This is a genomic window from Galbitalea sp. SE-J8 (assembly GCF_030345695.1).
GTDB lineage: Bacteria > Actinomycetota > Actinomycetes > Actinomycetales > Microbacteriaceae > JAUASV01.
In genome coordinates, this window is record NZ_JAUASV010000002.1 from 1 (window position 1) to 114265 (window position 114265).

Genomic DNA, 114265 nt, shown 5'->3' on the forward strand with positions numbered 1-114265 from the left:
GGTGGGGGCGGGCGCTCCTCGACCTGCGGTGGCGGCGGGGCGGACGCGAAGTGCTGCGTCGCGTCCGCTGGTCGAGGAGTCCGTGAGCGCAGCGAACCGACGTCTCGAGACCAGGCCTGTGCGGCGGCGGGGCCGTGGTGGTCTCGAGACGCGGCCTCGCTGCGCTCGGGCGCTCCTCGACCAGCGGAGGCGGGCGCTCCTCGACCAGCGGTGCGGGCGCTCCTCGATCAGCGGAGGCGGCGCTCCTCGACCAGCGGAGGCGGGCGCTCCTCGACCAGCGGTGCGGGCGCTCCTCGACCAGCGGAGGCGGCGCTCCTCGACCAGCGGGGGCGGCGGGGCGGACGCGAAGTGCTGCGTCGCGTCCGTTGGTCGAGGAGTCCGTGAGCGCAGCGAACTGACGTCTCGAGGCCAGGCCGGCGCGGGTTGCGGAGCCGTGGTGGTCTCGAGACGCGGCCTCGCTGCGCTCGGGCGCTCCTCGACCAGCGGGGGCGGGCGCTCCTCGACCAGCGGTGCGGGCGCTCCTCGACCAGCGGTGCGGGCGCTCCTCGACCAGCGGGGGCAGGGCGGCGCTCGAAGAGCTACTCCGTCAGGCCGCGGCGCTCGAGGAGGGGCTCGATCGCGGCATCGCGGCCGCGGAAGTCGCGGAACGCCTCGAGCGGATCCTTCGACCCGCCGACTCCGAGCAGCCGCTCGCGGAACCGCGAACCGTTCTCGCGCGTGAGCCCGCCGTTTTCGCGGAACCACTCGACCGTGTCCGCGTCGAGCACCTCGCTCCAGATGTAGGAGTAGTACCCGGCGTCGTAGCCCCCCGAGAAGGTGTGCGCGAAATACGTCGACTCGTAGCGCGACGGCACGGCCGGATCGTCGAGACCGACCCGGCCGAGCGCTGCGGCCGCGAACTCCTCGACGGATGACACCGACGCGGCGTCCTCCGGGGAGAGCCGGTGCCAGGCCTGGTCGAGCAGCGCCGCGGCGAGGTACTCGCTCGTGCCGAAGCCCTCGTTGAACGCGCTCGACGCCTGCAGCTTGTCGACGAGCTCGGCGGGCATCGGCTCGCCGGTGAGGTGGTGCCGGGCGTAGTTCGCGAGCACCTCCGGCCACAGCATCCACATCTCGTTCACCTGGCTCGGGAACTCCACGAAGTCCCGGAACACGTCGGTGCCCGCGAACTTCGGATACGTCACGCGCGCGAACAGGCCGTGCAGCGCGTGCCCGAACTCGTGGAAGAACGTCTCGACCTCGTCGTAGGTGAGCAGCGTCGGCTCGCCGGCCGGCGGCTTCGGCACGTTGAGGTTGTTGACGACGACCGCGGTCGGGATGCCGAGCAGCGCGCTCTGCGACACGAGCGGGTTCATCCACGCGCCGCCCCGCTTGGAGTCGCGGGTGTACAGGTCGAGCACGTAGAGGCCGACGGGCGAGCCGTCCGCATCCGTCACCTCGAACACGCGCGCGTCGGGGTGGTAGGCGACAAGGTCATCGCGCTCCGTGAACGTCACGCCGTAGAGAGCGGATGCCGCGAAGAACACCCCGTCGCGGCGCACGCGCTCCGCCTCGAAGTAGGGCCGCATCTCGCTCGTGTCGACGTCGTAGGTCGCCTTGCGCACCTTCTCGGTGTAGTACGCCCAATCGTGCGCCTCGATCGGATGCCCGGCGAGCTTCTCGAGGTCGGCCTTCTCGGCGCGCGCGTTGCGCGCCGCGATCGTCGCGAGCGGCTCGAGCATGGTGGCGACGCGCTCGGGGGTGCCGGCGGTCTCGTCCGCGGTGACCCAGGCGGCGTGGCTCTCGTAGCCGAGCAGGCGGGCGCGCTCGGCACGCAGCCGCACGATCTCGAGCACGACCTCGCGGTTGTCGTAGTCGCCGCCGCGGATGCCGCGGGCGCGTGAGGCGGTCATGATCCGCTCGCGCGTGTCGCGATTCGCGATCGCGCCGAGCCACGGGTGACCGGTGGGCAGCACGAGGGTGACGAGCCAGCCGTCGAGCCCGCGGTCGCGGGCGGCTTCCGCGGCGCTCGCGAGCTCGGAGGCGCCGAGGCCGTCGAGCTCCGCGGCGTCGGTGACGTGCACAGCGAGGTCGTTGGTGTCGGCGAGCAGGTTCTTCTCGAAGCGCGTGGTGAGGGTCGACAGGCGCTGGTTGAGGTCGCGCAGGGTCTGCTTGTCGGCCTCGGAGAGCGCCGCGCCGGCGATCGTGAACTCGGTGAAGTAGCGCCCGACGAGGTAGCGCGACTCGGCGTCGAGCTCGGCGGCGTCGATCGCGTCGTGCACGGCGGCGATGCGCGCGTAGAGCGCCGGATCGAGCTTGATCGCGTCGGCGTGCGCGGCGAGTCGCGGCGCGATGCGCTCCTCGAGCTCGTCGGTGAACGGGCTCGAGTCGGCGCTGCTGCGGTTGAAGAAGACGGTCGCGACGCGGTCGAGCACGCGTCCGGAGCGCTCGAGCGGGATGAGCGTGTTCTCCAGGGTCGGCGCCTCGCCCTGCGCGGTGATCGCGGCGATCTCGGCGAGCTGCTCGGCGATGCCGGCCTCGAAGGCGGGCTCGTAGTCGGCATCCGCGATGTCGGCGAAGGGGGGCAGCTGGTAGGGCAGCGAGCTCGGTTCGAGGAACGGATTCGTCATGCGATCGAGCCTACCCGCGACATGCAAAGAATTGGTTGCAAAGATATGCTTGCAAAGATGCGGATGCAAAGGTACCTTTGCATCCATGACCACGGAACCCGCCGACGTGCCTGAGCGTCGCATCGTCGACCTGGAGGGGCTCAAGGCCCTCGCGCACCCGCTGCGCGTGCAGATCGTCGACGCGCTCTCGACCTACGGTCCGGCGACCGCGAGCGGCCTGGCCGAGCGCCTGGGCGAGTCGAGCGGAGCGACGAGCTACCACCTGCGTCAGCTCGCGCGGCACGGCTTCGTTCGCGAGGTCGAGGGCCGCGGCACCGCGCGGGAGCGCTGGTGGGAACGCTCGCCGGGATCGTTCCAGTTCGGCGACGCCGAGACCCGGAAGAGTCCGGCGGGGCGCGAGGCCACCAAGCTCGTCTCGCGCGAGATGATCTCGAGCCGTGAGCGCCACCTGCGCGCCTACATCGATCGCGCCGACCGCGAGCTCGACGGCGGCTGGCTCGACGCCGGCGGCCTGTCGCTCGTGAACCTCCGCCTCACGGCGGAACAGCTCACGGAGGCGACCGAGGCGCTCGAGGCCGTCATGGACGGGTTCGTCGCGCGGTGGCGCGGCCAGGACCTGCCCGGCTCGCGGCCCGTGCAGTTCCAGATCAATGCGATCCCCGTGATGGACGGGGACGTCACCCCTGACCCCGAGGAGAAGTCATGACCGTCGTATCGCCGTCCATCGGCACCCTCGACCGGATCGCGCTCACCGTCGGCTCGGCGCTCGTGCGCTGGGCCGAGCACCGCGCCGCACCGCTGGACCGCGCCGCACACGCGGCACTCGTCGAGGCCGAGCGCGCGCGGGAGGTCCGCGAGCGCGCGGACCTGATGCGCACCCTGCACCGATGATGCACTCGCTCCGGGGCGGCTTCGGCCGCCTCTGGGCGGCGTCCATCGTGAGCAACCTCGCGGACGGGCTCGGCAAGACCGCCGTTCCGCTCATCGCGACCACGCTCACGCGCGATCCGTTCCTCATCGGGGCGCTCGGCGCCCTCTCGTTCCTGCCCTGGCTCGGATTCGGCGTGCTCTCCGGCGTCGTCGTCGACCGCGTCGACCGCCGGCGCACCATGGCGGTGGCCAACGGCATCCGTCTCGTGGCGGCCGCGGTCGTCGCCGTCACCGCGGCGACCGGCACGCTGTCGATCGCGATCCTGTTCGCGGCGGCGGTCGTCATCGGCGTCGGCGAGACGTTCTACGACAACTCCGTGCAGGCGATGGTGCCGAGCCTGGTGCCGCGCTCGAGCCTTGATCTCGCCAACGGACGGATGCAGACCTCCGACCAGATCGTGCAGTCGTTCGTCGCCACGCCGATCGCGGGCGCGCTGTTCGCGGTCGCGGCAGCGCTGCCCCTCGCCGGCACCTCCGCGGGATACCTGGTCGGCGGTGTGCTCGCGCTCGCGCTGCCGGCGGTCGCGGGACGCGCGGCGAGGGCGACGGATGCGGCACTCGCCGGACCGAGAACCGTGCGCGGCGATGTCGGCGAGGCCGTGCGCTACCTCTGGACGCACCGCACGCTGCGCTCCATCGTGCTGTTCACGTCGGCGATCGCGGGGCTCAGCTCGTTCGCCCAGGCCGCGATGGTGCTCTTCACGATCGAGACCCTGCGCGTGCCGGAGGCGGCGTTCGGCCTGGTGCTCGCGGCGGTGACCGCGGGCGCCGTCGTCGGCGCGATCGTGTCGAGCCGGCTCGTCGCGCGATTCGGTCGCGGCCGCGTCATGCTCGCGAGCACCGTGCTCAGCGGCATCGGGCTCGCGATCGTCGGCGCCGTGCCCGTGGTCTGGGTCGCCATCCCGGCGTACGCGCTCGGTGCGTTCGGCGTCGCCGTCTGGAACGTGCCGTGGGGCGCGCTGCGCCAGCAGCTCACGCCAGGTCACCTGCTCGGCCGCATGATCGGCGTGATCCGCACGTTCACGTGGGGCGTCATCCCGGTCGCGACGCTCATCGGCGGTGCCGTCGCCCGCATCGACCTGCGCCTGCCGTTCGTGATCGGCGGCGCGCTCACCGCGGTCGTCGCGCTGCTGAGCGCGCGGCTGCTGCTCTCGGTGCCCAGTGCCGAGGGCGCCGGTCCCGAGGGCGCCGGTCCCGAGGGCGCCGGTCCCGGGAATGTCGGTGGCAACGCCTAGCGTGGCGACCACGAGAGGTCGAGGAGGACACCATGAACGCCGCAATCATCGTGAGCGCGCATCCGATCGGCAGCCACCGCATCCGCAGCGCCCGCGCGCCGCACGGCGTCGATCGCCTCGCGCGCGACCTCGGTCTGGCGCTCGTCGCCTGGTCGAGGCGCTCCGAGCGCCCGGTCGATCGTGAGGCGATGCGCGAGCGATGGGAACACGACGAGGTGCGCCGCGCGGCGCTCGAGGAGCGCGAGCGCGCGGTGCTCATGCTCCAGCCGCGGCGCTGAGCGGCCGCACCGCGCTCAGCGCGGCAGGCCGGCGTCTGCGCCCGAACGACGAGTTCTCCGACGCTCAGGCGTCCTCGACGTCGTCCGGGCCGAGCACGACCGCGGTGTCGGACGCGGGGTCGTAGAGCACCCGAATCCCGGCCCGTGCTGAGCCTGTCGAAGGGTCGGCCTCGACCACGGGCCTGCCCTCGAGCCAGGTGAGCGTCCAGCGCCAGGTCGCGCGGACATCCGGTGCGAGATCGGCCTCGATCGACGCGATCGTCTCGACGACCGCGGCGGGCAGGCGCGGCGGGGGAGTCGCGCCGGGCGACCAGCGAGTGCCGAGCTGCATCAGAGCCTCACCTCGTAGGTGACCCAGGTCGTGCGGGTCGCGACGGTGTCGTAGACCCGCTGGGCGCGCGCGTTGTCGGCGGCGGTGATCCAGCGCAGCGACCCGTGCGGCGCGGTCGCGCGCGCCTTCGCCGTCAGCCGCTCGATGAGCGCCGTCGCGACGCCGTGGCCGCGCGCCGCCTCGGCGGTGTACAGGTCGTCGAGGAACCAGTCGAGCTCGCCGGAGAACGTGTCCGGATGCGAGCGGTAGTGCGCGAATCCGACGACCTCGCCGTCGAACTCGCCGACGAACGCGTTCACGGCACCGGCCGGGTCGACGACGATCGCCCAGACCCGGTCGAGCACCTCGTCGGAGAAGTCGCTGCCGTAGAACGCGCCGTACTCGGCGAACAGCCGTCGCCAGGCGGCGGCGTCGTGCTCGCGCAGCGGGCGAACGACGACGGATGCGGCGGCCCGGTCGCGCTCCTCGGTCACGCCGGCTGCTCCTCGAGCACGATCTCCGACACCGACACGTCGTCGGCGACCACGAAGGTCGGGTCGGCGACGCGTCCGACGGCGGCGAGGTCGGCGATGCCCTCCTCGAGCAGGGCGGGGCCGGCGATCGTCGCCGAGGTGACGGGCGTCCTCTGGCTCGCCTTGGCATCCGTCTTCGCCCGGCGGATGCCGATGAGCGCCTCGCTCACGAGCGGCAGCAGGCCGCGCGGAACCCGGTCCGGGTGCACGACCGGCCACTCGGCGGTGTGCACGCTGCCCTCGTGCGTCCAGCTCCACACCTCCTCGGTCGCGAACGGCAGGAACGGCGCGAGCAGGCGCACGAGCACGTCGAGCGCCTCGCGCAGCGCGAGCACCGCGGATGCCTGACCCGCGCCCGCCCCGTACGCGCGCTCCTTGACGAGCTCGAGGTAGTCGTCGCAGAACGTCCAGAAGAACTGCTCGGTCACCTCGAGCGCACGTGCGTGGTCGAACGCCTCGAACGCCGCGGTCGCCTGCTCGACGACGCGGTTCAGCTCCGCGAGCATGTCGAGGTCGAGCGGCTCGGACACGCGCCCGCCGACAGGCTCGGGGAACGACCCGTCGACGGGCTCAGGGAACGACAGCACGAACTTCGCGGCGTTGAGCACCTTGATCGCCAGGCGGCGGCCGATCTTCATCTGCTTCGGGTTCTGCGGGTCGAAGGCCGCATCCGTGCCGAGGCGGCTCGACGCGGCCCAGTAGCGCACCGCATCCGAGCCGTGCTCGTCGAGCATCGCGGACGGCGTGACGACGTTGCCCTTCGACTTCGACATCTTCTTGCGGTCGGGGTCGACGATGAAGCCCGAGACGCCGGCGTTCTCCCACGGCACGGTGCCGTGCTCGAGCTCGGCGCGCAGCGCGGTCGTGAACAGCCAGGTGCGGATGATGTCCTGGCCCTGGCTGCGCAGCGAGTAGGGGAACACGAGGTCGAACAGCTCGGGGTCGGTCTCCCAGCCGCCCGCGATCTGCGGTGTGAGCGACGACGTCGCCCAGGTGTCCATGATGTCGACCTCGCCGACGAAGCGGATGCCGCGGTCGGCCTCCGAGTAGCCGTCCGGCACGTCGGACGACGGGTCGATCGGCAGCGCCGACTCGGGCGGCACGATGACCGCGCCGCGTTCGCCGTTCTCATCGAGCTCGTACCAGACCGGGATCGGCACGCCGAAGAAGCGCTGGCGCGAGATGAGCCAGTCGCCGGAGAGACCGTTCACCCAGTTCTCGTAGCGCACGCGCATGAAGTCGGGGTGGAACGCGATCTCCTGCCCGCGCTGCAGCAGCCGGTCGCGCAGCTCGGGGTCGCGCGCGCCGTTGACGACGTACCACTGGCGCGTCGAGATGATCTCGAGCGGCTTGTCGCCCTTCTCGAAGAACTTCACGGGGTGCTGGATCGGACGGATGTCGCCGACGAGCTCGCCCGACTCGCGCAGCAGCTCGACGATGCGCGCCTTCGCGCTGAACACCGTCTTGCCGGCGAGCTCGGCGTAGCGGGACTTCGCCTCGTCGGTCACGAGCGCGTCGGGGGCGTCGGCCACGATCCGGCCGTCGGCGCCGATGATGGTGCGGTTCGGCAGGTCGAGCTCGCGCCACCAGATCACGTCGGTGACGTCGCCGAACGTGCAGATCATGGCGATGCCGGAGCCCTTGTCGATCTGCGCGAGCCGGTGCGCCACGACCGGCACCTCGACGTCGAAGAGCGGCGTGCGCACGGTGGTGCCGAACAGGTGCTGGTAGCGCTCGTCGTCCGGGTGGGCGACGAGGGCGACGCACGCCGGCAGCAGCTCGGGGCGCGTGGTCTGGATCACGACATCCGTGCCATCGGGACGGTGGAAGGCGACGCCGTGGTACGCGCCGGGCACCTCCTTGTCCTCGAGCTCGGCCTGGGCCACCGCGGTGCGGAACGTGATGTCCCACAGCGTGGGCGCATCCGCCTGGTACGCCTCGCCGCGGGCGAGATTGCGCAGGAACGCGCGCTGCGCCGTCGCCTGAGCGTGGTCGCCGATCGTGCGGTAGGTCTGCGACCAGTCGACGGAGAGGCCGAGCTTGCGCCAGACGTCTTCGAACTGCTTCTCGTCCTCGACGGTCAGGCGCTCGCACAGCTCGATGAAGTTGCGGCGCGAGATCGGCAGCTGGTCGGCGGCTTTCGAGCTCTTGTTGTCGCCGCCCTCGAACGGCGGCGTGAAGTCGGGGTCGTACGGCAGCGACGGGTCGCAGCGCACGCCGTAGTAGTTCTGCACGCGACGCTCGGTCGGCAGGCCGTTGTCATCCCAGCCCATCGGGAAGAACAGGTTCTTGCCCCGCATCCGCTGGTAGCGCGCGACGAGGTCCATGTGGGTGTAGCTGAACACGTGGCCGATGTGCAGCGAGCCGGATGCCGTGGGCGGAGGCGTGTCGACGCTGAACACGCTCGCCCGGGTGGCGTTCTCGCGGTCGAACCGGTAGCTGCCGCGGGCCTCCCAGGCCTCGCCCCACTTCGACTCGAGCCCTTCGAGGGCGGGACGCTCGGGCAGGTTCGCGGGCGTGGTCGTGGACATGCGGCGGTCTCCGGTTCGCTATGTGCGGCACCGAGTCAGTGGAAAGGTGCCTGAGTGTGGGATGTGGCATCCATGCTACGTCGCGCGCCCTCGCTGAGGGGGCGCAATCCGTCGTTCTGGGGCGCCCCATTCCAGCGATCTGCGCCCCCTCAGCGCTCGTGGTGCCCGGGATGCGGGCATCGTCGGCGCCCGAGCGCGTACACTCGTCGCACAGACATCGATCCGGCCATCACCGGGGAGTCGCGGGAAGAACAGCGTGCGAGCGCCCAGTAGAACCCGCCGGGGCGGCCCGTCATCGCCGGCAACGAGCGGTCGTGCTCGCTGGTCGAGGGGAGCGCGAGCGCCCGTCCCGAACCGGCGGATGCGGCAAGCGAGGTGGTACCGCGGCATCCGTCGTCCTCGTGCAGCAGACAGCGCACTGATGGAGACGGAGAAGATGGCGTACCCCCTGAACGGTCGTGAGGTTCTGCCGAGCCCGCGGTTCCCGGACATCGAGCAGGGCATCCTCGCCTTCTGGAAGGGCGACGGCACCTTCCAGGCATCCGTCGATCAGCGCGACGGATGCCCCGAGTGGGTGTTCTACGACGGCCCGCCGTTCGCCAACGGGCTGCCGCACTACGGGCACCTGCTCACGGGGTACGCGAAGGACCTGTTCCCGCGATACCAGACCATGCGCGGCAAGCAGGTGCACCGCCGCTTCGGCTGGGACACCCACGGACTGCCCGCGGAGCTCGAGGCGATGCGCCAGCTCGGCATCACGACGACCGACGAGATCGAGCAGATGGGCATCGCCGCCTTCAACGCGAAGGCCCGCGAGTCGGTGCTCGAGTACACCCAGGAGTGGCAGGACTACGTCACCCGCCAGGCACGCTGGGTCGACTTCGAGAACGACTACAAGACGCTCGACCCGACATTCATGGAGAGCGTCATCTGGGCGTTCAAGACGCTGTGGGACCGGGGCCTCGCCTACGAGGGCTTCCGCGTGCTGCCGTACTGCTGGAACGACGAGACCCCGCTCTCCAACCACGAGCTGCGGATGGACGACGACGTCTACCAGCCGCGTCAGGACCAGTCCGTCACGGTGACGTTCCCGCTCGTGGGGGAGAAGGCCGAGGCGCTCGGCCTCACCGCCGTGCGCGCGCTCGCCTGGACGACGACGCCGTGGACCCTGCCCACGAACGCCGCCCTCGCGGTCGGCCCCGGCATCCGCTACGTCGTCGTGCCGTCGGGGCCGCTCGGCGCGGGCGACGGCGCAGCCGACGGCGTCGCCGAGTACCTGCTCGCCGCCGACACGCTCGCCGCGTACGCCAAAGACCTCGGGTACGCCGACGCCGCGGGGGCGCTCGCCGCGGTCACGCGCGAGGTCACGGGCGCCGAGCTCGGCGGCATCCACTACGACCGGCTGTGGGACTACTACGTCGACCCGCAGTACGGCAACGAGAACGCCTGGCGGATCCTCGTCGCCGACTACGTCGCGACCGGCGAGGGCACGGGCATCGTGCACCAGGCGCCCGCCTACGGCGAGGACGACCAGATCGTCTGCGCCGCGGCCGGCATCCCGACCGTGCTCTCGCTCGACGCGAAGGGCCGGTTCACGAGCGCTGTCCCGGATGTCGCCGGCCAGCTCTGGAGCGACGCGAACAAGCCGCTCACGCAGATGCTGCGCGCCGAGGGCCGTCTGCTGCGCGTCGCGAGCTACGAGCACAGCTATCCGCACTGCTGGCGCTGCCGCAAGCCGCTCATCTACAAGGCGGTCTCGAGCTGGTTCGTCAGGGTGACCGAGTTCAAGGACCGGATGGCGCAGCTCAACGAGCAGATCACCTGGGTGCCCGAGAACGTCAAGCACGGCCAGTTCGGCAAGTGGGTCGACAACGCGCGCGACTGGTCGATCAGTCGCAACCGCTACTTCGGCTCGCCGATCCCGGTGTGGAAGAGCGACGACCCGGCATACCCGCGCATCGACGTCTACGGCTCGTTCGCCGAGCTCGAGGCCGATTTCGGGCGCCTGCCGCTCGACGAGAACGGTGAGCCGAACCTGCACCGGCCGTACATCGACGAGCTGACCCGCCCGAACCCCGACGACCCGACCGGGCGATCCACGATGCGGCGCATCAGCGACGTCTTCGACGTCTGGTTCGACTCCGGGTCGATGCCCTACGCGCAGGTGCACTATCCGTTCGAGAACGCCGACTGGTTCCAGACGCACAACCCGGCCGACTTCATCGTCGAGTACATCGGGCAGACGCGCGGCTGGTTCTACGTCATGCACGTGCTCGCGACGGCGCTCTTCGACCGGCCGGCGTTCGCGAACGTGATCAGCCACGGCATCGTGCTCGGCTCCGACGGGCAGAAGATGTCGAAGAGCTTGCGCAACTACCCGGACGTCTCGGAGGTCTTCGACCGGGACGGCGCGGATGCGATGCGCTGGTTCCTCATGTCGTCGTCCGTCATCCGGGGCGGCAACCTCGTCGTCACTGAGGAGGGCATCCGCGAGGGCGTCCGGCAGTTCCTGCTGCCGCTGTGGTCGACCTACTACTTCTTCACGCTGTATGCGAATGCCGCGTCTGGTCCGGTGGTGGCGCCGGTGGTGGCCCCGGTGGTCCAGGAGCGCGCGACGCAGTCGCTCGGGTCTGGTCCGGTGGTGGCCCCGGTGGTCGAGGAGCGCGCGACGCAGTCGCTCGCGTCTCGAGACCACGACGCCGGCTACACCGCGCAGTGGCGCACCGACTCGACGAACGTGCTCGACCGCTACCTGCTCGCGAAGACCCGGGAGCTCGTGTTCGCCGTGCAGCAGCACCTCGACGCGCTCGACTCGCCGCTCGCGGCCCAGGCCCTGCGCGACTTCGCCGACGTGCTCACCAACTGGTACGTGCGGCGCAGCCGCAATCGGTTCTGGGAGGGCACCGACTCGGCAGCCTTCGACACGCTGTACACCGTGCTCGAGACGGTCACGCGCGTCGCGGCCCCGCTCGCACCGCTCGTCGCCGAGGAGATCTGGCAGGGGCTCACCGGCGGCCGCAGCGTGCACCTGACCGACTGGCCGGATGCCGCCGCCTTCCCCGAGGACCACGCCCTCGTCGCGACGATGGACCGCATCCGCGAGATCGCGTCGTCGGGCCTCGCGCTGCGCAAGGCGCGCAAGCTGCGCGTGCGCCTGCCGCTCGCGCAGCTCACGGTCGTCACGGAGTCGCCCGAGGCACTCGCGGAGTTCGCGGGCATCCTGCGCGACGAGCTCAACGTCAAGCGGGTGTCGTTCGTCGAACTCGTCGACTCGTCGGCCGAGGAGTTCGGCATCACCCGCAAGCTCACCGTCAACGCGCGAGCGCTCGGGCCGCGCATCGGCCGGCAGGTGCAGCAGGTCATCCAGGCGTCGAAGTCGGGCGACTGGACGGTCGACGGCGAGACCGTGACGGCGGGCGGTGTCGCCCTCGAGCCGGGCGAGTACGAGCTCGAGCTGCACTCCGACGCGGATGCCGCCGCGATCGCATTCCTGAGCGGCGCCGGCTTCGTCGTGCTCGACACCGAGACCACGCCGGAGCTCGAGGCCGAGGGGCTCGCGCGCGACGTCATCCGTGCCGTGCAGGACACCCGCAAGGCGGCCGGGCTCGAGGTGAGCGACCGCATCCGTCTCGTCATCCGCGGCTCGTCGGATTCGGATGTCGCGGCGCTCGCGGCGTTCGGCGAGACCATCGCCGCGGATACGCTCGCGGTCGAGCTCGACATCGATGCGACCGACGATCCGGCGCTCGACGCCGCCACGGGCAGCGCGACCGGCTCGCAGCGGGCTACCCTCGCGGCGGGCGCCTACGCGAACGCGGGCGTGCTCGTGATCGACGTGTGGAAGACGGGCGGGACCGATGTCTGACGATCGCTTCGACGGGAACGGGTTCGACGGGAACGGGTTCGACGAGAACGACGAGCTGTACGGCATCGACCCGGACCGCGAGGACGAGCCGCGCGATCTCGGCGCGGAGGGCGTCGGCGACCTGAGCCCGTTCGCGGGCGCGGTGCCCGACGAGCTGGACGAGGACGACGCGGAGTTCCAGCCGCTGGCGGATGCCGTGTTCGGCCAGCTGCTCGAACGCCTCGGCGAGGGGCAGCCCCAGCCGCGGCTCGAGCCGACGCGTCGAGCGGTCGAACTGCTCGGCGATCCGCACCGGGCGTACCCGATCATCCACGTCACCGGCACGAACGGCAAGACGTCGACGAGCCGCATCATCGAGTCGATCCTGCGCGCGTACGGCCTGCGCACCGGCCTCATGACCAGCCCGCACCTGCGTCGCGTCAACGAGCGCATCGTCATCGACGGCCGGCCGATCTCGAACCGCTCGCTCGCGGCGACCTGGGACGACATCGAGCCCTACGTGCGGCTCGTCGACGTCGACCTGCAGGCGGCCGGGGAACCGCGGCTCACCTACTTCGAGGCGCTCACGGTGCTCGCGTTCGCGGCCTTCGCCGACGCGCCGGTCGACGTCGCCGTCATCGAGGTCGGCCTGGGCGGCGAATGGGACTCCACGAACGTCGCCGACGGCCAGGTCGCGGTGTTCGCGCCGATCGACCTCGACCACACCCAGCGCCTCGGCTCGACGATCGAGGCGATCGCGCGCACGAAGTCGGGCATCATCAAACCCGCGGCGCGCGTCGTGAGCGCGGTGCAGCGGCCGGAGGCCGAGGCCGTGCTGCGCGCGGCCGCCGAGCACAACGAGGCGCCGATCGCGATCGAGGGCGAGGGATTCGCCGTCGAGTCGTCGGCGATCGCGGTCGGCGGGCAGCTGATCAGCGTGCGCGGGCTCGCCGAGACCTATCGCGACCTGTTCCTGCCGCTGTTCGGCGAGCACCAGGCGCACAACGCGGCGCTCGCGATCGCCGCCGTCGAGTCGTTCCTCGGCGACGGAACGCAGCCGCTCGTCGGCGACCTGCTCGCCGAGGGTCTCGGCGGCGCGACGAGCCCCGGTCGCCTGCAGATCGTCGGCACCGAGCCGACGGTCATCGTCGACGCGGCCCACAACCCGCACGGCGCCGCCGCTCTCGCGAGCGCGATCAGCACCGCGTTCGGGTTCAGTGAGCTCGCGATCGTCGTCGGCGTGCTCGCCGACAAGGACGCCGCCGGCATCCTCACCGCTCTCGCGGGAATCGCGTCGCGTTTCATCGTGACCCAGTCGACGGATGAGCGGGCGCTGCCCGCAGCGGACCTCGCGCGGGTCGCGACCGCGACCGGCGTCGACACGGTGAGTGTCCCGGCGCTCGCGGATGCCGTGGCCGCGGCACGCTCGTGGGCCGCGGAGGGCGAGGGCCGGGGCGTGCTCGTCACCGGCTCGATCACGCTCATCGGCGCCGTGCTCGACCTGGCCGCCGCCGACGGCTGGGCCGTGGGGAGCGCGACGTGAGCCCGCGTGCGGCGCGGGTGCGCCGCATCCGTTCGACCACGGAGTCGCTGCTGTCGATCGTGCTCGGGCTCGAGGCGATCCTGGTGTTCTTCGTGACGCTCGTGGTGTTCGGTCTCAAGGCGCTGCCGGCGCCTGTCGCGTTCGGCGGCGGGGGAGCGCTCATCGTCGTGCTGCTCGCCGGCGCGGCCGTGGTGCGATGGAGCGCGGGCGTCTGGTCCGGCTGGCTGCTGCAGGCCGTGCTCATCGCGACCGGAGTGCTCGTTCCCCTCATGTACGTCATCGGCGCCGGGTTCACGGCGATGTACGCGTGGTGCTTCTGGCGCGGCCGGACCATCGACAATGAGAGGGCTGCACTCGCAGCCACCGACCACAAGGAGTGAAGAACGCCATGAGCGTGGAAGAGACCCTCGTCCTCATCAAGCCCGACGGGGTGGCCCGCAACCTCACCGGCGAGATCCTCGCCCGGATCGAGTCGAAGGGCTACGAGCTCGTCGACCTCAAGCTCGTGCAGCCCGAGCGCGCGCTGCTCGAGGAGCACTACGCGGAGCACGCCGGCAAGCCCTTCTTCGAGCCGCTCGTCGAGTTCATGCTCTCCGGCCCGATCGTCGCCGCGCGCGTCGCGGGCAATCGCGTGATCGAGGGCTTCCGTTCGCTCTCGGGCACGACGGACCCGACGACGGCCGCGCCCGGCACGATCCGCGGCGACCTGGGCCGCGACTGGGGTCTCAAGGTGCAGCAGAACCTCGTGCACGGCTCGGATTCGCCGGAGAGCGCCGCGCGCGAGCTCGCCCTCTGGTTCTGACCCGCGGCATCCACGCCCCGCTGGTCGAGGAGCGCGCGACGGAGTCGCTCGCGTCTTGAGACTGCCCTCCCGCTGATCGAAGAGCGCGCGACGGAGTCGCTCGCGTCTCGAGACCGCCCTCCCGTTGGTCGAGGAGCGCGCGACGGAGTCGCTCGCGTCTCGAGACCACCACGAGTCGCTGCTGCTAGCGAGTGGTCTCGAGACGCGACCTCGCTGCGCTCGGGCGCTCCTCGACCAGCGGTTGAGCGGGCGTTCCTCGACCGGCGGGCGACGTGTGGAGAGCCGGCGGTGTGCACAGATGGTCTGAAGGTCGGCCGCACCGCGAGCGCGTGACGCAGGATTCGTCGATGGCCTGGGTCTACATCCTGCGTTGTCGAGACGGCAGTTACTACGTGGGGAGCACACGGTCCCTCGAATCGCGCGTCGCGCAGCACCAGTGCGGCGAGGGTGCCGAGTACACCAAGCGACGACTGCCCGTGGAACTCGTCTTCGCACAGGAGTTCGAGCGCATCGACGAGGCATTCGCGCTCGAGAAACGCGTGCAAGGGTGGTCCAGGGCGAAGCGCGAGGCGCTCATCGACGGACGGATGGGCGATCTGCCGCCACTGTCGTCCCGAGCCCGTCGTCGGTCGAGCCTGGACCTCTAGCGCGAGGCGCCACCCTCTCCGCCCTCCGCTGGTCGAGGAGCGCGCGGCGCGGAGCGTCGCTCGCGTCTCGAGACCACCCACCCGTTGGTCGAGGAGCGCGCGGCGCGGAGCGTCGCTCGCGTCTCGAGACCACCCACCCGTTGGTCGAGGAGCGCGCGGCGCGGAGCGTCGCTCGCGTCTCGAGACCACCACGGCTCGTTGATGCGAGGGAGTGGTCTCGAGACGCGACCTCGCTGCGCTCGGGCGCTCCTCGACCAGCGGAGGGGTGGCGCTCGCTGCTGCAAGCGAGTGGTCTCGAGACGCGACCTCGCTGCGCTCGGGCGCTCCTCGACCAACGGAGGGGCGGGCGCTCCTCGACCGGCGGAGGGGCGGGCCGAGGGCTACGGGGTCGGGGTGTCGGTGGGGGCCGGGGTGCCGGTCTCCGCGGCGGCGGCCGACGCGATCGCGTCCATCACCGTGGTCTGGTTCTGCAACAGCTGCCCGTTCACCAGGATCGTCGGGGTGACGAAGCCCGTGCCGTTCTGCGTCACGCTCCACAGTGCCTGGTTGCCGGTGACCTCATCCGTCGTCGATCGGATCCAGTCCTTGAACGACTCGCCGTGGATGCACGACGTCACGTCGGGATCGTCGACCCCGCCCGCCTTGACGAGCCCGAGGATCGCCGCGGTGTCGAGACCGTCGCTGCCCTCCTGGGGTTGGTTCTCGTAGAACTGCGACTGCACGTCGAGGAACTTCTGCGGGTCGTAGTTCGCGACGCACGCCGCGACGTTCGCCGCCCGGCTCGCGTAGCGCGTGCCGTAGCTGCGGTCGAGGATCGCCACCGGGTGCACCGTGAGCGTGATCTGCCCGGCCGCGACGGCGGATGCGAGATCGGCGGAGAACTGCTGCTCGAACTGCTGGCAGGCGGGGCAGGCCCAGTCGATGTAGGTGTCGACCTGCACGACGCCGTCGGTGGTGTTGCTGTAGTCGACGGGCGAGTTCGTCGCGCCCGCCGCCGTGCCCGGGCCGGTCACCGCGGAGACGCCTGTTCCATCCGCGTTGGCGGTGAACTCGATGCCGCCGTTCGCCATGTTCTTGGGTCCCGGCCCCGCGGGGGCGTTGACGCTCACGATCACGATCACGACGACCGCGACGATCGCGAGGATGCCGACCACGACTCCGCCCTGGATGAACAGGCGATTGCGCCGCTTGCGCTTGCGCTCCTTCTCGCGCAGCTCGCGGGCGACCTCGCGCGCGTGGTCGCGCCGGGCTCTCTTCGAGGTGTCGGACATCGTCGCCTTTCGGTTGTGAGGGTCGGCTCTGCCGGTAGAACGCTAGCGGTAGCGGGCTGGGGTCGCGCTGGGCCGCGGATCAGAACGCGCAGCCGCGGATCAGAACGCGCAGCCGCGGATCAGAGCGCGTTGCCGCGGATCAGAACACGTAGCGCAGCACGTCGAGGCTCAGCTGCGCTTCGACCGCGATCGCGAGGTAGCTGAGGATGACGATGACGACGATCCAGGTGCTGCCGAACCGACCGATCGCCGTCAGCGCCCGGGCGCGGCCGAACACCCCCTCGCGGAGGTTGCGGAAGGTCACGGCCCAGAACGTCGGGATCGTCACCGACCAGGTGAGCATGCACCACGGGCACAGCGTGTGCAGGTTCTGCGCCCAGATGCTCTGCGTGCTCAGGAAGATGATGAACACGAAGGCCCCGAGCACCCCGAGGTTGAACAGCGCCCAGTACCAGCGGGCGAAACGCGCGCGCGCGAGCAGCCCGGCACCGACGACGATCGTCGCGGGCCAGGCGACGAGCCCGATGATCGGGTTCGGGAACCCGAACACCGAGCCCTGCCACGAGTCGAGGTTCGCCGTGCACTGCACGAGCAGGCTGAAATCGCACGACAGCGCGGCGTGCGGATGCTCGACGGACGCGATGCGATCGAGGGTCAGCTCGAACGCCGCCCAGACGCCGATCACGCCCGCGACGATGAGCCAGACGGAGAGGATCCAGGGGACACGGCGAGCGGGAGCGTCGGACACGTGAGGATTATGGCATCCGCTTCCTCCCCGACCTCTGGGAGGCGTGCGATACTGGGGTGCAGTCGACCGAGCGTCGACCACCTCAACAGGATTTTCCGGGCACAACCGGGCAGATTGTTCGGCTCGCGCCGGGCATGGCGGATAGTCAGCTCCGCACAGCGACCGGGTGACAGTCGATCGCGACGCGCATCACCGCGACGCCAGGAAGCGTCGCAACCAGCGCGACCACTGAAGGATTAGCCGCACCGCCGAGGCGGGCGGCAGGAGAGTACCCCGGCTCGGAGTTTCCGACTCCGCCCGGGTGAGGAGTGCACCAGCAATGGTGGAAGACAACACGAATAGTGCCAACCCGGCCCCGAGGCGTCGCCGCCTCTTCGGATCCCGCAGGGCGTCCGCGCCCGTGGCGGCCTCGACGGGCGCGCCCGCCGAGACCCCGACGACGGATGCGGCTGCCCCGGCCGTCGAAGCAGTCGCGGCCCCGGTCGCCGAGGCGCCGGTCGCGGAGACGCCGGACACCGCGGAGACGCCGGTCGCCGGGGAGCCGGTCACCGCCGAGAACGAGGCGCCGGTCGCTGAGACCCCGGCCGCGAAGGCCCCGGCGAAGCGCACGCGCAAGCCCGCCGCGAAGGCGGCGGCCAAGCACGTGAACGCCGATCAGGCTGCGCAGCTGCCCGACACGCCCGCTACGGATGAGGAGGAGCCGGCCGCGGAACAGCGGCCGACCTTCGAGCCGCCCGCCGCGGGACGCGCCTCGACGACGCTCATCTTCCACGCGCCACCCGCGCTGCCGACGCCCGCTGCGGCGCCCGCGCGCGGACCGCAGGCCGGTGGACCGCAGGCCGGCGGCCAGCAGCCGGCGACGGACGACGCCGACGCCCCCGCCGGGTCGGTGCGCCGCCGCAACCGCCGCCGCTCGGGCGATGCGCAGCGTGAGGGCGACGACGACCCGAACACGGTCGTCCGGGTGCGCGAGCCCAAGCAGGCGCCGCTCATCACCGAGCCGCAGCGCATCAAGGGCTCCACCCGGCTCGAGGCGAAGAAGCAGCGCCGTCGCGACGGCCGCGACGCCGGCCGCCGGCGCACGGTCATCACCGAGAGCGAGTTCCTGGCCCGGCGCGAGGCCGTCGACCGCGTCATGGTGGTGCGCTCGAAGTACGACCGCATCCAGATCGGCGTGCTCGAGGACGGCGTGCTCGTCGAGCACTACGTGGCGAAGAACCAGGACATGTCGCTCATCGGCAACGTCTACCTCGGCCGCGTGCAGAACGTGCTGCCGAGCATGGAGGCCGCGTTCGTGGACATCGGCCGCGGCCGCAACGCCGTGCTGTACTCCGGCGAGGTCGACTGGGATGCCGTCGAGACCAACAACCAGCCGCGCCGCATCGAGCTCGCGCTCAAGCCGGGCGACAAGGTGCTCGTGCAGGTCACGAAGGACCCGGTCGGCCACAAGGGCGCCCGTCTCACGAGCCAGGTGAGCCTGCCCGGCCGCTACCTCGTCTACGTGCCGAACGGCTCGATGAACGGCATCAGCCGCAAGCTGCCCGACACCGAGCGCGCGCGACTGAAGAAGATCCTCAAGGAGGTGCTCCCCGCGAACACCGGCGTCATCGTGCGCACGGCCGCGGAGGGCGCCACCGAGGAGCAGCTCACGCTCGACGTGCAGCGCCTCGCGAACCAGTGGGAGGAGATCTCCCGGCTCGTCGAGTCGGCGCAGGCGCCGCAGCTGCTGCACTCCGAGCCCGACCTGCTCGTGAAGATCATCCGCGACGTGTTCAACGAGGACTTCCACAAGCTCGTCGTCGACGGAGCGGATGCCCGGGGCGCCATCGAGCGCTACCTCGGCGCCGTCGCCCCCGACCTCCTCGAGCGCGTCGAGGCGCACGCGGGCGACCGCGATCCGTTCGAGCAGTACCGCATCAGCGAGCAGCTCGAGAAGGCGCTCGACCGCAAGGTCTGGCTGCCCTCGGGCGGATCCCTCGTGATCGACCGCACCGAGGCCATGACGGTCGTCGACGTCAACACGGGCAAGTTCGTCGGCTCGGGCGGCAACCTCGAGGAGACCGTCACGAAGAACAACCTCGAGGCGGCCGAGGAGATCGTGCGTCAGCTGCGCCTGCGCGACATCGGCGGCATCATCGTCGTCGACTTCATCGACATGGTGCTCGAGTCGAACCGCGACCTCGTGCTGCGGCGGCTCATGGAGTGCCTCTCGCGCGACCGCACCAAGCACCAGGTGGCGGAGGTGACGAGCCTCGGCCTCGTGCAGATGACCCGCAAGAAGCTCGGCCTCGGCCTGCTCGAGACGTTCAGCGAGCCGTGCGAGGTGTGCGCCGGTCGCGGCATCATCGTGCACCACGAGCCCGTCATGAAGCACCGCGCGGTGCAGGCGGAGCCCGGCCAGGGCCGCCGTTCGCGCGGCAAGGGCTCGGGCAACGGCGGCGGACAGCCGGCGGCATCCGCTCCGAAGGCGCCGGCGAACGGCGGCACCCACGCGATCACGGATGACGTGCGCAACGCGCTCTCGAAGATCGCGGCGAGCACGGTGCCGCAACCGGCGACCGAGGCTGCCGCGCCCGAGCAGACCGCGGCGGTCGCCGTCGTCGAGGAGACCGTGACGGTGACGGATGCGGCTCCCGCGGCCGACCGGGCCCCTGCCGCCGAGCCCGCTGCCGCCGAGCTGCGGGGTGTCATCGAGCTCCCGGTGTCCGCCACGCCGCGCAAGCGCCGCACGAGCGTCGCGCCGAAGGAGGCCGAGGACCTGCTCGGCTCCGTGCTCAACGCCCTGCCCGAGCCCAAGGCGCCCGGTCAGGGTCGCGGCCGGCGTCGTGCCGGCAGCGCCGGCGCGGTCGTGAGCGCGAAGCCCACCGAGGACTGATCCGACGGTGACCCGCACGGACGAGCTGGCGCGCGCTGCGGCGCCCGCTCGCCCGCGCTGGGTCGCGCCCGTCGGGGTGCTGGCGATCGTCGCCGCGGTCGTGATCGTGCGCGCGGTCACGAGCGGGGCATCCGTCGACCTGCCCTCCGCCCTGCAGGACCTCATCACGCTCGCGGCGAGCGTGATCATCGAGAGCCTGCCGTTCGTCGTGCTCGGCGCCGTGCTCGCGGCCGTCGTGCGCATCTGGCTGCCGTCCGGCCTGCTCGTGCGGGTGCTGCCGCGCAATCCGGTGCTGAGGCGGCTCGCGATCTGCGTGATCGGCGTGCTGCTGCCGGTGTGCGAGTGCGGCAACGTGCCGCTCGCGCGCGGACTGCTCGTCTCGGGGCTCAGCGTCTCGGAGTCGATGACCTTCCTGCTCGCCGCGCCGATCGTGAACCCGATCACGATCCTCACCACCTACCAGGCGTTCGGCTTCTCCGACGGGGTGCTCATCGCGCGCGTCGCCGGCGGACTCGGAATCGCGCTGCTCGTCGGTGCCGTGTTCGCCGCCCGGCGGGACGGCATGGCGCTGCTCACCGAGCGGTTCGCGGCGGAGTGCCGGATGCCGCACGCGCACGTGCACGGCTCGCGCTGGACCGCGAGCGGCCGGGAGGTCGTGGCCGAGCTCGGAACGCTCATGCCCGCCCTGTTCGTGGGCGCGGTCGTCGCCGCCGGCATCCAGGTCGTCGTGCCACGATCGGTGCTCGTGACGCTCGGCGAGAACCCGCTCTGGTCGGTGCTCGCGCTCATGGCGCTCGCGTTCGTCATCTCGGTGTGCTCCAACGTGGACGCGTTCTTCATCCTCCCGTTCGCGAGCGCGTTCCTGCCGGGGGGCGTCGTGGCGTTCCTGGTGTTCGGCCCGCTCGTGGACGTCAAGATGCTCGCCCTGATGCGCACGACGTTCCGAGCCTCGACGCTCGTGCCGCTCGCCGTCGTCGTCGCGCTCGCGGCCCTCGCGCTCGGACTGGCGGTGAACCTCGGTGTCTGAGCGCGACACGCGTGTCGGTCGCGGCCGGGCACGGATGCCGTTCCGGCTCGCGGGCGCGGGTCGCGGCGTGCTGCTCGTCGCCGCCCCGCTCGGGGTGACGCTCTGGCTCGCGGCGACCGGCCGGCTCGACCTCTACATCCACCCGCGCTACATCGTGTTCACCGTGATCATGTGCGCGATCGCCCTCGTCGCGCTCGTGCTCGGCGCGCTCGCGCGTGGCGACGGGCACGACCACGGGCTCGACGACCCGCTCGGCGACCCGCTCGACGGCGGCGAGCCGGTCGCCGCGCCGCCCGCGCGCGGTCGAGCGCTGCGCTCGGTGCTGTCGGGGGCATCCGTCGTCGTGTGCGCGGCGCTCGCGATCGCGCTCGTCGTGGTACCGCCGACCACGCTCACGAGTGCGACCGCGGTGCAGCGGGCCGCGGCCCCGGTCGCGCCCGCGGCCGGCGCCGCGCCCGTCGACGCCCACGCGTCGACGGCGGGCTTCACCCTCAAGGACTGGAGCGCACTGCTCGCGCAGACCTCCGACCCGAGCTTCTACGCCGGTCGTTCGGTCGACGTGACGGGGTTCGTCGTCGCCGGCGCCCGCGGCGGCTCCACCTTCTCGCTCACGCGGTTCGTGGTGACCTGTTGCGCCGTCGACGCGCAGCCGGTGTCGGTGCCCGTGCTGCTGCCCGGCTGGTCGGACCAGTACGCCGCCGACGACTGGCTGCACATCACGGGCACGTTCGTCGCCGACCCGAGCGGCGGGGCCGCGCCGATCGTGCTGCAGCCCGACTCCGTGACCACCATGCACGAGCCCGATGACCCCTACCTCTACTGAGCCGGCTCCCGCCGGTCCCGCTCCCGCCGACCCGAGCGGCGGGCCCGCGCGAGGCGACCGGTACCGGCGCGCGATCGTGGCCGCGGTGCTCGTGCTCGCGCTGGTCTGCGTGGCGCTCGTCGGGGCGACGCTCGGCACCGGTCCCCGGCTGCGCTCCGCGACGCTCGACTCGTCGGCGACGACGCGGGCCGGCGCGACGCTGCGGCTCACCCTCGACGTGCCGATCGCGCGGCCGTCCGCGCGCCAGCTCACGATCTCGCCCGCGATCCCGTCGAGCATCACCGTCTCCGGGCCGGTCGTCTCCATCGTGTTCGCGGCACCGCTCGCCGCGTCGACCCGGTACACGGTCGCGCTCGACGGTGTCGTGAGCCGCTACGGATCGCCCAGCTCGAGCATCGGCTACGGGTTCACGACGGATGCCGCGTCCTACTGGTACCTCGACCGCAGCGGGGCCCAGGACGTCGTCTACTCGGCGAGCCTCGCGCGTGGGAAGGCGACCGCCGAGTTCCGGGCGCCGGCGATCCAGTCGTTCGCGCGCGCGGCATCCGCTCTCGTCGTCGCGACCGGGCGGGGCGACACGAGCGAGCTGCAGGTCGTCGACACCTCGACGGGCGCGACGGAGTCGCTCGCGCTGCCCGCGGTCGGCCGGGTCGACTCTCTCGCAGCGGACGTCACGGGATCCCAGATCGCCGTCGTGTTCACGAGCACCGAGACCGCCGTGTCGCCCGAGTACGACCACGAGCTCTTCACGGTCGACTTCACGGGCGCGGGACTCACGCCGGTCACGGGGCTCGCGGGCGACATCGACGGCGTCGACGGCGTGCAGTTCCTCGCGGGGACCTCGCTGCTCGCGGTGCACCAGCGCTCGGGCACGACGAGCGTCGTCGACCCGAGCGGCGCGGCGCCGCTCGTGCCGCTCGGGCAGTACGCGGACTGGTACGGGGCGTCGACCGACGGCACGCGCATCGTCGTGGCGGATGCCACGGGGCCGCTCGCCATCGACATCGCGACCGGGAAGCAGGAGCGCTTGCCGTCGAGCCCCCTCGGCGGGGTGCGGCCCTACGGCGGCGATCTGGTGCTGCTGCGCGGCGGCGTGCGGGTGCAGAACGTCGCGGTGCCCGACGCGAGCGGCACGGAGTTCGACACGCTCGTCGTGCGGGACGACGGCACCACGGCGACCCCGCTGTGGACGCATCCGCCGGGCGCGGGGCGCGTGCTGCAGATGTCCGCGAGCCCCAACGACCAGTACGTCGCCCTCGAGTTCGACCCGGATCTCACCACGGTCACGACGGACGGCTACGGCGTCGACCCGCTCCCCGACGACGTGCAGACGATCATCATCGACTCGGCGACCGGGGCGACGCAGCGCTTCGCCGCGGGATCCCACCTGCAGTGGTGAGGGCGCCGCGGGTCAGAGGCCGCGCTTCTCGCGCTGGCTGACCCGCAGTCCGCTCGCCGCGAGACGCCGGGCGAGCTCGAGTCCGCCCACGGGCTCGGCGCCGAGCGCGACGAGCTCGTGCCAGCGCGACTCGGGCACGTCGTAGTGGTCGTGGTCGAAACCGCGTCGCGGGATGCCCGCGGCCGCGGCGAAGGCATGGAGTTCCTCGATCGAGGTGTCGCTCACGAGGTGCGCCCATAGAGTGTCGTGTGCGGGCCAGATCGGAGGATCGATCAGCACGGCCATACCTCGAGCATAGGAGCACGGATGTCAGAGAGTGATCTCCCTCGGGCTCTACGGCGGAGTCGGCACGGTCCTGTTCGGCACCACGAGCAGCCTGGCCTGGTCGATCGCCTCCGCGATCATCCGAGCCGCCGTCGTGCTCGTCGTCGTGTGGCGGATCGTGCCGCTCGACGGCAGCTCGCGGCTGCCGCGCGTCACCGCCGCGGCCGGGCTCTCGGCCGTGCTCACCGCGATCGTCGAGGCGATCGTGGAACTGATCCCGTGGCTCGTGACCGGTCTTCGGCCCGACCGGTCGTTCTTCGCGAACTCCTTCCCGGTGCTGAACGGACTTCCGGATGCGCTGCGCTCGGTCACGAGCGCCGTGGTCGGCATCCCGTTCGCGGCGCTCTCGGCGTTCCCGCTCATCGCGCTCGTGCTGATCGTCGTCGCCCGGCACCGGGGCGAGCTGCGCTCGCGGTGACGCGCGATCGACGCGCGACGCGCCGCGCGCGCATCCGTTTGACCGCCGGGGCCGCGATCGCGTAATCTTGTACGTCGGCGTGCGCTGAGCCGTGCTCGCGCAGAACCGGGTTCAGTCCGGTCCCCGCCGAAGCTTGAAGAAAGTAAGGGTACCCACGTGGTTTACGCAATCGTGCGCGCCGGCGGCCGTCAGGAGAAGGTCGAGGTCGGCAGCATCGTCGTTCTCGATCGCATCGCCGGCGACGCCAATGGCAAGGTCGAGCTCGCGCCTGTGCTCCTCGTCGACGGTGACAAGATCACCCACACGGCGACGGACCTGGCCAAGGTCACGGTGACCGCCGAGGTGCTCGGCGACCTCCGCGGTCCGAAGATCGTCATCCAGAAGTACAAGAACAAGACCGGATACAAGAAGCGCCAGGGCCACCGCCAGGAGCTCACGCGCATCCGTGTCACGAGCATCGCGTAAGGCGGTAGAGCAATGGCACACAAGAAGGGTGCGAGTTCCACTCGCAACGGTCGTGACTCGAACGCCCAGCGCCTCGGCGTGAAGCGCTTCGGCGGCCAGGTCGTCTCGGCGGGCGAGATCATCGTGCGCCAGCGCGGCACGCACTTCCACCCCGGCGTCAACGTCGGCCGTGGCGGCGACGACACGCTGTTCGCTCTCGCGGCGGGCGCGGTCGAGTTCGGCCAGAAGGGCGGCCGCAAGGTCGTCAACATCGTGGCGGCCGCCAGCTGACCACGATCCTCATCGTGAGATAGGGGCGGGCTTCGGCCCGCCCCTATCCGTCTTTCTGCCGGGTCTCGAGGAAAGGAGCGGATGTGGCCCAGTTCATCGACACCGTCACGCTGCACCTGGCCGCGGGCCACGGCGGCAACGGATGCGTCAGCGTCAAGCGCGAGAAGTTCAAGCCCCTCGCCGGTCCCGACGGCGGCAACGGGGGCGACGGCGGCGACATCGTGCTCGTCGCCGACCCGCAGGTGACGACGCTGCTCGCCTACCAGCGCTCGCCGCACCGCAAGAGCGGCAACGGCCAGCCCGGCATGGGCGACCACCGCCGGGGCGTCGACGGCGAGTCGACGATCCTGCCCGTGCCGGTCGGCACGGTCGTGAAGGACGCCGGCGGCACCGAGCTGATCGACCTCGCGGCCGCGGGCATGCGCTACGTCGCCGCGCCCGGCGGCCAGGGCGGGCTCGGCAACGCCGCCCTCGCGAGCACGAAGCGCAAGGCGCCGGGCTTCGCCCTGCTCGGCACGGAGGGCGTCACCGACGACGTCGTGCTCGAGCTCAAGGTCGTCGCCGACGTCGCGCTCGTGGGGTACCCGAGCGCCGGCAAGTCGAGCCTCATCGCGGCGCTGAGCGCCGCGAAGCCGAAGATCGCCGACTACCCGTTCACGACCCTCACGCCGAACCTCGGCGTCGTCGAGAGCGGCTCGACGCGCTACACCGTCGCGGATGTGCCCGGTCTCATCGAGGGCGCGAGCGAGGGCAAGGGCCTCGGCCTCGAGTTCCTGCGCCACGTCGAGCGCTGCAGCGCCCTGCTGCACGTGCTGGACAGCGCGACGCTCGAGCCGGGACGCGATCCGATCAGCGACCTCGACGTCATCCTCGGCGAGCTCGCCGCCTACCCGGTCCCGGCCGGCCAGAAGCCGCTGCTCGAGCGCCCTCAGCTCGTCGCGCTCAACAAGGTCGACGTGCCGGAGGCGCGAGACCTCGCCGACCTCGTGCGCCCCGAGCTCGAGCAGCGTGGCTACCGCGTGTTCGAGGTGTCGGCGGTGTCGCGCTCGGGCCTGCGCGAGCTGTCCTTTGCGCTCGCGGACCTCGTCGAGCGCGACCGCGCCGAGCGCGCCGCCGAGCCCGAGGCGCCGCGCATCGTGATCCGGCCGCGCGCCGTCAACGAGAAGGACTTCGAGATCAGGGTCGACGGCGGCAGCTACGGCGCCGTGTACCGGGTGATCGGCGCGAAGCCCGAGCGCTGGGTGCAGCAGACCTCGTTCGAGAACGAGGAGGCCGTGGGCTACCTCGCCGACCGGCTCGCGAAGCTCGGCGTCGAGGACGAGCTGTTCCGCCTCGGCGCGACGCCCGGCTCGACCGTGGAGATCGGATCGTTCGTCTTCGACTGGGAGCCGACCATCGCATCCGCCGCCGAGCTCATGACGAGTCCGCGCGGCACGGACGCCCGCTTCGACGACAACGACCGCCGCACCAACAAGGAGCGCCGCCAGTCGTACAAGGAGCGGATGGATGCCAAGGCCGCCGCGCGCGCGGAGCTCGCGACCGAGCGCGAGGCGGGCGTCTGGACCGACGACGAGGGCTTCGCCGTCGAGGCGGAGGAGCGCGGTGAGCGTGAGACGGGGAGTGAACGCGAGTGAGTAGGGATGCGGTGCTCTCGGCGAAGCGCATCGTGGTGAAGGTCGGCTCGTCGAGCGTCAGTGGGGGCAACGTCGGGCAGATCGACTTCCTCGTCGACGCCCTGGCCGCCACGCAGGCACGCGGCGCCGAGGTCGTGCTCGTGTCGTCCGGCGCCATCGCGACGGCCCTGCCGTTCCTCGAGCTCGCCGGTCGCCCGGGCGACCTCGCGACGCAGCAGGCCGCCGCGGCCGTGGGCCAGAACATCCTCATCAACCGCTACCAGCAGAGTCTGCGGCGCTACTCGATCATCGCCGGCCAGGTGCTGCTCACCGCGGGCGATCTCGAGAACCCGACGCACCGCTCGAACGCGCAGCGCGCCATGGAGCGCCTGCTCGGGCTGCGCATCCTGCCGATCGTCAACGAGAACGACACGGTCGCGACGCAGGAGATCCGCTTCGGCGACAACGACCGGCTCGCGGCCCTCGTCTCCGAGCTGATCCGCGCCGACCTGCTCGTGCTGCTCTCGGACGTCGACGCGCTCTACACCGCGCCCCCCGGAGAACCGGGAGCCGTGCGCATCCCGCACGTGCCGTTCGGCGACGACCTGGCCGGGGTGAAGATCGGCTCGATCGGCGCGGCGGGCGTCGGTACCGGGGGAGCGGGCACGAAGGTCTCCGCCGCGCACTACGCGACCGAGCACGGCACACCCGTGCTGCTCACGTCGACGGCGAACGTCGAGGCGGCCCTCTCGGGCGAGGGGCTCGGCACCTGGTTCGACGCGCGGGCCTGAGTCTCCCCGTTGGTCGAGGAGTGCCCGAGCGCTCTCCGTTGGTCGAGGAGTGCCCGAGCGCAGCGAGGACGCGTCTCGAGACCACTCGTTCGGCCGAGGGAGCTGTGGTGGTCTCGAGACGCGGGCGACTTCGTCGCGCGCTCCTCGACCAGCGGGATGGGCGTCGTCGTCGCGGGCGGGGGGCTCGGCACCTGGTTCGACGCGCGTTTGAGTCTCCCCGTTGGTCGAGGAGTGCCCGAGCGTAGCGAGGACGCGTCTCGAGACCACGCACTCTCCGTTGGTCGAGGAGTGCCCGAGCGCAGCGAGGACGCGTCTCGAGACCACTCGTTCGGCCGAGAGAGCTGTGGTGGTCTCGAGACGCGGGCGACTTCGTCGTGCGCTCCTCGACCAGCGGGATGGGCGTCGTCGTCGCGGGCGGGGGGCTCGGCACCTGGCTTGACGCGCGTTTGAGTCTCCCCGTTGGTCGAGGAGCGCCCGAGCGCTCCCCGTTGGTCGAGGAGTGCCCGAGCGCTCTCCGTTGGTCGAGGAGTGCCCGAGCGTAGCGAGGACGCGTCTCGAGACCGCGCGTTCGGCCGAGGGAGCTGTGGTGGTCTCGAGACGCGGGCGACTTCGTCGCGCGCTCCTCGACCAGCGGGATGGGCGTCGTCGTCGCGGGCGGGGGGCTCGGCACCTGGTTCGACGCGCGCGCTTGAGTCTCCCCGTTGGTCGAGGAGTGCCCGAGCGCTCCCAGTTGGTCGAGGAGCGCCCGAGCGCAGCGAGGACGCGTCTCGAGACCACTCGTTCGGCCGAGGGAGCTGTGGTGGTCTCGAGACGCGGGCGACTTCGTCGCGCGCTCCTCGACCGGCGGGGCGGGTGGGCGCGCTCCTCGACCAGAGGGGCCGGCGGGGCGGGCGGGCGCGCTCCTCGACCAGCGGGATGGGCGGGGTCGTCGCGCGCTCCTCGACGCGAGGCCGAGTACCCTCGACACCATGACCGACACGCTCGTCGACGCCGCGACCGACACCGCGTTCCTCGCGAAGCTCGAGGCCGCCCGGGCAGCGTCCCGCACGCTCGCGACGACCCCGACGAGCGTCAAGGATGCGGCGCTCACGACGATCGCGCGCGCGATCCTGAACAGCGCCGACCGCATCATCACCGCCAACCGCGTCGACCTCGAGAACGGCCGCGAGAACGGCCTGGGCACGGGGCTGCTCGACCGCCTCGCCCTCAGCCCCTCGCGCATCGAGGGACTCGCGCAGTCGCTCGAGCAGATCGCCGGTCTGCCCGACCCGGTCGGCGTCGTCACCCGCGGATCGACCCTGCCCAACGGCATCCAGCTGTCGCAGGTGCGCGTGCCGTTCGGCGTCGTCGGCGCGATCTACGAGGCACGGCCGAACGTGACCGTCGACATCGCGGCGCTCGCGCTCAAGAGCGGCAACGCGGCCGTGCTGCGCGGCGGCAGCGCCGCGCTGCACTCCAACCGCGAGCTCGTCGCCGTGATCCAGTCGGCGCTCGAGGAGGTCGGGCTGCCCGAGGCGAGCGTGCAGACGATCGACGAGTTCGGCCGCGGCGGCGCCACGGCTCTCATGCGCGCGCGCGGCTACGTCGACGTGCTCATCCCGCGCGGCAGCGCCCAGCTCATCGACTCGGTCGTCCGCGATTCGACCGTGCCCGTCATCGAGACCGGCGCGGGCGTCGTTCACATCTACATCGATGAGAGCGCGGATGCCGCCCGGGCCGCCGCGATCGTGCACAACGCCAAGGTGCAGCGTCCGAGCGTCTGCAACGCGGTAGAGACGGTGCTCGTGCACGCGGGCGCGGTCGATCGCGTGCTGCCCGGCGTGGTCGAGGCGCTGCGCGCCGACGGGGTGACGATCCACGCCGAGCCGCGCGCCGCATCCGTCATCGACGGGGCCGTGCCGGCGACGGACGAGGACTTCGCGATCGAGCACATGAGCCTCGACCTGACCGTGAAGGTCGTCGACGACCTCGACGAGGCGATCGATCACATCCGTCGGTACTCGACGAAGCACACCGAGTCGATCCTGACGAACGACCTCGCGCGGGCCGAGCGCTTCCTCGCCGAGGTCGACTCGGCTGTCGTCATGGTCAACGCGTCGACCCGGTTCACGGACGGCGGGGAGTTCGGCTTCGGCGCCGAGGTCGGCATCTCGACGCAGAAGCTGCACGCGCGCGGTCCGATGGGATTGCCCGAGCTCACGAGCACCAAGTGGATCGTGCGCGGCACGGGTCAGGTGCGCGGCTGACCCGGCGCCCTTCGATAGGATGACGCCCATGGACCTGCTCACGTTCGTGCCTCCGGCCATCGCGTTCACCGTCTTCCTGGTCTTCGGCGTCATCACGTGGAGCTACCGTGACGTGTACCACCGCCACGAGTCGAGCGAGACCAGCGGCCACGACACGCACGCCGGGCACTGACGGCTGACCGAGTGATAGCAGCGGCCGGGTGACGGAGACCGCACGACGTCGTGCGCGCGTCGGTGTCATGGGCGGCACCTTCGACCCGATCCACAACGGGCACCTGGTCGCGGCGAGCGAGGTGCAGCAGCAGTTTCAGCTCGACGAGGTGATCTTCGTTCCCACGGGCATGCCGTGGATGAAGCTCGAAGCGGATGTCACCGACAGCGAGCATCGCTACCTGATGGCCGTCATCGCGACGGCCGCGAACCCCCGCTTCACCGTGAGTCGCGTGGACATCGACCGTCCCGGACCGACCTACACGGTCGACACGCTGCGGGATGTGCGCGCGGCCCGGCCCGACGCGGATCTGTTCTTCATCTCGGGAGCGGATGCCGTCGCGCAGATCCTCGACTGGAAGGACGTCGAGCAGGTCTGGGACCTCGCGCACTTCGTCGCTGTGACGCGACCGGGGCATCCGCTGTCCATTTCCGGGCTTCCGGAGCAGGGCGTAAGCTTGTTGGAAGTGCCCGCACTGGCGATCTCGTCGACGGACTGTCGGGCCCGGGTGGCCCGCGGGTACCCGGTCTGGTATCTCGTCCCCGACGGTGTCGTGCAGTACATCTCGAAGCACCACTTGTATCGGAGCAAACCTGTATCGGAGTAAGGCGCGATGACCACGTTCGAGGACCCGCAGCCGCTGACGCGGCGCGCCGCCCGAGAGCGCGAGCGGCAGCAGGCGCGGCTCACCGGCGAGCACTTCCTCGGCTTCACGGAGCAGGAGGTCGCCGTGCCGGGCGTCGCTTCGGATGCTGAGGGCGTTCACGAGCAGCCGCCGGCCGTCGAACCGGCTTCGCGCCGGGCATCGCACGCCGCGCACGCTGCCGAGCCGACCCAGCCCGCGGAGTCGCGCCGGCCGGCGGAGTCGCGCAGCGAGCCCTCCGCGCCGTCGGCCTTCGACTCGGCGTACCCGTGGGCCGCGCCGACCGCGGCGCCGCCGCCGGCTCCGGTCTCGAACGAGTCATGGGCTCCGCCCGCCGCTGCCGCGCCTGCCGCGGCGGCACCCTCGAACGATCCCGCCCAGCGCACGCTGACCCGCCGGGAGGCCCGGCTCCTGCAGCAGCAGGCCGAGGCGGCGCTGGCCGGCACCCCGCCGCTCGTCGAGCCCGAGGCGCCGCCGACCTCGCCGAACGCGCTCAGCGAGGCACTGCGGTTCGCCCCGCCGCCGACCCAGGCGCCCGCCGACTACCACCCCGCGCCGGAGCCGGTCGAGGCGCCTCCCGCGCCCGATCTCGCGGTGCCGCTCGGCGCCCGCTGGGGTGCGCGCGTCGACCAGGCGATCGCCACGCCCGTCGAGGAGGCGCACGGCCCGTCGGCGGAATCGGTCGACGAGTCGTTCGCCGCGCTGTTCGGCGCCACCGGCTCCGGATTCGCCTCGCCGAGCCCGTCCGCGTGGACGAGCGCCGGGCCGGTCGTCGTGGCGCCGTCGCTCGCCGGGGCCGAGCCCGAGTCCGGCCTGCCGGTCGGCCCGGCGCCTGAGGCTGAGACCGGCGACGAGGCCGAGTTCGTGGTCGAGGTCGAGCCCCCGGTGACCGCCGAGGCGGAGTTCGTGGTCGAGCCCGAGGCGCACGCCGGGTCCGAGCCGCGGGCCGGGTCGGAGGTCGCGGTCGATGTCGTCGATGCGGTGATCGATGCGCCCGCCCCGGCCGACTCCGCTCTCGACACGCGCGCGGACGATGAGCCCGACACGTCCGTGGCGTCGGCCTGGCCGTTCGCGTTCGGCCGAGCGACGCCCGAAGCCGTGCCGGGGGCCGAAGCCGTGCCGGAGGCTGAAGCGGTGCACGAGGCTGAGGCGATGCGCGAGGCCGAAGCGGTGCGTCAGGCCGAGCACACCGCCGCGCCCGAGCCCGAGAGGCGCCCTGCGGCGACCGTCGTGCCGGAGCCGGACGAGGCATCCGTCGTCCCGATCGTCGAGGCGGGGGCCGCGTCCGATGACGCGTCCTTCGTGCAGCCGTCGGTCGCACGCACCTCCTACACGCCGCCGGCGAGCCACTGGTCGCGGATGGGCGAGGACGACGGCGGCGGCGGCCTGCCGGTCGACACGACGCTCAGCCGTCAGGTCGGTGGCAGCAACGTCACGACGACGAGCGCGATCATCCTGCCGTCGGTGCCGCAGGCCGACTTCGCGAGCATCGTCAACGGCACGGGCGAGATCCTCATCACGGGCACGATCCAGCTGCCCGAGGGCCTCGGCAGCCTCGGCGGCGACGCCCGCAACCTCGACCACCCCGACGTCGACCGGCTGCTCGACTCGCTCGACGCCGAGCTCGTCTCGAACGACTCGGCGCCCGTGCGCGCCATTCGCGCCGTGAGCACCCACACCGCGACCAACGCGATGATCGTGCCGCCCCAGAAGCCCAAGGGGAGCCGCTGGCTGACCGCCGGCATCATCGCCGTGGGCGTGCTCGTCGTGGCCGTGGTGGGACTGCTCGCCGTCTACGTCATCAAGATGTGACCCCCCAAGGATTCCGTGACTGCATCAGACAACGCCCGACGACTCCTGAAGGTGGCCGCTGCCGCCGCCGACGCGAAGCAGGGTGAGGACCTCGTGGCGCTCGACGTCTCCGGTCCGCTGCCGCTGACGGATGCGTTCCTGCTCGTCTCCGGACGTAACGAGCGCAACGTGCTCGCCATCGCATCCGAGATCGAGGAGAAGCTCCTCGAGGCCGGCCAGCGCGCCATCCGTCGCGAGGGCCGCACCGAGGGTCGCTGGGTGCTGCTCGACTTCGGCGATCTCGTCGTGCACGTCTTCCACGAGGAGGATCGCACCTACTACCAGCTCGAGCGGCTCTGGAAGGACTGCCCGGTGCTGCCGATCGAGCTGCCCGAGCCGGCCAGGAACGCCTCCGAGGCCTAGCGCCGACCCTTCAGCAGCCACGGCCGGAGCGCGCGCGTGATGAACGGCAGGCCGAAGTAGGTCATGATCGGCGCGACGACGAGCACGAGCAGCAGCACGCGCAGCGGCAGCGGCCAGCCGACCGTGACGAAGCCGAGGGACCAGTTCGCGAGCAGGCTCAGCGGGAAGAACACGATGATGATCGAGACCATCTGCTTCCACCGCGGCGGCGACGCCGGTGCCCGGTCGATGAACTCGCGGTAGGCGGGGTCGTCGAACCAGCCCTCGATGCCCGTGCGCTTCTCGGCGGCGCCGTCGCCGACGAGTCCCTGAGCGGATGCCACCCACCACGCGCGCTCCGGCGACCGTTCCCAGGCGGCGAGGCTCGCGGCATCCGCGAACCGGAACAGCATGTGCCACTGGTCGCTCGCGGGGTCGGGGCGGATCCACCCCGAACCGAGGTAGCCGGGGAATCCGGCGATGAGCTCCTGCCCGGAGCGTGCCCACGCGGCGATGACGTGGGCCTGGTCGGCCGCCACCGTGCGGGTGACGCTCACGGTGATCGGTTCGCTGCGCATCTGACTCGTCTCGCCCATGCCTCCAGTCTCGCGGGTCGGCGTGCCGTCTCGTGCGCCGGCTGAGGGGGCGTGCCCGCGCCGTCTCGAAGCCCGTCTCGCGCCGGTCGGCGAACCCGTGCGGATGTAGTAGCCTTGACGAGTTGCTTTTCGGGACACCGGGAAGCCGCGGGTCCGTGGCGCAGTTGGTAGCGCACCTGCATGGCATGCAGGGGGTCAGGGGTTCGAATCCCCTCGGATCCACCCTTTGATCGATGTTCCAACCCCCGACACTTGGCGTGTCGGGGGTTTCTGGAGCACGAGCCGATCGGCGATCGTCTCGTCATCGTCATCGCTGCTCTTGTTGGCCTTGAACACACTGAAGACCGCGGCGAGCAGGAGCGAGAGTGTAGTCAGGCGCTGCTGACCGTCGATCACCTCGAACTCAGGGTCGGCGCTCGAATCGCCTTGCCGGTTGACCAGATGAACGTGCCGAGGAAGTGGCCCTCGCCGCCGTCGTGCTCGATGAGGTCGTCGAAGAGAGCGTCCCAGTTCCAGCGCCCCCACACGTACTCCCGCTGGTACTTCGGCACGTTGTAGAACGCCGGACGCTCAGCGTCGAAGAGCTGGATGATCGTCCTTTTCTGGACGTCCTGGATCACGTCACCACGGTATCGGCAGTCTTGCCTCGAGTGCCTCAGCTCGGAAGGTGACCCCGCAGACGTTCTACGAAGTTGGGAGTCCCAGCCGCAGCGACCTTGGTGCTTCAGCAAGTCCACGGGGAAGTCGTCTGAGGTGATCACCTTGACGCCCGCGGTGAGCACCGGCTTGGTGCGCAGGTGCTTCATGTTCCGGGTGAGCAGCACGTCCATGACGGTGAACGGAAACAGCTCGCTGGTGTCGATGAAGACCCGTTGCAAGCGGGCCATCGGCTACTCCCCGAGGGCTGCGCGGATCGCCGCGCCACCGGCGCGGAGCTGCTCGCGTTCTGCGGCAACATCGAGCACGTCCTGCACGCGGATGCGCCGATAGCGGCTGGCGGGGAGCCGATGGAAGGGCAGCACTCCGTCCTCGCACAGCCGGTCGACGAACTGGCGCGTCACACCGAGGATCTCCGCAGCCTGCGCGGGCGTGACCTCGTCTTCCGCGCGCAGCACCACGACACGTGAACCGTGCGCGACGTCGTCGAGGATCTGGCGCACGGCCGTCTCGGCCGGGGAGTCCCCGTCGATCCGCTCGGCAAGGCTCTTCGCGGACGACAGCATCGCCGGGTCGACCGGGTCGAGCGTGGTTGTGAGGGCGTGTGCTGCCATGTCCATTATCATACCCAAAGATGCAATAGCAGCAACCATCTTCAGACCACCGGGCACAGAGGCAGCGCCGCGACTGCGAACGCCTGCGCCTGCTGACCGACGAGGCGACGGGTCTCGCAGGAGGCTTGCACGGCGGCCTGCTCGATCGCGGAGACGGATTCCTCGAGCTTGTCCTCGGTGCGCGCCGAGACGGCGATGAAGCCGGTGTAGCGCAGCACCCCGCGGCCGGCGGTCAGATCGGACTCCTGTTGGAGCACGTCCAGGAATTCGGCCGTGCGCTCGGCGTCCTCGATCTGGCCCATGCGGGCGCGCTGGGCGGCATCGGACAGAGGCCGACCTTCTTCTTGCGGATGTCTCGGGCGGCGACGTCCGCGCGTACCGGGGTGAAGATCATCGATAAGGCGCGCTGGATGCCGGAGGTGAGCAGCAGTGGCCGCAGGACCCGCCGCCCGCCGCGCGGATCTGCCGGGCGCACGCACGGATGGGCGTGTGGGTGGTGGATCATCGCTGCGCCGCTATCGGGGTCCTCCCACGAGGCAGAAGACACTGACACGAGCCGCGCGGCCTCCCTTGCCTCGTCGGCGTCGAGGGGGCGCACCTGCCGGGCGCGTCCGGCGGCTATCGGGCAGACGGCGGAACGGCAGGACGCCGTCCTCGCACAGGCGATCGACGAACTGGTGTGTTACGCCCAGGGCCTCTTCAGCCCGCAAAGGCCTCGCGGTCTACTCATGCCTGCTGCGTGGGCCCGGTTGACGCACGCTCCGCGGGTGTCCGATCCCGGTTGCGGTCGAGGGCGGTGCGGATGAGAGCGATGGCGAGGAGGACGACCGAGGTTGCCGTGAGCGCGAGGACGCCGAGCGTGACGGAGTTCTGGAATGCCGCGGTCCGTGCAGGAGACCAGGATGCGCCGGCGAGAGCGCCGGCGATGGACGCCGCGATGATGATGCCGACCACGGCGGTGCCGATACCGGAGGCGATCTCCTGGGCGGTGTCGTTGAGAGCGGCGCCGATCGAGGTGCGGTCGGCTGGCAGGCCGCGCATCACGTTGATCGTGGCGGTGATCATGGTGATCCGCATCCCTGCCGCGACGAGCACGAGCGCTATCGCGATGAAGGTGTAGTGGTAGTGGCCGCACAGGGCGTAGGCCAGCAGGCCGACGATGACGGCGGCGGAGCCGATTGCGGCCGCTCGGTCGAGGCCGACCTTGGTGACGATGCGCTCCACGAGGGGGCCGATGGCGATCATGGCGAGCACCTGGGGGAGCGTTCCGAGGGCGGCGAGCGCGGGCGGCCATCCCCACGCGAGCTGGAGTTGGAGGGTGACGGTGTAGCCGAGCCCTGCCGTGGCGAGGCCCAGCGCGGCCTGGTGGGTCAGCCCGGTGGCGACCGAGGGTCGCTGGAACAGGGCGAGGTCGATGAGCGGGTGGGCGGCGAGGCGCTGGCGGAGGAGGAAGCCGATCAGCCCCGCGACGGCGGTGACGGTGACGATCCAAGGCCACGGGTCGTGCGCGCCGAGGTCGACGAACAGAGTCGGAGCGAGCAGGGCGAGCACGATCGCTGCTGTGCCGAGCAGAGCGCCCAGCACGTCGATGGGAACGCGGTGCAGCTCGGATGTGGTGTCGGCGCGAATGCCGAAGCGGATGCCGAGGAAGGCGAGCAGGGTGATCGGCACGTTGACCAGCAGCAAGACCTGCCAGGGGGCGACGGCGAGGACAAGACCGCCGATCGTCGGGCCGATGGCGATCCCGACCAGTCCCACCGTCGAGATGAGAGCGGTCGCTCGGACCCGCAGCGCATCGTCGTCGAACAGGCGGAAGGAGAGCGCCATCGAGCCCGGCGCGGTCATCGCCGCGGCGATGCCGATGAAGACGCGCACGATGATCAGTTCGATCGGGGAGGACACCAGGAGGATCGAAAGGCTCGCCAGGCCGAACACGGCGAGTCCGATGAGCATGACCCGGCGGCGACCGAAGCGGTCGGCGACCGCCCCGAACGCGAGCATGAGCCCGCCGAAGACCAGGGCGTACGAGCCGCTCGTCCACTGCAACTCCGAGGCAGAGGCGGAGAGATCTCGCGCGATCGTCGGCAGAGCGACGTTCAACACCGACGTGTCGAGCATCTCGATCAGGAACACCGCCGCCAGGCCGGCCAGCGCAGGCCAGGCCGCACGAAGCGTCCGAGGCATCGCGGTGCGGTCCGCGCCTTTCACCCGTTCTGCAGTAATGGATTTGCGTTCCATTCCTCCATAGTGGATTGATGTTCCATTTGTGTCAAGATGGAACCCGTGACCGCGCAGCACCCCGCCGGACGGCGACCCAAGGGCGCCTCGCTGACCCGTCAAGCCGTGATCGAAGCGGCGGTGAGCCTCCTCGACGAGAGTGGCGAACGTGGGCTCACCTTCCGCGCCCTCGCCGGTCGACTGGAGAGCGGCTCGGGCGCGATCCACTGGCATGTGACCAACCGCGACGAACTCCTGGACCTGGCCTGCGATGCGATGCTCGCCGAGCCGGCAGAATCAGTGCCGGCTCACGCCGGAGACGAACTCGACGCCATCCGCGTTCTCGCGCTCTCCCTGTTCGACACCCTCGACCGGCATCCCTGGATCGGGTCCCATCTGCCTACCCGCCCCACTCTGCCCAGCACGCTCCGCGTCCTCGATCGCATCGGCGGACTGCTGCGTTCCTTCGGCGTCCCTGCGGATGATCAGTTCTATTTCGCGACCGCGATCCTCACCTATGTGCTCGGCGTGGCGGCCCAGATGACCCGGGACGCGCAGTCCGCGGCGCTCACGCATACACGGGACGAATGGCTCGCTGAGCAGTCGGCACGATGGACCGGGCTCGATCCTCTGGCGTATCCGTTTCTGCACGCGGCCGCAGCCGACCTGCGCGAACACGACGACCGCGACCAGTTCGTTGCAGGCCTCGACCTTCTCGTCACGGGCATACGTGTCGGAAAGACCGCGGGAGCACTGGGCGTTTCGCGTCGATCACACGCCCGGAACGGATCACACGGCGGGCCCTGACGCGCAGACCACCGCATGCCGCGCACACGGGCGTGCGAGCCACGCGTCCGGACTGCGCTATCGGTACCGAATCGGTCCATGAATCATGATGACGGGACCCGTCCGCCGGGCTGATCAGGCCCGCAGGAGCGCGCCGGCGAGACCGATGAGCGCGCCCGTCGAGGTGAGCACGCGGAGCGCGTTCCACCACTGCCAGGCGGTCTCGAACGCTGCGCGGGCCGAGGCCGGATGGTGCGCTCCGGTGTCGAGAGCATTGTTCAGCGGGATGTTGGCCGCGAAGGTGACGACGACGGTCGCGATGGCGAGGGCCAGGGCCACCACGGCCCAGGGCCGGCTCGACGGTGTCGCCAGCACCGCGGCAGCCGCGGCGAGCACCGGCGTGCCGAGGAAGGTCAGCATGAACACCGGGTTCACGATGGCGTGGTTCATGTGATTGATCGCGGTCACGAACGTGTGGTCGTCGGCGCGCGCCACCCCCGGGATGACGGCACACGCCCAGACGTAATAGGTGCCGGCCTGGAGCCCGGCGGCGACGACGGCGGCGATGAGGACGATCGATCGAAACGTGTTCATGCTCCGATTCCAGTTGCTCGGATCGAGCGCGTCCATCGCCCGACGACGCAAGGACATACGCGATCGTCTACCGTGGGCGGCATGGACGGCCTGTCAGCCCTGCTGGAGGGGCCGCGAGCGCGCGGCGCGTTCCTGGTGCGGTGCCTGATGGGCGACCCGTGGGCGATCCGGCTCGCGGACGAGGCGCCCCTGAGCCTGACGGCGATCGTGGCCGGTACGGCGTGGGCACTGCCGGACGACGGGCCGCCGCTGCCGCTGCATCCCGGGGACGTGGTGATCGCCCGGGGCGGTGACCACTGGACCATGGCGGATGCCGAGACCACCCCGGTGACCGTCGTCATCCGGCCGGGACAGGAGTGCTACGCACCCGACGGACGCCGCCTCACTGAGGAGTACGACCTCGGCGTGCGCAGCTGGGGCAACAGTCGCGACCCCGACACGGTGATGCTCAGCGGCTCCTATCTGCTCGAGGGCGAGGTCAGCGCCCGACTGCTTCGCGCGCTGCCGGCGCTGTGCGTGGTGGGCGAGTCCGAACTCGGCTCCCCGTTGATCCCGTTGCTCGATGCCGAGATCGTGCGCCCCGACCCGGGGCAGGACGCGGTGCTCGACCGGCTGCTCGACCTGCTGCTGATCGCCGCGCTGCGCGCCTGGTTCTCGCGCCCCGAATCCTCCGCACCGGGCTGGTACGTCGCCCAGGGCGACCCGATCATCGGGCCCGCACTCGCGATGATGCAGAGCGACCCCGCGCATCCGTGGACCATCGAGGAGCTGGCGCGCCGGGCGCTCGTGTCGCGGGCGGCGTTCGCCCGGCGGTTCACCGGACTGGCCGGCGAACCGCCGATGGCATTCCTCACGCGATGGCGGCTCGCGCTGGCCGCCGACCTGCTCGCGGACCAGCAGGTGACCCTGGACGCGGTCGCGCGGCGGGTCGGCTACAGCACGCCGTTCGCGTTGAGCACCGCCTTCAAACGCGAGTACGGCATCAGCCCGCGCGGATACCGGCAGCGTGCGAGCTGAGGACGCCACGCGCGATCGACGACGTGGCCGGCTTCGGTCGATCGCGGCGATCCGGGCGCCGGCTCGGGTGACAGGCGGATCCTCTTCCGGCGGCCGGGACCGGAGCGCTACGTTCTGACCGTGACTCAGGGCTCTCTGCGCGACGCGGCCGAGGCCGCGGACACCGAGCGGTTCGTCGGGCGTGCCGCGGAGCTCGCCCTCGTACGGGACCTGCTCGACGACGCGACGCCGAGCCGGGTGCTGTTCGTGCACGGGCCGGGCGGCATCGGCAAGTCGTCGCTCATCCGGATGGCGGGGCGGGTCGCGGCGGCGGCGGGCTTCGTGCCGGTGCGGATCGACGCGCGAACGCTGTCGGCCGACGTGACCGCCGCGGTCGACGACGTCGTGCGGCGCGGGGTCGATCGAGCGTGCGTGCTCGTCGACGAGCTGGACCAGCTCGGATCGGGCGCCGAGGCGCTCCGCGACAGGCTTCTCGACGCGCTGCCCGGCACCGCGCGGCTCGTCGTCGCCGGCCGCCGCGGGCCGGGACGGTCGTGGCGGGAGGACGGACTCGACGCCATCGTCGTCGACCTGCGCTTGCGTCCGCTCGCGGACGACGACGCGGGTGCGCTGCTCGACGGACGGGGCGTCGCCCCCGGCCGCATCCCCGACATCCTGGACTGGGCGCAGGGGTCGCCGCTCGCGCTGACCGTGGCGGCGAGCGCGCCCGGCGGGCCGCTCGAATCGGGCGGTGCCGAGGGACTCGAGCAACGCCTCACGGCGTGGCTCGCCGGACAGCCGAAGCTCGACGTCCCGGCGGACATCCTCGAGGTCGCCGCGCTCGCGCGTTCCGTCGACGCCCGCCTGCTCGCGGCGGCGCTCCCCGGCCGATCGACGCGCGACGGTCTCGAGCGGCTCGCGGCGCTGCCCGTCGTCGAGCGCATCGGTGACGCCGTCGCCCTGCACGCGGTGCTCGCGGCGGCGATCCGGGCCCGGCTGCGGACGACCGAGCCCGCCCGGGCCGCCGGGATCGTGCGCCGCATCGCCGCGCACCTCGCGACGCGCGCGCGCCTCGGCGACATGAGCGCGCTGCTGCGGTTGTCGCGACTGCTCGAGAGCCCGCAGCTGCGGGAGGCGATCGCCAACGAGGCGAGCGACGACCTGTATGCCGACCATGCCCACGAGGGCGAGCTCGGCGAGTTCGGTCGCGCCCACGGCTTCGACCGGGGCGCCGACTGGCCCGAGCTGCTGGCGTGGGTCGGGCGATGGCCCGAACGCACCCTGCTCATGCGCAGCGCCCCGGGCCGGCTGGTGATGTTCAGCGTGTTCGTGACGGTCGGCATGCTGCCGCCGACCGGCGCCATCGCGTCGAGCCTCGCCACGGCGGCGCGCGCGACGGATGCCGACCCCGAGCGCTCCTTCGCCGGCGTCGTGCTGTTCGCCGACGCGCCGCTCGCGCAGATCGCCGAGGCGGCTCGGCTCGGCAGCGGCGCGTTCATGCTGCGGCACGGCGTCCCCGACGTGCAGTCGATCCTCATCCACTATCCCGAGCCGGACCGCCGGCCGCCGATCACCGCGACGATCGCCTCCGAGGTGCTCGAACGGATGCCGCGACCGGTCGCGCTGAGCGACTTCCGGCCCGCCGGGGTGGTCGGCAACGTGGAGGCCATGGTGCTCGCCGAGCAGGGGTTCCTGCCGAGGGGCGGCGACCGATCCGCTCTGCTGTCGCGGGACGACGACGTCGTGCGCATCGCCCGTCTCGTCGAGGTGCTCGACGAGGTGTTCGTCGCCAGTCCGACGGATCGTCGGCTGCGACGCGCGATCGAACTCGTGCACCTCGGCTCGCGCCACACCGAGGAGGACTGCCTGGCCGAGCTGCACGTGAGTCGACGCAGCTGGTACCGCCTGCTGCGCGCGGCGCGCGAGCGCGTGGCGGCATCCGGCTGAGACCCTGCGCCGTGGTGACGTTGGCACCGCGGTGACACTGACGGCGCGCGTCGCCCTTTCTAGGGTGGGGTCCATGCTCGCGGGAACGACGAAGCGCAGCCTCGCCGCGGCGGTGATCGCCCTCGCGCTCGCGGCATCCGCGCTCGTCGCCGCTCCGGCGCAGGCGGATGAGGCGCCCGGCGTCTACGACATCGCATCGGATCGCTCCTACTACCCGACCTCGGGCCGGATGACGCTCACCTGGCGTGCCGCGCTGCCCGAGGGCGCGACCACGACCGGCGACGCCTCGTGCACGATCACGATCGGAATGACGGACCTGACCCCGATTCCCTGCCGCTCGGGCGAGGCGTTCTCGTACGACGTCGGCTTCGTCTTCAGCACGGCGCACATCACGATCACCGTGCAGCAGTTCTACTCGGACCCCTCCGACACCGTGCTGCTCTACCCGGTCAGCGGATCGATCGGGCGCACGATCGACGCGGTCGCTCCCGTGGTGACCGTGAGCGCGCTGAAGGCCGCCGATGCCACGACCGCCGCTCCCGACCCGGTCGGCCCCGGATTCGCCTACACCGGCGACTACACCTGGGCCGAGAACACCACTTACACGACCGTCACGAGGACCTGCTGGATCGAGCGGCTCTCGCCCGATCCGCTCGCCGTGCTCGCCTACGTGCCGTGCCCGGGCATCGACTCGTACGCGGGCCGGGCCACGTTCTCGGCACCGTCCGGCTCGGGTTCCTACCGGCTCGTGGTGGCGGCCGCCGACTCGGCGGGCAACGTGGGCCGGGGGACGCGCGCGTTCACGGTCGACGCCACGCCTCCGACGGTGACGATCACGAGCGGGCCGGCGGCCGGCGGCGTGAGCGACGGGCATCCGTCCTGGACCTGGACGAGCGACGACGCCGCGGCGACCTATCGATGCTGGTTCGGCGCGCAGGGCGCGGTCGCCGTGCTGTCGGCGTGCACCTCGCCCTTCACCCCGGCCGTCGCGCCGGAGGGGCCGGCACGGCTCGTCATCGCCGCGACCGACGCGCTCGGCAACCTCAGCACGACGACGCGCGACGTGAACGTCGACGCCACCGTGCCCGTGCTGACGGGCGCCGGGCCGGCCGCGCCGATCACGGCGCTGCCGGCCTCGATCGCGGTCTCGGCGAGCGAGCCGATCGCGACCTGGTCGTGCCGGACCGACGCGGGCTCGTGGTCACCGTGCGGCTCCGACTCGTCCACCCTCGAGCTGCCGCTCACCGCGAGCACGACGACGAACGGCGAGCACACGCTCGTCGTGCGAGGGGTCGACGTCGCGGGCAACCTGAGCGCTCCGCTCAGCGTGCCGTACACGGTCGCCGTCGCCGCGACGCCCGTCGTCGCCTCCGGACCCGCCGACGGGTCGCTCCTGAACGCCGCACCGTCGTGGAGCTGGACGGGATCGCTCGACGGATCGACGTTCGACTGCGCGTTCGCGCCCGCCGGCGCCGATCCGCTGTTCTCGCCGTGCTCGTCGCCGTACTCGGCCCCGGCATCCGTTCCCGACGGCTCGTACGCGTTCGTCGTGCGCGGATCGCGTCCCGGGTTCACAGACGCCGTGGCGACGCGGCACGTGACGCTCGACCGGAGCGCCCCCGAGCTCACGGTGGTCTCCGGACCCGCCGACGGCGCCGTGTCGACGGATGCCGTCGCCAGCTACGCGATCGCGAGCGAGCCCGGGGCGACGCTCGAGTGCTGGTGGGGCGGTGCCGGCAGGGCGCCCGAGTTCCGCACCTGCACGAGCCCGTACGCGGTTCCGCTGACGAGCGAGGGCGTGCGGGTGGTCGCGTTCCGCGCGACGGATGCCGCCGGGAACACGGGCGCGGTCGTGATGCGCACGGTCTCCGCGGCGCCGATCGCGGGCACCGCATCCGTCAGCGGCACCGCACGCGTGGGTGTCCCGCTCACGGCGTCGGGCAGCTGGCCTGCGGATGCCGCGCTGAGCTACCAGTGGACCCGGGACGGCGTCGCGATCCGCGGCGCCGTCTCACAGTCGTACACGCCGGTCGCCGCGGATCGGAAGCGGCGCGTGGCGGTCGTCATCACCGGCTCGCGGTCCGGCTTCGCGTCGGTGAGCGCGGCATCCGTGTCGAGCGTGGTCGCCGCGGGAGTGCTCACGAGCGGCAAGGCACGCGTGCGGGCGACGTCGATGCGCGTCGGCAAGCGCGTCATGGCGTCGGCGTCCACGTGGCGCCCCGGCGCGACCGTGCGCTACCGCTGGTACCTCGGCCGCAAGGCGATCGCGAAGGCGACGCACTCGTCGATCCGGCTCACGAAGGCGATGGTCGGCAAGAAGCTCACCGTGAAGATCACCGGCAGCAGGCCCGGCTACGAGACGCGCGTGGTGTCGGCGGTCACGTCGCGCGTGCGGCGCTGAGGCCGCGAGCGGCTCGCGCGGTCCTTCTGCACCGCAGGTGTGCCCTCGCCGAGAGGCGCGTGCGGAGCCTAGGGTTGACGGCGATGGTCGCGATGGAGCTCAGAGCGCGCAGCGGCTCGGTGGAGCTGGCCGGCACGCTCTGGCCGCCTGACTCGACCCCCGTCGCGCTCGTGGTCATGCACCCGGGCTCGGGCCCGTCGGATCGCGACAACGACGTGCTCTTCCCGCCCATCCGGGAGGCGCTCGCCGCGGCGGGGATCGCGGTCGCGTCCTTCGACAAGCGCGGCGTGGGCGGATCCGGGGGATCGTGGCTGCACGCCGGGATCGAGGAGCAGGCCGGTGACCTGCTCGCCGCTCTCTCCGCGGCCCGGGAGCCACTGCCCCCGGTGCCGGCGGGCGTCTTCGGGCACAGCCAGGGCGGCTGGGTGGCACTGGAGGCCGCCCGGCTCGGCGGGCCGGAGTTCGTCGTCACCAGCTCCGGGCCCGCGGTCACCGTGGGGGAGCAGGAGCGGTTCTCGGCGCGGGGATCGGCCCCGGCGGAGGTCGCCGCGATCGACGAGCTGCTCGCGCTCGCGGAGGCCGGTGCGAGCCACGCGAGCGTGTCGGAGTGGCTCGCGGCATCCGATCACGCCCGCGGCGTCCGTCGACTGATCGGCGACGAACCGCCCTCGGCGGACCTGTGGGGCCTGCTGGTGCGGCTCGCCGGCTACGACCCGGCACCGGCCCTGCGCGCCGTCACCGTCCCCCTGCTCGCGGTCTTCGGCGCCGACGACGACATCACGCCCGTCGACGCGAGCGTCGCCGCGCTGCGCTCGGCCGTCGACCCGGCGCTGCTGCGGATCGCCGTGCTCCCCGGCGGCGGACATCGACTCGCGGCGCCCGGGTCGACCCGGTTCGTGCCCGGATACCCCGACGTGGTCATCGACTTCGTCCGATCGATGTCGCCGGGATCGCGACGGCAAGACCCGCAGCAGTCATCGCCGCCGCGACCCACACCGGAGCGGCCGTTCCGGCCGTGAGGGCGGCCGCGCCGATGGCGGGTCCCGCCGCGGCGCCGACGTTCAGCGCGGCCGTCGCGAACGCGCCGCGCAGCGTCGGCGCGTCCGGCGCCGCGTAGAGGATCCGGGCGATCACGGTGCTGCCGACGCCGAACCCCAGCACCCCCTGGCCGAACACGAGTACGACGACGGCGGCCGGATGCTGCGCGAGGACCCCGAGCGCGACCCAGCCGGCCAGCAGGAGCGGGCCGCCGGCCGCGAGGACCAGGCCGGGACGGCGGTCGGAGAGCCGGCCGGCGAGCGTCACCCCGAGGAACGACCCGACGCCGAACTCGACGAGCGCCGGTGCTGTCCAGCCGTCGCCCAGGCCCGCGCTCCGCGTCACGAGCGGAGCCAGAAAGGTGAAGGCGGAGAAGGTGCCGCCGGAGATCAGGGCACCGACGAGCATCGTGAGGAGGAGCCGTCGCGAGCGCAGCTGACGGATCTCCGGGGCCAGGTCCGTCGTCCCGCGCGGTTCGAGGGCGAGCGGCCCGGGGGAGACGCCGCGCAGGATGCCGATGACGGCCACCGCACCGAGCGCCGCGACGACCCAGAAGGTGGCCCGCCAGCCGCAGGCGCTCCCGATGAGCGCCCCGGCCGGAACGCCCGCGATCAAGGCCACGGTCGTACCGGACAGGAGGATCGCCGCGGCACGACCCTTCCGATCGGCGGGTGCGAGCGCCATTGCCGCGCTCAGCGCCACGGCGAGGAAGCCCGCGTTCGCCAGTGCGCTGAGCACGCGCACGACGAGCAGGATCCAGAACTCCGACGTGAGGGCGCCGGCGACGTGGCACAGCGCGAACACGAGAACGCACGCGGTCATGGTGAAGCGCGCCGGCCAGCGATGGGCGAACGCGGCCGTGGCCGGCGCGCCGACGATCATCCCGATCGCGAAGGCCGAGGTCAGCAGGCCGGCGGTGCCGACGCCGACGCCGAGCTGCGCGGCGATGCTCGGGAGCAGGCCCGCGAGCATGAATTCCGAGGTGCCCATGACGAACACGGCCAGGGCGAGCGGGTAGAGAGCGAAGGGCATCGAGTGCTCCGGGTGAGAGGTCGACGAGGGGTCTTCTCGTCACCACGGCAGCGGCCCGGAGCGCGCCGGACGCCCGCCCCACGCGGGCGAGCCGGAGCTTGCGTTCAGCGGTTCCGGGGGCTGACGGTGTGACCGACAGCCCCCGACGCATCTGACTCGGGACTCGCCATGCCGTCAACGATATCCCGCGCGCTCGACGCTCGGCGTCATCCGTCGGGATGGCCGCCGTAGCGCCGGATCTTGAACTCGGTGGTCTCCAGGGCGAGCGTCAGCTCCCGGAGCTGCCGCCGGATGCGCTCGCGCTGGGCGATCATCATCTCGCGCCGCGCGGGCTCGGTCGCGGGCCCCGCGTCGACGAGCGCGATGTAGTGCTTGAGGTCGTGCATGGTCATCCCGGAGACGCGCATCCGGGTGAGGAACACCAGCCGCCGCAGGTCGAACGCCGAATACGCCCGGTAGCCGGACTCGGTGCGGTGCGGCCGCACGAGCCCCTCCCGCTCGTAGTAGCGCAGCGTGTGCGGCGAGAGCCCGCTGATCTCGGCCGCCTCGGCGATGGTCCGCGGCGGGGCGTCGGGCTCTATCGTCGAGTCGTCCAGCAGTGCGTGGAGCGCCTCGATGACGGATGCCGACCCGGCGTCGCCGACGGCGTCGAACAGCCTCCCGATCAGGGCGTCGGTGGCCACGCGCTCACCGCGACCCTCTCGCGGGGCCGGATGCGTACGCGCGTTCGGCGGGGGCGGCGTCCGGGAAGTCCGCGGAACGACTCAGCGCCGCCCATGTCTCGAGGTCGTCGAGGCTGCTCCGGTAGCTCGCCGCGAGGTTGTGCACGGCCTCGGCGCCGAGCGGAAGCCGGAGCGGCGCGTCCGGCGCGGACAGCGCCTCGCGGATCGCCGCGGCCGCCCGCACGGGATCGCCCTCCTGGCGTCCGTCCGAACCGGCCATGTCCCGGCGGATGCCGCCGGCGACGGCGTCGTACTCGGGGCGCTCGGCCGCCGTCCGCAGCACGTCGGCGGCGTTGAACTCGGTGCGGAACCGGCTGGGCTCGACGATGAGCACGCGGATGCCGAACGGGGCGACCTCGCCGGCGAGCGCCTCCGACCACCCCTCGAGGGCGAACTTGCCCGCCGAGTAGCTGCCGACCGCGGGGAACGACCGCCGCCCGCCCTGGCTGCTCAGCTGCACGATCGCGCCCGTGCCGCGCAGGCGCATCGACGGCAGCACGGCGCGCACGAGGGCCGCCGGGCCGAACAGGTGCTGCGCGAGCATGTCGCGCAGCTCCGCGTCGGTGACCTCCTCCGCGGTTCCCACCTGACCGGCACCGGCGTTGTTCACGTGCACGTCGATGCGGCCGAAGCGCTCGAGCGCGGTGTCGACCACGGCGGCAGCCGCGTCGACGTCGCGGACGTCGTGCACCACGGGCACGAAGTCGGGGCCCAGGCGCTCGGCGAGCGCGTTCAGCCGGTCGGCACGCCGTCCCGTGCCGACCACGCGCTCACCCGCCTCGATCGCGGCCTCGGCGAGGGCGCGGCCGAACCCGGCCGACGCTCCGGTGATGATCCAGGTTCGTCCGTCATCCGTGTGAGTCATGTGATCCACGGTAGACATTCGAGCGCGCTCCAACGCAAGCGGGTCGCGAGATCGGACCGATCACGCGGGCGGCGCCGCGACCGAGGCGCGCTCGACGAGCTCGGCCTCGAACCGACGCTCGACGGCCGGCGGGGCGGGCGAGCGGGCATCCGTCGGCGTGGTCGTCATCAGCAGGTCGACCGCGGCGGCCGCCATCCGGGCGACCGGCTGACGCAGCGCGCTGATCGGGGCTGCGGTCCAGCGCATCCAGGGCAGGTCGTCGAAGCTCACGATCGAGAGGTCGTCCGGCGCACGGATGCCGCGGGCCGCGAGCGTGTCGAGCACCGCCTCGAGCACCAGGTTGTTGCCCGCGACGAGCGCGGTCGGCGCGTCGTCGAGCGCGCTGTCCACGGCCGATCGCGCGCCGTCGTGCAGGTACGAGGCCGACTCCACGACGCGCACCTCGACGCCGGGGAGTCGCGCGGCGGCGTCGAGCGCCCCGCGGGCGCGCTCCGCGCCGGTCGTGATGCCCGCGGGTCCGGAGATGAGCGCGATGCGGCGGTGACCGTGGGCCGCGAGGTGCTCGACGGCCGCGCGGGAGGCCGCCGCGTTGTCCAGGAGCACGCGATCGAGGTCGGTGTCGGCGGCGGTTCGGTCGAGCTGCACGACGGCGATGCCCGCCGCTCGGAGTCGCACGAGCTCGTCGCCGTTGTCGGGGGTCGGGGTGATGAGCAGGGCGTCCGCGCGCATGCCGCGCACCGCGGTGAGCAGTTCGAGCTCGCGCTCGGGGTCCTCGTCGCTCGACGCGATCGTCAGGCGCAGCCCGCGCTCGTGCAGCGCGCGTTCGGCGGATCGGGCGATCGACCCGTAGAAGCCGTTCTCGATGTCGGAGATGACGAGTGCGACGAGCCCGGTGCGGCTCGCGCGGAGCCCCCGGGCCACGTCGTTCGGAACGTAGCCCAGCTCCCGGGCCGCGCTCAGCACCGCGTCGCGCGCCGCATCCGAGGTGCGCGCACCGGAGAGCACGCGCGAGGCCGTCATGGGCGAGACTCCCGAGAGTCTCGCCACGTCCGACAGCGTCGTCATGCGCCCATTCTCCCGTGTCGACCGCGCTCCGGAGCGCCCGGCGCGCGTGGTCCCCCCGCCGATGGTAACGTTACCGAACATGGGCCGGCGAACCGGCGCCAGAGTCGCGTCAATGACGGCCGCGCAAGGGAGAGACGGATGTCGACGAAGACGTATCACAGTGCGCAACTGGATGCCGCATCACCGGAATACCGCGGCGGCATCGTCGTGTGGGCGTCGATCGTCGCCGCGCTCGGCGGAGGACTGTTCGGATACGACACGGGCATCGTCTCGGCAGCGCTGCTCTACGTGACGCCCGAGTACCACCTCGACGAGTTCGGTCAGCAGGCCTTCGTGGCCGTGCTGCTCGCCGGCGCCGTGATCGGCGTGATCGGCGGCGGACCGGTCGTCGACCGGCTCGGACGCCGCACCACGCTGCTCCTCGTCGCGGCCATCTACCTCGTCGCGGCGCTCGGCAGCTCCGTCATCGGCTGGCTGCCGCTCATCTACGTCGCCCGGTTCGTGCTCGGGCTCTCCGTCGGCGCGTCGTCGCTCGTCGTGCCGATGTACATCGCCGAGATCGCGCCCGCCCGCATCCGCGGCCGGCTGGTGTCGTTCAACCAGCTGTTCGTCGCGCTCGGCATCTTCGTGTCCTACCTCGTGGGCTACGCGTTCGCGCCCATCCAGGGCTGGCGCTGGATGATCGGCCTCGCCGCGGTGCCCGCCGCGATCATGCTCGTCGGGCTCATCCCGCTGCCCGAGAGCCCGCGCTGGCTCGCCGCGAAGAACCGCACGGATGCCGCCCGCTCGGTGCTGGGGCGCATCCGTCGTACCGCGCTCGAGGCGACGACCGAGACGCAGGAGATCGTCATCTCGCTCTCCCAGGAGAAGGCGGTGCGATTCCGCGACCTGTTCCGCACGCCCGGCGTGCGGCGCGGCATCGTCATCGGCGTCGTCGTCGCGGCGACGAACCAGCTCTCCGGGGTGAACGCGATCCTGTACTACGCGCCCACCATGCTCAAGCAGGCCGGATTCGGCGACTCGTCCGCGATCCTCTCCTCGGTCGGCATCGGCGGCGCGTTCCTGCTGTTCACGCTGCTCGGCCTGCTGCTCGTCGACGTGCTCGGTCGTCGCCCGCTGCTCATCGGCGGCACGATCATCGTCGCGATCGCGCTCACCGCGATCGGCGCGCTCTACCTCGTGCCGCAGAACACCACGACCGGCGTGCTGCTCGTCGTCGGGCTCATCGTCTACGAGGGCGTGTTCGCCGCGAGCCTCGGCATCGCGATCTGGCTGGTGAACAGCGAGGTGCTGCCGAACCGGGTGCGCGGCAAGGCGCAGTCGTTCGGCACCGTGACGCACTGGGGGCTCGACCTGATCATCTCCCTCGTCGTGCTCAGCGTCATCTCCGCGCTCAGCGCCACCGCGCTGTTCTGGGGGTTCGCCGCGTTCGCGATCATCGGCGCGGTCGTGTTGTCCCGCATCCTGCCCGAGACGAAGGGGCGCACGCTCGAGGAGATCGAGACGAGCCTGGCGCACGACGCCTCCGCCCGCTCGTCGCGTTCCTGACGCTCCTCGCGTGGCGGCGGCTCACCGTGCTCGGTGAGCCGCCTCACGCTCGGGCGCGAGCGGCGTGCAGCGCCTCGACGCCGTCGAGGATCCGCTCCAGCCCGAACTCGAGGGCGGAGTCGGGGGCGCTCCCGTCGTCCGGGCGCATCGCGCGCTCGGTCTGGGGGAACTCGCTCGCCCGATCCGCGACGATCTCGCGGATCGCCTCGGAGAGGCGGCGCTCCGGCGTCGCTGATGCCCGGTTCTGCCGCGCGATCCCGGCGGCGTGCCCCGTGACGAGGGCGAGGGTGTCGAGCTTCTCGCTGCCGGTCAGCTCCAGGCCGTCGAGGGCGGCGAGGCCCGCCTCGAACCAGCCGAGCTCGCGGGGACCGGGCGGGTGCGCGCGCTGCAGAAGCTCGACCAGCCAGCGGTGCGCCAGCATCCGTTCGTAGGCCGCGTGCGCCCACGAGACGCAGGCGACCCGCCATCCGGCCGCCGGTTCGCGCGCTGGGGGGTCGCCGAGCGCGGCGTCGAGCATGAGCGCGAGCAGCTCGTCGCGCCCCGGCACGTAGCGGTAGACGGCCATCTTCGCGATCCCGAGCCGGTCGGCGACCCGCTGCATGGTGGTGGCGTCGAGGCCGCTCGCGTCGGCCACCGCGATGGCCGCCTCGACGACGCGCGCTCGGGTGAAGCGCGGCTTGGGTCCGGGCCTGCCGCGGTCGTCGGGCTGCCAGAGCAGCCGCAGGATGCCGGTCGCCTCCGTGTCGTCCATCGTCACCCTTTCGATCAGAACTGCGTCCATGATACGCTAACCAGTAATCAGCGTCCCACGTACGCAATTAGGAGCGATCATGCATTCAGGAACAGTGCTCATCTCGGGCGCGAGCATCGCCGGTCCGGCGCTCGCGCGCTGGCTCGGCCGGAACGGATTCGACGTGACCGTCGTCGAGAAGGCCGGGTCCCCGCGCCCCGGCGGCCAGGCCGTCGACTTCAAGGGGGCGACCCACCGGCGGGTGCTCGACCAGATGGGGGTCTACGACGCCGTCGCCGCACGTCAGACCGCGAAGACGGACTGGCGCATCGTCGACGAGTCGGACCGGGTGCAGGCCGTGATCCCGGGAGAGTTCATCGGCGGCGACCTGGAGATCCTCCGCGGCGACCTGTCCGACGTCATCCGCGGCGTCGCCTCCGAGGGCGTCGAGTACGTCTTCGACGACGAGATCGTCGGCCTCCGCGAGCGGGGCGACGGCGTCGAGGCGGCCTTCGCGCGCCGGGGCACCGAGCGATTCGATCTCGTGATCGGCGCCGACGGCGTGCACTCCGCGGTGCGGCGCCTCGGGTTCGGACCCGAGAAGGAGCTCGTGCAGCCGCTCGGCTACTGGTACGCCGTCGCGAGCGGGACCGCCGCGGCCGACGGGCTGCAGACGCATCTGCCGTCGGGGCGCGGCGTCGCGTTCGGGTACAACGTGCCCGGCCGGCTCGCGCTCGTCGGCGGGCAGAAGTCGCCCAACCTGTTCGTGTTCAGCTCGACCGGAGAGGGCTACGACCGGCACGATCGATCGACCCAGCTGCGGCTCGTCGAGGAGGCCTTCCGCGGCCTCGGCTGGCGGGTAGGCGCGATGCTCGACGCCTGCGCCGACGCGCCCGACTTCTACCTCGACGCGCTCGCGCGCACCCGGATGAGCACCTTCACGAGGGGGCGCCTCGCCCTGGTCGGCGACGCCGGGTACGCCAACACGCTCGGCGGGTTCGGCACCGGACTCGCGATCGTCGGGGCGTACGTGCTCGCGGGCGAGCTGGCCGGTGCGCGGGGCGACCACGAGGCGGCGTTCCAGGCCTACGACCGGCGGATGCGGTCGCTCACGAAGATCGCCCGGACCGGCAACGCCGGCCCGTTCCTCGCGCCCGCCTCGCCCGGCCGCATCCGGACGCGCAACTGGTCGTTCACGAACCGCCTGATGTACCGCACGATGCAGGCCATGACCGACCGGTTCGCCACCGACGAGCGGATTCCGCGCTACCCGCTGCGGTAGCGCCGGGCTAGCGCCGACGGTCCTCCCGCCGGCGCTCACGGCGCGTCAGCGTGGCGCGCCGCGCCTCCTCGGCGAGGCGCCGCTCCTCGGCCGCCCGCATCCGTTCGACCCGCCGTTCCTGCCAGGCGCGCACTCCGGCCTCGACGTCGCGCGTCGGCGTGACGACCGGCGGACCGCCGAGCAGCTGCCGCCGCGCCTCGATCACCCGGCGGTTGAAGTCCTCGAGCGCCTCGCGCACGTCGCGCTCGCGGTGCAGCGCGTCGAGCCGGTCGTCGAGCCCGGCGCTCTCGGTGCGGAGCGTGAAGGCCGGCGGCCCGAGGCCGGAGAGCTGCTCGCGCTCGATCTTGCGGCGGATCCACCAGTCCGGATCGTGCACGTCGTGCAATGACTCGAGCGGTCTGCCCGCGCCCGGCAGATCATCGAAGTCGCCGCGGCGGATGGCCTGCTGGATCGTCGTCTCGATGTAGGCCGCGCGCTGGCCGGGCGTCGGCGTTCCCGCGGTGCCGGCCGCGTCATCCGCAGCCTCCCGTTTCGCGCGCTCCGCCGCCGCCTCCTCCGCGGCCTCGGGGTCGAGCCGCTCGACGAGGTAGCGCGCGACGCTCAGCCGAGCGTCCGGGGTCTCGCGGCGGGCCATACCGCCACGATACGTCGCCCGGCGCGAGCGCTCTCCCGGGTGCGTGCCGCTCAGCCCGCGGCGCGCTTCACGAGCCCGACGATGCGCGCCTCCACCTCGGGGGTGAGGGCGGTCAGCGCGTACTCCGTCGGCCAGAACGTGCCCTCGTCGAGCTTCGCCGCCTCGTTGAAGCCGAGGTTCGAGTAGCGGACCTTGAACTTCGATCCGGGCTTGAAGAACACGACCGACTTGCCCGCCGCATCCGCGTACGACGGCATGCCGTACCACGTCTTCGGCGTGAGCGCGGGGGCGTGCTCGGTCACGATCGCGTGGATGCGCTCGGCGAACACGCGCTCGTCGCCCTCGAGCTCGGCGATCTTCGCGAGCAGCTCGGCGAGCGAGGAGGCGGCATCCTGCTGGGCCTTGAGCTCCTTCGCGCGCGCCCTCATCGCCGCGCGCTCCTCGGCGGTGAAACCATCGTTGCCGGCCATGCCGTTCCCCTCCTGCTGCGTCGTGTGACCTCAGCCTACGGATGCGCGCCCGCGGGGCACTTCTCGAAAATCGGCGGATGCGCGTGTCGCCCGAGCCGGTTAGCGTTGCGCGCATGGAGGCCGCCCACCGCATCCTCGACTGGATGCTCGCCACCGACCCCGCCCTCGCCTGGCAGGTCGAGCGCGACCTGCTCGACGCGCCCGAGGAGCGCTGGCGCGCGACGCGGGCGCGCGTCGCGACCGACGGCGTGGGAGCCCGCCTGCTCGCCGTGCAGGATGCCGACGGGCAGTGGGCGGGCGGATCGTTCTTCCCGGCGGGGTTCGACTTCGAGGGTCCCGAGGCCGCACCGGGCGCGGGCCAGCCGTGGACGGCGACGTCGTGGTCGCTCAAGGCGTTGCGCGAGTGGGGCCTCGACGCTCGCGTGCTCGGCGACACCGCCGAGCGCCTCGCGGCCGCCTCGCGCTGGGATTACAACGGCGAGCCGTACTGGCAGGGCGAGGTCGACGTCTGCATCAACGCGGCGACCCTCGCCGCGGGCGGCTGGCTCGGCGCCGACGTCGCCGCGCTCGCACGCTGGTTCCCGGAGCACCGGCTGGCCGACGGCGGCTGGAACTGCGAGTGGGTCGAGGGCGCGACCGTCTCATCCGTGCACTCGACGCTGAACGCCGTGAAGGGACTGCTCGACTACGAGATCGCGACCGGCGGCGACGACGACCTGCGCGCGGCGCGGCACGCGGGAGAGGAGTACCTGCTCGAGCGCCACCTGCTCCGCCGCCTCTCGACCGGGGAGCCGATCGCCGACTGGACGACGCAGTTCGTCTACCCGATCCGCTGGCGCTTCTCGGCGCTCGCGGCGCTCGACCACTTCCGCGCGGCGTCGCTGCACGACGGCACGCCGCCGGATGCCCGCCTCGCGGATGCCGTGGCCATCGTGCGTGCGGCCCGGCAGCCCGACGGCACCTGGCTGCAGCACGACCGCGAGAAGGGTCGCGTCTGGTTCGACATCGACGTGCCGCCGGGCGAGCCGTCGCCGTGGCTCACGATGATCGCCCTGCGCGTGCTGCGCTGGTGGGACGACGCTCGGCCCAACCCGGCGAAGACCGTCCTCGCCGATGGGTGGCGGTCGCATGCCGCTGACTGAGCAGCACGTTGCGGCAGCATTTCGCACGTACCTGCTGGAGCGCGGTTGGGACGTGACGACGATCAACGCGGACCACACAGACCTCATCGCCAAGCGCGGAGCCGAGTTCCTGGTGGCGGAGCTCAAGGGGCTCATCGCAAACGAGGGTGTAGTGAGGGGTAGCGCGTCGCTGGCCGGGTGAGGGTCGAGGTCTTCCGAGGATGGGAGTTCCTACGCTCACCGTCCGGAAGACTTCGACGTGCTCAACGCTACCTTCGGCCCTGCTGACCTGTCCGCTTTCTGCCGCCTCGATGAGCTCGGGCTCGTCGCGATCGGGCAGTCGATTGAGCCGGATCGTGCAGTGATCGAGTGCCGCGTGGTTGAGCCGGACGACTGGTGCGCCCGCTGCGGGGCCAAGGGGACCCCGCGCGGCACGGTCGCGCGGCGGCTGGCGCATGAGCCGTTCGGGATGCGCTCGACCGTGCTGTTGGTGCGGGTGCGCCGCTACCGGTGCTCAGGGTGCGGCCGGCTCTGGCGGCAGGCGATGACCAGCGCTGCCGAGCCGAGATCCAAGCTCTCGCGCGGCGCGCTGGCCTGGGCGCTGTCCGCTCTCGTCGTCGACCACCTCACCATTGCGCGGGTCGCGGACCATCTCGGCGTCGGCTGGCACACCGCGAACACCGCCGTCCTCGACGAGGGCCGACGCCGCCTGATCGATGACCCGGCCCGCTTCGAGGGCGTTACGGTGATCGGCGTCGACGAGCATACCTGGCGGCACACGCGACGCGGCGAGCGTTATGTGACGGTGGTCATCGACCTGACGCCGGTGCGGCGGCGACACCGGCCCGGCGCGGCTGCTCGACATGGTCGAGGGGCGCTCCAAGGCCGTGTTTCGGGCCTGGCTCGACCAGCAGTCCCCGGCGGTTCGGGACGGGATCGAGATCGTCGCGATGGACGGTTTCACCGGCTTCAAGACCGCCTCCGCCGAAGCCCTCCCCGACGCGGTGGAGGTGATGGACCCGTTCCACGTCGTCCAGCTCGCCGGCGACGCCCTCGACCGCTGCCGACAGCGCGTCCAGCAAGACACCCTCGGCCATCGCGGCCATGCCGGCGATGCGCTCTATGGCATCCGCCGCGTCCTGCACACCGGCGAGCCGATGCTCACCGACCGGCAGCGCGCCCGCATCGACGCGGTCTTCGGCATCGATGAGCACGTCGAGGTCGAAGTCACCTGGAGCGTCTATCACCGCATCGTCGCCTGCTACCGCGACGAGGACCGCCACCGAGGCCGGCGCGAGCTGCGCGCGCTCATCGACTCGCTGCGCCACGGCGTCCCCGCCGCGCTGACCGAGCTACGCCGCCTCGGCCGGACCCTGCATCGCCGAGCCGCCGACATCCTCGCCTACTTCGACCACCCCGGCACCTCGAACGGTCCCACCGAAGCGATCAACGGCCGCCTCGAACACCTCCGCGGCACAGCCCTCGGCTTCCGAAACCTGACCAACTACATCGCTCGCAGCCTGCTCGAAACGGGCGGATTCAGACCCCAGCTACACCCTCGTTTGCGATGAGCCACTGTACTCAGGTGCAGCTCCGCCAGCAAGACCCCGTAATGGGTCAAGCGCGCCGAGCTCAGGTTATGGTCGCATGGGGCTTTCACGAGAGAAAGGCTCAACCGTGGGTTCAACCAAAAGGGCTGGCGGGTAAGCGCTCGTCGTGGGCGTAGTGGCGGGCGTGTTGATGGCACTCGTACCGGCCGCCTCTGCGTCTGCCAATTTCTGCGATGGGACGGCGGATGCTTCGAGCTCCACGTACGCGAAGTCGTGGATCAACGGCAGCATTGCATTCCACAAGCGAACCACGTGCGGCGCTACTAGTGCGAACGGCAACTTGCACACCGGACAAGACTGGTGGAAGGGTGATCAGACGTGCTCTGAGTGCACAAACTGGAACATATACTCGCCAAACAATGGCATCGCGCTTTCCGTTTTCACGGATCCCTATATGGGCCGCACGTTGGTTCTGAAGTTCGGTGACGGCAACAGGGCCGCGTTTGGGCATCTTCACACTCGGGTCGTCGCGGAGAATGACTCAATCACTAAGGGTCAGTTCGTAGCGGAGAGTGGCACCAATGAGGGCGGTTCTCCCGCTTATGCCGACCATCTTCATTACAGCATGTTTTCAACGGGTTGGAACGGATGGGTCAACACTCACTTTTTCAATCCGGTGCCATTTCTTAAATTGCACGGCGTTACGTTCACGAGCACTGAGGATTAGAATATGTCTTTTATTAGAAGCAAGCGTGGGAATTCAAGCCTTGCGGGCGTTGTCGGCGCGTCCCTCGCGGTTGCCATGCTAACGAGTTGTGCGGGGCCCAGCTCGCAGGTGGGCGCGGAGGGCGATGCAACGTATTCCTCATCGTCACCAGTGCCGACCACTGCGGCATCGACGGAAACGGATGTCGCGTCACGGTGCGACGATCTTCTCGACGCGGCGACCATTGCGGCCTTCGAGAAACGAGGCTTTGTTAATCAGAGTGCTGCCTACACAGAGTCCCTATCTGGCGACTACTCCCCGGAGCCGGACGAACCGAGTTTGGCGCGTTTCTTGGCGCTGGGTGGCGTTGTCTGTGCGTGGGGACCTGTCGAGGACGAAGGCGGGGTCCTGTACGCCTATGGTCCGATCGATAAATCGCAGGCAGATAAGGAGCGCGAAGTTATGATCAAGGGTGGCGCAAAAACCGTGGATTCAACTGATTTCGAACGCTTTACGGAGCCGTACGGTTACGCGGGTGGGTATGCGTTCCTCGACGGCCATTGGGCAGCGGCCATCGGATGGGATCCCGATGGCGATTATCTGGCCGAAGTGGTGCAGAACGGCAGTAAGCAGTAGGAGCGAAGGCCGGGACGCGCAGCCGACGGTCCCGGCCAACACTCACCGGCCCACCAGGTTCCCGATCTCATCGCGGCCTTCAGCGGCGCTTCCGGGGCGTCGATCGTCTTTCGATCGTCGATGCGCGCCCGACCACATGCCACCATCCGCAGTACGGACACTGCTCTGGATGCGCGCCCTTCCACACCCGCGCCGTAACGGCCTGTGCCTCAACCAGACTCCCGATAGGCGCCCGATCGTCATCGGTTTGCGCGTAGACGACTCGACCATTCGCATGGTCTCGAACCGCCGCGACCAGTGCGGTTCCATGCCCGCTGCCCTGGGCATCTTCGTCGACCGCAACATACTCGATCGTCACCGGATCGGTGCCCGCATCGAACGCGACGAAGGCGACGACACGTCCGCTTTCCACGACGCCACGAATCATCGGTCTTGGCAGCTCGTCCCGTGCGATCTTGTCGAGTTCGGCGTCATCGACTTCGACCGCCAACCACAGCAAGTGCCTGAACTCCGCACTCGTGATCTCGTCCGTCGTCAGGGTGCGAATAACGCGATCTACTTCCAGCCCAACGGCTTCGCGACGTACTCGATGAACGACTGCAACCGGTTCGATGAGTAGGCGCCACCCAACTCCGAGGGCATGGCGCCTACAGCCGACATGCTCATTCGGCGACGATTTCCACCTTGAACCCGGCAGCATTCTCCAGCCATCCCGCGTAATGATCGGGTCCTCCGGCGTGGGGATACCTGTCGTGATAAAGCCGCTTCCAGCCGTGCTGTGGTGCGTCGATCATGATCGAATCGACGTCCGTAGGTCCTCCCGACTTGAACGCCAGGTGGTTCACCCCGACACCGCGACGGTCGTGCCCTGCTGCCGACAAGTTCGGTGACATCGTGAGGGTGAGATAGGCACCGCCCGCGCTCCAAGTTCGGCCTTCGGACCAATCGCCCGTCAACGCGAACCCGACTCGGGTCAGCAACCATGCCCACTCCGAATCGACTGATTCCAGATCGGCGACCCAAACCTCGACATGGTGAAAACCCGCCATGTCACCTCCAGCCCAACGGCTTCGCGACGTACTCGATAAACGACTGCAACTGATTGTATGAATAAGCGACTCCCAGCTGGTTGGGCACCGTGAGCAGCAGGGTGTCGGCGGCGGTGATCGCCTCGTCCTCGCGCAGCTGCTCGACGAGCACGTCGGGCTCCGCGGCGTAGCTGCGGCCGAAGACCGCGCGGAAGTCGTCGAGCTCGGCGAAGGTGTCCTCGCCGTCTCGGCCGTCGCGGCCGAAGTAGGCGCGGTCCTCATCCGTCACGAGCGCGAAGATCGACCGGCTCACCGAGGTGCGCGGGGTGCGCTCGTGGCCGGCCTCGGCCCAGGCCGCGTGGAACCTCTCGATCTGCCTGCGCTGCTGCACGTGGAACGGCTCGCCGCTCTCGTCCGCCTTGAGCGTCGAGCTCATCAGGTTCATGCCCTGCTGTGCAGCCCAGACGGCCGTGGCATCCGATCCGGCGCCCCACCAGATGCGGTCGCGCAGCCCGGGCGACTGCGGCTGGATCTCGAGCGGGCCCGGATGCGCGTTCGGGAACATCGGGCGCGGATTCGGCTCCGCGAAACGGGCGCCGTCGATCACGCGCAGGAACACCTCCGTGTTGTTGCGCGCGACATCCGCCATCGTCGATCCCTCCGGCGCGTCGTAGCCGAAGTAGCGGTAGCCGTCGATGACCGACTCGGGTGACCCGCGGCTCACGCCGAGCTGCAGCCGGCCGCCGGCGATGAGGTCGGCCGCGCCGGCGTCCTCGGCCATGTAGAGCGGGTTCTCGTAGCGCATGTCGATGACGCCGGTGCCGAGCTCGATGCGGCTCGTCTTCGCTCCCGCCGCGGCGAGCAGCGGGAACGGCGAGCCGAGCTGCGAGGCGAAGTGGTGCACGCGGAAGTAGGCGCCGTCGGCGCCGAGCTCCTCGGCGGCCACCGCGAGCTCGATCGACTGCAGCAGCACGTCCGACGCGCTGCGCGCCCGCGAGCCGGGAGACGCCGACCAGTGGCCGAAGGAGAGGAACCCGATGCGCTTCATGTGACAAGTCAACCAAAGGATGCGATCTGCCGCGCGGGGCCGTCGTCCCGCGGCGGGCGGAACGGTCTGTCCCCCGTGTGGGCCGCACCCGGAGTGGCGACTGTCATCGGCGGATGTCGCGGGGGAGACTGGGAGCCCCCGTCGCCCACCGTCTGCCCGAGATCCATGTCGTCGACAGTCATCGCCACCGGCTCCTACCCGGTCACCGAGCTGCTGCGCGCCCGCCGCCGCGCGCGCCGGCGTCGCACCATCCTCATCCTCGCGATGGCCACGACCGTCGCAGGGGCCGGACTGTTCGTCGCCGAGAACTCGACCGAGATGGCAGCCGGGATCGAGCGCATCGCGTGGAGCTTCTCGCCCGCGGCATCCGTGACGCACCTGGACGCGACGGGCGAATACGACGGCATCGACCTGTCCTGGGCCCCCGAGGATCGCGCCGCGACCTACAGCGTCACGGTCGCGACGGACCCCGGTCTCGAGCACGCGATCGCCCGGCTGCGAACCGGCACGCCGCACGTGGTGCTCAGCGGCGGACTCGCCGAGGGAACGACCTACTTCTACCGCGTGTCGTGGGTGAGCGCGCTCGGCAACGCCGGCGCCGCGACCGCGATCGAGCCCGTGACGACGGCGTTCCACGACGTCGTGGCGCCGAGCGGGGTGGTGGTCGCGCCGACGGCGAGCTCGTTCACCGTGACCTGGCAGCCCGTCGAGTTCGCGACCGGATACGTCGTGCGCATGAGCACGAGCGCCGATCCGACCACGTTCGGGACGAACCCCGGCGATGTCGAGTTCCCGGAGACCACGGCGACGACCCTGACGACGGATGCCGTCGACGCGAGCCTCGGACAGCGGCGCTACTTCACGGTACGGGCCGCGAACCTCGGCCTGAGCAGTGCGACCGCGGCCCCGGTCGGCGCGCGGATGCTCATCCCCGCTCCCGCGAACCCGGCGGCGGTGGGGGCGAGCACGAGCGGCGTGACCCTCACCTGGAGCGCCGTGGCGGGCGCGCGGCGCTACGTCGTCGAGCGCTCCGCGACCGCCGACTTCGCCACCGTCGACGGCGCGTATCCGGTTCCGGACGCGTACCAGCGGACGTCGGTGAACGGTCTCGCGCCCGGCACGCCGTATTTCTTCCGCATCCGTGCCGAGAGCGGCAAGCACCTCGGCGAGAACTCGGCCGTCGTCACCGCCACGACGCTCTCGAGCGGCTCGATCGACGCGCGCGTCGCGACCTACAACGTGCTCGACCCGACGCTCGGCACCTCGCTCGGCAGCTGGAGCGTACGCCGGAAGAACCTCGCGTCGACGATCGACGACGCGGGGGCCGACATCGTGGCGCTGCAGGAGGCCGGCTGGTCGAGGGTCGCGGGCGGCAAGACGCCCGCGCAGGACCTCAAGGGGCTCATCGACAAGAGGATGAAGCTCTCGAAGGCCGGCTACCGCGGCGACGCGATCCTCTACTCGCCGGCGAAGTACACCGCCGGGTCGCACGGCGTCATCCCCCTGCCGCGGATCAGTGGCGACGGCCAGCGGGTCGCGATCTGGCAGGTGCTGCGGGACAAGAAGACCAAGACCGCGTTCATCGTGCTCTCCACGCACCTCACCGCGGGGATCCAGAACAACGCCGGCCGGGTGAGGCAGGCGAAGACGATCCTCGCCAGGCTGCCGAGCATCAACAAGCACGGCCTGCCCGTCGTGCTCATGGGTGACCTGAACAGCTACGACGCGCGCGCGGCCGTCACGCCGATGAGCCTGTTCGCCGCCGCCGGGCTGGTCGACGCCGAGCTCTCCACACCGGCCACCGACACCCCCACCCTCAACACCTGGGTCAAGGCCACGTCGCCCACCGGCAGCGTCCGTTTCGACCACATCGCGGTCTCGTCGTCGGTCGGGGTGAACCGCACGGAGATCGAGAACCCGAAGCTGACGGGCCCGGCCTCGGATCACCGGCTGCTCTGGGCGGACGTCTCGATCCCGACCGCGTGAACCTCGCTCGGCGTCCCACGATCGTGCGACGTCGATGGGCGTCATCCGCAGGGGAGGCGGGCGATCCCACCGATGCGCTCGGGTGGATGCGCGCGGGCGCCCGGTTCAGCCGGCGGCACCGAGCAGTTCGCCGACGCCCTTCGACGCGTAGCCGAGCGCGGCGGCGACCCCCGCGTGGTAGAGGTCGCCGTCGTGGGCCTGGAGGCCGAGCGCGAGCGCGGGGTCGGCGGTGATGGCGCCGCGCCATCCGTTCTCGGCGATCCGCAGCACGTAGGGGAGCGTCGCGTTGGTGAGCGCCACCGTCGAGGTGTGCGCGACCGAGCCGGGCATGTTCGCGACGCAGTACATCGTCGACCCGTGCAGGCGGAACGTGGGCGCGTCGTGCGTGGTCGGGCGGCTGCCCTCGAAGCATCCGCCCTGGTCGATCGCGATGTCGACGAGCACGCTGCCGGGGCGCATCGCGGCGATCATCTCGTCCGTGACGAGCTTCGGGGCCGCGGCGCCGGGGATGAGCACCGAGCCGATCACGAGGTCGGCGTCGCGCACGAGGGCGGCGATCGTGTAGGCCGTCGAGAGCGCGGTCTTGATGCCGGGGTGCGCGCTCTCGATCTGACGCAGGCGCGGGATGCTGATGTCGACGACCGTCACGTCGGCGCCGAGCCCGGCGGCGTTGATCGCCGCGTGCTCGCCCGCGACGCCGCCGCCGATGACGACGACGCGCGCGCGCGGCGTGCCGGGCACGCCGCCGGTGAGCACGCCCGAGCCGCCGAGCGGGCTCGTGAGGTGGTAGGCGCCGACGATCGCCGAGAGCCGTCCGGCGACCTCGCTCATCGGCGCGAGCAGGGGGAGCGAGCGGTCGGCGAGCTGCACGGTCTCGTAGGCGATCGCCGTCGTGCCGCTCGCGAGGATCGCGTCCGTGCAGTCCCGCGCGGCGGCGAGGTGCAGGTAGGTGAAGAGCACCTGGCCGCGGCGCAGACGGTGGTACTCGGGGGCGATCGGCTCCTTCACCTTGAGCAGGAGGTCGGCCGTCGCCCAGACCTCGTCCGCCCCGGGGAGCAGGGCGGCGCCCGCGGCCGCGTAGTCCTCGTCGGTGATGCCTGCGCCGACGCCCGCACCGCTCTCGATAACGACCTCGTGGCCGCGCCGGGTGAGCTCGTTCGCGCCCGCCGCCGTGATCGCGACGCGCTTCTCGTTGTTCTTGACCTCGGTCGGTACCCCGATGCGCATGACTCGCTCCTCTCGCCGCATCCTCGGGCTCCAGGTTCGCGGTCGTTCGTTACGGCGGCGTTTCGAGCGCAGGATATTCTGCCGATTTGCAAGAGACACGTCAGATCGGGGAGTGATCATGGCTGCAGCGGGCAATTCGACGAACGATCTTCGTCCGCCCATCGACGCGGTGGACCGCGAGCTGATCCGGCTGCTGCAGCAGGATGCCCGGAGCACGAACGCGAGCCTGGCGGCATCCGTCGGCATCGCGCCGTCCACGTGCCTCACGCGAGTCCGCGCGCTCATCGAGCGGGGCGCGATCACGGGCTTCCACGCGGCGGTCGACCCGCGCGCCCTCGGGCTCGCCCTCGAGGCGCTCATCAGCATCAACATCAAGGTCGGCGCGCGGCGCGCGGTCGCGACGTTCGCCGACGAGATGCGCGCGCTGCCGGAGGTGACGCAGGTGTTCTTCCTCGGCGGGGCGGAGGACTTCATCGTGCACGTCGCGACGCGCGACAGCGATCACCTGCGCCAGTTCGTCGTCGACAACCTGTCCGCGCATCCGTCGGTCGCGTCCACTCGCACGAGCCTCGTGTTCGAGCACGACGCACCACGGATGACGGTGCCGGACTGAGCGGACGAGCGCACGTCGCGGGCGCTACCGGCCCGCCTCGTGGATCTGCTGGCGCGTCCTCGTGTGGGTGATGTCGTCCGCGGTCACCGCGATGAGCCCGAGGGTGACGCGCATCGCCTCGGCGGGGAGCTCGTGCTCGACCGTCGGAGTGTCCGTGCCGAGCTGCAGCTCGCTGCCGTCGCCCAGCGTCACGGTGCCCGAGTCGAGGTACGCGGCGACGCGCCCCCGGAGCACCATCGTGTCGTCGACCGTCACGAGGCTGACCCCGCCCTGCTCGCCCTTCACGTCGAGGTAGAAGCCGGTGATCGTGATGCTCGACGCGGTGAGGCGCAGCGCCGTGGTGGTGCCGCCGTTCGCCAGCCGCAGCTTCACGTAGGCGAGGGTCGGGATGCCGGTGAACGAGATGGAGCTGCCGCCGAGCTGTGCCGCGGGGAGCGTCACGACCGGCGCGCTCCGGTCGAGCAGCGCGTCGCTCGGGTCGAGCGGCGTCTCGTCGTCGGCGGGCCCGGTGGACGACGACCCGGTGGACGACGAACCCGGGCCGGATGTGGTGCCCGGCACGGTCGGCACGGTGCCGCCCGGGTCGATGCCTCCGGGCACGATGGCGCCCGGGTCGGTGCCGCCGGGCACGGCCGAGCCGGCGTCGACGTCGCCCGCTCCGGCGTCGCCGGTCCCGGGATCGACTGTGCCGGGGTCTCCAGCGCCGGGATCGCCGGCGCCCGGCGCCCCGGTGGTCGCGGTGGGCGAGGGCGTCGGCGTGGGGTTCGGCGTGCCGCAGCTCATCAGCACGGGGATGCAGAGGTCGGGCTGCGCGGCGTCCGCCGCGGGCGGGTCGAGCCCCGCGATGCCGGTCGCAGCGAGGGATGCCGCGAGCACGACCGCGAGGCCCGCGCCCGCGCGCGCGGCGCGCCCGCGCTGCGCGCCCGACGCCCCGTCGGGATCCGGGTCGGGGGGCCCCGTTCGATCGACCGCTCCGACGGTGCGCACGTACTCGGCGTGCGCCGCCCCGGCGCCGCTCGGATCGGTCGCCGCCGCCGGCGAGGACGGGCCGGAGGCGGGTGCGGACGGGCCCGGCGCCGGCGAGAGCGCGCCGGGCGCCGCGGAACGACGCGCCCGCGGCATCCGTCGGTCCCGTCCGTGCCGGCGCACCCGTTCGTGCCGCGGCAGCCAGGCGACGACGAGCACGCCGCCGATCGCGCCGAGCAGGAATCCGGCGACGAAACCGCCGAGGTTCGCGCCGATGAGCGAGTAGACGGCGACCACGAGGATGAGCACGCCGTACAGCAGGCGGTGCGCGGGCGTCGCGACGACGAGCACGCCGAGCACGATGAGCAGCACCGGGATGATGGTGGCCTGCAGGCCCTCGACGCCCACCTGGAACCGGATGTTCTTGAGGTCGAGCTGGCTCGACAGGAACATCTCGACGCCCGCGAGCACCGCGAGCAGCCCGCCCGGGAACGGACGGGTGCGGCGGAACTCGCGGAAGCGGATGCGGGCGCCCGGTCGAGCGCCCGCGGTCGACTGTGCGGTCACGGCGCGGCCCCCGCTCAGAAGCAGGTCTCTCCGTCGGTCAGCTCGAGGTGCATGCCCGTCAGCGTGAACACGCCGGCCTGCGTGCTCCACGCGGTCTGCTGCAGGTGGGCGATGGTCAGGGCGTCGGCGTCCTGTGCGAAGTCGCCGGCGTCGCCCTTGGCGCCCGTGTTGACGGTCGAGGCGTCGACGCCGATGCGGATGTGCGAGAACTCGGCGTCCCCGCTCAGGTCGGTCATGCCGATCTGCAGGTCGGTGGCGCTCGCGGGGGCGTCGCCGCCGCCCGCCGTGATCTTGACACCGACCTTGCCGAGCGGCGTGTCGGTGACGATCGACTGACAGAGGTTCGCGAGCGTCGCGTGCTTGATGTTCGCGATCGCGACGGAGCGCAGCGTGCCCGCGGTGTCTTTCACCGTGCCGGCGTACTGCGAGAAGCCGTCGCCCTTCAGCTGGCTCGCGCTGATCTGGAACTGGCTGCCGGAGACCGAGAACGAGACCGGCACGGCGCCGCCCGCGACGCCGCCGAGCGTCACGGTGGAGGCGATGGCGACGGGGATCGCGACGAGCACGATGCGTCCCGCGTGGGATGCCGTCATCCGTCGGAAGCCGCGCGGTCGGTCGGCGGTGGGGTTGCGTCCGTTGTCGGGCGTACGGGGTGTCATCGGTCCTCCTCGACACGACTCATGCACCCGGGGGCACGGCACCCGGGGGTGGTCGGAAGCCACCTCGGCTGGCGACGGGACGAGGCTAACCCCTACTGACTGCGCGTCAATAAGGTTGTCCACAACACACAGGAATCTCCGCGACACCCGGGATGTGGCGGCGCCGCGCGTGCGGATCCGCGCCGTAGGCTCTGGGCATGTCCGCAGAACGCCGCAGGCGGCTGAACCCGGACGACCGGCGCGCCCAGCTGCTCGCGCTCGGCGTCGCGAGCCTCGCCGAGCAGCCGCTCGACGCGCTGTCGATCGAACAGCTCAGCGCGAAGGCGGGCGTCTCGCGCAGCCTGCTGTTCTACTACTTCGGCTCGAGGCAGGGTCTGCACCACGCGGTCGTGCTCGCGGCGCGCGACGCACTGCTGCGCGCGACGACGCCCGCGCTCGAGCTGCCGCCGCTCGATCGGCTGCACGACACCCTGACGCGGCTCGTCGCCTTCGTGCGGGAGCACCGCGGCACGTTCTTCGCGCTCGTGCGCGGGTCGTCGAGCGCGGACTCCGACGCGAAGGCGCTCATCGACGAGGCGCGGGCCGTGAACGCCGAACGCCTGCTCGCCGCGTTCCTCGAGCTCGGCACGCCCGACTCGGAGCTGCTGCGCGTCGCCGTGCGGGCCTGGGTGTCGTTCGCCGAGGAGACCCTCGTCGACGGTGCGATCGCGACCGAGCTGCCGGATGCGGAGCTCGTCGCGTTCCTGCAGCGCAGCGCGACGGCGGTGGTCGCCGCCGTCGCGCCCGCACCCCATCCGGCCGGCGGGTAGCCGCCGTCAGCCGTTGAACCGCGCCGGGTGCGGTCCCGTGCGACCGTCGCGGTCGAGGGCGTCGATCGCGGCGAGCTCGTCGTCGCCGAGCGTGACGTCGAACACGTCGAGGTTCTCGGCGATGCGGCTCGGCGTGACCGACTTCGGGATGACGATGCGACCCTGCTGCAGGTGCCAGCGCAGCACGACCTGGGCCGGCGTCTTGCCGTGCCGCGCGGCGATCGCGGTGATCACCGGATCGGCGAGCACCGCGCCCTGCGCGAGCGGGCTCCACGCCTCCGTCGCGATGCCGTGCCGCGCGTTCGCGGCGATGACGTCGCGGTTCTGCAGGGCGGGGTGCAGCTCGACCTGGTTGACGGCCGGCACGACCGAGCCCGCGTCCACGAGGCGGTCCAGGTGCTCGGGCTCGAAGTTCGAGACGCCGATCGCCCGCACGCGGCCGTCGGCGTAGAGCCGCTCGAGCGCCCGCCACGTCTCGAGGTACCGGTCGTGAGCCGGCGCCGGCCAGTGGATGAGGTAGAGGTCGAGCGCGTCGAGGCCGAGCTTCGCGAGGGTCTCGTCGTACGCACGGAGCGTACTGTCGTAGCCGTGGTCGCTGTTCCACACCTTCGACGTGACGAACAGCTCGTCGCGGCGCAGTCCGGACTCGGCGATCGCGCGCCCGACGCCCGCCTCGTTGCCGTAGATCGCCGCAGTGTCGATGCTGCGGTAGCCCGCTGCCAGGGCGGTGGCGACCGCGGCGGTGGTCTCGGCATCCGGAACCTGGAACACCCCGAAACCGAGCTGGGGCACCTCGATGCCGTTGGTGAGGGTGATGGTCGGGACGGTGGTGGGTGCGGTGCTCATTCGTTCTCTTTCGACGGTGGTCGGGTGCGGGTGGTGGTGGGTCAGCCGGCAGTGGCGAGCGTGGCCACGCGATCGATCGCCGCGGCGTGGCGAGCCCGAGCGGCCGCGATCGCGACGACGACGAGGGCGGCCGCGGTGATGGACGCGCCGATCCAGATCGGGGAGGTGTAGCCGAGGCCCGCGGCGATGCCGACGCCGCCCGCCCAGGCGCCGAGCGCGTTGCCGACGTTGAACGCGCCGATGTTCGCGCCGGAGGCGAGGGTCGGCGCGGCGCCCGCGTAGCCCATGACGCGACTCTGCAGTCCGGGCACGGTGCCGAACCCGAAGCCGCCCATGAGGAACAGGGCGATGATCGTCGCGACCCCGGATCCGGCGAGCAGCGCGAACAGTGCCATGACGACGGCGAGGGCCGCGATGAAGGCGATGAGGGTACCGTCGACCGAGCGGTCGGCGAGGCGGCCGCCGAGCCAGTTGCCGATGACGAGCCCGACGCCGAACAGCACGAGCAGCCACGGCACGGTGCCGGTCGCGAAGCCGCTCACCTCGGTCAGGGTGTAGGCGATGTAGGTGAACGCGCCGAACATCCCGCCGTAGGCGAGGATCGTGATGACGAGCGAGAGCCAGACCTGGCCGGAGCGGAAGGCCGCGAGCTCGCGGCGGATGCTCACCCGCTCCTCGGGCGCGTGCAGCGCGGGCACGAGCACCCCGATGCCGACGAACGCCAGCACGCCGATCGCGGAGATCGCCCAGAACGTCGAGCGCCAGCCGAGCTGCTGGCCGAGGAAGGTGCCGAACGGCACGCCGAAGACGTTCGCCGCCGTGAGCCCGGTGAACATGATCGCGATCGCGCCGGCCTTCTTCTCGCCGGCGACGAGGCTCGCCGCGACCACCGAGCCGATGCCGAAGAACGCGCCGTGGCACAGGGCAGCGATGACGCGGCCGAGCATGGCCACCCCGTAGCCGTCCGCGACCGCGGTGAGCACGTTGCCGACGATGAACAGCACGATCAGGCTGAGGAGCACGGGCTTGCGCGGCAGCCGGGTGGTGGCCGCGGTGAGCACGAGCGCACCGATGACGACGCTCAGCGCGTAGCCGGAGATCAGCCAGCCCGCCGCTGCCTCGGAGACGGCGAAGTCGGCCGCCACCTCGGGCAGCAGCCCCATGATGACGAACTCGGTCAATCCGATCCCGAACGCGCCGAGAGCGAGGGCGATCAGTCCGATGGGCATGAGGGTTCTCCTGTTACGCTGGACAAGTAGTTGCAAGCGCTGCATGTTGCGCAAGCGCAAGACATAGTTGCACACGCAACTAGACCGCGCAAGCAAGAGATTTCGGAGGTCGGGTCATGGGCATCGGTGATGACGCGGTCGAGGTGCGGGCCCAGGGCTGGCGCACGCTCGCGGCTCTGCACGGGCTGATCGAGACGACGCTCGAGCGGGGCCTGGGCGACGCGGTCGAGCTCTCCGTCGTGGAGTACACCGTGCTCGACGCGCTCGATCGGCAGGACGGCTGGCACATGCGGATGCAGCAGCTGGCCCGCGCGACCGCGCTCAGCCCGAGCGCCACGACCCGGCTCGTCACGCGCCTCGAGGACCGCGGGCTGCTCTCCCGCGTGCTGTGCGCCGACGACCGCCGGGGGATCTACACCGAGCTCACCCCCGCGGGCCGCGACCTGTACGAGCGGGCCCGGCCGATCCACGACGAAGCCCTCGAGCGCGCGCTCGAGGAGGCCGCGACCCGCCCGGAGCTCGCACCCGTCGTCGACGCGCTGCACGACCTCGCGCTGCCCGTCGCCGGCTGAGCGCACGACCGGCACGGTCACAGCGCCGGGAAGTAGTGCTCCTCCTGCGGCTCTCCGTCGGTCAGGGCGATGACCGCGTCGAGCAGCTCGTGGTCGAATCCGGTCCAGCGGCCCGCGATCGAGCGCGTGAACTCCCCCCACGACGGCACCACGAACTCCTCGCGGTAGTGACGTTCGTGCTCACCGCTGCGGTCGAGGCGCCAGCGCCGGGCTCCGGTGCGGCGACGCGCCATCTCGACGCCGCGCATCGCGGCGACGAACTCGGCCTCCTGTCCGATCTGCACGACGTACTCGACTGCGACGATGACCGGCCCGTCATCGGCATCCGGCTCGAAGACCAGGGTCGGCGCCGCGGAGGACAACGCCGAGATCGTGCGGTCGAGCCGGCCGGTGAGCGGGTGCAGCGGAACGAACGGAACGCTTGCGGCGACCACCAGCAGCAGGCCCGCTCCGATCAGGAGGCACGCCTGTGATCCGACGTAGCCGGCGACGATGCCCCAGCCGAATGAGGCGATCCCCTGACCACCGAGGAAGACCAGGAGGTAGAACGCCATCCCGCGCGCTCGCACCCACTCCGCGAGCGTCAGCTGCATCGCCGCGTTGAGCGTCGTGAGGGTCGCGATCCATGCCAGCCCGGTGAGGATGAACGCGATCACGACGACGGGGAGGGATCCGGTCGCGGGTGCGATCAGGCCGGCCGCGTAGACGATGGCGGAGCCCGCCAGCACCCAGGAGGGCGAGAGCCGACGGCGCAGCGTCGGCATCAGAGCGACGCCCAGAACGGCACCCGCGCCCAGCACCCCGAGGAGCAGGCCGTAACCGGACGAGCCGAATCCGAGCTCACTGTCGGCGACCGACGGCAACAGCGCCCACAGCACGCACGCGGGGATCACGAAAAGCGCGGACCGCAGCAGGATGCGGCGAACGCCGGGCGCGGCGCGCACGTAGCGGAGACCCGCGGCGGCGGCGGGACCGAACGCCTCACGGCCGAGGGCCGGTCGTCGGGCGGGACGCTTCCACCAGATCAGCACGCCGGTCACACCGACGAACGACGCGGCGTCGAGGGCGAATACCAGCGTCGGCCCGTTCAGGCTGACGAGAACGCCGGCCACCGCGGGCCCGATCGCCCGGGCGGCGTTGACCGTGATGCTCGACAGGGATGCCGCCGCAGCGATCTGCTCGCGGGGGACGAGTTCTGGTTGGATCGCCTGCCACGCTGGGTTCGTGAGCGCGGCGAGCGATCCCAGCACGAACGTCATGACCAGCAGCGACCACGGGGTCAGTGCGCCGGTGCTGCTGAGCAGCCACAGCACGCCAGCGGCCACCGTGGAGGCGGCGGTCGTGACGATGAGCAGCAGACGACGGTCGGCGGAGTCGGCGAGCACGCCCGCGACGAGGGACAGTAGGAGCACCGGGAGCAGAGATGCGGTCTGCACCCAGGCCACCAGCGCGGGCGATCGCGTCGTCTCGAGCAGGAACCACTGCGCTCCCACCGACTGCATCCAGGTGCCGACGTTCGAGCCGAGCTGAGCGGACGAGAGGTTGCGGAAGGTCGCGCGAGCGAGCGGCGCCCATGCCCCGCTCGACGCCGCGCTCCGAGTCCGCCGGTCAGCCATGGAGTGACCCGGGTACCCGTCGGGTCGAGGTCATGACTGCTCCTCCGGCGGCTCGAGAGCCGGCCACGAGCCGAGACTCGAGGCCGCCCGATGCGTGGCGTGGAGGAAGTCCGCGACCAGGCCATCGGGGTCGGGCGCGGCTCGCACCCGCTCGACCGGCAGCAGGAACTCGCCCCACTCCTCACTGAAGAACGCGGCGTCCGGCACCGCTGCATCCGCGTATCCGGGCGGCGACGGGTATGCGTACGAGTAGAAGGCGCCGTCGGTACCTCCGCCGGGCCAGAATCCGGCGCTGCTGATCTCGTCCGAGTAGCCCTCCACCATGACGCGGTCCGGGCAGTTCACGATTCCGCCGGGGTGGCGCGGTGCCGGCCGGCCGGAGAACCTGGTCACCGCGAGGTCCATGGCGCCCCAGAAGAAGTGCACCGGACTCGCCTTCCCGCGGAACTCGGACCGGAACACCTGCAGCAGTCGCTGAGCATCGATGAGCTGCCGCCAGAACGCCTGCGCGTGCTCGGGAACGTAGGAGCGGTGCAGGGTGTCAGCGGCGAACGGGATGGCCACGGGAACCTCGTTCGGATACGCGTGAATGCTGATCGCGAGTCCGAGTTCCCGCAGCGTGGAGAACACCCACCGGTGGAAGCCAGCCACTGACAGCCCCTCGAGTGCGACGTCTCGACGATCACCCCCACTGGTGCGGATGACGAGCGAGTGATCGATGAAATCGAACTCGATGTCGAGCACGCCCGCCGCGGTCGGGATGGCCCCCGTGACGAGCCCGCGTGCGGAGAGCCGTAGCGTCGTGTGCCACCAGTGGTTCAGCGGTGGCGACGCGGCCATCTTGATCTTGCCGACGATCTGCAGCCACATGTGCAGGGTGTCACGAGTGGGCTGCCACTCGGCCACGGGCAGTGCAGGCAGCCCGCCCGCTGGAGTCGACCTCTCGGCCGGCTCAGGCATCCGCGTCGCCGACGGGCTTCGGTTCACCGGTCACTGGGGTGGTCCTCTCGTTCACACTCAGCCGAGCTCGTCGATGGCGTCGGTGATGACCTTCGCGACCGCGGCCGGGTGGGTCTGCATGACGAGGTGCGGCGCGTCGATCTCTACCACCGAGCGCAGTCCGGCGCGCTGGTAGCCGAAGCGCTCGACGTCGGGATTGATGGTGTGGTCCGCGCTCGAGACGATTCCCCAGGCCGGCCTGCTCTGCCACGCTGCAACGGATGCGGCCTCGCCGAACGCGATCGCGGAGAGCGGTCGCTGCGAGACCGCGAGAACCTCCGCGACGGCCGGCTCGACCCCAGCGGCGAATACGGCCGGGAAGGCGTCGATCTTCACCGACACGTCAGTGCCGTCGGTGCCGTCGGGGAGCGTGTAGGGCGTGTAGACGAGGTTCGCTGCGAGATCGGAGTCGGGGAAGCCGCCCTGCAGCTCACCGAGGCTCTCACCCTCCTTGAGCGCGTAACCCGAGACGTAGACGAGTCCGACGACGTTCTCGGCGACGCCGGCAACCGTGATCACCGCGCCCCCGTACGAGTGGCCGGCGAGCAGCACCGGACCGTCCACCTGCTCGACGTAGCGCCGGATGTACTCCGAGTCGCCCGACAGGGAACGGTTGAAGACGGGCGGGACGAGCACGGTGTAGCCCTGGTCCAGCAGGGTGCGGGTGACCGGACCCCAGCTGGCGGCATCCGCGAACGCGCCGTGGACGAGGACGATGGTGGGCTTCATGGTTGGCTCCTCGAGATCGCAGCCGCCGGTACCGGTGCGGACTGTGGGTGGATGCGGCCGGCTCCGGTCACACGCCCAGTCTTCTGTCGGCTCGCGCGCGACAGAACAGCGGACTCGGACATCCGCGTCGCACTTTCGGACCCCGCCGGGACGTCGACGCGGTCGTCGATGATCGTGGCGACGGAGGTGGCAGTGGTAGCGCGGCTCCAGTGCGTGCGCCACCATGACTCTGTGACCGGAGAGATCCCACGAACCTCGCCGCCCCCGATCGAACGCTCCGCGCGTGCATCGTCCGCTCAGCACGACCGGAAGCGGCGGGTTGGATTCCTGCTTTCCGACGGGGTGAAGCTGCTCGACGTCGTCGGCACCGGCGAGGTATTCATCGAGGCCAACCAGGCTGTGCCCGGCTACGAGGTCGTGCTGCTCTCTGCCGACGGCTCTGACGTCGTGACGTCGCTCGGCTCCCGCATCGAAGTGCACGCATCCGCGCAGGAGGCGGGGGAGCTCGATGTGCTCCTGGTGCCCGGCAGTGAGCTCTCGCCCGACGTGTACGTGACGTGCGAACTCGTGGCGGCCGCGACCGCTGCCGCACGCCACGCGCGACGGATCGGGTCCACCTGCAGCGGGGCGTTCGTGCTGGCAGCGGCCGGGCTGGTGCGCGACCACACCGTCGTGACGCACTGGAAGTTCACCGAGCAGCTCGCGAAGCGATGCCCACGGCTCACGGTGAAGGATGACGCGCTCTTCACGCGCGATCGCAACGTCTTCACGAGCGCGGGCGCCGCGGCGGGAATGGACCTCGCGTTGGCGCTCGTCGAGGACGACTACGGCGCTGCGGTGGCTCGCCGGGTCGCCCGGTATCTGCTCGTCTACATGCAGCGCTCCGGCGGTCAGTCGCAGTTCTCGGTGTTCCTCCGGACACCGGTGCCCGACTCGGGAGCTGTGCGCGCTGCCATCGACTTCATCGAGCAGAACCCCGGGGCTGCGCTCACCGTGGAGAGCCTGGCGCGGAGCGTGTCGGTCAGCTCTCGTCACCTGGCGCGGCTGTTCCGCGACGAGCTCGACATGTCTCCGGCACAGTTCGTGGCGACCCGACGATTCGAGTGCGCCGTCGGTCTGCTCGAGTCCGGGGCGACCGTCGCCGAGGCGGTGCGGATGTCGGGCTTCGGGAGCGCAGACGCGATGCGGAGGGCATTCTCGTCACGGCTGGGCATCTCGCCGTCGTCCTATCAGCGGCGTTTCCTGACCACGGCGCCGATCGTTCCCGACGGCCGGGTGCCCGACGTCGAGCGTCTCGCGGAAGCCGTCTGACTCCCGGGTTCCGATCGTCGCGCCCTCCTACTCGCGGGCCCAGCGCTGGAGGATCTCGGCAGCCCGCGCGAGGGCCGCGCGATCGGCGTCGTCGAGCTCGTCGAGCTTGGACTCGAGCCACGCGGTGCGCTCCGCCCGGGCGGCGCCGGCGAGTCGTGCGCCCTCCTCGGTGACGTGGAACATCACGCGGCGGCCGTCGTCCGGGTCGGGGCGGCGCTCGGCGTAGCCGGCCGACGTCAACCGGTTGACGGTCTGGCTCATGGCCGCCGGCGTCACGCGCTCGCGCTCCGCGAGCGCGCCGAGGGACTGCGGCCCGGCCCGGTGGAGGTGGGACAGCACCCAGAACGCCGCATCGCCGAGCTCGCCCTCGGGGCGACTGGCGCGGATGCGGCGGTAGATGCGGCCGATGGCGGTGCGCACGCTCGTGCCGAGCTCGTCCTCGTGGTCCACGCGCCCAGTGTACCGAAGTCTTTAGTATACTTAAGGAAAGTCCGAACCGACGGGAGTCCCGATGCCTATCACCACCCTCGACGAGCGCAGTGCGCTCATCGCCATCGACCTGCAGAAGGGCACGCTCGCGGGCGTGGCGCCCGACCGCGGCGCCGAGCTGCTCGCGACGAGCCGGCGCCTCATCGACGCGTTCCGCGATCGATGTCTGCCGGTCGTGCTCGTCAACGTCACCGGGGGAGCCCCGGGACGCACGGATGCCGGCCCGGGCGCACCGCGCCCCGAGGGCTGGACCGAGCTGATGCCCGAGCTCGGCGATCACCCCGACGACGTGCTCGTCACGAAGACCGTGTGGAGCGCGTTCGTCGGCACCGACCTCGACGAGCGGCTGCGCGCGCAGGGCGCCACCCAGGTCGTCGTCATCGGCGTCTCCACGAGCATCGGCGTCGAGTCGACGGCGCGCGACGCGTACGCGCTCGGCTACCACGTGAGCATCGCGACGGATGCCGTGGCCGACTTCCGCGACGACGTCGCCGCCAACAGCATCGCCAACATCTTCCCGCGCCTCGCCGAGACGGGAACCGCGGACGACATCATCGCCGCGCTCGACGCCCGCTCGCTGTGACCGCCGGGTCGGCGGCCGGGCCGCAGCCCGCATCCGCGAAGCCGTTCGGCTGGCGCTTCGTCGCGCCGCTCATGGTGGGGTCGAGCCTCAACCCGATCAACACCTCGATGATCGCGACGGCGCTCGTCGGCATCGGCACCGACTTCGAGGCGTCGCCCGGCACGACCGCCGCGCTCATCTCGGTGCTCTACCTGTGCAGCGCGGTCGCGCAGCCCACGATGGGCAAGCTCGCCGCGCTCGTGGGCCCGCGGCGCACGTTCCTCGGCGGCATCGTCGTGCTGCTCGTCGCGGGCGTGATCGGGGCCGCCGCGCCCGCGTTCTGGGTGCTGCTGATCTCCCGCGGCCTCATCGGCATCGGCACCTCGGCCGCCTACCCGACGGCCATGACGCTCATCCGGCGCCGTGCCGACGACCTCGGCACGGGAACACCGGCGCGCACGCTCGGCAGCCTGAGCATCGCCGCGCAGGTGACGGCGACGTTCGGCCTGCCGCTCGGCGGCGTGCTCGTCGGCGCGTTCGGCTGGCGCTCGATCTTCGCGGTCAACATCCCGGTCGCGCTCGTCTGCCTCGTGCTCACGCTCACGGGCGTGCCCCGGGACGCTCCCGCCGAGCGGCGGGACTCGCGCGGCTTCCTCGTCGCGCTCGACCTGCCCGGCATCGCGCTGTTCGCGGGCACGATCGTCGCGCTGCTGCTGTTCCTGGCGGGGCTCGCGGCGCCGGACTGGTGGCTGCTCGCGATCGCCGTCGTGCTGCTCGCGCTCCTCGTGCTGCGCGAGCTGCGCGCCGCGAATCCGCTGCTCGACGTGCGGATGCTGCGCCGCAACGCCGCCCTCGACCGCACCTACCTGCGCCTGTTCGTCATCGCGCTCATCAACTACTCGGCACTGCTCGGCGTCAGCCAGTGGCTCGAGCAGGCGCGCGGACTCACCGCGGGACAGGTCGGGCTCGTCATGCTGCCGCTCACGGCGGTCTCAGCCGTCATCGCGCGAGTGGTCTCGAACCGCGGCTGGGTGCGCTGGCCGCTCATCGCGGCCGGGCTCGGACAGATCGCGGCCGGGTTGATCTCGCTCGCGATCACGAGCGAGTCGAGCATCCTGCTCGTCATCGGCATGACCATCGTGCTCGGCGCGGTGAACGGGGCGAGCGGCTTCGGCAACCAGGCGTCGCTCTACCTGCAGGCGCCGCCGGATCAGATCGGAGTCGCCTCGGGACTGCTGCGCACGTTCATGTACGTCGGCGCGATCTTCTCGTCGAGCCTGCTCGCGATCGCCTACGGCGACCGGGCGACGGACGCCGGCTTCCACGCCCTGTCGCTCGCGCTCGTCGGCGCGGGCGCCGTGCTCGCACTGCTCGCCGCCCTCGACCGGCGCATCCCGTCGACCGCGCGCTGACCGTGACGCGCCTCAGGCCGGCCAGCCGTACAGGCCGCCGGCGTCCACGATCACGACCGCCCCGAACACGAACGCCGGAGCGGAGAGCACGAGCGTGACGGCGAAGGCGATGAGCGGCCCCGCGCCGCCGCCCGTGCTGCGCCGGGACTCGCGCGTGCGCACGGCGAGGTAGGGGAGCGGCGTCGCGAGGGCGAGCAGCGGGGTCGGGCGCGACGCGTACCCGGCCGCGCGCATCCGGGAGGCGTCGACGACCGCGAGCAGCACGGTCACGGCGTAGAGCGCCGCGAGGTAGGGCAGCGGCGGGATCATGATGCCGAGGCCGAACGCGAGCACGATGTACGCGAGCGTCGCGAGCAGGGGACTCGCGCCGAGCAGCCAGGTGGTGCCGTCCGTCGGGGGGAGGTGGACGACGCGCGCCACCGGGGCGGGCGGGGCCGCCCCGTCGTGGCGCCCCATCGGGCGCACGGGCCCGAACGTGTCCCACGGCGGGCGCGGGACCGGCGGCGTGCCCGGGGCCGCCGGCGCGGCGGCCGGCGCGGCGGCCGGGGGCTCCGGGGCGCCGGTGCGCGTCTCATCCGTCCAGCCGACGCCGCTCCACCAGCGCTCGGGGGCGAGCTTCGCGGGGTCCGGGTACCACCCGGGCGGCGGGAGCGTCGACACCTGCACATCGTAGGCGCGCCCGTCCGGGGCCGTCCCGCTCCCGTGCTCGCTCGGGCCGGGCGCCGCCGGGTCCGGGCGCTCGGTCAGGCCGCGGTCGACGCGCCGCGGGCGCCCGCCTCCGCGGCGCGGGTGCGGCGCACGAGGGTCGCGATGCGGGCGACGGCCTCGCGCAGCACCTCCGGCTCGGTCGCGAGGTTGATGCGACCGAACCCGGCCGCGCCCGGACCGAAGGTCGCACCGTCGTTGAGCGCGACCCGGGCCTCGTCGAGGATGCGGCGGTACGGCGACGGGCCGAGGTCGAGCCCGCGCAGGTCGACCCAGGCGAGATAGCCGGCCTCCGGACGGTGGTAGACCGCCTCGGGCAGCTCACTCGCGAGCAGCTCCGCGAGGAGCGCGTCGTTCGCGGTCACCTTCGCGACCACCGCGTCGAGCCACTCGACATCCGCGTAGGCCGCGACGTTGGCGTGCAGGCCGAGGATGCTCGTGCGACAGGCGACCTCGTCGGAGAGCCGGTCGAGCGCGGCGGCGCTGCGCGCGTCGCCCGCGACCATGACCGAGCACTTGAGGCCCGCGAGGTTCCAGCCCTTGCTCGCGGACGTGACGACGACCGACCGCGCTCCGGCCGCCGCCGCGATCGGCGCGACCGGCGAGAACCGGATGCCGGGGTGCGTGAGCGGGGCGTGCACCTCGTCGCTCACGATCGCCGCGTCGTGGCGCGCGGCCAGCTCCGCGAGGGCGCGCAGCTCGGTCGCGTCGTGCACGAACCCGATCGGGTTGTGCGGGTTGCACAGCAGGATCGCGGTCGCACCGGCCGCGAACGCGCGCTCGATGCCCTCGAGGTCGAGCCGGTGGCCGCCGTCGTCGACGACGAGCGGCACCTCCACGCGCGTCGCGCCCGCCTCCTCGACGAGCTCGAAGAACGGCGGATAGACGGGCGGAGTGATGACGACGCCGTCGCCGGGGCGCGTCAGCACCCGCAGCGCCTCGACGATTCCGACGCTGACATCCGTCGCGAGGCGCACGTGGGCGCGCTCGACCCGCCAGTCCCAGCGGTCGGCGGCGAACCGGGCGAACGCCGGGGCGAGCTCGCCGGGTCCGTCGAGGTAGCCCGTGTCGGAGGCGCGGATGCGCTCGATGAGCGCCGCCGAGATCGAGTCGGCCAGCGCGAAGTCCATCTCCGCGACGAAGAGCGGCAGCACGTCGGGCGCGAAGCGCGTCCACTTGATGCTCGATCGCTCCGACCGGATCACGTCGAGCGGTTTCGCGGCCGGCACGGACATGGTCCCAGCATCTCGCGCCGGCCGCCGCGACCGCGACTCGGAGCTGTCATGCTTCGTCGTATTGCCCCGGATCCGGAATGTCACGGGGCGACACAGGGTTTGCCGATACGACGGATGTCGGCGAAGGGTAGGGGCATGACCAACGCGACGAACGCCTTCGCCGGGCGACCCGACGACGACCGCGAGCTCTCCGGCGGGCTGAGCCCCGAGGAGTTCAAGCTCGCGTTCCGCAACCACCCCGCGGGCGTCGCGATCATCACCACGGACGCCGGCGACGGTCCGGTCGGGCTCACCGCGACATCCGTCTTCTCGGTCAGCGCCGAGCCGCCGCTGCTCGTGTTCTCGCTGTCGACGACCTCGTCGAGCGCCCCCGCGATCGCCCGGGCGGACACCGTCGTCGTGCACCTGCTCGGCGCGCACCAGCTCGACGCGGCGAAGCTGTTCGCGACGAGCGGCGTCGACCGGTTCGCCGACCCCGACTCGTGGGACCGCCTGATCACCGGGGAGCCGTACCTGCCCGCCGCGCCGACCTGGATCCGCGGGCGCATCATCAACCGGATGGACGCGGGCGGCTCGACCGTCGTCGCCGTGCACGCGCTGCAGGCCAAGCAGACCGACGGCACCGATCCGGCGCCGCTCGTGTACCACAACCGCACCTGGCACCACATCGGCGAGCACTCGCGCCTGGACTGACCGGGCCAGGGCGACGGATGCCCCGAGGCGCAAGCGCCTCGGCGCTGGGCGCACGCCGCCGGCGCCTCGCTCCCAGGTCCACCGCGCGGCGGAATACCGAGTGCCGGAACTACGCTGGACGCATCATGAGCACCGTCACTCCGACCCTCGCCGCACCCTTCACGGATGCCGAGGTCGCGCGCTTCCGGGCGGACTTCCCGATCCTCGGCGAGACCGTGAACGGGCACCCGCTCGTCTACCTCGACACGGGCGCGACGAGCCAGCGGCCGCTGTCGGTGCTCGACGCGGAGCGCGACTTCGTGCTGCGGCGCAACGCCGCCGTGCACCGCGGCGCCCACACGCTCGCGGCCCTCGCGACCGACGAGTTCGAGGCGGCGCGTGAGCGCGTCGCCCGCTTCGTCGGCGTCGACGACAACGAGATCGTCTGGACCTCCAACGCCACCGAGGCGCTCAACACGATCGCCTACGCGATCGGCAACGCGAGCGTGGGGCGCGGCGCTCCGGCATCCGCCCGTTTCGCGCTGGGGCCCGGCGACGAGATCCTCGTGACCGAGCTCGAGCACCACGCGAACCTCATCCCGTGGCAGGAGCTCGCGGCCCGCACCGGAGCGACGCTGCGCTACGTGCCGATCGACGACGACGGCGCGCTGCGGGTCGACCTGCTCGGCGAGCTCGTCACCGAGCGCACGCGGGTCGTCGCCTTCGCGCACGTGTCGAACGTGCTCGGCACGATCGCCCCGGTCGAGGCCTTCGTGGCGGCCGCGCACGCGGTCGGCGCCCTCGTCGTGCTCGACGCGTGCCAGTCCGTGCCGCACCTGCCCGTCGATCTGCGCGCCCTCGACGTCGACTTCGCCGCGTTCAGCGCGCACAAGATGCTCGGACCGACGGGACTCGGCGTGCTCTACGGCCGCGCCGAGCTGCTCGACGCGCTGCCGCCGTTCCTCACCGGCGGGTCGATGATCACGACCGTGACCATGGAGGCGTCGGAGTACCTGCCGTCGCCGCAGCGCTTCGAGGCCGGCACCCAGAAGGTCTCGCAGGCCGTCGCGTTCGCGGCCGCGATCGACTACCTCGACGCGGCCGGCATGGACCGCGTCGCCGCGCACGAGCACGAGCTCGGCGCCCGCCTCGTCGCGGGCCTCGCCGAGATCGACGGCGTCCGGCTGCTCGGCCCGACGTCCGGGGTCGAGCGGGTCGGCGTCGCGAGCGTCGACGTGCCCGGCATCCACGCCCACGACCTCGGCCAGTTCCTCGACGACCGGGGCATCGCCGTGCGCGTCGGCCACCACTGCGCGCAGCCGCTGCACCGCCGCCTCGGCACGGTCGCCTCGACCCGTGCGAGCAGCTACCTGTACACCACCGAGGCCGAGGTCGACGCGTTCCTCGCCGCGGTGCCCGACGCCATCCGCTTCTTCGGGGGACTGCGATGAGCGACCTGCAGGCGCTCTACCAGGAGCTCATCATCGACCACTCGAAGCACCCGGTCGGCTTCGGTCTCGCCGAGGGTGCGGCGGCCGAGTCGCACCAGCTCAACCCGACCTGCGGCGACGAGGTGACCCTGCAGCTGCACGCGCACGACGGCGTCATCGACCGCATCACGTGGGAGGGACACGGATGCGCCATCTCGCAATCGAGCGCATCGCTGCTCGCGCAACTCGTGCGCGAGCAGCCCGACCTCTCGGTCGACGACCTGACCGTGCGCATCGACGCCTTCCGCGAGGTGATGCGTTCCCGCGGCACGCTCGAGGCCGACGAGGAGTTGCTCGGGGATGCCGCGGTGCTCAGCCCGGTGTCGAAGTACACCGCGCGGGTCAAGTGCGCCATGCTCGCGTGGGTCGCCGCCGAGCACGCGCTCGCGCAGGTGCGCTGAGCCGGGCAGATGTGGGGCGCGCGCGCCTTCACTGTTCGCTGCAGATCAATCCGTTTGCCCCTCGACGTCGAGGAGGGGAAGGTCAGCGGCCTGCAGGGGCCAGACATCCGGCAAGAACAAGCCGCCGACTATCGCGACCGCGACGGCGGCGGGAACCCCGGTCACGCGCAAGATCCGCTGTACGCGTGCGACGTGATACGATTGTGACGGGTAGGGTCGGTCTAGAAGGGTTCTTGCCTACGTCGTGTGAGGAGATGCCGTGCGACGCGGAGTTATCACGTCAAGCGCGATTGCCGTCGTGGTTTCGGTCGTCATGCTCGGCACCGTCGCGGGCGGCGCCTCAGGAGCGGTGGACGCCGGATGCGATGGCGTCGCGTACAAGGTCGCCGCCGTTGAGCCCATCGCTGGTGGCGGCTATAACTATGTCTTTCACAAACTATGTCTTTCACACAAGTGACGGAGACTCGTTGATGCCAGTCCCTCCGAAAGGATTTGACCCGATCAGCGCCAACTCCGATGAACTCGCGACCTACGGATACCCGGAGCGGCCCGTAACAAGTGAGCAAGTCGATTCGGAAAAGGATGCCGATGCGAAGCTCCAAAGCTGGGAACGATCTGTTTCAGTTCCCCGTGCCACGCCGTCTGTGCTGTGCGAGACGAAAGCTCGTGCGTACGTCTCGAACAACTGGGCCGGCTACGCCAATAAGGCCGGGTCTTCAACTGCTTTTATTGGGGCCGAAGGTGATTTCACGCTTCCGGCACGGTATGCCTCCTGCACAAATTCGTCACTTGCCGATTGGGTGGGTGTGGGCGGCTTTGACGGCTCGACAAAGCTATATCAGGCTGGCACTGCCTATCTGCAAAACGCTACCACGCCCGTCGCATGGTACGAATATCTCAATTCAACCGGCGGTATAAGCCTGACAACGACGAGCCTCGCCGTGCATGCAGGCGACGCTATACATGCGTACGTTGTAATGGCGACGTCCTCGGGGCAAACCACGTTCTACGTTGCCGACAACACGACGGGCCAAGCTTCGTCGGTTGTCAAGACAATATCGGCCGCCTCCTATTACGACGGCAGCACGGTCGAGTGGGTTGACGAGCGCCTCACTTACAGCGGCTCGCTGACGCCGCTAGCGACATTCACTTCGGTCGGATGGCACGATGCCTGGTCGGAACACTCTGATGCGTCGTTCCACAGTATTGCCGCGGGCACCGATCACGAAATCGGGATGTACAACGGCTCGACCAAGCTTGCGCAGCCGGACGGTGGCCGGACGTCTAGCACTTCGTTCACGGATAACTATCATGCATGCTCTTAATCGATGGACACGTGCATCCGTGTTTCGTTTTCTTGGTGTCGCAGGCGTGGTAACACTTGGCCTCACGGCATGCGCGCACGTCTCGGAATCCCAGGCTTCGACCCGCTCGACCGTCGTCACCGCGCCCGCCGTCCCGACATCCGCGCCCACGTCGAGTCCCGTTCCGTACGAGACGCCCGACTCGCTGGACGGAACCGTTGTGACCTATTCGACAAATGGTCTCTCGACAACCTGCACCGTGGACACGAAGCACGCCCGCTATTGCGGGCTGACCCAGAAGCCCGGCGTAAGGGCGAGCGGCTCCGAGCAACAACCCGCAGGTCGCTGAGTCTCGCGTCGCGGGTCACCTGCGCGATGCTTGCCTGGGTCGCAGCCGAGCACGCCGTCGCGCAGCTGCGCTCGGCCTGACGAGGCCAGCACACGCGCGTTCCGCGTGGGGGAGTGTTGCGCCGTCTTGCGCTCTGTTGCCGTCTGTTGCGGGCGTCGTGACGGCGGGGTCGCCGGACCCTACGGTCGAGCCATGACGCCCCGCCCGCTGCTCCTCGGCCTCACCGTGCGCACCCTCGGCGCGTGGCCGTACGGCTGGCGGGCGCCCGGTGCGCACCGCGACCCGAGGGACGACCCGCGCGTGCTGCGCGAGCTCGCCGTGGCCGCGGACCGGGCCGGGATCGACCTGCTGCACTTCGGCGACTGGCTCGCGACATCCGTCGACTTCGAGCGCGGCGACGCGTACCTGCTGGCGCGCGTCGAGCCGCTCGCCGCGGTCGCGCACCTCGCGGCGATCACCGAGCGCATCGGCTTCGTCGTGACGGTCAACGCGGGCTACGTCGACGCGTACAGCCTCGCGCGCTCGACGGCCGCCATCGACCTGCTGAGCGCGGGCCGCCTCGGTCTCGCGATCACGACGTCGACGGATGCCGCGACCGCCCGCAACTTCGGCGGCCGGTCGATCGACTCCGATTTCGAGCGCGCGACCGCGGCCGCGGAGCTCATCGAGGCACTGCACGCGCTCTGGGACAGCTGGGAGCACGACGCGTTCGTCGCGGACGTCGCCGAGGCGCGCCTCGTCGAGCCGGCGCGCCTGCACGCGGGCGGGTTCCTCGGGCGGCACCACTCGTCCGTGGGGCCGCTGAACGCGGTGCGCCCTCCGCAGGGCCACCTGCCGCTGCTGCTGCCGGCGACGACGCTGCGCGCGCGCGAGCTCGCGGCGCGGTACGCGGATGCCGTGCTCGCGACCGCCACGACCGTCGAGGACGCGCTGCGCCTGCGCGACGACGTGCGGCGGGCGGCGTCGGCACCGGAGCGCGCCGAGCCCGCCGTGCTCGTTCCCGTGCTGCCGATCGTGGGGGCGGACGACGACGAGGCCTGGGCGGCGTACGACGACCTGGTCGGGCTCGTGCCGGTCGCCGACGCCGCGACGGCGGACGCCGACGCCGTGCCGGCCGAGCGCAGCATCCGCGGTCTCGGCCGCCTGCTCGACGTGTCGCTGTCGGGCGTGCTGCTCGACGAGCCGGTGCCGCGGCGGCTCGCCGAGCGGTTCGCGCCCGTCGGCCGCCTGCTCGTGAAGACCGCGGGGGAGCGCTCGGGGCGGCGCATCGGCGCCGAACGGCCGATCACCTGGCGACAGCTCCTCGTGGCGAACCTGGTGCGGTCGAACGTCGTGGTCGGGTCCGCCGCCCGCGTCGCCGACGAGCTGGAGCGCTGGAGCGCCGGCCGCGCGGCGGACGGCTTCACCGTGCTCTCGGCGACCCTCGCGCACGGGCACCGGTTCGTGGACGACGTCGTGCCCGAGCTGCGCCGGCGCGGCCGCCTGCACGAGAACACGCCCGGTACGCTTCGGGAGCGGCTCGGGCTGGAGCCCGCGCCGAACGGATACGTCCGGCGCCTCGCACTGCACTGACGCCGGCGACCCCCGACCGTCGAACCACCGAGGAAGACCATGCCCCTCTCCGTCGTCACCGTCTCCGGCAGCCTGCACGCGCCCTCGAAGACGTCCCGGCTGCTCGAGCGCATCACCGGCGCGCTCGCCGCGCGCCGCGACGTCTCCGTCGACGCGATCGAGGTCACGGGGATCGGGGGCCTGGGTGCCGCGCTCGGCCGCGGACCGCTGCCCGGTCCCGTCGCGGATGCCGTGGCCCGCATCCAGGGCGCCGACCTGCTCGTGGTCGCCACGCCCGTCTACCGCGGCTCGTACACCGGACTGTTCAAGCACCTCGTCGACCTGCTGCCGCAGACCGCGCTCGCGGGCACGCCCGTGCTGCTCGCGGCGGTCGGCGGCGACGACCGGCACTCGCTCGTCATCGAGCACGAGCTGCGCCCGCTTCTCGCGTTCTTCGGCGCGCTGACCCTGCCGCTCGGCGTCTACGCGCGCGACGCGGATGTCGCCGACGACCCCGACGGACGCCTCACCGCCGCGATCGCGGCGGCACTCGACGCCGCGGAGCCCGTGCTGCCCTGACCCAGCGCTTGTGAGCGCGCAGCCCGCGCGACCTCGAGACGCCGGCGCGGCGGCCCAGGAGTCATGGAGGTCGCCCTCCGCGCGCTCGCTCCCGGGGAATCCCACGACCCCGGCGCCCTCTTCCGCGCCCCGGCGCGCGCTGTTCACCATCCGTTCACCGTCGCGAGGGCCGCTCGACACCGACCGATGCCACCGTGAGCCGTTCCCGTCGGGGACCGCACCCCCCCAACGCGCTGTGCCAGCTGTACTCACCCGAGGACGACCGCTTGACCGTCGATGCTCCCCGTCGCCTGACGATCCTGCGCGACGCGCCCGACATCCGCTTCCGGGCGATCGCCCGCGCGGGCGGCGTCGCCGTGCTCGCGATCATGCTGCTCGTCGGCGCGTTCCTCGCGATCCGCGCCTCCCAGGCGCTCGGTGTCGCGGGCCTCTCGTTCCTCACCACGCAGGCGTGGGAGCCGGATGCCGGCGCCGGTCGGTTCGGCATCGCGGCGGTGCTCGTCGGCACGATCCTCATCGCGCTCGTCGCCATCCTGATCGCGGTGCCGCTGTCGACCGGAACCGCGCTGTACATCACCGAGTACGCGCCGCTGCGCCTGCGCAGCGCGCTCGTCGGCCTGGTCGACCTCATGGCCGCGATCCCGAGCGTCGTCTACGGCCTGTGGGGCTTCTTCTTCCTCCAGCAGTCGATCACGCCGGTCTCGAAGTGGATCTCGCAGACCTTCGGCTGGATCCCGATCTTCGCGGTCGACGGCGTCGACCCCGACGACCCGCTCGCGAGCCCGACCGTCTACACCTCGTCGACGTTCATCGCGGGCATCGTCGTCGCGCTCATGATCACGCCGATCATCACCTCGATCATGCGCGAGGTGTTCAGCCAGGCACCGCTCGGCGAGCGGGAGGGCGCGCTCGCGCTCGGGTCGACGCGCTGGGGCATGATCCGCAGCGTCGTGCTGCCGTACGGTCGCGGCGGCATGATCGGCGGCACCATGCTCGGCCTCGGGCGCGCGCTCGGCGAGACCATCGCGGTCTACATGATCATCTCGCCGATCTTCGTGATCCAGCCGCACATCCTGCAGGCCGGTGCGAGCTCGGTCTCGTCGCTCATCGCGCTGCGGTACGGCGAGGCGACGCCGTTCGCGATGAGCGCCCTCATGGCCGCGGGGCTCGCGCTCTTCCTCATGACGCTCGTGATCAACTTCGCGGCGTCGTCGATCGTCGCGCGCTCGCGGTCGGGGCAGACCTCGTGACGGAGCAGGGCTCGTGAGCCCGACGATCATCGAAGCGCCGTTCGGCGAGATCCTCGACCCGACCGACCCGCCCGTCGAGCCGCGCACCTCCCTGCCGGAGCGCTCCGACGACGAGCCGCGCGGTCCCGAGACGCGCCGGGGGCGGGGCGTGCGGATCAGCGACGTGCTCGCGGTCACCGGTGCGGCGGTCTCGTCGCTGTGCGTCACGGCGCTGCTGTTCACGACCCTCGCGCCGCTGAGCGGCCTGCTGCCCTTCGTCGTCACCGCCTACCTGCTGTTCCTCGTGTTCTACGCGCTGCTGGTGTCGACGGATGAGGCGGCGCCCGTCGTGCGGGACCGGGTCGCCCTCGTCGCCGTGCACTCCCTCGCTGTCGTGGTGTTCGCGACGCTCGTCTTCGTCGTCGCGTTCAGCCTCATCCGTGGCGCCGACGCGCTGCCGCACCTGAACTTCTACACGCAGGACATGTCGCTCGCGGGCCCGCTCGACCCGCTGTCGGCGGGCGGCGTGCTGCACGCGATCGCCGGCTCGCTCATCCAGATCGCCATCGCTCTCGCGATCACGATCCCGCTCGGGCTGACGACCGCGCTGTTCCTCACCGAGGTGCCCGGGCCGTTCGCGCGCTTCGTGCGCACGATCGTCGAGGCGATGACGGCGCTGCCGTCGATCGTCGCGGGCCTGTTCATCTACGCGAGCGCGATCCTCGTGCTCGGGCTCGACAAGTCCGGCTTCGCGGCGGCTCTCGCGATCAGCGTGATGATGCTGCCGATCATGATCCGGTCGGCGGATGTCGTGCTGCGCCTCGTGCCGGCGACGCTCAAGGAGGCCTCGATCGGCCTCGGCGCCGGCCAGTGGCAGACCGTGTGGCGCGTCATCCTGCCGACGTCGCGCTCGGGCCTCGTCACGGCGATCATCCTCGCGACCGCGCGCGGCATCGGCGAGACGAGCCCGGTGCTGCTCACGTCGGGTTTCACCGCCGGCCTCAACGTCGACCCGCTGCACGGTCCCATGGTGTCGCTGCCGCTCGCGATCTTCGAGTTCGTGAAGAGCCCCGAGCCGACCATGATCGCGCGCGGCTTCGGCACCGCCGCCGTGCTCATGTTCCTCGTGCTGCTGCTGTTCGCGATCGCCCGCCTGATCGGCGGCCAGTCGATCGCGAAGCGCGAGCGCCGCCGCGAGCGGCTCGAGCGCGCGGGCTCCGTCGTGCACCGCGGACTCGCCGCCCTCCGCATCCGCGCCCTGGCCGCGAGGCTCCGCGCCCTGATCACGGAAATGCAGGAGCGGAGCGTCGCCCGCCGCCCGCGCGACGGCGTGTCGGCGCGTCGGGGGCGCTCGGCTCCTGCATTTCCTGACCCCGCGGTCGCCGAGGCGGCGCCGCGCCCCACCCCGGAGGACCCCCGATGAACGCTCGTCCCCGCGTCCGGTTCCGCGAGCTCGGGCGCTCGCGCGGGATCGCGCTCGGCCTCATCGCGGCGGTCGTCGCGCTCGTCGTCGCGCCCGCGGCATCCGCGAGCGCCGAGAGCTACGTGCCCGTCTCGGGCGCCGGCTCGTCGTGGAGCTCGAACGCCATCGACCAGTGGCGGCGCAACGTGCAGCAGTTCGGCATGCGCATCAACTACGCGTCGACGGGCTCCTCGGACGGCCGCAACCAGTTCAAGGCCGGCACGGTCGACTTCGCGGTGTCGGAGATCCCGTACAGCCTCACCGACGGCGGCGTGTTCGACTCGCCGCCCACGGTCGGTTACGCGTACATGCCCATCGTCGCCGGCGGCACGGCCTTCATGTACAACCTCGAGGTCGGCGGCAAGCGGGTCACCAACCTGCGCCTCTCGGGCGAGGTCATCACGAAGATCTTCACGGGCGTCATCACGAGCTGGGACGACCCGGCGATCGCGAAGGACAACCCCGGCCTGACGCTGCCGAAGCGGCAGATCGTGCCCGTCGTGCGCTCCGACGGCTCCGGGTCGACGGCGCAGTTCACCACCTGGATGGGCAAGAAGTACGGCTCGCTGTGGGACGCCTACTGCGCACAGGCCGGGCGCTCGACGCCGTGCGGCGTGACGTCGAACTACCCGACGATCCCCGGCAAGGGCTTCATCGCGCAGCCGAACTCGCAGGGCGTCTCGGGGTACGTCGCGCAGAAGGCGAACGTCGGAACGATCACCTACGTCGAGTACTCCTACGCGCTGAAGACCGGCTTCCCGGTCGCGAAGGTGCTCAACGCGGCGGGCTACTACGTCGAGCCGACCGCGTCGAACGTCGCGGTCGGCCTGCTGGCCGCGAAGATCAACACCGACCAGAGCTCGCCGCAGTACCTCACGCAGATCCTCGACGGCGTGTACGACAACAAGGACGCGCGCACCTACCCGCTGTCGTCGTACTCGTACATGATCCTGCCGACCTCGACGGCCACGAACTTCACGAACGACAAGGGCAAGACGCTCGGCGCGTTCGCGTACTACTTCCTCTGCGAGGGCCAGCAGCAGGCCGAGGTGCTCGGCTACTCGCCGCTGCCGATCAACCTGGTGAAGGCGGGGCTCGAGCAGGTCGCGCGCATCCCCGGCGTCGACACGCAGTCGATCGACATCGCGAAGTGCAACAACCCGACCTTCTCCAAGGACGGCACGAACACGCTCGCGACGAGCGCGAAGCAGCCTCAGGCGTGCGACGAGCAGGGCACGGCCCAGTGCCCCGACGGCACGGGCGGCGCGGCCGGGATCCCGACCGAGGTGAAGGGCGGCGCGTCGGCGCCCGCGACCAGCGCTCCGACGCAGGCGCCCGGTTCGGGCGGCGCGACGGGCGGGTCGACGGGCGGCGGCTCCGGCGGCGGCTCCGGCTCTCCGGGCGACGGCGGGTCCCCGGGCTCCGCGGGGGGCGGAACGACCGACGGCGGCACGACGACCGAGCCCGGCACGTCGCCGGACACGGGAACGGATGCCGGCGCCGCGCCCGTCGATCCCGGCACGACGGTCGGCGGTGCGGCATCCGGAACCGGCAACGTCAACGGCGTCGCGGGCGGTCCGGTGCAGTGCGAGGCCGACACGGGCACGTGCGTGAGCGTCGCCTCGCTGCCGGTCGAGGTCGCCTCGTCGACCGACTGGTCTCCCGCGCAGTCGCTCATGCTCGGCGCGGTCGTCGCGCTGCTCGCGCTCGTCGTCGTCCCGCCGCTCATCGGACTGGGCCTCTCGCGGCGGAAGGGAAGCCGATGAAGACCCGCACGCTCGTGCGCGTCGGGAACGGCGCGCTGGCGCTCGGCCTCGCGCTCACGACGATCTCGGGTGCGCTGCTGCTCGTCGGGATGCCCGTCAACGCGGCCGCGACACCGACCGGATCGGCGGTCACGGTGCGCTGGCTCGATCAGCACCCGGACCGCGTGCCGCCCGCTCCGTCGAGCCCGACGGCGACACCGACGGACTCGTCCACCCCGGCGGATCCGCCGACGCCGTCGGATTCGCCGACGCCGTCTGATTCCCCGACCCCGACGGACTCCCCGACGCCGTCGGACTCTCCGACGCCGTCGGACTCCCCGACCCCGTCGGATTCCCCGACGCCGACGGATTCCCCGACGCCGTCGGACTCCCCGACCCCGTCGGACTCCCCGACGCCGTCGGACTCCCCGACCCCGACCGACACCCCGACCCCGACCGACACCCCGTCGGACTCGCCGACCCCGACCCCGACGCCGACGGCGCCGCCCGAGGACGACTACTCGGTGTTCAAGGACCTGTCGGTCACGGTCGGCCAGACCCGGAATCTCGTCAACCAGGGCGTGGTCGTCACCTGGCAGGGCGCGCGCACCACCTCGCCGGGGGAGTACGCGACCGACTACCTGCAGATCATGCAGTGCTGGGGATCGGAGGCCGACGGCCCGTCGCCCGAGACCTGCCAGTTCGGGAGCGCCAACTCATCCGTCTCGGGTCTGATGGGCGTGAACACCGGCAGCCGGGACCTCGTGCGCGGCGACGATCCGGCGCAGGATCCCGCCCTGGCGACGGATCCGGACCTCCGCCTGCCCGCGCCGCTCGAGAACCCGAACCTCCGGGCGTACCGGATGCCGTTCCGCAGCGTCGACGGCACCCTGTCGAAGACGACGACCGACCTCCAGAAGGTGTTCAGCCCCACGACGACGAACGAGGTCAGCGCGGCGCGCACGGCCGACAACGGCACCGGCCAGGTGACGTTCGAGACGCAGACGAGCCTCGAGGCGCCCCAGCTCGGCTGCGGCGCGACCGCCGAGCCCTGCTGGCTCGTCATCGTGCCGCGCGGCGAGACGAACCTCGACGGGTCATCGCACTCGGCGATCACCTCCGGTCGGCTGAGCGGATCGCCGCTGTCGGCGAGCGCGTGGGCGAACCGCATCGTCGTGCGCCTGGACTTCCAGTCCGTGTCGCAGTCCTGCCCGATCGGCAACCACGAGGAGCGACTGGTCGGCGCCGACGTCTCCACGGCCGCGGTGACCTCGTGGCAGCCGGCGCTCTGCGGCTCGGGCACGACGTACGGCTTCTCCCTCATCGGCGACGCCGAGGCGCGGCGCCAGATCGTGAGCGACACGGAGGGCGCGAGCCGGCTCGCACTCGTCGACAACCCGCTGACGACGGATGAGGCCGGCGACGCGACGATCGCGTACTCGCCGATCGCGCAATCGGCCCTCGTCATCGCGTTCACGATCGACTACAGCCTCTATCCCGATGCGCCCGCGATCGCGCAGAACGGGCTGCAGGCGCAGGATCTGACCCTCGACGCGCGCCTCGTGGCGAAGCTCCTGACCCAGACCTATCGCATCGACATTCCGGGTCGTGGCAGCGGCACGCCGATGGAGACGAACCCGTTCAGCATCGTCACCGACCCGGAGTTCCTCGCCCTCAATCCGAGCTTCGTCGGCTTCCAGATCGACGCGACGCCCGGCGGGCTCGTCACGGCTCTCGGCAGCAGTGACACCAACGCCGAGCTCTGGGCCTGGTTGCGCGCGGACCCGCTCGCGGCGGCCTTCCTCGCCGGAGCGCCCGACGACTACGGCACGGTGATCAACCCGGCCTACCGGTCGCTCGATCTCGCGGACGACACGACCGTGGACTACTTCCCGAAGGCCGACCTCACGATGGTGAAGGACACGAGCGACGAGACCGGCTACGGCACGCTCGATCTGCGGCCGTACGCGAACGACTACCTCGACGCCGCCTACCACGCGCTGCGTGCCGACAGCGGTGCCAAGACCTCGTGGGACCCGTTCAAGCAGCCCGCGGGGTACGGCGCGAGCGGTACGCAGGTGCCCGGGCATCGCTTCATCCTGTCGCTGACGGATGCCGCATCCGCTGCGCGCTACGGGCTCCCGGTCGCGAAGATCGTCAACGCCGCCGGACAGGCGATCGCGCCCTCGGCGGACTCGATCGCGAAGGGGGTCGGCGCCTTCGTCGACTCCGACGTGCCGGACGTGCGGGTGTTCGACCCGACCAGGCGGGTCGCCGGGGCCTACGCGCTCCCGACGCTCACGTACGCCGCCGTGAACGTCTGCGCGTCGACGCCCGTCGAGCGCAAGGCCTACGCCCGGTTCCTCTCGTTCGTCGCGGGCAAGGGCCAGGTCAGCGGTGAGGGCCTCGGGCAGCTGCCGGACGGCTACGTGCCGCTCTCCGCGGCGGACGCCGGCGCGACGAACGCTCTCGCGAAGAGCCTGACGTCGAAGAAGTACGTCGGCGCGCACTGCGGCTCGGACGAGCCGACCTCGACGCCCACTCCGGGGCCGGCCCAGTCGAGCGCGACCGCCCCGACGCAGCCCGTGGTCCCCCCGACCGTCGTTCAGGAGCAGCCGACCGGTCAGGCCACGCAGCCGGCGGTCGTGACGGGCCCGGATGCGCCCGACGAGCTCACCGTGGACGGCGGGATCGGAGCGTCGCGCGTCGCGCTCGTCGGCTCGCTCGCCGCGGGCGTGCCGCTGCTCGTCGTCGGGCCGTTCCTGTCGGCGCGCGGCCGCCGCCTCGCGCGCCTGATGGCGGCCTCATGATCCGCGATCGACGCCGATCCGTTGCCGATCGGACGTCTGCTGTTCACCCGGCGGACGCGGGGCGTTGGTCGGTGCTCCCTAGCTTTCGAATGCCCGGCCGAGAGTACACCTCAGCAACTCGGGACGGCGCATCCATCCAGGAAGGAATCCCATCCATGAAGGCAACCACCTTCGGCCGGATCGGCGCGACGCTCGGGGCTGCGGCCCTGATCGGCTGCGCCGTGACGGTCCCGGCGTTCGCCGATACCCCGACGTCCGGCACGGCTCTCGTGGGCCTCGGCTCGGACACCACGCAGGACGTCATCGGCGCCATCGCCGCCGCGAGCAACGGCGCGATCGCGTCGTTCGACGCGGTCGGCTCGACGACGGTCGTCACCCGGCCCGGCGGCGCGGCCATCCCGCGACTGAGCGGTTCGGGAGCGGGGCGCGACGCGCTCCTCGTCGCGATCGGTCAGGCCGCCACCAAGTCGGGCGTCGCGGTCGCGCAGGGCGGCAACTCCGCGAACCCCGCATCGGTCACGATCACCTCGTCGATCGCGGGCAACATCGACTTCGCGCGCAGCTCGGGCGGCCCGGCTGCCACGGACACGCGTGCGGACGGTGTCGTCGCGTACGTGCCGTTCGCGCGGGACGCGGTCGACGTCGCGGTCTCGGGCAGCCTCGCGGCGAGCATCCCGTTCACCCTCGGTGACGCCACGTCCGGCCAGACGACGCCGTCGCTCTACCAGATCTACCGGGGCGCGGTCAGCTACGTGTACTTCGACGGCACCACGTACGTGGGGGCCGGCGCGACCGCGGAGGCGGCGCCGGCGGGCTCCACGGCCTACAAGCTGCAGCCGATCCTGCCGAAGTTCGGCTCGGGCACGCGCAAGGACTTCCTCGCGAAGCTCGGCAACCTGGCGGACGCGGCGAACTTCACGGCCACCTCGCCGTTCATCACCGACAAGTTCGGCGGCGCGGACATCGAGGAGCACGACGGCACGGCGATCGCGGGTCTCACGACCGGCAACACCATCGCGGTCGGCCCGTTCTCGGTCGGCCAGTGGGTCGCGCAGGGCAACGGAAAGGTCGCGGACCGTCGCCACGGCGTGACGCTCGCCGCGCTCAACGGCCAGACCCCGGTCAACGGCGCGGAGGGCTCGTACACGACGAGCACCGGCTACTCGGCCTTCGTGCGCGACGTCTACAACATCGTGCCGTCGAAGTACATCGACGACACGTCGAGCGCGTACTACAAGGCGTTCGGCCCCGGCGGCACGGTCTGCTCGGCCACGAGCACGATCCTCGCCTACGGCATGCTGACCGGCCCGACCAACGGATGCGGCTTCGACGGCCTGCGCGCGTACCAGGCCTCGGCCAGCACGACGACCCTCACCGCTCCGGCGAGCGTCCTCGCGGGCGGCACGGTCGACGCGACCGTGAAGGTCGTGTCGAACGGCAACGGCGGCGGCAGCGTCATCATCGCCGACGGCGCCACCGCCATCGCGACCGGCTCGATCGCGAACGGCTCCGACACGGCGACCGTCGCGATCCCGGCCTCGGCGGTCGGCTCGCTCTCGCTCAAGGCCACCTTCGTCCCGAACCTCGCGGGTGTCGCGGCCAGCACGAGCGACGCCGCGGCCGTCTCGGTCGCGGGTGCCGCATCCGGCGTCGCCGTATCCTCGGGCAAGGCGACGGTCGGCAAGGCGGCGACGGCCACGGTCACGATCAGCGGCCCGGACGCCGCGGGCGGCACCGTGAGCCTCACGTCGGGCGCGACGACCCTCGCGACCGCCTCGGTCGCCGGCGGCGCGACCTCGGTCGCCGTGAAGTACACCGCACCGTCCGCGAAGTACTCGCTGACGGCGGTCTACACGCCGAAGTCGGGCAACGTGCTCGGCAGCACCTCGGCCGCGGTCGCGGTCAAGGCGGCGAAGGGCACCCCGAAGATCACCGTCTCGAAGATCAAGACGGTGAAGTCGGGCAAGAAGTCCAAGGTCGTCATCACCGTCAAGTCGGGCGTGACCGTCACGGGCACCGTGTCGATCGCGGACGGCAAGAAGGTCGTCGTCAAGAAGGCGACCCTCAAGAAGGGCAAGGTGACCGTGAACGTGAAGCTCAAGAAGGGCTCGCACAAGCTCACGGTGACCTACAAGGCCAGCACCTCCTTCAAGTCCGTCAAGAAGACGGGCGTGAAGGCCAAGGTCAGCTGACCCGACCACCGCAGGGCGGGCGCCGGTCCGGGGGGAACCACCCCGGACCGGCGCCAACCCGTACCACGAGGACCACGAGACATGACGATTGCCCAGCGTGCCGCCGCACCGTGGGGCCGGCTGCGTGCGGCGCTGGCCACCGGGCTGCGCCGCTTCGCTCCGGCGCGCGCGTCGGCGTCGCGCCCGGTCGCCGCCACCGTCGGGATCGACCCGCGGCCGGCATCCGGTGCCGTTCCCTCGCTCAGCGAGCCCGACCGGCTGCGGTTCTCGGGCGCGGCCCTCGTCGTCGTCGGTGCGGTGCTGCTCGGCTTCGCCGGCTACCTCGGCGGCATCTCCCAGCTCTCGGCGCTGCGCGACCAGCAGCTCGCGCTGCAGTCCATCCGCTACGACCTCGCCAACGGCACGGCGCCGGTCGGCCAGGTCGGCGCTGACGGCCGCCTGCTCGCCGCGGGCACCCCGGTGGCGGTGCTCGCGATCCCCGAGCTCGGCGTTCGGCAGGTCGTGCTCGAGGGCACGGATGCCGGCACGACCATGTCGGGTCCCGGTCACCGCCGCGACACCGTGCTCCCCGGTCAGGCCGGGTCGAGCGTGATCTACGGACGCCAGGCGGCGTACGGCGCGCCATTCGCCCGCATCGCCGACCTCGCGGTGGGCGACGAGCTCACCGCGACCACCGGCCAGGGCGAGGCGACCTACCGCGTCAGCGGCATCCGGTTCACCGGCGATCTGGTGCCCGCCCCGCTGGCGGCCGGAGCCGGGCGCCTGACCCTCGTGAGCGGCGTCGGGCTGCCGTTCGCGCCCAGCTCGGTCGTGCGGGTCGACGCCGACCTCGTCTCGGCGCCGCAGCCGGCGCCCGATCGCGTGCTCGACTACGCCGCGCTCGCGCCGTCGGAGCTCACCATGGCCGGCGACTCCTCGGCGTGGCCGCTCCTCACTCTCGCACTCGTGCTCCTCGCCCTCGCGCTCGTCGTGCTCGCCCTGAGCCGACGGCTGTGGGGACGCTGGCAGACCTGGATCGTCGCCGTCCCCGTGCTCGCGGCGATCGGCGTGCTCGCCGCGCAGCGGGCAGCGGCGCTGCTCCCCAACCTGATCTGAACCGCCGGAAGAAGGACCCATGACCATCGCGACCTCCGAGCTCGAGCATCTCGTGGACGACACCGAGGCGCTCCCGGCGCTCGGCGCGCTCGCGAGCCTCGAGGCCGACAGCATCTCGGCCTGGTTCGGCGACCACAAGGTGCTCGACCGCGTCTCGCTCACCATGCCCGCCGGCAAGGTCACCGCCCTCATCGGACCGAGCGGATGCGGCAAGAGCACCTTCCTGCGCATCCTGAACCGCATGCACGAGCTCGTGCCGGGCGCGTCGCTCGCGGGGGAGGTGCGCGTCGACGGCCACGACATCTACGACGCGCGCATGCGCATCACCGACGCGCGCCGCCAGATCGGGATGGTGTTCCAGAAGCCGAACCCGTTCCCGGCGATGAGCATCCAGGACAACGTGCTCGCGGGTCTCGCGCTCACGGGCGTCAAGCTGGCCAAGAGCGCGAAGAGCGAGCTCGTCGAGGAGACGCTGGCCAAGGCGGGCCTGTGGAACGAGGTCAAGGACCGCCTCCGGCAGCCCGGCGGCGGCCTGTCCGGCGGTCAGCAGCAGCGCCTGTGCATCGCCCGCTCGCTCGCGGTGCGGCCGCGCATCCTGCTCATGGACGAGCCGTGCTCCGCGCTCGACCCGACCTCGACGCGTCGCATCGAGCAGACCATCACCGAGCTCGCGGACGACGTGACGATCGTCATCGTGACGCACAACATGCAGCAGGCGCAGCGCGTGAGCGACCAGTGCGCCTTCTTCCTGGCCGAGCAGGGCACCCCCGGCGTGATCGTCGAGCACGGACCGACGGATGCCATGTTCGAGTCCCCGCAGGACAGCCGGACCTTCGACTACGTGAACGGTCGGTTCGGCTAGAGGTCCGGGGCGCCGCCGGTGCTGGCGCGCCCCGGACCGTTCATCGGTGCTCCGCTGGTCGGGCCGCCTCCCGCTGGCTCCCGCTGGTCGGGGCCGCTCCGCAGCGACCGGTGAGCACCCGCGCGACGATGTCGTCGGTGCCGGATAGCGTCGCCGCATGACCACCGTGCTGCTCATCCCGGGCTTCTGGCTCGACGCATCCTCCTGGGACGGTGTCGCGTCAGCGCTCCGCTCCGCGGGCCACGACGTGCGCGCGCTCACGCTTCCCGGTCTCGCGTCGCGCGACGCCGACCGCGCGGACATCGGGTTCGCCGACCACGTGGCCGCGGTGCTCGACGCGATCGACGCGACCGAGGGCCCGGTCGTGCTCGTCGGCCACTCCGGCGGCGGTGCGATCGCCTCCGTCGCGGCGGACGCGCGGGTCGACCGGATCGCCCGCGTCGTCTACGTCGACGCGGGACCGATCGGCGACGGCGGCAGCATCAACCCCACGCTGCCGGTCGTCGACGGCGAGATCCCGTTCCCCGGCGTCGACTCGGACGAGTTCGCCCCCGAGGAGGTCGCCGACCTGACGCCCGAGCACGTCGCCCTGCTCACCGACGGGCCGGCCGAGCCGCGGGGCGTCGCGTACGACGAGGCGCGCCTGTCCGACGAGCGCCGGTACGGCATCCCGCAGACGATGATCGCGTCGACCATGACCGCGGACGTGATCGAGCAGCTGATCGCCGACGGCCACCCGTACACGGCCGAGTTCGCGCGGATGACGGATCGCGAGATCGTCGAGCTGCCGGCCGGGCACTGGCCGCAGCTCACGCGCCCGGCCGAGCTGGCATCCGCGATCGCCGGGGCGATCGGCTGACGGGCACGCGCCCGGCCGGCCCGCCGGTGCGCCCGCCGGGTCGCCCGGACCCTCAGCGGATGCGGAGCGCCGCCTTCCGCGAGCTCGCGGCCACCCAGGCGTTGCCCGCGTATCGCCCGACGAGCGGGTAGCGGCCCGCCGTGAGCCGGGGCAGGCGGACCGTGGCCGGTTCTTCGCCGACACGGTCGCCTGCAGGGTCCGCACGGTGCTGGCACCCCTCTTCACGGTCACGAGCACCCGGCGTGCAGGCGCTGCCGGCGAGCGCGTCCCGGGCGCGGGCCGCATCCGGCGCTGCACCCGCCGTGCAGCGTTGAATGGGTCCATGAGCTCTTCGCTGCCGACCCTCGCCGTGACCGGAGCGACCGGAGGCGTCGGCGGACGCGTCGCCGCCGACCTCGCCCGCCGCGGCATCCCGCAGCGTCTCGTCGTGCGCGACGCCGCCCGCGCGCCGGAGCTGCCCCGGGCATCCGTCGTCACGGCGGCCTACGGCGACCGGGCGGCGGCGCGCGCCGCGCTCGAGGGCGTCGAGGTGCTGCTGTTCGTGTCGGCGGCCGAGAAGGCCGACCGGCTCGCCGAGCATCGCGCCTTCGTGGCCGCGGCGACGGATGCCGGGGTGCGGCACGTGGTGTACACGTCGTTCGTCGGCGCCTCGGCCGAGAGCACGTTCACGCTCGGCCGGGATCACGGCGCAACGGAGGACGCCATCCGCGCCTCGGGAATGGCCTTCACGATCCTGCGCGACAACCTCTACAGCGACTTCCTCGTGCACCTGGTCGGCGACGACGGCGTGCTGCGCGGGCCGGCCGGCGACGGCCGCGGCGCGTTCGTCGCGCGCGCGGACGTGGCGGATGTCGCGGCGCTCGTGCTGCGCGAGCCGTCGCGGCACGAGGGCGCCGGCTACGACCTCACCGGGCCCGCGGCGCTCAGCCTCACGCAGGTGGCGTCGGCGCTCGCCGCGACGCTCGGCCGCGAGATCCGGTACCACGACGAGACGCTCGAGGAGGCGTACGCCTCCCGCGCCCGCTACGGTGCGCCCGGCTGGCAGCTGGACGCGTGGGTGAGCACCTACACGGCGATCCGCGCCGGGGAGCTGGCCGCGGTCTCGAGCGACGTGCAGCGCCTGCTGCGGCGCCCGGCGCGCTCCCTCGGCGACGTGCTCTCCGGCGGCCGCTGACCGGGTGCACCCGCCTCAGCGGGCGGGAACCCGGCGCGGCGGCGGGGGCGGCACCTCGCGCGCCGCGACGACCGTGTCGAATGCGATCGTGACGAGACCGCGCACGGTCGCGACCACGCACGCCGAGTCGGACGCCCCGCTCAGGTAGCCCACGGCATCCGTCGCCGAGCCGTCCGGCAGCAGCCGGCGCACCGAGACGCGCGTGCCGTCGGGCGCCGCACGAAGCAGCGCGACCGCATCCGCCGCGAGCGCCACGGGTCAGGCCACGAGGGCCTCGTCGCCCATGTCGATGCCGTACTTGAGCATCGCGTTCTCGACGATCGTGAGGCCCGCGAGGCCGGGCATGCCGGAGATCTTCTCGTCGAGCTTGCGCACCTCGGTCAGTCCCGCGGCGCCCGAGAACAGGTGGCCGAAGACGTGCGTGATCTCCTCGCTCGTCGAGATCGTCGAGCCGACCGGGCCCCACGCCTTGGTGAGCGCGAACCGCGTGATGACCTGCGCCTTCTTGGAGCGCTCGAGCCGCATCCGCGCCTGCGTCGTGTAGAACGCGACGTGCCGGGTCTCCTGCTGCGCGATGCGCTTGAGCAGCACCGCGAGCACCGGATGCTGTTCCAGCTCCGCCATGCGCCGGTACGCGGCGACCGCGCTCAGCTCGTTCGCGGCGCCCCAGGTCATGTGCGTGGCGATGAAGTCCTTGCCGACGAGGTTGCCGAGCAGGCTCTGCTTGACCGGGTCGAGGCGGTCCTTCCAGCCGAGCTTGAGGCGCGTGGCCTTGAGCTCGTCGAAGTCGACCGTGATGCCGTGCGCGCCGAGCACCGCGGCGAGGGCCTCGCCGTGCCAGAACTCCTCGCGGTTCCACATCGTCATGAACGCGCTGACGTCCTCGTCCTCGTGGGACGGCGTGACGAGCATGTCGCGCAGGTAGCAGACCGTGTGGTACTCGACGTCGCACATGTAGCGCAGCGCGCGCAGCGAGTCCTCCGGCAGCGGGGTGCGCTCGAACTCGGAGAAGTCGAGGTCGGTCCACGTCACCGGGACCGAGGTCTCGGAGAACCTGTCGATGTCGAATGCCATGCGCGTCCCGGACCTCAGCTCGCGGCGGAGGTGCCGGCTCCTTCCGTGTGCGTCGCGGGTGCGATCGAGGGCGGCGGGGTCGCGGCTGCGCCGCGCTTCCAGTCCAGCACCGTCCAGCGCTTCTCGCTCGCATAGCGGTAGAGCTGGGCGTCGGGATTGACCGCGTTCGGGTTGCCCGTGAGCTGCAGCCACGGGATGTCGGCGTGGCTGTCGCCGTAGCCGTACGAGCGCGCCAGGTCGAATCCGTTGCGCTCGGCGTAGCTGCGCAGCCACGCGGCGCGCGCCTCGTCGACGAGAGGCGGATCGGCGAGGTAGCCGGTGAGCACGCCGTCGCGGGAGTGCATCCGGCCGGCCACGACCTCGTCGAAGAACGGCGCGAGCGGGGCCACCATGAGGTCGACGCTGCCCGTCACGAGGATCGTGCGGTGCCCGGCGTCGCGGTGCGCCTGCACCTGCGCGAGCGCGTCGGGCAGCGCCCGGCGCAGCATCGCGCGCTTGAAGCTGCCGCGAGCGAGGCGCTCGATCTCCGCGACCTTGAAGCCCCGGTAGCGGCGCATGAAGGTGCGGATGAAGTCACCCCGGTCCTTGCGCTCGGCCCGGTAGTAGCGGGGGAGGGAGAGCGCGAAGTCGCCGAGGTCGTGCGCCCAGCGGCTGCGCGGCACGCTGCCGGCCCACAGCAGCAGGTACTGCTCGACGAGGTTCGACTCGAGCACGGTGCCCTCGAGGTCGAAGACGGCCACGACATCCGACCGCACCGGCAGGGCCCGCGCGGCGCGGGCCTTGGCGGCGGGCCGCGCCGCGAAGGCCCGGGTGAGCGCCGTGATCGCCGGGAAGTGGATGCGCTGGAAGTAGTCCCGCCAGTCGATCTCGTTCACGTCGAAACCGAGCTCGGCGCGCTGCTCGGCCGGGATCGTCGCGGCGAGGCTCTTCGTCTCGACGTCGTCGAAGATGATCTCGGTCTGCACGTAGGCGCGGTACAGGTCGGTGAACTGGCGCAGGGTGCCGAGGTCGTGCTCGGCCTTCTTGACCCGGTCGAGCCAGCCGCGGGTGCGCGGCGTCATCGGCACGCGGCTGAGCGCGCGCGCCGCGGTCGCGACCGTCTTCTCGCGGCGCACGAGCGCCCGCTCGACCTTCGCGCCGCCCGGGAAGCGCCACAGCGGCACCTCGATGGGCTCGTCGTCCTTGGGGATCGGGTTCGCCGTGAAGTACTCGTTGACGTTCTCGTACATCGCGTGGAACGGGAGCGGGTTCGAGGCGCCCGAGCTCACGTGGTAGTAGTGCACGTCCGCCGGCTCCGGCCGGGTCGCGGCCGCAGCGAGGATCGCGTTGACGACGAAGTCGACCGGGATGACGTCGAGCACGCTGTCGGGGAGCCCCGGGAAGTCGGGCAGCAGGCCGCGGCCGTAGGCGATGATGAGCGGGTCCGCGACCTTGTAGCCGTCGATCCAGCCGGGGAACGGATGGTGCAGCGCGCTCTCGATGATCGAGGGACGCACCACGGAGAGCCGGTGCCCGGCCTGGGCCCAGAGCTCCTCGGCCGCGCGCTCCGCGAACGCCTTCGTGAGCGTATAGACATCGGTCCAGCCGAGGCTCTCGGCGCGGGTGCGGCCGAAGTCGACGAGACGCTTCGACACCCACTCGGCGCGCGCGGCCTCCGCGGCCTGGGCGACGGCCTGCGGGCCGGCCTTGCCGTTGACGGTCTTCGCGTCGCGCAGGAACTCACGCAGCAGCTCGGGCTGGCGCGACTCGAGCTCGACGCGCTCGCGGGCGCTGAACGCGGCATCCGCTTCGGCGCGCCAGTCGACGGTGTGGCCGAGCGAGCGCTCGGGGTGGATGCCCTTGCGGATGCCGCCGACGTACGCCGTCGACACGTGCACGACGTGCGGGTCGGCGCCCGACTCGAGCAGCGCGCCGTAGATGCCGCGCGCGCCGGAGACGTTCGTCGCGAACGCCTCGTCGATGGGCGGGTCGAACGACACGGTCGACGCGGAGTGGATGACGACGTCGAGGTCGGCGGGCAGGGCCGGCACGCTCGTGAGCGAGCCGTCGAGCACCGTGACGCGCGCCTCGACGATGCGCTTGGCCTCGTCGACGCCGCCGACCGACTCGATCCACTTCGCGAACACCGGCTTGCGCAGCAGCTGCGTCAGCCGGCTCTCGCCGCCCGTCGAGCCCTTCTGCCGCACGAGCAGCGAGATGCGGGTGCCGGGATAGCTCGAGAGCAGCCGCTCGAGGATGGCCTGACCGACGAAGCCCGTCGCGCCGGTGAGGAAGACGTGCTCGTTCGTGAGCCCCGCGCGCTCCGGGGCGGTCACGCGGTCGCCTCGTATCGCGAGCGCACGAGGGTCAGTCCGTCGAGCCCGGGCAGCGCCTGGATGCGCGCGTCGACCTCGTCGAGCAGCTGCTGGGCGCCGTCGAAGAGCTGCGAGAAGAAATACGACACCTCGCTGCGCGGCTGGTAGTCGCTGCCGACCGGCAGTGCGGCGCGCGCCATCCGCTTGCGGGTCAGCGCGCGCGCCCCCGCCGACTCGCCGAGGCGGAACTCGGCCTGGGCGGCGAAGAACTGGAGGTGGCGGTCCTTGACCTCGCGGATGCGCTCGAGCACGCGGGTGAGCTCCGGATGCGGCTCCGTCGCCTCGACGCGCGAGTACGCCGTCTGCGACAGCCAGGTGTCGACCGCACCCGTCGTCATGTGCACGGCGATGACGTCGTCGCCGATCGCGTTCGCGACGAGCGCCTCGCGGATCGGGGAGAACCGGTCGATCACGGCGCGCACGCCGCCGCCGATGCGGTGCCGCAGCGACTGCGCGCCGACGACGACCGACGGATGCTTCGCGAGCACGGCGGACAGCGCATCCGCGATCCAGAACTTCTCGTACGCCCACGTGGTGAGGAACGCCGTGACGCGGGCGTCCTTGTGGCTCGGCGTGACGAGCACGTCGCGCAGGTGGTTCATCGTGGCGTGCTCGACGCTGCGCAGGAAGGCCAGCACGCGCACCGTCTCGCCGCTCAGCGGCTCGGCGTCGAACGCGTCGAGATCGATCTCGGCGCGATGGCTCCCGACCGCGGTGCGGGCGAACTCTCGCACGTCGAAATCCGGCGCGGGCGCGCTCAGGTCGGGCACGGGCGGGGAGAGCTCTTGCGTCATGAGCCGCTTTCGTCGATGGGTGCCCGAGCGAGGCCGGGCGGTGCGGTAGCCCGAGTCTACCCGGCGGGCGCTACGCGGCCCGTAGCGTAGGCTGGCATCCATGGCCACGGCTCTCGTCACCGGCGGGACCTCCGGCATCGGTGCCGAGTTCGCCCGGTCGCTGGCCGCCCGCGGATACGACCTCGTCCTCGTCGCGCGCGACCAGGAACGGCTGGCCGGGATGGCATCCGAGCTGTCGGCGGTTCACGTCGAACTGCTCCCCGCCGACCTCGCGGACCGCGCGGATGTCGCCCGCGTCGTCGCCCGGCTCGAGGACGCCGCGCGCCCCGTCGACGTGCTCGTCAACAACGCCGGCTTCGGCATCCACACCTCGCTCGTCGACCCCGACCTGGAGCGCATCGACCTCGGCTGGGAGGTCATGCAGCGCGCCGTGCTCGTGCTGAGCGCCGCCGCGGCCCGCGGGATGCGGGAGCGCGGTCACGGGCGGATCATCCAGGTCTCGTCGACCGCCGGCTTCATCACCCTCGGCGCGTACTCGGCCGCGAAGGCATGGCTCACGTCGATCAGCGAGGCGCTCTCGAACGAGCTCGTCGGCACCGGGGTCACGGTGACGGCGCTGTGCCCGGGATGGGTGCACACCGAGTTCCACGCGCGCGCCGGCATCCGCAAGTCGTCGATCCCCGACTTCCTCTGGCTGCAGCCGGGGCCGCTCGTCGAGAAGTCGCTCCGCGACGCCGAGAAGGGGCGGGTCATCTCGATCCCCTCCGTGCGCTACGGCGTGCTGATCTGGTTCGCGCGGCACCTGCCGAAGGGCGTCATCCGTCGCATCTCGCGCTCGATCTCATCCGCGCGGTCGGCGGCGGCCGCCGCCCCCGCCACGGGCGGTCGCGCTTGACGCGGATCGGGGCGCGCTGATGGCGCGCCGGGATCAGTTCGACTCGCGCGCGCTCGCGTCGGTGCGATTCGTCGCGCAGCGCGGCCTGCTCAAGAGCGTCGTCTGGTCGTGGACGGACGTCGACATCGTCGGGCGCTCGCGCGTGCGCGGGCTGTCCGGCGCGTTCATCGTCGTGGCCAACCACTCGAGCCACCTCGACGCGCCGCTCATCATGGGCGCCCTGCCGCGACCGCTCGCGCGCTACCTGGCCTCGGGGGCCGCGGCGGACTACTTCTTCGACGTGAAGTGGCGCACCTGGCTCACGGCCCTGTTCTTCAACGCGTTCCCCGTCGACCGCGGCCTCGGCCAGCGCTCGCGGCCCGGAATGTCGAAGGGGCTGCTCGAGCGCGGCGTGCCGCTGCTCATCTTCCCGGAGGGCAGCCGCTCGCGCACGGGCGAGATGGGCGCGTTCAAGCCCGGCGCCGCCGCGCTCGCGATCGCGTGCGAGGTGCCGGTCGTGCCGATCGCCCTCACCGGTGCGAACGTCGCGATGCCGCGCGGCCGGAGCTGGCCGGTGGCCGGCCGCAAGCCCGTGCGCGTCGAGATCGGCGCCCCGCTGCGGGCGAAGCCGGGCGAGTCGCCCGAGGAGTTCTCCACTCGGCTGCACGCCGAGATCAGCCGCATGCGCGCCGATGGTGGCGCGTCCGCATCCGTAATCGGAAAGGGCCGACGATGACCGACGGCGATCACACGAACGTCAAGCACATGAAGTGGTGGGGGTGGGGCGTCGAGGGCGTCGGCTTCCACCACGAGGACAAGCCCGGCTTCGCGCCCTTCGTCAAGAACGCCGTCGGGCTCGACCTGTGGGAGGCCGAGCGCTCCGGGCAGGTGCCGTTCGAGAGCATCAGCGTGCCGAAGTCGAAGGCGACCGCGGCGAAGGTCGCGGCGCTCGCCGCCATCGTGGGCGCCGAGCACGCCTCGACGGATGACGAGCTGCGCGTCGTGCACACCTACGGCAAGTCGATCCGCGACCTCATCCGCATCCGTACCTCGCGCATCGCGCGCGCCGTCGACGTCGTGGCCTACCCGGGTGACGAGGCCGAGGTGCAGCAGGTCGTGGACTGGGCCGTCGCGAACGACGTCGTCGTGATCCCGTTCGGCGGCGGATCGAACATCGCGGGCAGCCTCGAGCCGATCGCGGGGGAGAAGCGCGTCGTGCTCTCCCTCGACCTCGGCCGGCTGTCGAAGGTCGTCGAGATCGACGAGGGCTCGGGCCTCGCGGTCATCCAGGCCGGCGCGCAGGGCCCCGACATCGAGGAGCAGCTGAACGCCCGGGGCTGGACGATGGGCCACTTCCCCGACTCGTTCACCCACTCCACGGTCGGCGGCTGGGTCGCGACCCGGTCGTCGGGCATGCAGTCGGACGTCTACGGCGACATCGCCGACATCGCGCGCGGAATGCGCCTCGTGCGCCCGGGCGGCGTCGCCGTCATCCGCGCGCTGCCGTCGACCTCCACCGGACCGAGCGTGCGCGAGATGATCCTCGGCTCGGAGGGGCGCCTCGGCGTCATCACCGAGGTGACGGTCAACGTGCACCGGCTGCCCGAGGTGCGCGAGATCATCGGCTACCTGTTCCCGTCCTGGGAGGCCGGGATCGCCGCGATGCACGAGATCGCGGAGTCGGATGCGCAGCCCACCGTGACGCGCGTCTCCGACGCCCGCGAGGCGGGCTTCTCGTTCGCGACCTCGAAGGCCGTCACGGGCATCGACGCGCAGAAGATCCTGCAGAAGTACCTCGCGGCGCGCGGCTGGGACCTGACGAACATCAACCTGTCGTTCATCGGCTACGAGGGCAGCGCGTCGCACGTGGCGTACGAGAAGAAGCTCGTCGGCCGCATCGTGCGCAAGCACGGCGGCATGAGCGTGGGCAAGGGCCCGGGCGTGCTGTACGACCAGAAGAAGTTCGACACCCCGTATCTGCGCGACTTCCTGCTCGACTACGGCGCAGCGGGCGACGTGTCGGAGACGGCGGCCCCCTGGTCGCGGCTCAACGAGATCCACGACGCCGTGTACGCGGCGGCGGACGCGGCCTACGAGTCGATCGGCATCACGGGCTGGATCATGTCGCACCTGTCGCACTCGTACCACTCGGGCGCGTGCCTGTACTTCACGTTCGCGTTCGTCGCGAAGAACGACATGCTCGCCGACTACGACGTGGTCAAGAAGGCGATCCAGCAGGCGTTCATCGACCACGGCGGCACGCTCTCGCACCATCACGGCGTCGGTGTCGAGCACTCCCCGTGGATGGGGCAGGACATCTCCGAGGGCGGCGTCGCGATCATGCGCGGCCTGTTCGAGGCGAACGACCCCGGCAACAACCTCAACCCGGGCAAGATCCTCCCGGCCTGACGGCGGCTCACCCCTGCGCGGCCCCAGGTGGCGGGGGAAGCCGCCCGCTGGGCGGGGAGGAGCCGCTGGGCGGGGAGGGCGGCGCCAGCGACGGCCAGAGCGCGTCGAGCACCTCGTCGGCCCACGCGGCATCCGTCGTGCGCCCGCGGATCGACTCGGCGACGAAGGTGCCGAGCAGGATGCTGATGACGAGCTCGACGTCGAGGTCGCGGCGCAGCTCGCCCGCATTGCAGCGCGCCGCGAGGTCGACGCGCAGCGGCCGCGAGCGCGTGCGCACCATGTCGAGCAGGAGCGCCGTGAAGCGGTGGTCCTCGTCGACGAGGATCGCCGCGACCGCGCCCCGGCCGACGATGTACTCGATCGTGTCGCGGGCCTCGCCGAGGTACCAGTGCAGGACGTCGCGCGCCGTGCGCCCCAGCGGGACCTCGACGACGCGCGTCGCCGCGCTGACCACGTGCGCGAGCAGCGCGTCGCGGTTGTCGAAGCGGCGGTAGATCGTCGTCTTCGCGATGCCCGACTCGGCGGCGACGGCCTCGATCGTCACGGCGAGCGGCCCCCGCCCGCGCAACAGCTCGAGCGCGGCGGCCTCGATACGCGCGTCGACGTCGGCCGAGCGTCCGCTCGCCGCGCCCGCGGTCGTCATGCGCCCACCCTACGGGAACGCTCGGCCTAGGATGACCGGGATGCCCGTGCTGCTCGCCCTCCTCGGCGCCGTGGCATACGGCATCTCCGACTTCCTCGCGGCGCTCGGCGCCCGCCGCCTCGGCGTCGTCGCGGCCACGGTGCTCGGCTACGGGGCCGGGCTCGTCGCGATCGTCGCGCTCTGGCCGCTCGCGCCCGGCGCATGGTCGGCCGGGGCGGCGCTCGCGGGTGCCGCGGCCGGGGTGCTCGCGGCGGTCGGATTCCTCGGGTTCTACGCCGCGCTCGCGATCGGCCCGATGAGCGTGCTGTCGCCGCTCATGGCCGTGGTCGGCTCGCTCGTGCCCGTCGCGATCGCCCTCGTCGGCGGAGAACGGATGTCGCCCCTTGCGGTCGCCGCCGTCGTCGCCGCGATCACGGCGGGCGCCCTCGTGTCCGCGAACCGGGAGCCCGCGAACCGGGTGACAGCGCGAGCACTGCTGCTCGCGCTCGTGGGCGGCGTGGGGCTCGGCTCCTCGATCGCGGCCATCGACTCGGCACCCGAGGGCTCGGGCCTCATCCCGGGGGTGCTCGAGCTCGCGGTCGGGCTCGTCGTGCTCGGGATCATCGCGGCCTCACGCTGGTCGAGGAGCGCGCGACGCAGTCGCTCGCGTCTCGAGACCACCAGGGGTCGTGCTCGCTGGTCGAGGAGCGCGCGACGCAGTCGCTCGCGTCTCGAGACCACCAGGGGTCGGATCGAGCCGGCGGTGGTCTCGGGACGCGGCGTCGCTGCGCCCGGGCGCTCCTCGACCGACCCGGCGAAGCCGGGTCGCGCGGGCTACGCGCAGGCTCTCGGCGGGGGCTCGCTGCTCGGTCTCGCGAACGGCCTGCTCGTGCTCGCGCTCGTCGCGGGCGGCGGTCTCGCGGTCGTCGCCGTGCTCATCAACCTCTACCCGGTCGTGACGGTGATCCTCGCGACCGTCATCACGCGCGAGCGGATCGCACCCGTGCAGATCGCGGGCGTGGCGCTCGCGTTGGCGGCATCCGTCGTGCTCACCTTCGCGTGACGGGCGACCGCATCCGTCACCACTGGGAGGGCGCGTAGTCCTTCAGGAAGACGCCGAACAGGTCGTCGCCGGCCTCGCCGCGCACGATCGGGTCGTACACGCGCGCGGCGCCGTCGACGAGGTCGAGCGGCGCGTGGAAGCCCTCCGAGGCCAGGCGCACCTTCGTGAAGTGCGGGCGCTCGTCGGTGATCCAGCCGGTGTCGACGGCCGTCATGAGGATGCGGTCGCTCTCGAACAGCTCGCGCGCCGCGGTGCGCGTGAGCATGTTGAGCGCCGCCTTCGACATGTTCGTGTGCGGATGCCCCGGCCCCTTGTAGCCGCGTCCGAAGACGCCCTCCATGGCGCTCACGTTGACGACGTAGGCGCGGCGCGCGCCGGCCGCGACGGCATCCGTCATGGCGGCGCGCAGCCGCGAGATCAGGATGAACGGCGCGGTCTGGTTCGCGAGCTGCACCTCGAGCAGCTCGAGCGGGTCGACCTGGTCGACGACCTGCGTCCAGGAGTTGACATGCAACTCGTCGGGGATGAGGCCGCCCGCGTCGATCGCCGTGCCCGCGAGATGGCGCTCGAGGCTCGCGTTGCCGGCGCCCATCGACTCGCGCGTGAGCCGCTCCGCGGTCGCGGCGGCGGCCGCGAGGATCGGGTGCGACGTCACGCTCTCCGCGAGCGCGAGCGGATGCGCGTCGTTCGTGTGTCCGAACGTCTCGAGCTCCGGCAGCGGGCCGTCGGGCAGCGGTGCGAGCTCGGCGTCGACGAGCTTCGAGTACGCGCCGGGAGAGCGGCGCACGGTCTGCGCCGCGTTGTTGATGATGATGTCGAGCGGGCCGGCCGCGGCGACGGAGTCGGCGAGCGAGATCACCTGCGCGGGGTCGCGCAGGTCGATGCCGACGACGCGCAACCGGTGGAGCCATTCGCCGGAATCGGGCAGCGAGGTGAAGCGGCGCACGGCATCCCGTGGGAACCGCGTCGTGATCGTCGTGTGGGCACCGTCGCGCAGCAGCCGCAGCGCGATGTGCATGCCGATCTTCGCGCGGCCGCCGGTGAGCAGGGCGCGCTTGCCGGTGAGGTCGGTGCGGGCGTCGCGCTTGGCGTGGTTGAGCAGCGCGCACTCCGGGCAGAGCTGGTGGTAGAACGCGTCCACGAGGGTGTACGGCTTCTTGCAGATGTAGCAGCCGCGCGGCTTGAGGAGCTCGCCCGCGATCGGCGCCTCGACCCGGGTCGCGAGCGGGATGCCGCGGGTCTCGTCGTCGATGCGGTCCGGGGCGCCAGTCGCGGTCGACTCGACGACGGCGCGGTCGGCGGCGGCCACGGCATCCCGGATCTCGCGGCGCCGCACGCGCTTGACCGCCTTGAACATCCGCGCGGTCGCCTGACGCACGGCCACGAAGTCGGGGTGCTGCTCGTCGAGCGCGTCCATGCCGGCCAGGACCCGGAGCGTGGTCGCGAGATCAGCGGGGTCGATGCCGGCCGGCACAGTGGCGGGGTCGTCGGAGGGCACAGGAAATTGTAGGCGGGCGCGATGCACCGCCGCGCACAACGGATTTCACGGATCGCAGGCACTCGGACCGCCCGGATCCCGCTATGCGTGGGGAGAGAGGGCCGCTCGTCCGTGAAATCCGTTGTCGGGGCGGACGGGGCGGACGGGGCGGGGAGGGGGCGGGGCGGGGTCAGTGCCAGGCGTAGAGCGTCGTGCCGTCGAGCACCGCGCGCCAGCCGTCGCAGTCCGACACCGCCGCGGTCGAGAGGTCGGGCCAGCCCTTGCCGGCGTCCCACGGCTTCGAGTACGGCGTCGGCTCGCACGCGGCCGGCAGTGCCGTGCCCGCAGGCACGGTCGCGGAGAGCTTGAGCTGCGCGTCCCGGGCGAGCGGCCAGCCGTCGGTGCGGATCCCGGATGCCGCGGCCGGCAGCCAGGACGGGCGCGCGCCCGCCGGCACGGCGTTCGTGCTCGCGTACTCGTGCGTCTCGGTCGCCCCGACGAGGCCGAGCAGCGACTGCTCGAGCGTGTAGCCCTTGGTGACGTGGATCGCGAGGATCAGGCCGAGCGCGGCCGCGATGCCGATGAGGGCGAGGCCGACGATCATCAGGTAGCGCTTGAGCGACTCGGACACGAGGGTCAACAGTACGGCGTGCTCCGTTCAGAACTCCTGATCGATCGAGGCGAACGCGCGGCCGCGCCCGTCTCAGCCGCCGCGACGCGTGAACGATCAGGAGTTCTGAACTGGGAGGATCGTCGGGTGGACCTCCTCGACGCCGTGCCGACGCCGTGGGACCCGGATGCCGCCTTCGACGCGTTCGGCGCGTTCTGGGCCGGCCGCGGGCTGAGCCTGTATCCCGCGCAGGAGGAGGCGCTGCTCGAGATCGTGAGCGGGTCGAACCTCGTGCTCAGCACGCCGACCGGCACGGGCAAGTCGCTCGTCGCGATCGGCGCGCACTTCGCCGCGCTCGCCCAGGGTCTCCGCTCGTACTACACGGCGCCGATCAAGGCGCTCGTGAGCGAGAAGTTCTTCGCCCTCGTCGCGATCTTCGGCGCCGAGAACGTCGGCATGGTCACGGGCGACAGCGCCGTCAACGCCGACGCGCCGATCATCTGCTGCACGGCCGAGATCCTCGCGAACCAGGCGCTGCGCGGCGGCGAGCACACCGCGGTCGACGTCGTGGTCATGGACGAGTTCCACTTCTACGGCGACCCGGAGCGCGGCTGGGCGTGGCAGGTGCCGCTGCTCTCGCTGCCGCACGTGCAGTTCGTGCTCATGTCGGCGACGCTCGGCGACGTGACGCGCCTCGCCGACGACCTCAGCATCCGCACCGGGCGCGACACCGCGACCGTGACCGGCGTCGAGCGCCCGGTGCCGCTCGACTACCGCTACGCGCTCACGCCCGTGCACGAGACGGTCGAGGAGATCCTGGATGCCGGCGGCGCGCCGGTCTACGTCGTGCACTTCTCGCAGAAGGAGGCGCTCGAACGCGCCCAGGCGCTGTCGGGCGCGCGCATCGCGAGCCGGGAGCAGCGGGATGAGATCGCGGCGGCGATCGGCGACTTCCGCTTCACGACCCGGTTCGGGCAGACCCTCTCGCGCCTGATCCGGGCGGGCATCGGCGTGCACCACGCGGGCATGCTGCCGAAGTACCGCCGCCTCGTCGAGCAGCTCGCGCAGCAGGGGCTGCTGCGCGTGATCTGCGGCACCGACACGCTCGGCGTCGGCATCAACGTGCCGATCCGCACGGTGCTGCTCACGGCGCTCACGAAGTTCGACGGGCAGCGGATGCGGCAGCTGAGCGCGCGGGAGTTCCACCAGATCGCCGGTCGCGCCGGTCGCGCGGGATTCGACACCGCGGGAAGCGTCGTGTGCCAGGCGCCGGAGCACGACGCGGAGAACGCGAAGGCGCTCGCGAGGGCCGGCGACGACCCGAGGAAGCTCAAGAAGGTCGTGCGCAAGCGGGCGCCGGAGGGGTTCGTGTCGTGGGGAGAGCCGAGCTTCCAGCGGCTGATCGCGGCGGAGCCGGAGACGCTGCGCTCGCACCTGAAGGTGAGCAGCGCGATGCTCCTGAACGTCATCGCGCGGGGGCAGCAGCATCCGGATTCCGACGCGTTCGAGGCGATGCGCGACCTCATCTTCGGCAGCGCGGAGCCGTGGAAGCGGCAGCTGGCCCTCGCGCGGCAGGCGCTCGGCATCGCGAAGACGCTGCGCGCTGCGGGGGTCATCGAGAAGGCCGGTGCCGGCTATCGGGTCACCGTCGACCTGCAGGAGAACTTCGCGCTCAACCAGCCGCTGTCGCCGTTCGCGCTCGCGGTCATCGAGCTGCTCGACCCCTCGACGGGCTCGGGGGCCGCGGGCGTGACCGGCACCGCCACCGGCACCGGGACCGGGACGGGCTCGGGCACCGGCGACGCGACCTACGCGCTCGATGTCGTGAGCGTCATCGAGGCGACGCTCGACGATCCGCGGCCGGTGCTCAGCCAGCAGCAGTTCCGCGCGCGCGGCGAGGCTGTCGCCGCGATGAAGGCCGAGGGTATCGAGTACGAGGAGCGCATGGAGCTGCTCGAGCAGGTCACCTGGCCGAAGCCGCTCGAGGAGCTGCTGACCGCGACGTTCGAGCAGTATGTGACGACTCAGCCGTGGGTCGCCGAGTTCGAGGTCAGGCCGAAGTCCGTGGTGCGCGACCTGTTCGAGCGCGCGATGACGTTCGCCGACTACACCGGGTTCTACGACCTGGCCCGCAGCGAGGGCCTCATCCTGCGCTACTTCTCCGACGCGTACCGTGCGATCCGGCAGACCGTGCCGGACGACGCGAAGGACGAGGCGCTGCTCGACATCATCGAGTGGCTCGGCGAGCTCGTGCGCCAGGTCGACTCGAGCCTGCTCGACGAGTGGGAGCAGCTCGCGCATCCGGCGTTGCTCGCGCCGGAGGCCGGCGCCTCGCTCGCCGGCCCGCTCGGCGCCGGGGTCGCCGGATCGCTGACGCGATCCTCTGAGCCCCACCGTGCGCCTCAGCCCCCGAGCGTGATCGCGAACCCGCGGGCGTTCCGCGTGCTCGTGCGCAACGCGCTGTGGCGCCGCGTGCAGCTGTTCGCGCTGCAGGCCGACGACGAGCTCGCGGTCCTCGGCGACGACGTCGACTGGAGCGCGGCGCTCGACGGCTACTTCGACGAGTACGACGCGGTGGGCACGGATGCCGACGCCCGCTCCGCCGCGTTCCTCACGATCGACGAGGGGCCCGGTGCGGGCGGCGGCGAGTGGCGCGTCACCCAGGTGCTCGCGGATCCGGCGCACGACGGCGACTGGCGCATCGAGGCCGTGGTCCCGCTCCAGGCATCGGCGGAGGCGGGCGAGCCCGTCGTCCGGGTGACGCGCGTCGGCCCCGTCGCCGTCTGATCGGCGCACTACGGTCGGGGGATGCGGGGGCGGAGTCACATCGGGATCTCCGGCTGGCGGTACCCGCGCTGGCGCGGCGACTTCTACCCGGCCGGGCTCGTCCAGCGGCGCGAGCTCGCCTACGCGGCGGAGCGGGTCGACGCGATCGAGCTCAACGGCAGCTTCTACGCGCTGCAGCGGGCGTCGAGCTTCCGGGCCTGGCGGGCGGAGGTCCCGGCCGGCACGGTCTTCGCCGTCAAGGGCTCGCGCTACATCACGCACCTGCTCCGGCTCGGCGAGGTCGACGTCGCGCTCGCGAACTTCTTCGCGCAGGGCGTGCTCGCGCTCGGGCCCGCCCTCGGCCCGATCCTGTGGCAGCTGCCGGCCCGGCAGGCGTTCGACGCCGAGCTGCTCGACCGCTTCCTCGCGCGGCTGCCGCGCACGACGACGGATGCCGCGAGGCTCGCCCGGGGGCACGACGCGCGCGTGCGCGACCCGTGGCCCCGGAGCGAGACGGATGCCGGCATCCGCTACGCGCTGGAGGTGCGGCACGCGAGCTTCGACACCGACTCGGCCGCGGCGCTGCTCGCGCGGCACGGCGTCGCGCTCGCGATCGCGGACACGGCCGGGCGCTTCCCCGACATCCGCCGCGAGACGGGGGACTTCGACTACGTGCGGCTGCACGGCGACACCGAGCTCTACGCGAGCGGGTACTCCGGCGCCGCCCTCGACGCGTGGGCAGCCGAGCTGCGCGGGCGCCTCGACCGGGGCCGCGACGCGTACGTCTTCTTCGACAACGACGCGCGCGGGCGAGCGCCCTGGGACGCCGTCGGTCTGCGCGAGCGGCTGCGAGACTGAGCCGATGACCCGCCCGCGCCGCACGCTGAACTGGCGGCGCCGCGTCCGCGACGAGTCGAGCCACCGCCCGCGCGCGCCGCACGGCGCGGAGTTCTTCCGCGGCCGCCGCGTCGTCGACGGCGTCGGCGTGTTCGTCACGCGCTTCCCGGGATCGGGCGGCGCCGAGACGTTCGTGCGCGTGCACGGGATCGGCGTGTCGAGCCGCTGCCTCCGCCCGCACGTCGTGATGCAGACCGCCCCCGCCGAGTCGGCGGCCGCGATCGTGTCGGGGGGCGCGGCGCGATGAACCGGCTGCTCGCGAACTGGCGCGTGGTGGTGCGCGACGTGGCGGTGGCCGCCGGCATCCGCGCGCGCAGCCCGTGGCGGCGCCTCGATCCGCGGCCGTGGCTCGTCGGCGAGCGCGAGCCGGTCGTGCTGATCCCGGGCGTGTACGAGAACTGGCAGTTCATGCTGCCGCTCGCGCGCCGGCTGACGGATGCGGGGCATCCGGTGCACCTGCTCGCCGAGCTGCGCTGGAACACGCGCCCGATCCCCGAGCAGGCCGCGATCGTCGGACGCCACCTCGCCAGCCGCGAGCTGCGCGACGCGGTGCTCGTCGGGCACAGCAAGGGCGGGCTCATCGGCAAGCACGTGCTGCTGCACGACGATCCCGGGCGTCGCGTCGCGCGGCTCGTCGCGGTGGCGAGCCCGTTCGCCGGGTCGAGCTACTCGCGCTGGATGCCGAGCCGGGCGCTGCGCGAGTTCCAGCCGACGGCCCCGACCGTGGCCGCGCTCGCGGCCGAGGCTCGCGCGAACGCCCGCATCACCTCGGTCTACCCGGAGTGGGACGCGCACATCCCCGAGGGCAGCCGCCTCGACGGCGCGACGAACGTCGAGGTGCCGGTGCGCGGGCACTTCCGGGTGCTCGTGGAGCCCGTCGCGCTCGACGCCGTGCTCGCCGCGGTCGACGGCGCCGATCCGGCGGCGGGGCCCGCGCGCGCGGCAGACTGACCGCATGGCCGCGGAACGGATGTCGCGCGAGCAGCGCCTCGTGCTCTCGATCGCGGTGCTCGCGAGCTTCGTGACCTTCCTCGACGGCTCGGTGGTGAACGTCGCGGTCGCGCCCATCTCCGCGGAGCTCGGCGGCGGCATCGCGACGCAGCAGTGGGTCGTCGACGCCTACCTCGTCTCGCTCGGCACGCTCATCCTGCTCGCGGGCTCGCTGAGCGACGTGTTCGGCCGGCAGCGCATCCTCGTCATCGGACTCGTCGGCTTCGGGGTCGCGAGCGTCGCGATCGCGCTCGCCCCGACGGCGCTCGCGCTCATCCTGTTCCGCGGGGTGCAGGGCATCGCGGGCGCGCTGCTCGTGCCGAGCTCGCTCGCGCTCATCATCTCGACGTTCTCCGGGGCCGCGCAGGCCCGCGCGATCGGGATGTGGACCGGGCTCACGAGCGCGTCGTTCCTCGCCGGGCCCGTGCTCGGCGGCCTGTTCATCGACTACCTCAGCTGGCGGCTGGTGTTCGCGATCAACATCCTGCCGATCGCGGTGACGCTCGCGCTCATCGCCGTGCTGCACGAGCCCGACGAGCACCCCGCGGACCGCGGCATCGACTGGCTCGGCGCGGGCCTCGGGATCGTCGGCCTCGGCGGGCCGGTCTGGGCGCTCATCGAGCAGGAGCGCTACGGGTGGGGGAGTCCGGCCGTGCTCGTGCCGCTCGCCGCCGGGGGAGTGGCGCTCGTCGCGTTCGTGCTGCGCCAGCGCACGGCCGCGCATCCGATGGTGCCGCTCGCGCTGTTCGCCGCGCGCAACTTCTCCGTCGGCAACGTCGCGACCGCGTTCGTGTATGCCGCGCTCTCGCTCGGCGGCTTCGTGCTCGTCGTCTACCTGCAGGTCGTGGCCGGCTACCCGGCGACGCTCGCGGGGCTCGCGTCGCTGCCGGTCTCGCTCGGCAACGTGCTGCTGTCGTCGGTGTTCGGCCGCCTCGCCGGCCGCCTCGGCCCGCGACTGTTCATGGGTCTCGGGCCGATCGTCGGCGCGATCGGCTACCTGCTCATGCTGTCGACGGGCGAGCGGGTGGACTACTGGACGCAGGTCCTGCCCGGCATCCTCGTGTTCACGGTCGGGCTGTCGGCGACGGTGGCGCCGCTCACGGCCGCGATCCTCGGCGCGGTGCCGCCCGAGCGCAGCGGCATCGGCTCGGCGATCAACAACGCGGT

At 71.8% G+C, this 114265-nt stretch carries 106 protein-coding genes, 1 tRNA gene and 2 pseudogenes (1 of these 109 cut by a window edge); 67 read left to right on the top strand and 42 right to left on the bottom strand.

Annotated elements, in window-relative coordinates:
* Positions 1-578 precede the first annotated feature (578 nt).
* The gene (locus QT381_RS01495; RefSeq protein WP_289246873.1) at positions 579-2609 is read right to left on the bottom strand and encodes a M3 family metallopeptidase; all 2031 of its coding nucleotides are present in this window, start codon (positions 2607-2609) and stop codon (positions 579-581) included.
* Between the two features lie 85 nt (positions 2610-2694).
* Here QT381_RS01495 and QT381_RS01500 point away from each other — a divergent pair, with 85 nt between their 5' ends.
* The 4 genes from QT381_RS01500 to QT381_RS01515 are packed head-to-tail and all read left to right on the top strand — an operon-like array spanning position 2695 to position 5052.
* Positions 2695-3315 carry a helix-turn-helix domain-containing protein gene (locus QT381_RS01500; protein ID WP_289246875.1) on the top strand — a complete coding sequence of 207 codons (621 nt, stop codon included), beginning with the start codon at positions 2695-2697 and terminating at the stop codon, positions 3313-3315.
* On the top strand, positions 3312-3500 hold the full coding sequence (locus tag QT381_RS01505) for a hypothetical protein (RefSeq protein WP_289246877.1): 189 nt from the start codon (positions 3312-3314) through the stop codon (positions 3498-3500). The genes QT381_RS01500 and QT381_RS01505 overlap by 4 nt, the downstream gene beginning before the upstream one ends.
* Entirely contained in the window at positions 3497-4774 is a 1278-nt protein-coding gene (locus QT381_RS01510) for an MFS transporter (RefSeq protein WP_289246878.1), read from the top strand. The genes QT381_RS01505 and QT381_RS01510 overlap by 4 nt, the downstream gene beginning before the upstream one ends.
* Before the next feature lie 32 nt (positions 4775-4806).
* On the top strand, positions 4807-5052 hold the full coding sequence (locus QT381_RS01515) for a hypothetical protein (protein WP_289246880.1): 246 nt from the start codon (positions 4807-4809) through the stop codon (positions 5050-5052).
* A gap of 64 nt (positions 5053-5116) precedes the next feature.
* Here QT381_RS01515 and QT381_RS01520 read toward each other — a convergent pair whose 3' ends face one another.
* The 3 genes from QT381_RS01520 to valS are packed head-to-tail and all read right to left on the bottom strand — an operon-like array spanning position 5117 to position 8426.
* Positions 5117-5383 carry a hypothetical protein gene (locus tag QT381_RS01520; protein WP_289246881.1) on the bottom strand — a complete coding sequence of 89 codons (267 nt, stop codon included), beginning with the start codon at positions 5381-5383 and terminating at the stop codon, positions 5117-5119.
* Entirely contained in the window at positions 5383-5856 is a 474-nt protein-coding gene (locus QT381_RS01525) for a GNAT family N-acetyltransferase (RefSeq protein ID WP_289246882.1), read from the bottom strand. Before QT381_RS01525 ends, QT381_RS01520 begins: the two co-directional genes overlap by 1 nt.
* Positions 5853-8426 (bottom strand): valine--tRNA ligase, encoded by a 2574-nt coding sequence (gene valS, locus QT381_RS01530; RefSeq protein ID WP_289246883.1) that lies wholly within the window; start codon positions 8424-8426, stop codon positions 5853-5855. Before valS ends, QT381_RS01525 begins: the two co-directional genes overlap by 4 nt.
* Positions 8427-8862: 436 nt before the next feature.
* On the opposite strand from valS, the gene ileS reads away from it, so the two are divergent.
* From ileS to QT381_RS01555, 5 genes are all read left to right on the top strand, one after another.
* On the top strand, positions 8863-12291 hold the full coding sequence (ileS, locus tag QT381_RS01535) for an isoleucine--tRNA ligase (protein WP_289246885.1): 3429 nt from the start codon (positions 8863-8865) through the stop codon (positions 12289-12291).
* Positions 12284-13813 carry a bifunctional folylpolyglutamate synthase/dihydrofolate synthase gene (locus QT381_RS01540; protein ID WP_289246886.1) on the top strand — a complete coding sequence of 510 codons (1530 nt, stop codon included), beginning with the start codon at positions 12284-12286 and terminating at the stop codon, positions 13811-13813. Before ileS ends, QT381_RS01540 begins: the two co-directional genes overlap by 8 nt.
* Complete coding sequence (locus tag QT381_RS01545) at positions 13810-14193, top strand: DUF4233 domain-containing protein (RefSeq protein ID WP_289246888.1); 384 nt, start codon at positions 13810-13812, stop codon at positions 14191-14193. Before QT381_RS01540 ends, QT381_RS01545 begins: the two co-directional genes overlap by 4 nt.
* An 8-nt stretch (positions 14194-14201) precedes the next feature.
* A complete protein-coding gene (ndk, locus tag QT381_RS01550; protein WP_289246889.1) occupies positions 14202-14615 on the top strand; it encodes a nucleoside-diphosphate kinase in 414 nt (137 codons plus the stop codon).
* Between the two features lie 347 nt (positions 14616-14962).
* A complete protein-coding gene (locus QT381_RS01555) occupies positions 14963-15262 on the top strand; it encodes a GIY-YIG nuclease family protein (protein ID WP_289246890.1) in 300 nt (99 codons plus the stop codon).
* A 380-nt stretch (positions 15263-15642) separates the two neighbouring features.
* Here the strand turns inward: QT381_RS01555 and QT381_RS01560 are convergent, their stop codons facing one another.
* Both QT381_RS01560 and QT381_RS01565 read right to left on the bottom strand, forming a co-directional pair.
* On the bottom strand, positions 15643-16533 hold the full coding sequence (locus QT381_RS01560) for a DsbA family protein (RefSeq protein ID WP_289246891.1): 891 nt from the start codon (positions 16531-16533) through the stop codon (positions 15643-15645).
* Between the two features lie 139 nt (positions 16534-16672).
* The gene (locus tag QT381_RS01565; protein ID WP_289246894.1) at positions 16673-17281 is read right to left on the bottom strand and encodes a vitamin K epoxide reductase family protein; all 609 of its coding nucleotides are present in this window, start codon (positions 17279-17281) and stop codon (positions 16673-16675) included.
* Positions 17282-17681: 400 nt separating this feature from the next.
* Here QT381_RS01565 and QT381_RS01570 point away from each other — a divergent pair, with 400 nt between their 5' ends.
* From QT381_RS01570 to QT381_RS01585, 4 genes are all read left to right on the top strand, one after another.
* Entirely contained in the window at positions 17682-20156 is a 2475-nt protein-coding gene (locus QT381_RS01570; protein ID WP_502877407.1) for an Rne/Rng family ribonuclease, read from the top strand.
* Between the two features lie 7 nt (positions 20157-20163).
* A complete protein-coding gene (locus QT381_RS01575) occupies positions 20164-21183 on the top strand; it encodes a permease (RefSeq protein ID WP_289246896.1) in 1020 nt (339 codons plus the stop codon).
* Positions 21176-22006, top strand: a complete 831-nt coding sequence (locus QT381_RS01580) for a TIGR03943 family putative permease subunit (protein WP_289246897.1) — start codon at positions 21176-21178, stop codon at positions 22004-22006. Before QT381_RS01575 ends, QT381_RS01580 begins: the two co-directional genes overlap by 8 nt.
* Positions 22007-22082: 76 nt before the next feature.
* Positions 22083-23405 (top strand): WD40 repeat domain-containing protein, encoded by a 1323-nt coding sequence (locus QT381_RS01585; protein ID WP_289246898.1) that lies wholly within the window; start codon positions 22083-22085, stop codon positions 23403-23405.
* Between the two features lie 12 nt (positions 23406-23417).
* Here QT381_RS01585 and QT381_RS01590 read toward each other — a convergent pair whose 3' ends face one another.
* On the bottom strand, positions 23418-23690 hold the full coding sequence (locus tag QT381_RS01590; RefSeq protein WP_289246899.1) for a DUF4031 domain-containing protein: 273 nt from the start codon (positions 23688-23690) through the stop codon (positions 23418-23420).
* Positions 23691-23721: 31 nt separating this feature from the next.
* Between QT381_RS01590 and QT381_RS01595 the strand changes: the two genes are divergently transcribed.
* The 10 genes from QT381_RS01595 to rsfS all read left to right on the top strand — a co-directional run bounded on the left by QT381_RS01595 (position 23722) and on the right by rsfS (position 32600).
* A complete protein-coding gene (locus QT381_RS01595; RefSeq protein ID WP_289246901.1) occupies positions 23722-24147 on the top strand; it encodes a hypothetical protein in 426 nt (141 codons plus the stop codon).
* Between the two features lie 156 nt (positions 24148-24303).
* On the top strand, positions 24304-24612 hold the full coding sequence (gene rplU, locus QT381_RS01600; RefSeq protein WP_289246902.1) for a 50S ribosomal protein L21: 309 nt from the start codon (positions 24304-24306) through the stop codon (positions 24610-24612).
* Positions 24613-24624: 12 nt separating this feature from the next.
* Complete coding sequence (gene rpmA, locus QT381_RS01605; RefSeq protein WP_289246903.1) at positions 24625-24882, top strand: 50S ribosomal protein L27; 258 nt, start codon at positions 24625-24627, stop codon at positions 24880-24882.
* A gap of 83 nt (positions 24883-24965) precedes the next feature.
* Complete coding sequence (gene obgE, locus QT381_RS01610; protein WP_289246904.1) at positions 24966-26516, top strand: GTPase ObgE; 1551 nt, start codon at positions 24966-24968, stop codon at positions 26514-26516.
* Positions 26513-27286 (top strand): glutamate 5-kinase, encoded by a 774-nt coding sequence (gene proB, locus QT381_RS01615; protein ID WP_289246905.1) that lies wholly within the window; start codon positions 26513-26515, stop codon positions 27284-27286. The genes obgE and proB overlap by 4 nt, the downstream gene beginning before the upstream one ends.
* Before the next feature lie 968 nt (positions 27287-28254).
* Complete coding sequence (locus QT381_RS01620; protein WP_289246906.1) at positions 28255-29532, top strand: glutamate-5-semialdehyde dehydrogenase; 1278 nt, start codon at positions 28255-28257, stop codon at positions 29530-29532.
* 28 nt (positions 29533-29560) lie between these two features.
* The gene (locus QT381_RS01625; RefSeq protein ID WP_289246907.1) at positions 29561-29704 is read left to right on the top strand and encodes a hypothetical protein; all 144 of its coding nucleotides are present in this window, start codon (positions 29561-29563) and stop codon (positions 29702-29704) included.
* Positions 29705-29732: 28 nt separating this feature from the next.
* Entirely contained in the window at positions 29733-30350 is a 618-nt protein-coding gene (gene nadD, locus QT381_RS01630; protein ID WP_289246909.1) for a nicotinate-nucleotide adenylyltransferase, read from the top strand.
* Positions 30351-30356: 6 nt separating this feature from the next.
* Positions 30357-32198 (top strand): hypothetical protein, encoded by a 1842-nt coding sequence (locus QT381_RS01635; protein WP_289246911.1) that lies wholly within the window; start codon positions 30357-30359, stop codon positions 32196-32198.
* Between the two features lie 15 nt (positions 32199-32213).
* Positions 32214-32600 (top strand): ribosome silencing factor, encoded by a 387-nt coding sequence (gene rsfS, locus QT381_RS01640; RefSeq protein ID WP_289246913.1) that lies wholly within the window; start codon positions 32214-32216, stop codon positions 32598-32600.
* Here the strand turns inward: rsfS and QT381_RS01645 are convergent.
* A complete protein-coding gene (locus tag QT381_RS01645; protein WP_289246914.1) occupies positions 32597-33175 on the bottom strand; it encodes an antibiotic biosynthesis monooxygenase in 579 nt (192 codons plus the stop codon). The two genes, rsfS and QT381_RS01645, sit on opposite strands and share 4 nt — an antisense overlap.
* Before the next feature lie 149 nt (positions 33176-33324).
* Here QT381_RS01645 and QT381_RS01650 point away from each other — a divergent pair.
* Positions 33325-33397 (top strand) — tRNA-Ala (locus tag QT381_RS01650).
* Here the strand turns inward: QT381_RS01650 and QT381_RS01655 are convergent.
* From QT381_RS01655 to QT381_RS01675, 5 genes and pseudogenes are all read right to left on the bottom strand, one after another.
* Complete coding sequence (locus tag QT381_RS01655; protein WP_289246915.1) at positions 33371-33571, bottom strand: hypothetical protein; 201 nt, start codon at positions 33569-33571, stop codon at positions 33371-33373. The genes QT381_RS01650 and QT381_RS01655 overlap by 27 nt on opposite strands.
* Positions 33568-33795, bottom strand: coding sequence for a GmrSD restriction endonuclease domain-containing protein (locus QT381_RS01660; RefSeq protein WP_289246916.1), 228 nt, complete (start codon positions 33793-33795; stop codon positions 33568-33570). The genes QT381_RS01655 and QT381_RS01660 overlap by 4 nt, the downstream gene beginning before the upstream one ends.
* Positions 33796-34065: 270 nt before the next feature.
* Positions 34066-34446 carry a helix-turn-helix domain-containing protein gene (locus QT381_RS01665; protein ID WP_289246917.1) on the bottom strand — a complete coding sequence of 127 codons (381 nt, stop codon included), beginning with the start codon at positions 34444-34446 and terminating at the stop codon, positions 34066-34068.
* Positions 34447-34487: 41 nt separating this feature from the next.
* Positions 34488-34885: pseudogene (locus tag QT381_RS01670) on the bottom strand (SCO6880 family protein); the annotation flags it as partial.
* A gap of 287 nt (positions 34886-35172) precedes the next feature.
* Complete coding sequence (locus QT381_RS01675; RefSeq protein WP_289246919.1) at positions 35173-36744, bottom strand: MFS transporter; 1572 nt, start codon at positions 36742-36744, stop codon at positions 35173-35175.
* On the opposite strand from QT381_RS01675, the gene QT381_RS01680 reads away from it, so the two are divergent.
* Positions 36730-37470, top strand: coding sequence for a TetR/AcrR family transcriptional regulator C-terminal domain-containing protein (locus tag QT381_RS01680; RefSeq protein ID WP_289246921.1), 741 nt, complete (start codon positions 36730-36732; stop codon positions 37468-37470). The genes QT381_RS01675 and QT381_RS01680 overlap by 15 nt on opposite strands.
* 114 nt (positions 37471-37584) lie before the next feature.
* On the opposite strand, the gene QT381_RS01685 is transcribed toward QT381_RS01680, so the two are convergent.
* On the bottom strand, positions 37585-38043 hold the full coding sequence (locus QT381_RS01685) for an anthrone oxygenase family protein (RefSeq protein WP_289246922.1): 459 nt from the start codon (positions 38041-38043) through the stop codon (positions 37585-37587).
* A gap of 81 nt (positions 38044-38124) precedes the next feature.
* On the opposite strand from QT381_RS01685, the gene QT381_RS01690 reads away from it, so the two are divergent.
* The 4 genes from QT381_RS01690 to QT381_RS01705 all read left to right on the top strand — a co-directional run bounded on the left by QT381_RS01690 (position 38125) and on the right by QT381_RS01705 (position 44406).
* Complete coding sequence (locus tag QT381_RS01690; RefSeq protein ID WP_289246924.1) at positions 38125-39060, top strand: AraC family transcriptional regulator; 936 nt, start codon at positions 38125-38127, stop codon at positions 39058-39060.
* A 120-nt stretch (positions 39061-39180) separates the two neighbouring features.
* The gene (locus QT381_RS01695) at positions 39181-40986 is read left to right on the top strand and encodes an ATP-binding protein (protein ID WP_289246925.1); all 1806 of its coding nucleotides are present in this window, start codon (positions 39181-39183) and stop codon (positions 40984-40986) included.
* Between the two features lie 73 nt (positions 40987-41059).
* Positions 41060-43387, top strand: coding sequence for a hypothetical protein (locus tag QT381_RS01700; protein WP_289246926.1), 2328 nt, complete (start codon positions 41060-41062; stop codon positions 43385-43387).
* An 83-nt stretch (positions 43388-43470) separates the two neighbouring features.
* A complete protein-coding gene (locus QT381_RS01705) occupies positions 43471-44406 on the top strand; it encodes an alpha/beta hydrolase family protein (protein ID WP_289246927.1) in 936 nt (311 codons plus the stop codon).
* On the opposite strand, the gene QT381_RS01710 is transcribed toward QT381_RS01705, so the two are convergent.
* From QT381_RS01710 to QT381_RS01725, 4 genes are all read right to left on the bottom strand, one after another.
* Positions 44306-45457 (bottom strand): Cmx/CmrA family chloramphenicol efflux MFS transporter, encoded by a 1152-nt coding sequence (locus QT381_RS01710; protein WP_289246928.1) that lies wholly within the window; start codon positions 45455-45457, stop codon positions 44306-44308. The genes QT381_RS01705 and QT381_RS01710 overlap by 101 nt on opposite strands.
* Before the next feature lie 206 nt (positions 45458-45663).
* Entirely contained in the window at positions 45664-46140 is a 477-nt protein-coding gene (locus QT381_RS01715; RefSeq protein ID WP_289246930.1) for a MerR family transcriptional regulator, read from the bottom strand.
* Between the two features lie 4 nt (positions 46141-46144).
* Positions 46145-47044 carry an SDR family NAD(P)-dependent oxidoreductase gene (locus QT381_RS01720; RefSeq protein ID WP_289246932.1) on the bottom strand — a complete coding sequence of 300 codons (900 nt, stop codon included), beginning with the start codon at positions 47042-47044 and terminating at the stop codon, positions 46145-46147.
* 60 nt (positions 47045-47104) lie between these two features.
* Complete coding sequence (locus QT381_RS01725) at positions 47105-48109, bottom strand: LacI family DNA-binding transcriptional regulator (protein ID WP_289246933.1); 1005 nt, start codon at positions 48107-48109, stop codon at positions 47105-47107.
* Positions 48110-48247: 138 nt separating this feature from the next.
* Between QT381_RS01725 and QT381_RS01730 the strand changes: the two genes are divergently transcribed.
* Positions 48248-49657 (top strand): sugar porter family MFS transporter, encoded by a 1410-nt coding sequence (locus QT381_RS01730; protein ID WP_289246934.1) that lies wholly within the window; start codon positions 48248-48250, stop codon positions 49655-49657.
* Positions 49658-49700: 43 nt separating this feature from the next.
* On the opposite strand, the gene QT381_RS01735 is transcribed toward QT381_RS01730, so the two are convergent.
* Positions 49701-50408: a TetR/AcrR family transcriptional regulator gene (locus QT381_RS01735; RefSeq protein ID WP_289246936.1), complete on the bottom strand. Its 708-nt coding sequence runs from the start codon at positions 50406-50408 to the stop codon at positions 49701-49703.
* A 79-nt stretch (positions 50409-50487) separates the two neighbouring features.
* Between QT381_RS01735 and QT381_RS01740 the strand changes: the two genes are divergently transcribed.
* Positions 50488-51669, top strand: coding sequence for an FAD-dependent monooxygenase (locus tag QT381_RS01740; protein ID WP_289246937.1), 1182 nt, complete (start codon positions 50488-50490; stop codon positions 51667-51669).
* A gap of 7 nt (positions 51670-51676) precedes the next feature.
* Here the strand turns inward: QT381_RS01740 and QT381_RS01745 are convergent, their stop codons facing one another.
* Together QT381_RS01745 and QT381_RS01750 are read right to left on the bottom strand one after the other, a co-directional pair.
* Entirely contained in the window at positions 51677-52303 is a 627-nt protein-coding gene (locus tag QT381_RS01745; protein ID WP_289246939.1) for a DnaJ family domain-containing protein, read from the bottom strand.
* A 50-nt stretch (positions 52304-52353) separates the two neighbouring features.
* On the bottom strand, positions 52354-52773 hold the full coding sequence (locus QT381_RS01750; protein ID WP_289246940.1) for a hypothetical protein: 420 nt from the start codon (positions 52771-52773) through the stop codon (positions 52354-52356).
* Between the two features lie 113 nt (positions 52774-52886).
* Here QT381_RS01750 and QT381_RS01755 point away from each other — a divergent pair, with 113 nt between their 5' ends.
* From QT381_RS01755 to QT381_RS01770, 5 genes and pseudogenes are all read left to right on the top strand, one after another.
* The gene (locus QT381_RS01755; RefSeq protein ID WP_289246942.1) at positions 52887-53915 is read left to right on the top strand and encodes a squalene cyclase; all 1029 of its coding nucleotides are present in this window, start codon (positions 52887-52889) and stop codon (positions 53913-53915) included.
* A 52-nt stretch (positions 53916-53967) separates the two neighbouring features.
* Positions 53968-54096 (top strand): hypothetical protein, encoded by a 129-nt coding sequence (locus QT381_RS01760; protein ID WP_289246943.1) that lies wholly within the window; start codon positions 53968-53970, stop codon positions 54094-54096.
* A 57-nt stretch (positions 54097-54153) separates the two neighbouring features.
* Positions 54154-55465: pseudogene (locus tag QT381_RS01765) on the top strand (ISL3 family transposase).
* 169 nt (positions 55466-55634) lie between these two features.
* Entirely contained in the window at positions 55635-56171 is a 537-nt protein-coding gene (locus tag QT381_RS15720; RefSeq protein WP_353889748.1) for a M23 family metallopeptidase, read from the top strand.
* A 150-nt stretch (positions 56172-56321) separates the two neighbouring features.
* Positions 56322-56786, top strand: a complete 465-nt coding sequence (locus QT381_RS01770; protein WP_289246944.1) for a M14 family metallopeptidase — start codon at positions 56322-56324, stop codon at positions 56784-56786.
* A 79-nt stretch (positions 56787-56865) separates the two neighbouring features.
* On the opposite strand, the gene QT381_RS15725 is transcribed toward QT381_RS01770, so the two are convergent.
* The 3 genes from QT381_RS15725 to QT381_RS01785 are packed head-to-tail and all read right to left on the bottom strand — an operon-like array spanning position 56866 to position 58862.
* Positions 56866-57486, bottom strand: a complete 621-nt coding sequence (locus QT381_RS15725) for a GNAT family N-acetyltransferase (protein ID WP_353889747.1) — start codon at positions 57484-57486, stop codon at positions 56866-56868.
* Positions 57449-57835 carry a VOC family protein gene (locus QT381_RS01780; protein ID WP_289246946.1) on the bottom strand — a complete coding sequence of 129 codons (387 nt, stop codon included), beginning with the start codon at positions 57833-57835 and terminating at the stop codon, positions 57449-57451. Before QT381_RS01780 ends, QT381_RS15725 begins: the two co-directional genes overlap by 38 nt.
* A gap of 1 nt (position 57836) precedes the next feature.
* A complete protein-coding gene (locus QT381_RS01785) occupies positions 57837-58862 on the bottom strand; it encodes an LLM class flavin-dependent oxidoreductase (RefSeq protein ID WP_289246947.1) in 1026 nt (341 codons plus the stop codon).
* 165 nt (positions 58863-59027) lie between these two features.
* Here QT381_RS01785 and QT381_RS01790 point away from each other — a divergent pair, with 165 nt between their 5' ends.
* Positions 59028-60848, top strand: coding sequence for a fibronectin type III domain-containing protein (locus QT381_RS01790; protein ID WP_289246948.1), 1821 nt, complete (start codon positions 59028-59030; stop codon positions 60846-60848).
* A gap of 105 nt (positions 60849-60953) precedes the next feature.
* On the opposite strand, the gene ald is transcribed toward QT381_RS01790, so the two are convergent.
* Positions 60954-62075, bottom strand: coding sequence for an alanine dehydrogenase (gene ald / locus QT381_RS01795; protein ID WP_289246949.1), 1122 nt, complete (start codon positions 62073-62075; stop codon positions 60954-60956).
* Between the two features lie 118 nt (positions 62076-62193).
* On the opposite strand from ald, the gene QT381_RS01800 reads away from it, so the two are divergent.
* The gene (locus QT381_RS01800) at positions 62194-62688 is read left to right on the top strand and encodes an Lrp/AsnC family transcriptional regulator (RefSeq protein ID WP_289246950.1); all 495 of its coding nucleotides are present in this window, start codon (positions 62194-62196) and stop codon (positions 62686-62688) included.
* Positions 62689-62712: 24 nt separating this feature from the next.
* Here the strand turns inward: QT381_RS01800 and QT381_RS01805 are convergent, their stop codons facing one another.
* Both QT381_RS01805 and QT381_RS01810 read right to left on the bottom strand, forming a co-directional pair.
* Positions 62713-64221 (bottom strand): DUF6114 domain-containing protein, encoded by a 1509-nt coding sequence (locus QT381_RS01805; RefSeq protein WP_289246952.1) that lies wholly within the window; start codon positions 64219-64221, stop codon positions 62713-62715.
* Between the two features lie 14 nt (positions 64222-64235).
* Entirely contained in the window at positions 64236-64814 is a 579-nt protein-coding gene (locus QT381_RS01810) for a DUF6230 family protein (RefSeq protein WP_289247242.1), read from the bottom strand.
* 263 nt (positions 64815-65077) lie between these two features.
* Between QT381_RS01810 and QT381_RS01815 the strand changes: the two genes are divergently transcribed.
* Positions 65078-65689 (top strand): TetR/AcrR family transcriptional regulator, encoded by a 612-nt coding sequence (locus QT381_RS01815; RefSeq protein ID WP_289246953.1) that lies wholly within the window; start codon positions 65078-65080, stop codon positions 65687-65689.
* Between the two features lie 6 nt (positions 65690-65695).
* Here the strand turns inward: QT381_RS01815 and QT381_RS01820 are convergent, their stop codons facing one another.
* Both QT381_RS01820 and QT381_RS01825 read right to left on the bottom strand, forming a co-directional pair.
* Positions 65696-66535, bottom strand: coding sequence for an aldo/keto reductase (locus tag QT381_RS01820; RefSeq protein ID WP_289246955.1), 840 nt, complete (start codon positions 66533-66535; stop codon positions 65696-65698).
* A gap of 41 nt (positions 66536-66576) precedes the next feature.
* The gene (locus QT381_RS01825) at positions 66577-67764 is read right to left on the bottom strand and encodes an MFS transporter (protein WP_289246957.1); all 1188 of its coding nucleotides are present in this window, start codon (positions 67762-67764) and stop codon (positions 66577-66579) included.
* A 116-nt stretch (positions 67765-67880) separates the two neighbouring features.
* Here QT381_RS01825 and QT381_RS01830 point away from each other — a divergent pair, with 116 nt between their 5' ends.
* On the top strand, positions 67881-68336 hold the full coding sequence (locus tag QT381_RS01830) for a MarR family winged helix-turn-helix transcriptional regulator (RefSeq protein WP_289246959.1): 456 nt from the start codon (positions 67881-67883) through the stop codon (positions 68334-68336).
* Positions 68337-68353: 17 nt separating this feature from the next.
* Here QT381_RS01830 and QT381_RS01835 read toward each other — a convergent pair whose 3' ends face one another.
* From QT381_RS01835 to QT381_RS01845, 3 genes are read right to left on the bottom strand one after another with little or no spacing between them, the layout of a single operon-like run.
* A complete protein-coding gene (locus tag QT381_RS01835) occupies positions 68354-69952 on the bottom strand; it encodes an MFS transporter (protein ID WP_289246960.1) in 1599 nt (532 codons plus the stop codon).
* Between the two features lie 30 nt (positions 69953-69982).
* Positions 69983-70912: a DUF5996 family protein gene (locus QT381_RS01840; RefSeq protein WP_289246962.1), complete on the bottom strand. Its 930-nt coding sequence runs from the start codon at positions 70910-70912 to the stop codon at positions 69983-69985.
* 57 nt (positions 70913-70969) lie between these two features.
* Positions 70970-71680, bottom strand: a complete 711-nt coding sequence (locus tag QT381_RS01845) for an alpha/beta fold hydrolase (RefSeq protein WP_289246963.1) — start codon at positions 71678-71680, stop codon at positions 70970-70972.
* On the opposite strand from QT381_RS01845, the gene QT381_RS01850 reads away from it, so the two are divergent.
* On the top strand, positions 71654-72991 hold the full coding sequence (locus QT381_RS01850) for a GlxA family transcriptional regulator (RefSeq protein WP_289246964.1): 1338 nt from the start codon (positions 71654-71656) through the stop codon (positions 72989-72991). The genes QT381_RS01845 and QT381_RS01850 overlap by 27 nt on opposite strands.
* Before the next feature lie 27 nt (positions 72992-73018).
* Here QT381_RS01850 and QT381_RS01855 read toward each other — a convergent pair whose 3' ends face one another.
* Complete coding sequence (locus QT381_RS01855) at positions 73019-73441, bottom strand: MarR family winged helix-turn-helix transcriptional regulator (RefSeq protein WP_289246965.1); 423 nt, start codon at positions 73439-73441, stop codon at positions 73019-73021.
* Positions 73442-73502: 61 nt separating this feature from the next.
* Between QT381_RS01855 and QT381_RS01860 the strand changes: the two genes are divergently transcribed.
* The gene (locus QT381_RS01860; protein ID WP_289246966.1) at positions 73503-74063 is read left to right on the top strand and encodes an isochorismatase family protein; all 561 of its coding nucleotides are present in this window, start codon (positions 73503-73505) and stop codon (positions 74061-74063) included.
* Entirely contained in the window at positions 74060-75454 is a 1395-nt protein-coding gene (locus QT381_RS01865; RefSeq protein WP_289246967.1) for an MFS transporter, read from the top strand. The genes QT381_RS01860 and QT381_RS01865 overlap by 4 nt, the downstream gene beginning before the upstream one ends.
* 12 nt (positions 75455-75466) lie before the next feature.
* Here the strand turns inward: QT381_RS01865 and QT381_RS01870 are convergent, their stop codons facing one another.
* Together QT381_RS01870 and QT381_RS01875 are read right to left on the bottom strand one after the other, a co-directional pair.
* Positions 75467-76114 carry a DUF2510 domain-containing protein gene (locus tag QT381_RS01870; protein ID WP_289246968.1) on the bottom strand — a complete coding sequence of 216 codons (648 nt, stop codon included), beginning with the start codon at positions 76112-76114 and terminating at the stop codon, positions 75467-75469.
* Positions 76115-76197: 83 nt separating this feature from the next.
* On the bottom strand, positions 76198-77394 hold the full coding sequence (locus QT381_RS01875; protein ID WP_289246969.1) for a MalY/PatB family protein: 1197 nt from the start codon (positions 77392-77394) through the stop codon (positions 76198-76200).
* A gap of 135 nt (positions 77395-77529) precedes the next feature.
* Here QT381_RS01875 and QT381_RS01880 point away from each other — a divergent pair, with 135 nt between their 5' ends.
* From QT381_RS01880 to QT381_RS01950, 15 genes are all read left to right on the top strand, one after another.
* Positions 77530-78087, top strand: a complete 558-nt coding sequence (locus QT381_RS01880; RefSeq protein ID WP_289246970.1) for a flavin reductase family protein — start codon at positions 77530-77532, stop codon at positions 78085-78087.
* A 125-nt stretch (positions 78088-78212) separates the two neighbouring features.
* Positions 78213-79517 (top strand): aminotransferase class V-fold PLP-dependent enzyme, encoded by a 1305-nt coding sequence (locus tag QT381_RS01885; protein WP_289246972.1) that lies wholly within the window; start codon positions 78213-78215, stop codon positions 79515-79517.
* Entirely contained in the window at positions 79514-79957 is a 444-nt protein-coding gene (sufU, locus tag QT381_RS01890) for a Fe-S cluster assembly sulfur transfer protein SufU (protein WP_289246973.1), read from the top strand. Before QT381_RS01885 ends, sufU begins: the two co-directional genes overlap by 4 nt.
* A 470-nt stretch (positions 79958-80427) precedes the next feature.
* The gene (locus tag QT381_RS01895) at positions 80428-81282 is read left to right on the top strand and encodes a G1 family glutamic endopeptidase (protein ID WP_289246974.1); all 855 of its coding nucleotides are present in this window, start codon (positions 80428-80430) and stop codon (positions 81280-81282) included.
* A gap of 520 nt (positions 81283-81802) precedes the next feature.
* Positions 81803-83182, top strand: coding sequence for an LLM class flavin-dependent oxidoreductase (locus QT381_RS01900; RefSeq protein ID WP_289246976.1), 1380 nt, complete (start codon positions 81803-81805; stop codon positions 83180-83182).
* 39 nt (positions 83183-83221) lie between these two features.
* Positions 83222-83740: an NAD(P)H-dependent oxidoreductase gene (locus tag QT381_RS01905; RefSeq protein ID WP_289246977.1), complete on the top strand. Its 519-nt coding sequence runs from the start codon at positions 83222-83224 to the stop codon at positions 83738-83740.
* Between the two features lie 266 nt (positions 83741-84006).
* Positions 84007-84990, top strand: coding sequence for a phosphate ABC transporter permease subunit PstC (gene pstC, locus QT381_RS01910; RefSeq protein WP_289246978.1), 984 nt, complete (start codon positions 84007-84009; stop codon positions 84988-84990).
* Positions 84991-85003: 13 nt separating this feature from the next.
* Positions 85004-86392, top strand: a complete 1389-nt coding sequence (gene pstA, locus QT381_RS01915) for a phosphate ABC transporter permease PstA (protein WP_289246979.1) — start codon at positions 85004-85006, stop codon at positions 86390-86392.
* The gene (gene pstS / locus QT381_RS01920) at positions 86389-88197 is read left to right on the top strand and encodes a phosphate ABC transporter substrate-binding protein PstS (protein WP_289246980.1); all 1809 of its coding nucleotides are present in this window, start codon (positions 86389-86391) and stop codon (positions 88195-88197) included. Before pstA ends, pstS begins: the two co-directional genes overlap by 4 nt.
* Positions 88194-90986 (top strand): hypothetical protein, encoded by a 2793-nt coding sequence (locus QT381_RS01925; protein WP_289246981.1) that lies wholly within the window; start codon positions 88194-88196, stop codon positions 90984-90986. Before pstS ends, QT381_RS01925 begins: the two co-directional genes overlap by 4 nt.
* 155 nt (positions 90987-91141) lie before the next feature.
* A complete protein-coding gene (locus QT381_RS01930; RefSeq protein WP_289246983.1) occupies positions 91142-93178 on the top strand; it encodes a hypothetical protein in 2037 nt (678 codons plus the stop codon).
* Positions 93179-93259: 81 nt separating this feature from the next.
* Positions 93260-94273 carry a sortase gene (locus QT381_RS01935; RefSeq protein WP_289246984.1) on the top strand — a complete coding sequence of 338 codons (1014 nt, stop codon included), beginning with the start codon at positions 93260-93262 and terminating at the stop codon, positions 94271-94273.
* 19 nt (positions 94274-94292) lie between these two features.
* A complete protein-coding gene (locus QT381_RS01940) occupies positions 94293-95135 on the top strand; it encodes a phosphate ABC transporter ATP-binding protein (RefSeq protein ID WP_289246985.1) in 843 nt (280 codons plus the stop codon).
* A 157-nt stretch (positions 95136-95292) separates the two neighbouring features.
* On the top strand, positions 95293-95994 hold the full coding sequence (locus QT381_RS01945; RefSeq protein ID WP_289246986.1) for an alpha/beta hydrolase: 702 nt from the start codon (positions 95293-95295) through the stop codon (positions 95992-95994).
* A gap of 322 nt (positions 95995-96316) precedes the next feature.
* Positions 96317-97168, top strand: coding sequence for an NAD(P)H-binding protein (locus tag QT381_RS01950; protein ID WP_289246987.1), 852 nt, complete (start codon positions 96317-96319; stop codon positions 97166-97168).
* A gap of 15 nt (positions 97169-97183) precedes the next feature.
* Here QT381_RS01950 and QT381_RS01955 read toward each other — a convergent pair whose 3' ends face one another.
* Genes QT381_RS01955 through QT381_RS01970 form a run of 4 tightly spaced genes read right to left on the bottom strand, consistent with a single transcriptional unit; the run spans position 97184 to position 101390 of the window.
* Positions 97184-97423, bottom strand: a complete 240-nt coding sequence (locus QT381_RS01955; protein ID WP_289246988.1) for a putative acetyltransferase — start codon at positions 97421-97423, stop codon at positions 97184-97186.
* A 3-nt stretch (positions 97424-97426) separates the two neighbouring features.
* On the bottom strand, positions 97427-98242 hold the full coding sequence (locus tag QT381_RS01960) for a ferritin-like domain-containing protein (protein WP_289246990.1): 816 nt from the start codon (positions 98240-98242) through the stop codon (positions 97427-97429).
* A 14-nt stretch (positions 98243-98256) separates the two neighbouring features.
* Positions 98257-100557, bottom strand: coding sequence for an SDR family oxidoreductase (locus QT381_RS01965; protein WP_289246991.1), 2301 nt, complete (start codon positions 100555-100557; stop codon positions 98257-98259).
* On the bottom strand, positions 100554-101390 hold the full coding sequence (locus QT381_RS01970) for a hypothetical protein (protein WP_289246992.1): 837 nt from the start codon (positions 101388-101390) through the stop codon (positions 100554-100556). Before QT381_RS01970 ends, QT381_RS01965 begins: the two co-directional genes overlap by 4 nt.
* A gap of 100 nt (positions 101391-101490) precedes the next feature.
* On the opposite strand from QT381_RS01970, the gene QT381_RS01975 reads away from it, so the two are divergent.
* From QT381_RS01975 to QT381_RS01985, 3 genes are read left to right on the top strand one after another with little or no spacing between them, the layout of a single operon-like run.
* Complete coding sequence (locus tag QT381_RS01975; protein ID WP_289246993.1) at positions 101491-102285, top strand: SDR family NAD(P)-dependent oxidoreductase; 795 nt, start codon at positions 101491-101493, stop codon at positions 102283-102285.
* 19 nt (positions 102286-102304) lie between these two features.
* Positions 102305-103000 carry a lysophospholipid acyltransferase family protein gene (locus QT381_RS01980; protein ID WP_289246994.1) on the top strand — a complete coding sequence of 232 codons (696 nt, stop codon included), beginning with the start codon at positions 102305-102307 and terminating at the stop codon, positions 102998-103000.
* Positions 102997-104673 carry an FAD-binding oxidoreductase gene (locus tag QT381_RS01985; RefSeq protein ID WP_289246996.1) on the top strand — a complete coding sequence of 559 codons (1677 nt, stop codon included), beginning with the start codon at positions 102997-102999 and terminating at the stop codon, positions 104671-104673. Before QT381_RS01980 ends, QT381_RS01985 begins: the two co-directional genes overlap by 4 nt.
* A 7-nt stretch (positions 104674-104680) precedes the next feature.
* Here the strand turns inward: QT381_RS01985 and QT381_RS01990 are convergent, their stop codons facing one another.
* Positions 104681-105316: a TetR/AcrR family transcriptional regulator gene (locus QT381_RS01990; protein WP_289246997.1), complete on the bottom strand. Its 636-nt coding sequence runs from the start codon at positions 105314-105316 to the stop codon at positions 104681-104683.
* Between the two features lie 40 nt (positions 105317-105356).
* On the opposite strand from QT381_RS01990, the gene QT381_RS01995 reads away from it, so the two are divergent.
* Entirely contained in the window at positions 105357-106358 is a 1002-nt protein-coding gene (locus QT381_RS01995) for an EamA family transporter (RefSeq protein WP_289246998.1), read from the top strand.
* Between the two features lie 16 nt (positions 106359-106374).
* Here the strand turns inward: QT381_RS01995 and QT381_RS02000 are convergent, their stop codons facing one another.
* Both QT381_RS02000 and QT381_RS02005 read right to left on the bottom strand, forming a co-directional pair.
* On the bottom strand, positions 106375-107856 hold the full coding sequence (locus QT381_RS02000; RefSeq protein ID WP_289246999.1) for an SDR family NAD(P)-dependent oxidoreductase: 1482 nt from the start codon (positions 107854-107856) through the stop codon (positions 106375-106377).
* 169 nt (positions 107857-108025) lie between these two features.
* Positions 108026-108466, bottom strand: coding sequence for a hypothetical protein (locus QT381_RS02005; RefSeq protein WP_289247000.1), 441 nt, complete (start codon positions 108464-108466; stop codon positions 108026-108028).
* Between the two features lie 126 nt (positions 108467-108592).
* Here QT381_RS02005 and QT381_RS02010 point away from each other — a divergent pair, with 126 nt between their 5' ends.
* The 5 genes in view from QT381_RS02010 to QT381_RS02030 are tightly spaced (at most 21 nt apart) and all read left to right on the top strand, a layout consistent with a single transcriptional unit that may run on beyond the window.
* Positions 108593-111232 carry a DEAD/DEAH box helicase gene (locus tag QT381_RS02010; protein WP_289247001.1) on the top strand — a complete coding sequence of 880 codons (2640 nt, stop codon included), beginning with the start codon at positions 108593-108595 and terminating at the stop codon, positions 111230-111232.
* A gap of 21 nt (positions 111233-111253) precedes the next feature.
* A complete protein-coding gene (locus QT381_RS02015) occupies positions 111254-112069 on the top strand; it encodes a DUF72 domain-containing protein (RefSeq protein ID WP_289247003.1) in 816 nt (271 codons plus the stop codon).
* Between the two features lie 4 nt (positions 112070-112073).
* Positions 112074-112355, top strand: a complete 282-nt coding sequence (locus QT381_RS02020; protein ID WP_289247004.1) for a hypothetical protein — start codon at positions 112074-112076, stop codon at positions 112353-112355.
* Positions 112352-113059, top strand: coding sequence for an esterase/lipase family protein (locus tag QT381_RS02025; protein WP_289247005.1), 708 nt, complete (start codon positions 112352-112354; stop codon positions 113057-113059). The genes QT381_RS02020 and QT381_RS02025 overlap by 4 nt, the downstream gene beginning before the upstream one ends.
* 4 nt (positions 113060-113063) lie before the next feature.
* Positions 113064-114265 carry the 5' portion of a DHA2 family efflux MFS transporter permease subunit gene (locus QT381_RS02030; RefSeq protein ID WP_289247007.1) on the top strand. Its footprint extends 274 nt past the window's final position, so the window shows 1202 of its 1476 coding nt (coding positions 1-1202); its start codon is at positions 113064-113066; its stop codon lies beyond the right edge, outside the window.

Bases quoted from the DNA above. Each gene is read 5' to 3' on its own strand.
- QT381_RS01495 (WP_289246873.1), bottom strand. From the start codon at position 2,609: ATGACGAATCCGTTCCTCGAACCGAGCTCGCTGCCCTACCAGCTGCCC.
- QT381_RS01500 (WP_289246875.1), top strand. From the start codon at position 2,695: ATGACCACGGAACCCGCCGACGTGCCTGAGCGTCGCATCGTCGACCTG.
- QT381_RS01505 (WP_289246877.1), top strand. From the start codon at position 3,312: ATGACCGTCGTATCGCCGTCCATCGGCACCCTCGACCGGATCGCGCTC.
- QT381_RS01510 (WP_289246878.1), top strand. From the start codon at position 3,497: ATGATGCACTCGCTCCGGGGCGGCTTCGGCCGCCTCTGGGCGGCGTCC.
- QT381_RS01515 (WP_289246880.1), top strand. From the start codon at position 4,807: ATGAACGCCGCAATCATCGTGAGCGCGCATCCGATCGGCAGCCACCGC.
- QT381_RS01520 (WP_289246881.1), bottom strand. From the start codon at position 5,383: ATGCAGCTCGGCACTCGCTGGTCGCCCGGCGCGACTCCCCCGCCGCGC.
- valS (WP_289246883.1), bottom strand. From the start codon at position 8,426: ATGTCCACGACCACGCCCGCGAACCTGCCCGAGCGTCCCGCCCTCGAA.
- ileS (WP_289246885.1), top strand. From the start codon at position 8,863: ATGGCGTACCCCCTGAACGGTCGTGAGGTTCTGCCGAGCCCGCGGTTC.
- QT381_RS01540 (WP_289246886.1), top strand. From the start codon at position 12,284: ATGTCTGACGATCGCTTCGACGGGAACGGGTTCGACGGGAACGGGTTC.
- ndk (WP_289246889.1), top strand. From the start codon at position 14,202: ATGAGCGTGGAAGAGACCCTCGTCCTCATCAAGCCCGACGGGGTGGCC.
- QT381_RS01555 (WP_289246890.1), top strand. From the start codon at position 14,963: ATGGCCTGGGTCTACATCCTGCGTTGTCGAGACGGCAGTTACTACGTG.
- QT381_RS01560 (WP_289246891.1), bottom strand. From the start codon at position 16,533: ATGTCCGACACCTCGAAGAGAGCCCGGCGCGACCACGCGCGCGAGGTC.
- QT381_RS01590 (WP_289246899.1), bottom strand. From the start codon at position 23,690: ATGGCCGTGCTGATCGATCCTCCGATCTGGCCCGCACACGACACTCTA.
- rpmA (WP_289246903.1), top strand. From the start codon at position 24,625: ATGGCACACAAGAAGGGTGCGAGTTCCACTCGCAACGGTCGTGACTCG.
- QT381_RS01620 (WP_289246906.1), top strand. From the start codon at position 28,255: ATGACCGACACGCTCGTCGACGCCGCGACCGACACCGCGTTCCTCGCG.
- QT381_RS01625 (WP_289246907.1), top strand. From the start codon at position 29,561: ATGGACCTGCTCACGTTCGTGCCTCCGGCCATCGCGTTCACCGTCTTC.
- QT381_RS01635 (WP_289246911.1), top strand. From the start codon at position 30,357: ATGACCACGTTCGAGGACCCGCAGCCGCTGACGCGGCGCGCCGCCCGA.
- QT381_RS01645 (WP_289246914.1), bottom strand. From the start codon at position 33,175: ATGGGCGAGACGAGTCAGATGCGCAGCGAACCGATCACCGTGAGCGTC.
- QT381_RS01665 (WP_289246917.1), bottom strand. From the start codon at position 34,446: ATGGCAGCACACGCCCTCACAACCACGCTCGACCCGGTCGACCCGGCG.
- QT381_RS01685 (WP_289246922.1), bottom strand. From the start codon at position 38,043: ATGAACACGTTTCGATCGATCGTCCTCATCGCCGCCGTCGTCGCCGCC.
- QT381_RS01690 (WP_289246924.1), top strand. From the start codon at position 38,125: ATGGACGGCCTGTCAGCCCTGCTGGAGGGGCCGCGAGCGCGCGGCGCG.
- QT381_RS01700 (WP_289246926.1), top strand. From the start codon at position 41,060: ATGCTCGCGGGAACGACGAAGCGCAGCCTCGCCGCGGCGGTGATCGCC.
- QT381_RS01705 (WP_289246927.1), top strand. From the start codon at position 43,471: ATGGTCGCGATGGAGCTCAGAGCGCGCAGCGGCTCGGTGGAGCTGGCC.
- QT381_RS01710 (WP_289246928.1), bottom strand. From the start codon at position 45,457: ATGCCCTTCGCTCTCTACCCGCTCGCCCTGGCCGTGTTCGTCATGGGC.
- QT381_RS01720 (WP_289246932.1), bottom strand. From the start codon at position 47,044: ATGACTCACACGGATGACGGACGAACCTGGATCATCACCGGAGCGTCG.
- QT381_RS01725 (WP_289246933.1), bottom strand. From the start codon at position 48,109: ATGACGACGCTGTCGGACGTGGCGAGACTCTCGGGAGTCTCGCCCATG.
- QT381_RS01730 (WP_289246934.1), top strand. From the start codon at position 48,248: ATGTCGACGAAGACGTATCACAGTGCGCAACTGGATGCCGCATCACCG.
- QT381_RS01735 (WP_289246936.1), bottom strand. From the start codon at position 50,408: ATGGACGACACGGAGGCGACCGGCATCCTGCGGCTGCTCTGGCAGCCC.
- QT381_RS01740 (WP_289246937.1), top strand. From the start codon at position 50,488: ATGCATTCAGGAACAGTGCTCATCTCGGGCGCGAGCATCGCCGGTCCG.
- QT381_RS01745 (WP_289246939.1), bottom strand. From the start codon at position 52,303: ATGGCCCGCCGCGAGACCCCGGACGCTCGGCTGAGCGTCGCGCGCTAC.
- QT381_RS01750 (WP_289246940.1), bottom strand. From the start codon at position 52,773: ATGGCCGGCAACGATGGTTTCACCGCCGAGGAGCGCGCGGCGATGAGG.
- QT381_RS01755 (WP_289246942.1), top strand. From the start codon at position 52,887: ATGGAGGCCGCCCACCGCATCCTCGACTGGATGCTCGCCACCGACCCC.
- QT381_RS15720 (WP_353889748.1), top strand. From the start codon at position 55,635: ATGGCACTCGTACCGGCCGCCTCTGCGTCTGCCAATTTCTGCGATGGG.
- QT381_RS15725 (WP_353889747.1), bottom strand. From the start codon at position 57,486: ATGCTGCCGGGTTCAAGGTGGAAATCGTCGCCGAATGAGCATGTCGGC.
- QT381_RS01780 (WP_289246946.1), bottom strand. From the start codon at position 57,835: ATGGCGGGTTTTCACCATGTCGAGGTTTGGGTCGCCGATCTGGAATCA.
- QT381_RS01785 (WP_289246947.1), bottom strand. From the start codon at position 58,862: ATGAAGCGCATCGGGTTCCTCTCCTTCGGCCACTGGTCGGCGTCTCCC.
- QT381_RS01790 (WP_289246948.1), top strand. From the start codon at position 59,028: ATGTCGTCGACAGTCATCGCCACCGGCTCCTACCCGGTCACCGAGCTG.
- ald (WP_289246949.1), bottom strand. From the start codon at position 62,075: ATGCGCATCGGGGTACCGACCGAGGTCAAGAACAACGAGAAGCGCGTC.
- QT381_RS01800 (WP_289246950.1), top strand. From the start codon at position 62,194: ATGGCTGCAGCGGGCAATTCGACGAACGATCTTCGTCCGCCCATCGAC.
- QT381_RS01810 (WP_289247242.1), bottom strand. From the start codon at position 64,814: ATGACGGCATCCCACGCGGGACGCATCGTGCTCGTCGCGATCCCCGTC.
- QT381_RS01815 (WP_289246953.1), top strand. From the start codon at position 65,078: ATGTCCGCAGAACGCCGCAGGCGGCTGAACCCGGACGACCGGCGCGCC.
- QT381_RS01820 (WP_289246955.1), bottom strand. From the start codon at position 66,535: ATGAGCACCGCACCCACCACCGTCCCGACCATCACCCTCACCAACGGC.
- QT381_RS01825 (WP_289246957.1), bottom strand. From the start codon at position 67,764: ATGCCCATCGGACTGATCGCCCTCGCTCTCGGCGCGTTCGGGATCGGA.
- QT381_RS01830 (WP_289246959.1), top strand. From the start codon at position 67,881: ATGGGCATCGGTGATGACGCGGTCGAGGTGCGGGCCCAGGGCTGGCGC.
- QT381_RS01835 (WP_289246960.1), bottom strand. From the start codon at position 69,952: ATGGCTGACCGGCGGACTCGGAGCGCGGCGTCGAGCGGGGCATGGGCG.
- QT381_RS01840 (WP_289246962.1), bottom strand. From the start codon at position 70,912: ATGCCTGAGCCGGCCGAGAGGTCGACTCCAGCGGGCGGGCTGCCTGCA.
- QT381_RS01845 (WP_289246963.1), bottom strand. From the start codon at position 71,680: ATGAAGCCCACCATCGTCCTCGTCCACGGCGCGTTCGCGGATGCCGCC.
- QT381_RS01860 (WP_289246966.1), top strand. From the start codon at position 73,503: ATGCCTATCACCACCCTCGACGAGCGCAGTGCGCTCATCGCCATCGAC.
- QT381_RS01875 (WP_289246969.1), bottom strand. From the start codon at position 77,394: ATGTCCGTGCCGGCCGCGAAACCGCTCGACGTGATCCGGTCGGAGCGA.
- QT381_RS01880 (WP_289246970.1), top strand. From the start codon at position 77,530: ATGACCAACGCGACGAACGCCTTCGCCGGGCGACCCGACGACGACCGC.
- QT381_RS01885 (WP_289246972.1), top strand. From the start codon at position 78,213: ATGAGCACCGTCACTCCGACCCTCGCCGCACCCTTCACGGATGCCGAG.
- sufU (WP_289246973.1), top strand. From the start codon at position 79,514: ATGAGCGACCTGCAGGCGCTCTACCAGGAGCTCATCATCGACCACTCG.
- QT381_RS01895 (WP_289246974.1), top strand. From the start codon at position 80,428: ATGCCAGTCCCTCCGAAAGGATTTGACCCGATCAGCGCCAACTCCGAT.
- QT381_RS01900 (WP_289246976.1), top strand. From the start codon at position 81,803: ATGACGCCCCGCCCGCTGCTCCTCGGCCTCACCGTGCGCACCCTCGGC.
- QT381_RS01905 (WP_289246977.1), top strand. From the start codon at position 83,222: ATGCCCCTCTCCGTCGTCACCGTCTCCGGCAGCCTGCACGCGCCCTCG.
- pstS (WP_289246980.1), top strand. From the start codon at position 86,389: ATGAACGCTCGTCCCCGCGTCCGGTTCCGCGAGCTCGGGCGCTCGCGC.
- QT381_RS01925 (WP_289246981.1), top strand. From the start codon at position 88,194: ATGAAGACCCGCACGCTCGTGCGCGTCGGGAACGGCGCGCTGGCGCTC.
- QT381_RS01930 (WP_289246983.1), top strand. From the start codon at position 91,142: ATGAAGGCAACCACCTTCGGCCGGATCGGCGCGACGCTCGGGGCTGCG.
- QT381_RS01935 (WP_289246984.1), top strand. From the start codon at position 93,260: ATGACGATTGCCCAGCGTGCCGCCGCACCGTGGGGCCGGCTGCGTGCG.
- QT381_RS01940 (WP_289246985.1), top strand. From the start codon at position 94,293: ATGACCATCGCGACCTCCGAGCTCGAGCATCTCGTGGACGACACCGAG.
- QT381_RS01945 (WP_289246986.1), top strand. From the start codon at position 95,293: ATGACCACCGTGCTGCTCATCCCGGGCTTCTGGCTCGACGCATCCTCC.
- QT381_RS01950 (WP_289246987.1), top strand. From the start codon at position 96,317: ATGAGCTCTTCGCTGCCGACCCTCGCCGTGACCGGAGCGACCGGAGGC.
- QT381_RS01960 (WP_289246990.1), bottom strand. From the start codon at position 98,242: ATGGCATTCGACATCGACAGGTTCTCCGAGACCTCGGTCCCGGTGACG.
- QT381_RS01970 (WP_289246992.1), bottom strand. From the start codon at position 101,390: ATGACGCAAGAGCTCTCCCCGCCCGTGCCCGACCTGAGCGCGCCCGCG.
- QT381_RS01975 (WP_289246993.1), top strand. From the start codon at position 101,491: ATGGCCACGGCTCTCGTCACCGGCGGGACCTCCGGCATCGGTGCCGAG.
- QT381_RS01980 (WP_289246994.1), top strand. From the start codon at position 102,305: ATGGCGCGCCGGGATCAGTTCGACTCGCGCGCGCTCGCGTCGGTGCGA.
- QT381_RS01985 (WP_289246996.1), top strand. From the start codon at position 102,997: ATGACCGACGGCGATCACACGAACGTCAAGCACATGAAGTGGTGGGGG.
- QT381_RS01990 (WP_289246997.1), bottom strand. From the start codon at position 105,316: ATGACGACCGCGGGCGCGGCGAGCGGACGCTCGGCCGACGTCGACGCG.
- QT381_RS01995 (WP_289246998.1), top strand. From the start codon at position 105,357: ATGCCCGTGCTGCTCGCCCTCCTCGGCGCCGTGGCATACGGCATCTCC.
- QT381_RS02015 (WP_289247003.1), top strand. From the start codon at position 111,254: ATGCGGGGGCGGAGTCACATCGGGATCTCCGGCTGGCGGTACCCGCGC.
- QT381_RS02020 (WP_289247004.1), top strand. From the start codon at position 112,074: ATGACCCGCCCGCGCCGCACGCTGAACTGGCGGCGCCGCGTCCGCGAC.
- QT381_RS02025 (WP_289247005.1), top strand. From the start codon at position 112,352: ATGAACCGGCTGCTCGCGAACTGGCGCGTGGTGGTGCGCGACGTGGCG.